This is a genomic window from Saccharothrix sp. HUAS TT1 (genome assembly GCF_040744945.1).
Taxonomy (GTDB): domain Bacteria; phylum Actinomycetota; class Actinomycetes; order Mycobacteriales; family Pseudonocardiaceae; genus Actinosynnema.
The window spans coordinates 7,351,555-7,466,897 of the sequence record NZ_CP160453.1 but is presented as its reverse complement, the minus strand read 5'-3'; the positions used below and the strand labels follow the sequence as shown (position 1 = coordinate 7,466,897).

Here is a 115,343-nt window from a genome sequence, read left to right as displayed (position 1 = left end):
GCGCGACGCCGTCGACCGGTTTCGTGGGCAGGAAGTCGACGTGCGCGGCGACGACGTGGTCGGGCGCGGCGGCGGCCATCGCCTGGGCGATGCCGGAGCCCCAGTCGCCGCCCTGCGTGCCGTGCCGGTTGTGGCCCAGCCGGCGCATCAGCTCGGTGAAGGCCCGTGCGACGCGGTGGACGTCCCAACCGCGCTCGGTGGTGGGGCCGGACAGGTCGAAGCCGGGGATCGACGGGATGACCAGGTGGAAGTCGGGGGACAGGGGTTCGAGGAGGTCCAGGAACTCGATCACCGAGCCCGGCCGGCCGTGCACGAGGACGAGGGGCAGCGCGTCGGGGTTGGCGGAGCGGACGTGGGGGAAGTGCACGCGCCGGCCGTCGATCTCGGTGGTGAACTGCGGCAACGCGTTCAGCTCGGCCTCGTGCCGCCGCCAGTCGTAGGCGTGCGCCCAGTGGTCGGCCAGGTCGTCCAGGTCGGCTTGGGGGACGTCGAGGGTGAAGGGCTGGACCACGACTATTCCGTTGGTCTGACCAATGTTGGCTCAGCCAACAGTATGCCATGACTGTTGGCTGAGCCAACGACCGGCGGAATTGTCGTACCCCTCGGCTACCGTCGGCGTCATGGCCACCTGGGACGACGTCCACCGCCTCGCCACCGCGCTGCCCGAGGTCGGCGAACACCCCTCCTACGACGGCAGACCGGCGTGGCGGGTGCGGGACAAGGCGTTCGCCTGGGACCGCCCGCTGCGCGAGGGCGACCGGGAAGCGCTCGGCCCGACCGCGCCGGACGGCCCGGTGCTCGCGGCGAGGGTCCCGGACCTGGGCGCGAAGGAGGCGCTGCTCGCCGACGACCCGGCCACCTACTTCACCGTCCCGCACCTCGACGGCTACCCGGCGGTCCTGGTGCGGCTGGCCGAGATCCCCCTGGACGAGCTGGAGGAGCTGCTGACCGAGGCGTGGCTGTGCCGCGCGCCGAAGCGGCTGGCCAAGCAGTTCGAGGCCGACCACTGAGGCCCGCGGCCCACCCGGGCCGCGGGCCTCGGCTCACCAGGTGCTGTTGACCATCCCCGTGCCCAGGTAGACCTGGTCGAACCCGTTGCCGTCGTTGTCGTCGGTGTAGACCACGGTGATCCGCCCCCACGCGTCGACGCCCAGCGCGGGCTCGTCCTGCCTGCCCGTCGCGGTGGACACCGTCGCCTGCCGCGCGAACCGGCCCGCGACCGTGCCGTCCGGGTTCATCCCCTGCGTCACCACGTCCTGCGCCTCGACCGACGTCACCACGACGTTCAGCTGGTCGTCGACACCGACCTGCGGGTCCACCCCGGCCACCACCGCGTCGGCCGCCGTCCGCGCGGCGCCGGTCGCGGCGAACGAGCGGACGCCCACCTGCGCCGCACCGGTGTGGTCGGTCTCCCACCCGACCACGTGGTCACCGTTGAAGTTCGCCGCCACGACCGGTTGTCGTTGCTGACCGTCACCACTGGCGTTCGCCACGCCCTGGGCGAGTTTCACCCCACCAGTGGGCGTGAGGATCTTGCGGCCGACGTTGAAGTACCCGTTGCCGTCGCCGTCCTCCTCCCACACCACGATCGCGTTGCCGGCCGCGCCCATCGCCACGTCCGGCCGCCGGTGCGTGCCGCCGGTCCCGTGCACCTGGGCCTCGTACGTCTTCGACGTCGCGGAGGCGAACCCGGCGACGCGCACGGTCGGCTCGGCCGACGTCCGAACGTCCTCCCACGCCACCGCGAACCCGGCGGTGTCCGGATCCGCCGCCACCGCCGGCCGCACCTGCTGCCCGTCGGCGCTCGCGTTGGCCCGCGCCGACCCGGTCACCCCGCCGCCGGTGTCCAGCACCCGCACCTGGATGTTGTAGTAGCCGTTGCCGTCGCCGTCGTCGGCCCACACGACCACGGCGCTGCCGTCGTCGTGCACGGCGACGTCGGGCTGCACGTGCCGCCAGTTCCCGCTGCCGCCGGTCGACAGCTTCTTCTCGTACCGCGACACCCCGTCCCGGAACAGCCGCACCCACACGTCGCTGCGCGCGTCGTCCGCGGGCGTGGCGTCGTCCCGGTCGTCCTCCCACACCACGGCGGTCCAGCCGTTGCGGACCGCGGCCACGGCGGCGTTGTCCTGGTCGCCGGTGGCGGTGCTGTTCGCGGCGGTCCACCCGACCGCCGCCGAAGCGGTTCCGGCGCCCATCAGCACGAGCGCCGCCAACGTGGTCATCAGCTTCTTCACGGCGCCTGCAATCCCGGGTTGCCCGCTTGGACGACGTAGCTCTGCAAGGTCCGGACCGGGTAGTCGCGCGCGGTGACCCGGTCCACGAAGCGGAAGTCGACGTTCACCTGTCCGGGCGACGTCACGGTGCGGACGTACCCGCGCAGGTTCTTGTAGAACTTCACGTGCGGGTTGAGGCTGGACACGCCGTTGTCGGCGGCGTTGCCGTCACCGCCGGAGGTCACCGACGTGGTCACCAGCTCGGTGCCGACGACCCGGTCCTGCGCGCGGTAGTCGTTCATCAGGTTCGCGGCCCACGACCGGTGCACGTCGCCGGTCAGCACCACGGTGTTGCGCAGCCCGGCCGCGTCCCAGCCGCGCTGCAACCGGCCGCGGTTGGCGCTGTAGCCGTCCCACGAGTCCATCGACTTCGCGCCGTCGGCCGAGGCCAGCTTCTGCGCGAAGAACACCTGCTGGCCGAGGAAGTCCCAGGCGCCGAGCTTCTGCCGCATCCCGTCGAGCAGCCACGCCTCCTGGGTCGCGCCGATCAGCGTGCGGCCCGGCGCGTCGGCCTCCGGGCACACCTTCGTGCCGTCGCCGCACGCCTGGTCGTCGCGGTACTGGCGGGTGTCGAGCAGGTGGAACGTGGCCAGGCTGCCCCAGCGGACCCGCCGGTACAGCTGCATGTTCTCCGCCACCGGCGCCTGCGCGGCGCGCAACGGCATGTGCTCGTAGTACGCCTTGTACGCCGCCGCGCGGCGCGCCCTGAAGTCACCGGCGGGGGAGGTGTTGGCGCGCACGAGGTTCGCGTAGTTGTTCTCCACCTCGTGGTCGTCCCACACCACCAGCCACGGCGCGGCGGCGTGCGCGGCCTGGAGGTCGACGTCCGCCTTGTACTGCGCGTGCCGCACCCGGTAGTCGGCCAGGCCCGCGATCTCCGCGCCCGGCGCGAACTTGCGCACCTTCGTGGTGGTCGCCGCACCCTCGTAGATGTAGTCGCCCAGGTGCAGGACGAGGTCCGGGTTCTCCTCGGCCATCCGCCGGTACGCGGTGAAGTAGCCCTCCTCGTAGTGCGCGCAGGAGGCGAACAGCATGGTCAGCGCCGGGCTGGTGCCCACCGCGGGCGCGGTGACGCCGCGGCCGACCGGCGAGATGTGCCCGGCGGCGCGGAACCGGTAGAAGTACTCGCGGCCGGGCTGGAGGCCGGTCACCTCGACGTGCGCGCTGTGCGCCCACGACTGGGTCGCGGTCACCGTGCCGCCGCGCGCGACCTGGGTGAACCGCTGGTCGGTCGCGACCTGCCACTCCACCGCGACCGAGGCGCCGCCCATGCCGCCGAGGCCGTCGGTGTCGAGCGGGCTGGGCGCGAGGCGCGTCCAGATGACGAAGCCGTCCGCGGCGGGCTCGCCCGAGGCGACGCCCAGCGTGAACGGGTAGGGGAGGGCGTTCGCGGTGGTGGGCGCGAGGACCGTCGCGCCGGCGCTCGCGATGCCGCCGGCGATGAGCGCTCGCCGGGTCAGGGGGGACATCGGCTCTCCTTCGGTGCAGGGCCGGGAAGAAAGCGTTCCCGTACTTGCGTACACCGCGAAGGTGATCAACGGCCATCCCCGACGTGTACAGCCGGTGGAACCCCGAAGCGCCGTGCCGGCGCCGCCCCGGTGCTACCCGGCGCGGTCCACCCGCCGCGCGCCCGCCGCCGCGGTGGCGGTCCAGCAGTCCGGCGCGGCGAAACCGCGCTCGGCGAACGCGGCCCGCACGGCCGCCGCGCAGGCGTCCGCGCCGGCCTCCTCCACCAGCGCGATCACGCAGCCGCCGAAACCGCCGCCGGTCATCCGCGCGCCCAGCGCGCCGGCCGCCAGCACCGCGTCCACCGCCACGTCCAGCTCCGGCACGGTCACCTCGTAGTCGTCCCGCAGCGACGCGTGCGACCCGGTCAGCAACGGCCCGATCCCGCGCACCCGGCCCGCGCGCAGCAGCTCCGCGACCGCCAGCACCCGCCGGTTCTCCGCCACCACGTGCCGCACCCGCCTGGCCAACCGGTCCGGCAGGTCCTGCTCCGGGTTGTCCAGGTCGCGCAGCGCGGGCACGCCCAGCAGCCGCGCCGCCCGGTGGCAGTCGGCCCGCCGCGCCGCGTACTCGCCGTCGACCAGCCGGTGCGGCGCCTTCGTGTCCACCACCAGCAGCGCCAACCCCAGCGGCGCCAGGTCGAACGGGAGGTGCTCGGTCGCCGACGTGCGCGTGTCCAGCAGCAACGCGTGCCGCTCGCGCGCCAGCAGGGACGCCGACTGGTCCATGATCCCGCACGGCATCCCGACGAAGTCGTTCTCCGCCCGCTGCGCGATCCGCGCCAGCTCGCCCCGGTCCAGCGCGACACCGGACAGCTCCGTCACCGCCAGCGCCACCGCGCTCCCCAACGCCGCCGACGACGACAACCCCGCTCCCAGCGGCACCTTGCCGTCCACCAGCAGCCCGAACCCGCCGATCGGGTGCCCCGCCTCGCGCAACGCCCACACCACACCCACCACGTACGCCGCCCAACCGCCCACCACGCCCGGCGCGAGGTCCGCCACCCGCAGCTCGGCCACGCCGTGCGCCTGCCGCGACGCCACCCGCAGCACGCCGTCGTCCCGCCGCGCCGCGGTCACCCGCACGACGTGCGGCAACGCGATGGGCAGCACGAAGCCGTCGTTGTAGTCGGTGTGCTCGCCGATCAGGTTGATCCGGCCCGGCGCCTCGAACACACCGTCACGCGTCACGCCCGCCCCCGGTGCTCTCCCGGACCTCCAGCGAGAACGGCGTCCGCACGTGCTGCGGCGGCCGTTCCGGCTCCTCCACCCGCCGCCGCAGCAGGCCCACCGCGGCCCGCGCGATCGCGGCCTTGTCCGGCGCGACGGACGTCAGCGACGGCAGGCTGTAAGCGCCTTCCTCGGTGTTGTCGAACCCCACGACCGCCACGTCCGCGGGCACCCGCACCCCGCGCTCCGCTGCCGCCCGCACCGCGCCGACGGCCAGCAGGTCGTTGAAGCAGAACACCGCGTCCGGCGGCTCGGCGGCGGCCAGCAGCCGCGCCATCGCCTCCGCGCCGTCCCGCCGGTGGTAGTTCAACGCCGTGGCCACCAGCTCGTCGCGCACCGGCAGCCCCGCCTCCGCCAGCGCCAGCCGGTAACCCGCCAACCGCTGCGCCGCCGTGCCGCGGTGCGGGTGCGCCCCGATCGCCGCGATCCTGGTCCGGCCCAGGCCCACCAGGTGCGCCACGGCCGCCCGCGCCGCCTCCACGTTGTCGATGCCGACGTGGTCCATCGGCAGGTCGACCGAGTGCTCGCCGAGCATCACCACCGGGATGCCCGGCGCCAGCTCGCCGAAGTCCCGCGCCTGCAACGCCTCCGGGCTCACGATCGCGCCGTCGATCATGTGCGGGCCGAGCGACGCCAGCGTGTCCCGCTCACCCTCGCGGGTGCCCAGGGTCTGCTCGATCAGCACGTTCCACTCGTCCTCCTGGGCCGCGCCGAGCACCAGCCCGGCCAGCTCCGCGAAGTACGGCACCACCAGCTCGGGCAGCACCAGCCCGATGAACCCGGTCCGGCCGCGACGCAGGTTCCGCGCGCCCAGGTTCGGCCGGTAACCGGTGCTGACCAGCGCCTCCTCCACCCGGCGGCGGTTCTCCGGCTTCACGAACGCGTAGCCGTTGACCACGTTCGACACCGTCTTCACCGACACGCCGGCCAGCGCGGCGACGTCCTTGAGCGTGGCCAAAGCGGGTCCTCCGGGGGCTCTACGGGGTTCTGCGCGGTCCTGCGCGGTTCCTGGCACGGCAATTCTCGGTAACGACCGGGATCGTAGCCGGCCCGGTACTCCTTTACAACGTTGTTCCAACGATGTAAGAGTGGAAGTGACCCAGGTCACGAGCGCTTACAGCACGAGCACGCCACGAGCACCCACGTCCCCGTGCCTCCCTGCCGATCGTGGAGCCACCATGCGCAAGCTGATGTCCGGCCTGGCCCGACTGCTGGTCCTGAGCACCCTCGTCGTCGCGCTGCCGAGCACCGCGTCCGCCGCCGTGCGGCAGCCCGAACCCGCGCCGCTCACCACACCGTGGACGAGCCAGGTGTCACCGACCAACGCGCTGCCCGAGTACCCGCACGCGGAGGAGGTGGGGGTGGCGGTGAACGGCGATGCGCACGCCTACGACAGCCCGACGTCGTCCGACGCGGACGTGAGCTGGGCCGTGGCCGCGCCCTGGACGCCTTGAGTCCTTTGTGGACCCGCGTGGGTGGTACCGTGCGGGTCCATGAGGGGTGTGGCCGTGGTCGGCACGGTGCTGCTGTGCGTGTGCGCGCCGATCGCGTTGGTGTACGGGCTGATGGCGTTCACCCCGACGGCGAGCTGCGACTACTCCGTGCGGGGCGTCTGCTCGTTCGGCCGGGCCCCGATGGTCGTGGCCGCGGGCGGGACCGCGCTGGTGTGGGCGGGAGCGGTCGTGCTGACCTGGGCGGGCACCCGGGGCCGACCTCGCGTGGCCGTGCCCTACGCGGCGCTCGTGCTGATCGCGCTGCTCCTGCTCGCCGCCGGCCGCATCGCCACCAGGTAGACCGATTGGGCGGGCCGGACCGGCGTGCCGCCGACCACCACGTGCAGCGCGCTGGTCAGCGGCATGTCCGGCAGGCGGGCGGCGGGTTGCCGAGGTGGAACAGCACGACGTTCAACGCATACGCCGCCGCCCCGGACAACCCGAGGCCGACGAAGTTCGCGACGTACCCGACATCGCCGAGGACCGTGCGCGGCTGGGTGAGGTGGAGGGCGGTGAGCAGGGCGCCGCCAACGCGGGCGACACCCCGATCACTGATCCCGCCCGTGCCATCCGGCACGTGCCGCCCACGCGTGTCCACCCCTGCCCGCTCACCCCTGCTCGCCCAGCGCTCAACCGCCCGCGCTCTTGGAGCGCTCCACGCTCGGCCGCCTCTCATCCGACCTCCCGCGGTCGAGCCGGCCGCGGCCGTCCGGCTCGCGCACTCCGGCGTGGTGCAGTTCGACCCGGCCGCGGCGGTCCGGTTGGTGAAGGCGCCACCAAACCGGGAGATCGCCCGACGCCTGCACGTCAGCGAGGGCACCGTGAAGAACCACGTCTCCCGCATCCTCACCCGGCTAGGCCTGCGCGACCGCACGCAGGCCGCCGGCTGCGCCCGCGACCGCGGGCTCCGCTGATCAGACCGGGATCATCCCCATGTACAGCAGCAGGTTCGGCGAACCGGCGCCCGGGTTCACCACCACGCCGGGAGTGGCGTTGGCCTTCAGCGCCTCGCCCACCGCCACCGCCGAGTCGCCCGGGAACCGGTGCCGCCACAACGCCGCCACGCCCGCGACGTGCGCGGACGCCGTGGAGCCGCTGATGGTCGAGTACGCGGTGTCCGACGTGCCCCACGCCGAGGTGATGTTCACGCCCGGGGCCCACACGTCGATGCACGGGCCGTAGTTGGAGAAGCTCGCCTTCGCGTCGTTGGCGTCCGTCGCGCCGACCGTGGTGGCCAGCGGCGTGCTGCCGGGGGAGTAGCCGCACGCGTCCGCGTTCGAGCTGCCCGACACCACCGAGTAGTGCACGTCCGCCTGGATCGACCTGGTGATCGCGTCGTTGAACGGCTGGTTCATCCCCCCGCCGACGGTCATCAGCGCGACCGCCTTGCGCCCGCTCGCCGCCGCGTCCCGGGTCACCCAGTCGATGCCCGCGATGATCTGCGAGTACGTCCCCGAGCCCTGGCAGTTCAACACCCGCACGGACACCAGCGTCACGTCCTTCGCCACCCCGGTGGTCCGACCGCCGACGGTGCCCGCCATGTGCGTGCCGTGGCCGTTGCAGTCGTTGCCGGGCGGGACGACGCCGCCGACGGTGTCCAGGCCGGGCACGGCCGCGCCGTCGAACTCCTGGTGGCTGTACCGGATGCCGGTGCCGAAGACGTACGCCCGCACGTCGGACGCCGTGTTCGGGTGCACGTAGTTCTTGTCCAGCGGCAGGAAGCGCTGGTCGATCCGGTCCAGGCCCCACGATGGCGGGTTCGGCTGCACGCCGAGGCCGCTCAACCGCACCCGCACGTCCTGCGCGACGTAGGCGACGCGCGGGTCGGCGGCGAGCCGGCGGGCCTGAGCCTCGTTCGCCCGCACCGCGAACCCGGGCAGCGCCGTCCGGTAGGTGAACGTCACGCCCGGCGTGGCGGACCGGGCCGAGGCCAGGTCCTCGTGCCGCTTCAACACCACGATGTAACTGCCCGCCACGGCGTCCGGATGTCCTTGGTGCAGCACCGGAGCGGCTTGCGCGGGCGTGCCCGCCATCCCGGTGACCAGTCCGGCCAGCAGTCCGGCCGTCACCGCCACTCGTCCGATCTTCACGGCTTCCTCCAAGTTGTGCAGGGACTTGAACCACAGCACGACCGCGGCCTGCCGCGACAGGGCCGATCAGAGTTCAACGATCAGTCGCCCGGTGGTCAACTTTCAGCCGTCTCAGCGGTGGAGACTGCATTCGGTGGCCGAACATTGCGCCGAACGGGTGAACGGAAGTGTCAAGGGCTAACGCCTGATCGGGGAACGCGACAGCAAGGCCACCGACGTGCGCACACAGGGGGTTGGCGCTCATGGTCAAGAAGAAGAACGGTCTGCAGGCGTCGTTGCGGCGGTTCGTGCGGACCAGGGGCGCCGACTACCTGCGCGACCCGAACGTCTCCTCGATCGGCATCGGCCACAAGGTCGTCGACGGCAGGCCGACGAACGAGGTCGCCATCCAGTTCACCGTCCGGCAGAAGGCCGAGCCGGAGGCGTTGCGCGCGCTCGGCACCGCGCCGCTGCCGGAGGCGATCGAGGTGGACGGCGTCGCCGTGCCCACCGACGTGCTGCAGCGCGACTACCGCGTCGACTTCCGGGTGGTGGAGGAGACGGCCGGTGACGTGCGCAAGACGCGCGTCGACCCCGTCGTGCCGGGCGTCAGCGTCGGCCACGTGCGGGTGTCCGCGGGCACGTTCGGCTGCGTCGTGTACGACCGGGTCGACGGCACCCCGTACGCGCTGAGCAACTGGCACGTCCTGCACGGGCCGACCGGCGCGCTGGGCGACGACGTGGTGCAGCCCGGCGTGCACGACGACAACCGCACCGACCGCAACCGGCTCGGCCGGCTCGTCCGCTCGCACCTGGGCGCGGCGGGCGACTGCGCCATCGCCACCATCGAGGACCGGGCGTTCGAGGCGGCGGTCCTCGACCTGGGCGTGACCCCGGACCAGCTCGGCGAGCCGGAACTGGGCGACAAGGTGGTCAAGAGCGGCCGGACGACCGGCGTGACGCACGGCGTGGTCCGGCGCGTCGACACCCTCGTGAAGATCGACTACGGCCCCGGCGTCGGGCAGCGGCAGATCGGCTGCTTCGAGATCGGGCCGGACCCCGCGCGCCCCGCGCCCGGCGGCGAGATCAGCACGGGTGGCGACTCCGGCGCGGCGTGGGTGTTCAAGGCGTCGAACGGCCGGGTCGGCCGGACCCTGGCGGGCCTGCACTTCGCGGGCGAGGCGGGCGCCAGTGCGGACGAGCACGCGCTGGCGTGCCTGCCCGGCTCGGTGTTCGAGAAGCTGGGCGTGGCGCTGCGGCCCCCGGCGCGGGTCGAGGCGGTCGCGGTCGGGTTCGACGAGGACTTCCTCGGCACGCCTGCGGGCGTCCCGGTGCTGGGCGACGCGGCGCGGGCCGACGCGGTCGAGCTGAACGGCTCCCCGGTGATCGACTACACGCACTTCTCGCTGGCGCAGAGCAAGTCCCGGCGGTTCGCGTTCTGGGTGGCGTGGAACATCGACGGCGGCGGGCTGCGGTCGATCGACCGCGCCGGCATCCCGTTCGTGCTCGACCCGCGACTGCCGGCGGAGTTCCAGGTCGGCGACGAGCTGTACCGGGGCAACCGGCTCGACCGCGGCCACCTGGCGCGCCGCGCTGACCTGCTGTGGGGGCCGAAGGCGGTGGCCGAGAAGGCCAACGTGGACTCGTTCTACTTCACCAACATCACGCCGCAGATGGACGACTTCAACCAGAGCGCGCGGCAGGGGCTGTGGGGGCGGCTGGAGGACGCCGTCATGGCCGACGCGGACGTGGACGACCTGCGGGTGAGCGTCTACGGTGGCCCGGTGTTCCGGCCGGACGACCGGGTGTTCCGGGGCGTGGCGCTGCCGCGCGAGTACTGGAAGGTGATCGCGTTCGTGTCGGGCGGCGCGCTGACGGCGCGGGCGTTCGTGCTGACCCAGGACCTGAACCACCTGGAGTCGCTGGAACTGGACGAGTTCCGGGTGTTCCAGGTGGCGCTGGCCGAGGTGGAGCAGCGGTGCGGCTTCACGTTCCCGGCGGCGTTGGCGGCGGCCGACACGCTGGTGCTGCCGGTGTCGCTGGACGACCGCGCGCCGCTGGCCGCGTTGAGCGACATCCGGTGGTGAGCGCCGCTAGTCCGGGGACGCGACCAGGCGCACGGCCAGGCCGGCGAACACCGCGCCGCTGAACACGCTCAGCCCGCGCGCCACCCGGGCGCTGCGGCGCAGCGCCGCGCCGAGGCGGCCGGCCAGCAGGCCGACGGTGGCGTCGACGGCCAGGCCGACCAGCACCAGGGTCAGGCCGAGCACCAGGAACTGCAGCGGGACGTCGCCCTCGGGGCGGACGAACTGGGGCAGGAACGCGATGTTGAACAGGATCACCTTGGGGTTGAGCAGGTTCGTCACCGCGCCCTGCCCGTAGGCCCGCCACCGGCTGGTGCGCCCGACCTCGCCGCCGCCGCCGCCGCCGAGCGGCGTGCGGTCGCGGAACGCCTTCACCGCCAGGTACAGCAGGTACGCCGCACCGACCCAGCGCAGCACGTGGTACAGCGTCGGCAGGGACGCGAACAGCGCGGACAGCCCCAGCATCGCCGCGACCACGTGCACCAGCGCGCCGGTCGCCACCCCCAGGGCGGCGAGCAGCCCGGTGACCGGACCGCCCCGCCCGCCGACCGCGACGACGAACAGCACGTCGGGTCCGGGCGTCGCGCACAGCGCCACGGCGGCGAGCAGGAACGCGAGGTACAGCCCGGGGTCCACCACCGATCCATCATGTCCGCCGGGACGCGCGGTCGCGAATCGGGCGCGGACCCCGCCGGGCGGCTACTCGACCGTCACGCTCTTGGCCAGGTTGCGCGGCCGGTCCACGTCCCGGCCGAGGGCCTGCGCCAGGTGGTAGGCGAACAGCTGCAACGGCACCGACAGCGTGATCGGGGCCAGCGCGTCGTGCGCCTTGGGCACCCGGATGACGTCGGTGGCCAGCCCGGCGGGCAGGTCGGCGTCGGTGACCGCGATGACCGGGCCGCCGCGCGCCTTGATCTCCTCGATGGTGGCGGTGTTCTTGGCCAGCAGCTCGTCGTCGGGCACCAGCACCACGGTCGGCATCTCCGGGTTGATCAGCGCCAGCGGCCCGTGCTTCAGCTCGGACGCCTGGTACGCCTCGGCGTGCACGTAGGAGATCTCCTTGAGCTTCTGCGCCCCCTCGCGCGCCACCGGCCAGCCCCGCACCCGGCCGACGAAGAACATGTGCCGCGCGCCGGCGTACTTCCGGGCGATCGCCGCGACCTCGTCCTCGGCGGCCAGCACCCGGGCGATCCGGTCCGGCAGCTCGGACAGCCCGGCGACCAGCCGGCGGCCCTCGGTGATGGACAGGTCGCGCACCCGGCCCAGGTCCAGCGCCAGCACGGCGAGCGCGACGGCCATCGTGGTGAACGACTTCGTCGCCGCCACCGAGACCTCCGGCCCGGCGTGCAGGAAGATGCCGTGCCCGCACTCGCGGGCGATCGTGCTGCCCACCGCGTTCACCACGCCGATGACGTGCCCGCCCTTGCGCTTGAGCTCCTGCACCGCGGCGAGCGTGTCCAGCGTTTCACCCGACTGGCTGATCGCGACGTAGAGCGTGTCCGGGTCGACCACCGGGTTGCGGTAGCGGAACTCGGACGCGGGCTCGGCGTCGGCCGGGATCCGGGCCAGCTCCTCGACCAGCTGCGCGCCCAGCTGACCGGCGTAGTAGGCCGAGCCGCAGCCGAGCAGCTTGACCCGGCGGATGCGCTGGTAGTCCTGCGGCGTCAGGCCGACGCCGTCCAGCCTGGCCGAGGAGAACCGGTGGTCCAGCCGCCCGCGCAGGCACCGGTCCACCGCGTCCGGCTGCTCCCGCATCTCCTTGTGCATGAAGTCCGGGTGGTCGCCCAGCTCGTACTCGGCGCTCGGCACGTCGATCGCCGTGGGGGAGCGGGTGGTGCTGGTGGCGCGACCGTCCATGGTGGACGTGCGGTAGCCGTCGGCGGTGACCGTGGCGATCTCGTCGTCGTCCAGGTAGATCACCTGCTGGGTGAAGCGGACCAGCGCGGTGACGTCGGAGGCGATCAGCATCTCCTGCTCGCCGACCCCGAGCACGACCGGGCTGCCGCGCCGGGCGGCGACCAGCTCGCCGGGCCGCCCGGCGTCCACCACGATCACCCCGAAGGTGCCCTCCACCAGCGCCAGCGCCTCGCGCACCGCGTCTTCGAGGCTGGTCGCGGCGCTGCGCGCGACGAAGTGGGCGAGGACTTCGCTGTCGGTGTCGGAGGCCAGCTCCACCCCGTCGGCGACGAGCCGGGCGCGCAACCGGTCGGAGTTCTCGAACACGCCGTTGTGCACGATCGCGACGCGCGCGGCGGCGTCCACGTGCGGGTGCGCGTTGCGGTCGGACGGCTCGCCGTGGGTGGCCCACCTGGTGTGCGCGATGCCCGCCGCGCCCGCGAGGCCCGCCGGCACGGCCTTGCGCAGGTCGCCGACCCGCCCGGCGGTCTTGACCACCCGCAGGTCGCCGTCGTCCACGACCGCGACGCCCGCCGAGTCGTACCCCCGGTACTCCAGCCGGTGCAGGCCCTCCAGCAGCACCGGGACGGCGTCCCTCGGGCCGACGTAACCGACGATTCCGCACATGCTCGGTGATCCCCTCTAGCCGTAGACGATCCGGCGCAGCTGGCGTTCGGACAGCGGCGGCGCGGCCACCGGCCGCACGTCCAGCTCCTCCCGCAGCACGGCCCAGATCCGCGCGTTGCCCAACCCGTCGCGCCGCAGCTCGGCGTGCCGGCGCAGGACGTACTCCTCCGCCGTCTCGACGAAGTAACCCATCACGTCGGACACCACCCGCCGGGCCAGCGCGGGCGGCAGACCGGTGGACCTGACGACGTGCCGCAGCAGCTCCTCCGGCACCTCGTCCTCCACGGGCTCCAGCATGGCCACAGCCAACCACCTGGCCAAACGGCGTGCCCGGATTCGGGCACGGGCGCGCTCACCCGGCCGTGGCCGTGGGCGGGCGGGGTCCCGGCGGCGGTCCTATGGTTCGGCCCGGGAGGTCCACGTGGTCGAACGGGTCGAGGTCGGGCGGGGGGCGCGGCGCGCCGTCGTCGCGGTGATCATGCTCGGGATGCTGCTCGCCGCGCTCGACCAGACGATCGTGGCGACCGCCCTGCCGACCATCGTCAGCGACCTCGGCGGCGGCGGGCACCTGTCCTGGGTGGTGACGTCCTACCTGCTCGCCGAGACCGTCATGACCGCCCTGATCGGCAAGTTCGGCGACCTGTTCGGCCGCAAGCGGGCGTTCCTGGTCAGCGTGGCGCTGTTCATGGTCGGCTCGTTCCTGTGCGGCTGGGCCGACTCGATGACCTGGCTCATCCTGGCCCGCGCGGTCCAGGGGCTCGGCGCGGGCGGCCTCATGGTGACCTCCGCCGCCGTCATCGCCGACGTCGTGCCGCTGTCGGAGCGCGGCAAGTACCAGGGGTTCATCGGCGCGGTGTTCGGGGTCGCGACGGTCGTCGGCCCGCTGCTGGGCGGGCTGTTCGTGGACCACCTGAGCTGGCGCTGGGCGTTCTACGTCAACCTGCCGCTCGGCGTGGTCGTGCTCGCGGTCGGCGCGCTCGCCCTGCCCGGCGTGCGCGGCGCGAACCGGCCGAGGATCGACTACCTGGGCATCCTGCTCATCGCCCTGGCCTCGACCGGGCTGACGCTGGTCACCAGCTGGGGCGGCGTGCAGTACCCGTGGGGCTCGCCGACCATCCTGTGGATGGCGGTCGGGTCGGTGGTCGCGCTGGCCCTGTTCGTGCTCGTCGAGACCCGCGCCGCCGAGCCGATGCTGCCCATGCGGCTGTTCCGCGGGCGCGTGTTCACCGTGTGCACGGTGCTGAGCTTCGTCGTCGGGTTCGCCATGCTCGGCGGCGTCACGTTCCTGCCGACCTACCTGCAGTACGTGCACGGCGCGTCGGCCACCCGGTCCGGCCTGGAGATGCTGCCGCTGGTCGTCGGCCTGCTCATCGCCTCCGTCACCACCGGCAACGTGATCAGCAAGACCGGCCGCTACCGGGCGTTCCCGCTGGTCGGCAGCCTGCTCATGGTCGGCGGGCTGCTCCTGCTGTCCCGGCTGGGCCCGGGGACGTCGTTCTGGCAGGCGTCGGGCTCCATGCTGGTGCTCGGGCTCGGCGTCGGCATGTGCATGCCGGTGGCGATGGTGGTCGTGCAGAGCACCAGCAGCTACGAGGACCTGGGCGTGGCGACGTCCGGCGTGAGCTTCCTGCGCACCCTCGGCAGCTCGTTCGGGGTGGCGGTGTTCGGGACCGTGTACGCGAGCAACCTGCCGGACAACCTCGCCCGCGCGATCCCGCCGGGCGTCGACCCGGCCGCCGCGTCGAACGTGCAGGCCCTGCACGCCCTGCCGGACCAGGTCAAGGCGCCGATCATCGCGGCCTACGCGGACACCCTGCACCTGGTGTTCCTGTCCGCCGCGCCGGTCGCCGCGGTCGCGTTCGCGGTCGCCCTGTTCCTCAAGGAGGTCCCGCTGCGCGACACCGCCCGCGCCGCGGCCACCGGGGTGGGCGACAACTTCGCCGCGCCGCAGTCCACCGATTCGAGCCACGAGCTGGAGAAGCTGGTCGCCCTCATCGTCAGCCGCGAGCGCCGCGACCCCACGCCGGAGGTGCTGCGCGAGTCCGGCGTCCCCCTGACCCACGCCCAGGCGTGGCTGGTGGTGAAGGTGTTCCGGCAGAGCGTCGACCACGGCGACGCCACCCTCGACCGGCTGGCCGAGGCCACGCGGGTGCCGGCGGGCGTGTTCGAGCCGGTGGCGCGCCAACTCCAGACCAGGGGTTACCTGACGGAGTCGGCGGGGCACTACCGCTTCACCGCGCAGGGGACCGAGGTGTTCGCCGAGCTGGTCGCGTCCTGGCGGCGCTGGCTGCTGGTCAAGCTGACCGACTGGGACTGCGACGACGTCGAGTTCACCGAGGCGGTCGAGCGGGTGGCCACCGAGCTGACCACCAGCGGCCGGGCGCTGAGCACGGGCCGGCACGCAGCCGCCGTGTGACCGCATTTTGCGGAGAACGCCGTTTCCGGCTGTGCGACAGTGGCGGTCGGGAGTCCGGTTCTCCCGGGTCGGCGCTTGTCCCGGCGCGGCGCGCCGACGGTGGGACAGGGGGATGGCACATGGTCGCTGACCACGGGGCGAACACCGCTCAACTGCGATTACAGGGCGAGATCGTCGCCTTGTTGCAGCGCTTCGAGAGCCTGCGCGCCGAGCGGGGGCGGACCATGCTGGTGAGCCTGCTCTCCGACGTCCTCGAGGAGCAGGTGTCGTTGGAGGGCAACGAGGTCCACCTCCAGCTGCTCGGGCTGGTCCGGTGGTGCTGCCGGCACGCGGGCGGCCTGCGCGGCCTGGTGGACTGCCTCAGGTTGCTGGACCCGCACGCGCCCGAGATCACCGAGCTGGTCGACCTCGGTGACGAGTGGGTCGCGTGCCGGGCGCTGCCGACGCGGGACTGGGACCGGTTGTCCCGGGCGCTGCGGTCCGTGCGGCTGGCCGACGACCCGTTCGACGAGCGGCGCGAACTGCGCCGCCTGGCCGACGTGGCCACCGACGGGCACTGCGACGACCTGCCCTCGCGCTGCCGCTCGGTGTGGTCGCTGTTCCTGCACCTCGCCGACCACAACGCCCGACCGGGCGCCCTGCCGCCCGCCATGGTCCTCGTGGACTGCCTCGCCGGGCGGCTCGGGGACGGCGCCCTCGCCGACGAGCTGCGTCGCTGCAACTGGCGGCTGGCGGAGAAGTTCGAGGTGACCGACCTGGTCGAACAGGCCCGGTGGCGCAACGAAGCGGAGGCCGGTGGCGACGGCTCCGACGTGGTGCACCTCGTCTTCGAAGTCGACCCGGACCCGGTCGACCAGGCCAAGGTGGTGCTCTCGCACTGGCTGAACTGGAAGGGCTCGGGCTGGCACGGCCGCCGGCGCGGCGACGCCGCCATCCGGCGGGACGACCTGGAGGCGGAGGTCGACCGCGTCATCGCCGAACTGGAGGCCGAACTCGGCATCACCCCGGCCGCCGAGCGGGTGAGCGCCATCGTGGTCGAGTTCGCCCTGCCCTGGGAGATGATCAACACCGCGGTCGAGTTCTGGCCGAAGGCGTCCCCCTCCGACGTCACCGTGCCGCTGGCGGTCGACCACCCCGTGCTCGTCCGGAGCCTCGAACGGACGCGGGCGCAGCGGTACTGGCTGGTGTGGAAGCAGCGCTGGCGTGCCGTCTCGGGCGAGACGGCGCGCCCGTACTGGAGCAGGGCCAACGGGGGCTGGGACCTCACCGGCATGGCCGTGGACCTGAACGACACCTCGATCGTGTCACTGGTGCTCAGCGAGCCCCCCGGCGACCGCCGGGGTCGGGCCTGGCACGAGGCCGCGATGGCGTTCCGCGCCGGGATCCCGATCATCATCTGGGACCGGGAGGACTGCTCCAGCAGCCGCTTCCACGAAGCCGTGACCCGGCTGTTCTCCGCCGGTGAAGTACGTCGGTTGCCGGACCGGTTGGCCCAGTTGCGCCGTGAGGCCCTGCTCGCGAATGATTCGGATGGGCCGCACGCCGGCCGTAGTCTTGCCGTATTGTGGGACGATGCAGAGCGACTACCGGAACCCTTGACCTCCGGCTGGAGTTCGCAGGGAGGTATCTGAGTCATGCCCCGACGGCTCGCACTGGATACCGGATACCCATTGGTTACTCATTCACCCGATAGGGGCAGGTGGGTGACCACTCCAAACGGTGACGCAGTCGCTGATTCCACGGCACCCATCCGATTACCCGGGTCGCTCGGAATCGATTCACTTCGCCAATGCGCACCGCGGTCGAAGTCGGGCGCGCTGATCGCGACCAAGCCGTGGCCTGCCGATTCCGGCGCGCACCCGCGGGAATCCGCCCTCCGGTGCGGGCCGGGGCGTCGTGCCCGCACCGAGGGGTTGTGACGGTGCGCCCCGCGACCGAGGACGTCGGGGCAGGGACCGTGACCGGTCCGGACGCCCACGAGTGGGCGGCGGACGGCCTGCGGGACGTGCTCGCGCCCCTCCTCGGCCAGTCCCACGACATCACGATTGCCGTCGACGACGGCCCGGCGATGTCGATCTGGGCGCCCGAGGTCGAGACCTTCATCCAGGCCCTCACCGGATCGGGCGTCTTCGGGGAGGTCGCCGTGTGCGCGCTCGGCGTGGACGAGAGCGGTCGGGTGACGCTGCGCGGCGCGGACGGGGGAGAACCGCCGGACCTCACGGGTTCCGGGCGGCGCCTGCTGCTCGCCCTGACCGACGCGGTCGACCCGGCCTGGCGGTCGGGCGGCGCGTGGGAGGCCCTGCGCGAGCTGGGCGCCGCCCACTCCGTCGCCGTGGCCAGCCCGCTGCCGTGGTGGGCGGCCTGCCGCACCGGGCTCGACCTGCACCGCCTGCGCCTCAAGGCGTTCGAGCCGGGTGCGCCGAACCACGTCCACGAGTGGGAGCCCCAGGTCGACGTGCCCGGGCTGTACGACGACCTCGGCGACGTGGCGCCGGTCCCGTTCGTCGAACTGGCGCCGGCGGGTCTGCGCGAGTGGGCCAACCTCGCGGCGGCGACCGGGTGGGCGAACCTGGGCGCGGCCCTCGTGCCCGCCCCGCGGGAGCCGGTGACCGCGGTGTCGCCGCGCCAACCGGGTGACGTGACCGCCGGCGCCGCGGAACTCGTCGCGGCGTACTGCACCACCGCGTCGAAGGCGGCGTTCGACCTGGCCGTCCACCTGGCCGTCGCCCCGCTGGAGGTGCCGCTCCTCCTCCGCATCCTCGACCTGCTGCACCCCGACACCGACCGCGCCGCCCTCACCGAATTCCTCGGCGGCCCACTGGTCTCGATCGCGCCCGATGTGGTGAATGACAGCGAAAGCCGAGTGAAATTCGATTTCGTGGCGGAAGGTGTCCGGCAGGAACTGCTCGCGTACGGCCGCAGGATAGACACCGAGCGGGTGCGCAAGGTCGTGCGCCACTACCTGGAGGAACGTCGGCCTGGCGTGGTCGCGTTCGATTCCCCCCTGGACGAGGAACCGGTCCGGGTTGTCTCACCAATTGTCACGCCACCGCACGTGGCGGAAGCGGAACGGGCGCTGTGGGTCGCCTGGTCCGGAGTCCACTTGCGAAAGATCGACCCTGAGGTCGAGCCACAGCCGACCATCGGGAATGATACGAGCGGAGATTTGCCGGTTGGTGAAGGTGGCCGAACACGTGTTCGCAAGGGCACGGTTGATGTCGAGCGAAATGCAGGAGGAGTAGACGTGACTGCCGTCGAGCAGGAAGAAAGGAGAAGGACTCTCGCATCGCCCGTCTTCGGTGGCGTGCCACCGAGGAACGTCAACTTCACCGGGCGGGCGGACCTCCTCCAGGAGCTCGAACGGCGTCTCGTCCGGGGTGGGACCGCAGCCGTGCTGCCGGAAACGCTGCACGGCATGGGCGGTGTGGGCAAGTCGCACCTGGCGATCGAATACGCCTACCGCAACCGCCCGAACTTCGACCTGATCTGGTGGGTGCCGGCGGAGCGGTCCGTCAAGATCGTCAACTCGCTGGTGGAACTGGGCCAGCGCCTGGGCCTGGAAGGCGGCACCGAGGCGAACGTGGCCGTCCAGCAGGTGCTCGACGCCCTGCGCAGCGGCAACCACCCCAAGGTCCCGACCAACTGGCTGCTGATCTTCGACAACGCCGACAGCCCCGACGCCGTGCAGCAGTACCTGCCGACGGGCGGCACCGGGCGCATCCTGGTCACCTCGCGCAACTCGCAGTGGTTGAGCGTCGCGCGCCCGTTGGAGGTCAACGTCTTCCAGCGCGCCGAGAGCGTGCAGCTGCTGCGCCGCCGCGACCCCGAGCTGAGCGAGGAGGACGCCGGTCGGCTGGCCAAGGCGCTGGGCGACCTGCCGCTGGCCGTCGCGCAGGCGGCGGCGTGGCGGGTGGAGACCGGCATGCCCGCCGCCGAGTACCTGGAACTGCTCGCCGAGAAGCAGCTGGAACTGCTCAACGTCACCACCACGCTCGACTACCCCGAGTCGGTGGCGGCGATGTGGGACCTCTCGCTCAACGAGCTCAAGCGCAAGAACCTGTCCGCGTTGAGGTTGCTCCAGGTGTGCGCGTTCCTGGCGCCGGAGCCGATCAACCGCACCATGTTCACCTACAGCCGCAACATCACCGGCGTGCCGAACGAGTTGTCCCGGGTGCTGCGCGACCGCTTGCGGCTCAACGAGGCCATTCGCGACATCAACCGCTTCGCGCTGGTGCGCGTCGACCACCGCACCAACTCCATCGAACTGCACCGCCTCGTGCAAGCCGTGCTCATCAGCCAGATGAGCGAGGAAGAACGCGTGGTCATGCGCAACGCCGCGCACCTGATGCTGAGCGAGAACGACCCGGAAACACCGGAAGAGCCGGACAACTGGCCGGTCTACGTCGACCTGAGCGCGCACCTGGCCGCTTCCAACGCCTACGAGAGCGACGCCGAGCCGGTCCGATCGCTGCTCTACAACCAGGCCCAGTTCCTCTACCGGTGGGGCGAGCACAACCGCAGCGCCGAGTTGTCCGAGAGGCTTTACCGGATCTGGCGGGAAAGGCTGGGCGAGGACCACCCGGAAACCCTGCGGATGGGCCGCTGGTACGGCTTCATGCTCTGGGTGCAGGGCCGGTACGCCGAGGCGATCCCGCTGAACCTGGAACTGCTGGAGCGGCACCGCAGCACCTTCGGCGAGGAGCACGAGGAGACCATCCTGGCGATGGGGCAGGTCGCGGGGGACAAGCGGGCGGAGGGCGACTTCGTCGGCGCGCTCGAACTGTCGAAGCGCACCTACGACATCTGCGTCCGCTACCTCGGCGACGAGGACCCGGTGACCCTCAGCGCGGCGCACAACCTCGGCGTGAACCTCCGCCTCGTCGGCGACTTCGCCTCCGCCGTCAAGCTGGACGCCGACACCTGGGACCGCAGGGCCCAGATGTACGGCCAGGAGCACGAGGTGCCCCTCTTGACCCAGGTGGGCCTCACCCTCGACAAGCGCGAACTCGGCAACTACCGGGAGGCGTCCGCCGAGCACGAAGAAGTCGTGCGCATGTACGAACGGCTCAGCGAGGGGCGGCCGCTCAACCCGACGTGGCTGCGCGCCGTGCGCCACCTCGCCGTGATGCGCCGCAAGGCGGGTGACCACGAGGGTGCGATGAGCGCGGCCGAGACGGCGTTCGAGGGCCTGCGCCGGCGGTACGGCTTCGACCACGCCGAAACGCTCGCCGCCGCGCTGGCCCGGTCCATCGAGCTGAGGCATCTGGGCCGCCACGAGACCGCCGCGCAACTCGGGCAGGACACGCTGACCCGCTACGCCAAGACGTTGGGGCCCGACCACCCCCACACGCTGTCCGCCGCCGTCAACGTGGCGATCCTGCGCCGCTTGAAGGGCGACTTCGAAGGCGCGCGCGAACTGAACCAAGCCACGCTGGGCAGCTTCCGCGCCCGCCTGGGCGACGACCACCCCTCCACGCTGACCACCCGGATCAACCTGGCCAGCGACCTGCACGCGCTGGGCGACGCGCAGGCCGCCCACGACCTCGACGTGGAGGTGCTGAACCGCGCGACGGTGGTCCTGGGGGCCGACCACCCCACCACCCTGGCGTGCCAGGCGAACCTCGCGCAGGACCTCCGCTCGCTCGGGCGCACCGAGGAAGCGGACGCGCTGTACTTGCGAGCGGTGAACATGCTGCGCGAACGGCTCGGCAACCACCACCCCGCGGTGTCCGAGCGGAACGACCCCACCGTGCGGGCGAACTGCGACATCGACCCGATGCCGCTCTAACCGGCCGCTCCCAGCCACGCGGCGAGGCCCCGCACGTCGGGCGCCTCGCCGCCGGCGGCGATCCCGTTCCGCACGGCGCGGACGAGGTGCGGGTGTTCGAGCAGCGCCCGCGCCGCCGGTCCGGGGGACAGGTGTCGCAACGCGAGGCCGAAGCCGGACCAGGCGCCCGGCCGGTTCGAGCCCGCGCCGAGTTCGGCCGCGTACAGCGCCCGCGCGCGTTCGTGCTCACCCGCCACGACGGCGAAGTCCGCCTCCACCAGGTCGGGCGCCACTTCCCCCACGACGCCCGAGGGGTCCGCGCGCATCGCCTCGAACTCCGCGCGGTCGGCGAGCAGCACCCTGGTGAGGATCGCCTTGGCGTCCAACCTGGGCGGCTCGTCGGCGGCCACCACGGTCGGGCGGGGGACCCGGGTCGGCGCGGGCTCACCCGCGAACCAGCGTTCGACGCACTCCAGCACGTGCGCTCGCGGCGAGTGGAGGTGGGTGGCGCGCCAAGCCGCGCGGTGGTCGAGGGCGGCGGTCTCGGCGGCCGAGAGCAGGTCGGCCGGCACGGCGAGGTCCGCCACCGCCGCCAGCCGCTCCGCCAGGCGGTCCGCGAACCTCTGCCCCGCACGGGTGAGCGAAGGGTGGCGCCGGAGCGCGTGGAGCGCTTCCCCCACCTGGGTCCGGTACAGGGCGAAGTCGAAGTGCGCCAGGGCGGCGTCCGCCCCGCTCAAGCGCGCGCGTTGCCGCTCCCAGAACTCCACGACCGCCAGGAACGCGTTCACCCCCTGGTAGAGCCCGGACACCGGACGGGCGTCGTCGCGCCACGGCGCGTAGCAGGTGGTGGCCGGGTCCACCCTGGTCAGGGGTACCAGGTGGCCGACCGCGTTCAGCTTGCTGTGCTGGTACTCGTGCACCAGCGTCACCGCCAGCTGCAGGCCGTCGTGCGGTTCGGAGATGATCGCGGCGCCGTAGCCGTCGCTGACCGACCCGCTGTGCGGTCGGAAGCGGAAGGACGCCGGCCGGGGCGTGATCATCGACAGGCCGGTGGACAGCTCGCGGGCCCAGCGCGGGTGGTCCCGCTCCAGGATCGTCCACGCGTCGGTGAAGACCTCGTCCCACCGCGCCACCGCCGAATCGGACAATGGTTCGGGGCGCTGCGGCACGGTCAATCCGCGGTACGGCCCGGTGTCGTCCAGGTGGATGCGCGGCGCGGTGGCTCCGGCGGCACTTCCAAGAATGCGGTCCGGCTGCCACCGGATCGGATGGGCGCTACCGGTGCTGGTTTTCACCGTTAACCCCGAAGCATCCGAAACCAGTGTCCCGTGACCCCATTCGGTGGTCGCGTCGGGCACTCGCAGGGAGCCCACGCCGGGAAGCACCGCAATGCCATCCCACAGTGGAATCCCCATCGTGAAGCGCAATTCTGCGGATACGCCGGCCGCGGCCGCCAACAAGTGCAGGTGGCCGATGTGGAACCACGCGGGGGCGGTGTCGGTCGTCCGACCCCGGAGGCGGCGCAGGACGTGCGCCGCCCAGACCCCGACCTGCGGGCGCGACAGCAGGGCGGCCACCGCCTCCGGCCGGGCGCGCTCGGCGGCGACCAGGAGCTCCCACGCCTCGTCCACGTGCGGCAGCGGGTTGTCCGGTGAGCGGTGCTCACGGGCGTGGCGCAGCACCAGTCGCAGGGCGAGCGCGCGCCTGGTCCTGCCGACGTCGCGCAGCAGCGCGGAGCTGCCGTCGTCAGGTCGTCCGGACGCCAGGGCGTCCAACTGGTCCAGGGTGATCCCGTGGTTCGTCAGCGATGTCCCGTTCGTGGAGGTCGAGCCTGCCACCTCTGAGCCGCCCCTCGTCGTGGGCGCGGAGCCCGCTGGTCAGGAGTCGTGGCCGCCCGCGCTGACGCTGGCGTGGTCCACCTGTCTGAGGAAACGTTCCGTCGACGCTGCCAGGAGCTCGTCCTCGAATGCGTCCAAGGCGTCGAGAGGGACGTTCGTCAAGTCGACCAGACCGGAGTCGATCCGAATTGCCGATTCATCCACTAGCGGGCCTCCCGAGTCGGCCACCAGGTGGCGCTGCCCCCGGCGCGGTAAGGGTTTCAGCTCCGGCGGTATGACTCAGTGTAATGTCCGTGAAACGCAGCGGAAGAGGTGCGTATGGTGGTATTCAGTGCTGCCGGTGGCAACTAAACGCCACCGGTCCGTTGCGCCAACAGGGTGTCCAGTTCGGCCATCGCGGTGGCGTCGCCCGCGTAGAAGCGGATCGCTTCCAGCAGGGCTTTGAGCCCGCCGGGGTAGTTCGCGCACGTCCGGACGATGCTGACGGTGTCCGGTCGGTCCGCGGTGTGGCGGGGGACGGCGGCGGCGAACGGGAGTTCGCGCAGGACGAGGTCCCGGCCGTCGCGGGTGTCGAAGCCGGGGGTGCGCAGCATGACCTCGACGACCGGCTTCAGCTCCGCCAGGGTGAGGGCTCGCCGGTCGCCGGGCGCTGCAGGTTGGGGGCTCCCGAGGGGGTAGCCGTCCACCAGGCGCACCCACACGCGGGAGTGGACTTCCTTCACGTTGGCGGTGGCCTGTTGGTAGGCGTCCGGGCGGGCGGAGGGGTGGTGGTGGACGACCGCCTGGTAGAAGTGGTCCGAGGTGATCAGCACGAGGGTGGCCGTGGAGTCGCGCAGCGCGCGCTTGGCGTCGGCGGTGTCCAGGATGCGGTAGGTGAAGATCATCTCCGGGCTGGTCCGGCCGTGCTCGTCGTAGCGCACCTCGCCCGCGTGCACGGCCATCCGCAGTCGGAGCCGAGCACCGGCGGAGTGGACGTGGTTGTGCTCGCGCAGCTCGGCCACCAGCCGCTCGGGCAGCTGGTCGACCAGCACCGACTTGGGCACGTCGGCGGGCACCAGGACCAGCAGGCTGTCACCGGCGTCGTCCACCGCGGCCGGGTCCCACGGCAGGTCGCAGTCGGCGAACGCGCTCCTCATGACCTGGTACAGGCCGTCGCGCGCGGCGGTGCGATGGGGGGAGGTGCGGGTCGGGTCGCCGTAGGACTCCACGTCGACCACGACGAACGACCGGTGCGCGGCAGCCGACCCCATGTGACCTCCCCGGACATGTTGTAACCCAACGGGGGGCGCGAGGGCAGCGGCTCCACTCGAAATGACCAACGCGCCGGTAGCGTTGCGCTTCGGTCCGGTCTGGGTACGGAGTGGCTGTGGACGGGTACGGGTGGACCATCGCGCTGGTCGCGGTGCTGGTGCTGCTGAACGCGGTGTTCGCGGGCAGCGAGATGGCGTTGATCAGCCTCCGCGAGGGGCAGCTGCGGGCGTTGGAGCGTGACGACCGGGCTTCGGCGAGGACGCTGGTCCGGTTGGCCCGCGACCCGAACAGGTTCCTGGCCACCATCCAGATCGGCATCACGCTCGCCGGGTTCCTGGCCTCGGCGACGGCCGCGGTGTCGTTGGCGGCGCCGGTGGTGCCGCTGCTGTCGTTCCTCGGCGACGCGGCGAACGCGGTGGCGATCGCGCTGGTCACGGTGGTGCTGACGTTCCTGACCCTGGTGTTCGGCGAGCTGGCGCCCAAGCGGCTGGCCATGCAGTACGCGCTGCGCTGGGCGCTGCTGGTGGCCCGGCCGCTGCACCTGCTGTCGACCGCCTCGCGGCCCGCGGTGTGGGCGCTGAGCACGTCCACCAACGCGGTGGTCCGGCTGTTCGGCGGCAAGCCGGACGCCGAGTCCGAGCAGATGTCGGCCGAGGAGCTGCGCGAGCTGGTCTCCGCCCAGCGCGGCCTCAACGCCGAGCAGCGCATGATCATCACCGGCGCGCTGGAGATCAGCGAGCGCCGGCTGCGCGAGGTCCTGGTGCCGCGCCGGCTGGTGGTCACCCTGGACGCCGACCTGGACGTCCCGACCGCCCGCGCCGAGCTGGCCGCCTCGGGCCACTCCCGCGCGCCCGTCGCGCGCGGCGGCCACCTGGACGACGTCGTGGGCGTCGTGCACCTGCGCGACCTGCTCGTCGACGACGCCCGCCTGGTCGACGTGGCCCGGCCGCCGGTGGTGTTCCCCGACTCGGTGCGGGTGTCCGACGCGCTGCGCCGGTTCAAGGCCGAGCGGGAACAGCTCGGCCTGGTGGTGGACGAGCACGGCGCGGTCGACGGCATCGTGACGCTCGAAGACCTGCTGGAGGAGGTCGTCGGCGAGATCCTGGACGAGACCGACCGCGACCTGATGGCGGTCCGCAACGGCGCCGACGGCTCGCTCGTGCTGCCCGGCACGTTCCCCGTGCACGACCTGGCCGACCTCGGCGTCGAGCTGCCCGACGCGCCGGAGGGCGACTACACGACCATCGCGGGCCTGGTCCTGGTCCTGCTGGGGCGGATCCCGGAGAAGCCGGGCGACCGGGTCCAGGTGTCCGGCTGGGCGGTCGAGGTGCTGAAGGTGGAGCACCACGCGATCACGTCGGTGCGCCTGCGCAAGCGGTGACGGGCCTCCGGCGGGGAGGCCCGTCACCGGGGGACTAGCGACCGGCGGCCGCGACCCAGGACTCCAGGCCGGCCGCGTCGTGCGGCAGCGCGGCGGACAGCACGCGGTTGCCCTCGGGCGTCACCACGACGTTCTCCTCCAGCCGCACGCCGATGCCGCGCAGCTCCGGCGGCACGGTCTCGTCGTTCGGGTGGAAGTACAGGCCGGGCTCGACGGCCAGCGCCATGCCGACCTCCAGCGTGCCGTCGTGGTAGGCGGTGGAGCGGGAGTTCGCGCAGTCGTGCACGTCCAGGCCGAGGAAGTGCCCGACGCCGCACGTGATGTACCGGCGGTGGTGCTGGCCGTCCGGGTCGAGCGACTGCTCCACCGACACCGGCAGCAGGCCCCAGTCGTGCAGGCCCTCGGCCAGCACGCGCATCGCCTCGCGGTGGAACTCCCGGTACTCCGCGCCCGGCCGCACGACCGCCAGCGCCGCCGCGGACGCCCGCTCGATCAGCTCGTGCACCTGCCGCTGCGCCGGGCTGTACGCGCCGGACACCGGCAGCGTCCGGGTGATGTCGGCGGTGTAGAGGGTGTCCAGCTCGACGCCCGCGTCCAGCAGCAGCACCGCGTCCTCCGGCACCGGCCCGTCGTTGCGCACCCAGTGCAGCACCGGCGCGTGCGGCCCGGCGGCCACGATGGAGGCGTAGCCCGGCCCGTTGCCCGCGGTCCGGGCGCGCCGGTCGAACGTGCCCTGCAGCCACCGCTCGCCACCGCCCTTGACCGCGGCCTGCAACTCGGCGGCGACGTCGGCGAAACCGAGGACCGTGGCGTCCACCGCGGCCTGGAGCTGGCCGACCTCCCAGTCGTCCTTGATCCGGCGCAGCTCGGCCAGCACGGTGCGCAGCTCGCCGGCGTGGTCGGCGCCCGCCAGCGCGTCCAGTAGGGGGTCGACGCCCGCGGTCGCGTGCACGGCGGGCAGCCGGCCGCGCAGCGCCGACGGCAGCTCGTGCAGCGGCCGGCAGCGGACGCCCAGCGCCTCGCCCCACTCGGCCAGGCCGGGCACCGGGCCGATCCACAGCTCGCCGTCCCGGGCGTTGGCGAAGAAGTCCGGCTCGTCCGGCCCGGCGGGCGGGCGCAGGAACAGCTCCGCGTCGTGGCCGTTGGCCACCGGGTGCATCACCAGCACCGCGCCCTCGGCGGAGCAGCCCGTCAACCAGGAGAAGTCGCTGTCCGGCCGGAAGCCGTGGTCGGTGTCGTTGGACCGCACCGGCGCCCAGCCCGCCGCCACGGCGATGCGGGCGCCGGGCAGTGCGGCGCTGAGCCGGTCGCGGTGCGCGGCGGCGGCCTGCGCGGCGCCGGGCGCGACCCGGGCGGCGCGGTCGGCCGGACCCCAGCCGTGCTGGACGAACTCGCGGAACCCGGAGGCGTCGACGAGCTTGCTCGGGTCGCGGCGGGCGGGTTTGGTCACCGTGTGCAGCCTTTCGGGTCGTGGCCGTGAGCACGTCCGGGCGCGATCGGCGACCGGACGTCACCCAGGATGCTCCCACCGGCCGCTGAGTCGCCCAACCGGGTGGCTCACGACGTGAAACGGCTTGACCGGAGTGGGCGGTCCGGTAGGTATCACCACCACGGCTACCCACGGCAGGTGATCGCATGCGTCCCGAGGACGTCGTAGAACTGCGGGTGCACGGGGTGTCCGGCACCCCGCCGGAAGCGGTGCTCGGCGACCCGTTCCCCACGCCGGTCGCCGGTGACGACGTCGCCCGGTTCCTGCGGGCGGGCAAACCGGCGCGGGCGCTGTCCAGCGGGCGGACCCGGGTGGTCGAGGCGTTCCACTGGGGCCGGTTCACCTCGGGCGGCGCGAGCCGGGCGCTGTGGCTGGTGCTGATCCCGTTCGCGATCCTCAACCTGGCCCGGTACGCGCTGCTCGGCGCGAGCCGGTTCGCCGAGGCGGTGCTGCGGCTGCTCGGGCTGGTGCTGACGTGCATGCTGGTCACGGCCACCGCGTACGCGTCGCTGGAGCTGCTGGTGCGGCAGTGCGGCGGCACGGCGGCGTGCCGGGAGGCGAACCTGGGCCTCTTCGCCGGCTGGCCGTTCGGCGCGATGCTGCTGGCCGGTGCGGTCCCGCCGGTGCTGGTGATCAGCGTGCTGTGGTGGTTCGGCCGGCAGACGTTCCTGTACGAGCCGAGGGGCACCCACCACGTGTGGGAGACCCGCACGGGGAGCCTGGGCGACTACGCGTTCTGGCACACGTCGCCGCGCACGCCCGTGCTGCGTGACGCGCACGTGGCGGCGGCGTGCGCGGTGGTCGGCGTGCTGTTCGCGGGCGCGTTGCGGACGGCGCAGCCGGACCGGCCGGCGGAGGCGCTGTCCTGGGCGGTGGTCGGGTTGGGCGTGCTGGTGCTGCTGTGGGCCGTCGGGTGCGTGGCGGTGGCGCCGGACCGGCGGGAGGTGAACTCGCGGGCGCTCAAGTGGGCAGCCGCGGGCTACCTGCTGCTGGCGGCGGGCCTGGCGGCGGCGCTGCTGTGGCGGGCCCCGACCGGCGCGACCGGGTCGGTGCCGCCGCTGGCCGGGTTCGAGGCGGTGACGAACGCCCTGTCGGCGGCGGCGGCGCTGCTGCTGGTGGTGCTGGTCGGGGCGTGCGCCCGGTTGCGGCGCTCCGCGCGCGGGGTCGAGCTGATGGTGGCGGACAAGCGGTTCCGGCCGCTGTGGCACGGGTACGGGGCGGTGGTGATCGCGGCCGTCGCCACCACGTTGGCGGTCGGGTTCAGCGGCGGGCTGGCGTACCGGGTGGTGGACTGGGTCGGCGACCCGGTGCCCGGCGCCGGCCGGCCGGGGCTGGTGCTGAGCACGAGCTACCTGGTCGGCGCGGACCTGTGGGGCGTGCTGGCGATCGCGTTCCCGCTGCTGGTGGCGCCGGTCGTGGCGGCCATGGTGCGGCAGGTGTCGAGCGCGCTGGTGCTCGCGGCCGGGTCGGCGGCCGCGGCGGTGGCGGTGGTGCTGCGGTGGGCGGCGGCGCCCGGGTGGGCGTTCTGGGCGGCGGTGGCGGTCGCCGGGCTGCTGCACGTGGTCGGCGCGGTCTCCTGCGTGCGCCACGCGGTGGGCGCCGCGGTCCGGGACGGCGTGGTGGCCGACTACCCGGGACGCCCCGACCGGCCCGGCATCGGCAAGGTCGCGTTCACCCAGCGGCTGGCGTCGGCGAAGTACCGCTACCACTGGCTGCTCGGCGCGGTCGCGCTGCTGGGCGGCGTGCTGGTGGCGGCGGGCGGCGGCATCGCGCTGGCCAGGCTGGCGCACCCGGACTGGCGGGCCGCGCCGCCGCCGGGGCTGGCCGACTGGCTGTCGACCCGGCCCGCCGAGGAGCTGGGCGCGCTGGGCAGCCTCGTGGTGTCGGGCGTGGTGCTGGTCTTGCTGCTGCTGGGCGTCCGGACGTGGCAGAACCCCCGGATGCGCACGGTGGTCGGCGTCGTGTGGGACCTGGTGGCGTTCTGGCCCCGGGCGGCGCACCCGATCTGCCCGCCGCCCTACGGCGGCCGGGCCACCATCGAGCTGACCTCGCGCGCGGTCCGGCTGGCCGGGCACCACGACGTGGGCGCGGTCGTGCTCTCGGGGCACAGCCAGGGCAGCGTGGTGTGCTTCGCCGCGCTGTCGTTGCTGCGCCGGGAGAGCGAGCGGCCCGACCCGGCCGACGGCGAGCGCTACATCAGGCAGGCGGACGCGGCCGCCGCGCTGCGCCGGGTCGGCCTGGTCACCTACGGCTCGCAGCTGCAGTGGGCTTACTCGCGGCTGTTCCCGCACCACCTCGGCCGGGCCGCGCTCGCCGACCTGCACGACGAGCTGGGCGACCGGTGGTGGAACGTGCACCGGCTGACCGACCCGCTCGGCGGCCCGGTGCAGGTGTGGCCGGAGACGGCCGAGGAGCAGGTGTGCGCCGACCCGGAGCTGTGGGGCGTCCGCTGCGGCAACGACGTGCGGCTGCGCGACCCGGAGTTCCTGGACCCCCACCCGGACCGGGTCGCCTCGCCGCTGCGCGGGCACAGCGACTACTACGACGACCCGGTGTTCGACGAGGTGGTGGCGCGGGTGGCCGACGCCGTCGCCAGGCCGCGCACCACCGTGGTGATCGACGGCCTCGCCCTGTCGGCCGACCCGCTCGGGTCCTGAGCGCCGGTTCGGCGGGCACGCCGGGGCGACCCGTGCGCGAGCCGAGGGGGTGGCCGGCAGGATTCGCGGCGACGGGGCGGCTGCGGGCTGCCGGTCGACCTGGCCGGTGACGACGGCGCCGCGCCGCGACCGGTGGAACTGATCGGGGGGACCGGGTGGGCGGGACGACGGCGGCCGAGGTGCCGGCCGAGCTGGCCGCGCTGGAGGACCCGCGGGCGCGCGAGGTGAACGAGAAGCACGGCGACGACCACGGGGTGAACCTCGGCAAGCTGCGCGCGCTCGCGAAGCGGTTGAAGACGCAGCAGGAGCTGTCGCGCGAGCTGTGGGCGACCGGTGGCACGGCGGCGCGGCTGGTGGCACTCCTGATCTGCCGGCCGAAGGCGTTCGAGCGCGACGAGCTGGACGCCATGCTGCGCGGGGCGCGGGCGCCCAAGGTGCACGACTGGCTGGTGAACTACGTGGTGAAGAAGCACCCGGGCGTCGAGGAGCTGCGCCTGGCCTGGTCCGCCGACCCCGATCCGGTGGTGGCGAGCGCGGGCTGGGCGCTGACCACCGACCGGGTGGCCAAGAAGCCCGAGGGCCTGGACCTCGCCGGGCTGCTCGACGTCATCGAGGCGGAGCTGCGCGACGCCCCGGACCGCCTCCAGTGGGCGATGAACCACTGCCTGGCGCAGATCGGGATCGACCACCCCGACCACCGGGCCCGCGCGATCGACATCGGGGAGCGGCTGGAAGTCCTCAAGGACTACCCGACGCCGCCGAACTGCACGTCGCCGTTCGCGCCGGTCTGGATCAACGAGGTGGTGCGCCGGCAGCACGAGCGGTGACGAAGAGGCCCGCCACCCCGATCGGGTGGCGGGCCTGCGCTGTGGTCGTTGGTTACCGGACGCTGGTCCGGCGCCGGCCGCCGGCGATGCCCTCGGCGACGCCGATGAGCAGCACCGAGGCGATCACGGCGATGATGAAGCCGAGCGCGTTCAGCTCGAAGACGTCGCCCGTCCCGAGCAGGTTCGCGATGGTCCCTCCGATGACGGAGCCGACCAGCCCCAGCAGCAGCGTCGCCACGATGCCGAGGTTCTGCTTGCCGGGCTTGATCAGTCGGGCGAGCGCGCCGATGATCAGACCGGCGACGATGAACCCGATCACGTCACCCTCCTGGTGGTCGATGGCCTTGCTCCACTCGGCTACCCGACCGGGTAGCCGCTCAACCGTCCGTCACGAACGCGGCCACCCGATGCGGTGAGTGCCAACCCGTCACGGTCTGTCACCCGTTCACCGGTTGCGCCTCCCTCCGGCGCGCCCGAGCATGACCGGGTCACGAACCGACGGGGAGGGCCAATGCCGGCACCTGATCTGCTCACCGCCAAGATCGGCCACGGGTTCGACCACCTGGACGTCGACGGGGACGGTCGGCTCACCGAAGGCGACCACGTCCTCATGGGCAAGCGGGTCGCCGAAGCCGTCGGGCACCCGCCGGGCTCCCCGGCCGAGCAGGAGATCGTCGACGCCTACCTGCGGATCTGGCGCGAACTGCACGTGCCGCACATCCCCGGCGGCGGCGACGCGATCACCCGCGAGCAGTTCCTGGCCTCCACCCGCACGCTGGCGGGCGACCCGGCGGCGGCGCGGGCCACGGTCGGCGCGATGGCCGCGGCGTTCCTCGACATCGCCGACCTCGACCAGGACGGCCGGGTCGGCCCGGCGGAGTTCCTGGTGTTCCAGCGCGGCCACTTCCCCGGCCTGACCGAGGCCGACGCCGCGGAGGCGTTCGCGCACCTGGACCGCGACGGCGACGGCCACCTGTCCGCCGAGGAGTTCATCGGGGCGGCCGTCGAGTTCTGGTCCAGCGAGGACGCCGAGGCGCCGGGCAACTGGTGGATGGGCCGGCCCTCGTACCCGACCTGATCGGGGGCGCCGGGGGCCGCTGGAGTCGGCCGCCGACGCCTTCGAGGCGCGACCCGACGACGTGAAGGTGGTCGTCACCCTGGACGGGGCCGCTGACGCTCACCCCGCCGGAGGTGTCGTCGGCGTGGTGGCGGTCGGTGTCGTGGCGGTCGGTGTGGGGGAAGTCGACGGGGAAGTCGGCGTGGTGGGATCGGGTCGCTGGGTGACGGTCGGTGTCGGCGCGGGCGCCACCGAGGAGGTGGGCAGCGGGCGCGGCTCGCTCTGGGTGGTGACGCCGCACGCCGTGAGCGCGCAGCAGGCGGCCAGCAGCGCGGTGGTCCTCGACGCGGCGTTCCTCACGGTCGCGCCTCCGGGATCTCCACCACGAAGCGGGCGCCGCCGCCGGGCCGCTCCTCGACCCACACCGACCCGCCGTGCAGCTGGACGTGCTGGGCGACCAGGGCGAGACCGAGGCCGCTGCCGGTGTCGGTGCCGCGGCTGCCCGCCCGCGTGCCCCGGTCGAAGCGGGTGAAGATGCGGTCGCGCAGCTCCGGCGGCACGCCGGCGCCCGCGTCGTCCACCTCCAGCCGCGCGTGGCCGTCCCGGGTCAGCACCGCGACCCGCACCGGGCCGCCCGCGTGCCGCTCGGCGTTGTCGAGCAGGTTGTTCACCACCCGGTCCAGCCGGCGGCGGTCGCCGAGGACCTGCGGACCCGGCGGGACCGGCCGGTCGGGCGCCCCGGCGCCGGGGCGCGAGCCGAGGACGTTGTCCACCAGCGAGGCGAGGTCGATGACCTCCAGGTCGGTGTCGTCGGCCTGCTGGTCGCCGCGGGAGATCTCCAGCAGGTCGACCACCAGGCCCGCGAACCGGTCGACCTCGGAGGTCAGCAGGTCCAGCGCGCGGCCGGCGGTGCCGGGCACCTCGGCGCGGCGGCGGCGCAGGACCGCGGCGGCGTTGACCATGGTGGTCAGCGGCGAGCGCAGTTCGTGGCTGACGTCGCCCGCGAACCGGGCGTCGCGGAACACGCGCTCCTCCAGCGCGTCGGCGGTGGTGTTGAACGTGCTCGCCAGGTGCGCCAGGTCCGGGTCGGTCTGGGTGGGCAGGCGCGCCTTCAGGTCGCCGCCCGCGATGAGCGAGGCGGCCCTGGTCAGCTCGCTCAACGGGCGCAGCGCGCGCCTGCTCGCCCACGACCCGAGCGCCACCCCGAGCAGCCCGCTGACCACGGCGCCGGTGATCAGCAGGATGCTGAGGAACCGGAACGTGCGGTCCAGCTGCACCAGCGGCGCGAGTTCGACGTAGGCGCCCTCGGTCGAGCTGATGGGCAGGCTCACCGCCAGCACGGGTATCCCGTCGACGGCCAGCCGCTGGGAGGCGGGCGTGCCGCGGCGGCCGAGGTCGACCAGCCCGTCGGGCAGCACCTGCGGGTCGACCTGCCGCCCGCTGGTCAGCACCCGGCCCGGCCGGTAGAGCAGGACGGTGGAGTCCGGCCCGGTGGTCAGGCCGGTCAGCAGGTCCTCCAGCCCGGCGGAGCCGGTGCGCAGCGCCTCGTCGACCAGCCGCACGTTGACCTCGGCCTGCCGGGTGGCGCTCTGCTCGCGCTGGCGCTGCATGTACCCCGAAGCCAGGTTCCACACCAGCACGGCGAGCGCGCTGGTCAACAGCATTGAACCCAGGCCGAGCACCAGCGCTACGCGCCAGCGCAGCGACAACCGGGGCATCAGGTGTCCACCCGGTAGCCGACCCCGCGCACGGTGACGACGAGCTTCGGGTCGTCCGGATCGGACTCGACCTTGCGGCGCAGCCGTCTGACGTGGACGTCGAGCAGGCGGGTGTCGCCGAAGTAGTCGTAGCCCCAGACCCGTTGCAGCAGCTGCTCCCGGCTGACCACCCGGCCCTCCGCCGAGGCCAGCTCGACCAGCAGCCGGAACTCGGTGCGCGTCAGGTGCACCTCCGCGCCCGCGCGCAGCACGGTGTTCGTCTGCGGCTGGACCTCCAGCTCGCCGACCCGCAGCACCTCGTCCTGGCGGCCGGTGCGGCGCAGCAGGGCGCGGATCCGGGCCGCCAGCACGCTGGCCACCAGGGGTTTGGTGACGTAGTCGTCGGCGCCCGCTTCGAGGCCCGCGACGACGTCGGCGGCGTCGGTGCGGGCGGTGACGATGATGATGGGCAGGTCGCCGCGGGCGCGCAGGGTGCGGCAGACCTCCAGGCCGTCCACGCCGGGCAGCATCAGGTCCAGCAGCACCACGTCGAACGTGGCCGTCTCCAGGAGCGCGAGGGCGTCCTCGCCCGACACCGCGTCGGTGACCGTGAAGCCCTCGTCGTCGAGGGCGAGCCCGAGGGCCTGCCTGATGTGTTCGTCGTCCTCGACCAGCAGCACGGAGAGGGTCATGGTCCGATTCTCGGCGCGGAGGGCCGGTTCCGCCGCACCGCGGCCCGGCCCGACCACGAGGTCGCCCACCGGTTCCACCGCGCGGTCAGTGCTTGTGGTTGAACGCGAAGCGGAACCGGCCGTCGACGTCCATGCGCACGTCGAGCAGCTTGTCGCTCAGGTGGCGGGCCGCGGCCGGGGCGAGGAAGACCAGGCCGCCGGTCGGCGAGGCGACCACCTCGTCGTGCGTCACGGGTCGGGCGGCGATGGCCAGGGTGATGGCCCGCACGCCGTCCCGGTCGGCCCAGTCGATCCGCAGGCCGCCCGCGCCGCCGGCCAGCCCGCCGATCACCGCGCCCGCCGCGTGGGTGATGTCCAGCAACGTCGGTTCCTCTCAGGCTTGGGGGTAGACGCCGAAGTGGACCCGGCCCGCGTAGCGCTTGCGCACGTCCAACACCTTGTCCGACAGGGCTTGCGCGGCGCGGGGGTCCAGGAAGACCCGCGTGCCGCCGCCGGCGACCACCACGTCGTCGGCCGCGGGGTGCGGCTGGATCGACAGGTCGAAGTCGCGGTCGTGCTCCCGCGCGGCGGTGGCGATCCGCAACCCGCCCTCGGGGCCCGCCCCGGTGGCGGTGGTCAGCTCTTCGATGGCTTGCGCGGCCGTGGTGTCGATGTCCAGCACCGCTCGGTCTCCCTCCGTCGGTGGGGTCTGCTCGTCGCCGACACTAGGTTCCCGCTGCCGCGTTCGGCCGGTTTCGCCTTGCTCCGCAAGGAGATCGTCAGGATCGGGCCCGGTGGGCGGGAGATCGCAAGGAGGTCGTCAGGTTCCGCCGCGTCCGGGGGTGGGAGGCTGGGAGGTGTTCCGGCCCGATCCCCGGTCATGCGCGCGGCGCCACGACGAGCGCGCGGGAGGTGCGCTGTGGACGACGGCGACGAGGTCGTGCTGGTGCTGCACGACGACGGTTCGCCCGTCGGCGAGGTCGCGGCCTGGCTGCGCCGCTGCCTCGACGGCCGGTCGCGCTCCGACGTGGTGCTGGTCGGTGTCGTCGTCGGCGAGCTGTACGACAACGCGTGCCGGCACGGCGCGCCGCCCTACGTCATCGAGCTGGTCCTGGACCGCCACCACGACGTGCTGACCGCCGGCGTGACCAACCGGGCGCCGCGGGCGTCGTCGGCGTGGCGGCGGAAGGCGGGTCTGCTGCTGGTGGAGGCGCTGAGCGAGCAGTGGGGCGCGCTGGACCGCGGCACGACCACGACCGCCTGGGCCGAAGTCCTGCTGGACGACGGCTGATCGGTGGGGCCGCGGTCGGCCGCGCGGGGCCCGTCAGGTGCGCCCGGTGATCATGGCGTCCAACCGGTGCTGGGCGAGGCGGTGCAGCATCTCGGCCAGTGCCTCCGGTTGGACGCGGCCCTCCAGGTCGAGGCGCGCGTCGGCGACGGTCTGCTGGACGATCCGCCTCGACACGCGACCGCTGAACTCGGCGGCGAGCGTTCCGACGGCCACGTCGCAAAAGGGGTCCCGCTGGTGGTGCTCGACTGCCACGGCTGCTCCCGTTCGTCTCGGCTCGACGCCCATCCTCCGCTGGACGCGCGGGAGGTTGACCTGACGAGTGGCTGACGATCGAGCCGGCCGCCCGTCAGGGCTGCGGGAGGCGTGACCCGGTCGCTCGACCCGGGTCGGTCCGGTGCTCGTCGGTCCGCCGCCGGGCCGTGCCGACGAACGCCACCGACGCGATCACCACGAGGCAGCCCACCAGCTGCGCCCCGCTGGGCCGCTCGCCGAGCAGCGCGATGCCGAGCAGGACCGCCGCCACCGGTTGCAGCAGCATCAGCGTCGCGCCGGTCGAGCTGGGCAGCCGGGGCAGGGCGGTGGAGATCAGCATCCAGCCCACGACCTGGCCGACCAGCGCCAGGGCCAGCAGCCACCCGAGGGCGGGCCACCCCGGCGTGAGGTCCAGCCGGTCGGTGGGCACGCCGATGGTCACGGCGACCACGCCCGCGGACACCGTCGCCAGGCACAGCGTGTGCTCCCGCGCGCCGGGGCCGGTGCTGTGCCGGATCATCAGCAGGTAGGCGGAGTAGCCGACGCCCGCGCCGAGGGCGAGGGCCGCGCCGAGCACCGGGTCCGGGCCGAACGCGGGCGTCCCGGCGAGCCCGCCCGCCAGCACGATGCCGCCCAGCAGCATGGGCACCGCCAGCAGGAACCGCCCGGACGGCCGCTCGCCGTGCACCAGGAACGCCACCGCGGGCACGATGACCACCTGCACCGACAGGATCACCGTCGCCACGCCCGCGCCGACGAGCCCGATGGCGTCGCCCCACAGCACGAAGTCCACGCCGAGGCCGACACCGGCCAGCAGCGGCAGCAGGACCCGGCGGCGGGCCGTGCCGCGCCTGCGCTCCCACCACACCAGCGCCAGCAGCACCGGCAGTGACATCAGGCAGCGCCAGAACGCGCTGGTGCTGCCGCTGGTCCCGGACACCTTGATGAACACCGACGACAGGGCGATGCACAGGCTGCCACCGGCGGCGAGCAGGACCGGGTTGGCCCGCCGCGGCGACGGCAGGCGCACGGCGGCGCGTGCTGCGGTAGTGGTCACCCGCTCAGCCTCGGCGATCGGACCGTGAAGGACCAGCGATTCTTCCTGCACGGAACCCGGTAGCATTGCTTCCGTGTTCGGGCTGGAGCGGCTGCGCGCGCTGCACGCCGTGGCGACGCACGGGACGGTCGCCGCGGCGGCCACCGCGCTGCACCTGACCCCGTCCGGCGTCTCCCAGCAGCTCGCGAAGCTGGAGCGGGAGGCCGGGCAGCACCTGCTGGAGCCGCACGGCCGCACCGTCCGCCTGACCACGGCGGGGCACGTGCTGGCCCGGCACGCCGCGCTCGTCCTCGCCCAGGTCGAGCAGGCCCGCGCCGACCTGGAGCTGCTGCGCGAGGACGTCACCGGCACGGTGCGCGTCGGCGCCATCCCCACGACCGTGCACGCCCTGCTGCCGCCGGCGCTGGCGCTGCTGCGCGACCGGCACCCCGGCCTGGCGGTCACCCTGGAGGAGGGCGAGGCCGAGGACACCCTGCCGCGGATCGTGGCGGGCGGCCTCGACGTGGCGGTGCTGGAGAGCTGGGAGCACCGGCCGGTGGCCGTGCCGCCCGGCACGTCCCGCACGACGCTGCTGCACGACGTGGCCGACCTGGTGCTGCCCGCGTCGCACCGGTTGGCGCACCGCAAGGTCGTGGACCTGGCCGAGGTGGACGACATCCCGTGGATCGGCTGGAGCGCGGGCTCCGGCTGCCTCGACTGGCTGCTGCACGTGCTGCGCCGGCACGGCGTGGAGCCCCGGATCACCTGCGCCATCGGCAACTACCCGACGCAGCTGGCCCTCGTCGCGGGCAACGTGGGCGCGGCGGTCGTGCCCCGGCTCGGCCGCGACTCGGTGCCCGACGGCGTGCGCGTGCTGGCCACCCGCCCCGCGCTCAACCGCACCATCCACGCCGTGGTCCGGTCCGAGGACGTCGACCGCGGCGCGATCCGCGCCTGCGTGGACGCCCTCACCGCCGCCTCGGACCGCTTCCAGCACCTCGTCTGAGCCTCCTCCCGGCCGGATCGGGCGATCGGTGGTCGCCGGCCCGACCAGCGCCGGAGGTGAGCTGATCCGGACGGGTGGTGGCCCGGCCGTTCCGGCCACCACCGGCGACCGGATCTGGCACCGTCGGACCCGGCGGGTCCCACGTCGGGCCCGCCGGGGTTCGACGGTGGAGGGGGACGGGGTGGACGCCGGCTGGTGGTCGCTGGTGGCGGCGCTGGGCGGCGGGTCCGTCGGCGCCCTGCTGACCGGCGTCCTGATGCGACGGGCGGCGGGCGCCCGGGTCGCGCAGCTGGCCCAGCTGGAGCAGCTGGTGGAACGGCGGGCGGAGCAGGTGACGGCGCTGAGCCACGAGCTGCGCACGCCGCTGAGCATGGTCAAGGGCGCGGTCGACCTGCTGCGCGAGGGCACGCCCGGTCCGCTGACCACCGAGCAGGAGCGCTTCCTCCAGGTGGTGGACCACCAGTCGACGCAGGTGATCGCGCTGTGCGAGAGCCTGCTGCTGCAGGCGAAGATCGAAGCCGGGCTGTTCACCGCCCGACCGGAACGGGTGGACGTCTCGACGGTCGTCCGCGACGTCGTCACCGCGATGCGGCCCCTGGCCGCGCAGCGCGGGCAGCGGATCAGCCTGGACGTGCCGCAGGCCACGCCGCTCATCCCGGCGGACCCGATCCTGCTCACCCAGGCCATGACCAACCTGCTGTCGAACGCGAGCCGGTTCACCACCACGGGCGGCCACGTCGACGTGCGGGTCATGGTGATCGACACCGGTGTCGCCGTGTACGTCACCGACGACGGCGCCGGGATGACGCCACCCGAGCGGGGCAGGCTGTTCCACCGCTTCGCCACCGGGCGGCCGCTCGCGGACGGGACCGGGCTCGGTCTCGTCATCACCAAGACCATCGTGGAGCTGCACGGAGGCAGGATCATGGTGCACACCGCCTCGACCAGGGGCACGACGTTCCTCTTCACCCTGCCGGGCAACCCGTGACCGGCCCGGTCGAGGCGGGGTCGGCCGGGCCGACGGCGCTGGTGGTCGACGACGAGCCGCAGATGACGATCATCATCGAGTTCGCCCTGCGCACCCAGGGGTTCACCGTGCTGACCGCGAACGACGGCGCGACGGCGTTGAACCTGCTCCGGTCGCGGGCGATCGACCTGGTCGTGCTGGACGTGCTGATGCCCGCGCTGGACGGGCTGGCGCTGTGCCGGCGGATCAGGGCGCGGTCCGAGGTGCCGATCATGCTGCTCACCGCCCTGTCGCAGCACGACGACGTCATCACCGGGCTGGAGCACGGCGCCGACGACTACGTGACCAAGCCGTTCCACCCCCGCGAGGTGGCGTTGCGGGCGCAGGCGCTGGTGCGCCGCAGGCACGGCGCGGGCGCCGGGATCAGGGTCGGCGAGCTGGTCGTGGACCCGGCCACCCGGACGGCGACGCTCGCCGGGCACCGGCTCGACCTGCCGTTCACCGAGTTCAAGCTGCTCACCCACCTGGCGGCCCGGCGCGGCGTGCCCCAGTCGTGGCAGGACCTGCTGCGCGAGGTGTGGGGCACGGCGGACCTGCTCGGCGGCCGGGACGTCGTCAAGTCGACCATCTACCGGCTGCGGTCCCGGCTGGCCGAGGCGCCGGGCGGCACGGCCTACATCCGCACGCTGCGCGGTGTCGGCTACCTGATGCCGGATCTGGCGGCCGACGCGTGACCGACCGCGCCGACCGCGCCGGGCTCCCCGGTGACAGGGGTGTCACCAACGCTCACCTCGCCATCACCGGACGGCGGTTCCCGCCGCCCTAGCCTGGCCGCACGTCGCTCGGCAGAGCGCTCAACGCGGAGGTGGCAGTCGTGAGAACGGGGAAGAGAGCACTGGGGGCGTTAGCCGTGCTGGCGGTGGTGGCCGCCGGTTGCGCACGGGGTGACAGCGGCGGTGGCGAGGACGGCGGTGTCGTGCACGTGGTGTGCGGCGCGACCGAGGAGTGGTGCGCCGCCACCACCGCGCGGTTCAGCGAGACCACCGGTGTCGAGGCCGACTTCGTGCGGCTGTCCAGCGGCGAGGCGCTGGCCCGGATCAAGGCGGGCCAGGACGACGCGGAGTTCGACGTCTGGTACGGCGGGCCGGCCGACGGTTACGCCGCCGCGGGCGGCGCCGGGCTGATCGAGCCCTACCGGTCGCCGAACGCGAGCGCGATCCCGGCCGAGCACAAGGACCCGACCGGCCTCTGGACCGGCGTCTACGTCGGCGTGCTCGGGTTCTGCCACAACGCCGAACTGCTGGCGGAGAAGGGGTTGACCGCCCCGCGGTCCTGGGCCGACCTGCTCGACCCGAGGCTGGCCGAGGACATCGGCATCGCGCACCCGTCCACCTCGGGCACCGCGTACACCGCGCTGTGGACGCAGGTCGTCCTGGCGGGCGGCGACCAGGACGAGGCCCTGGACTACATGCGGCGGCTGCACCCGAACGTCCTGCAGTACACCAAGTCCGGTTCGGCGCCCGCGCAGATGACGGCCCGCGGCGAGGTGGCGGTCGGCGTCCTGTTCTCCCACGACTGCGTCGCCACCGCGGAGGCGGGCTTCCCGGACCTGCGGGTGAGCTTCCCGGCCGAGGGCACCGGGTACGAGACCGGCGGTGTCGCGCTGGTCCGGGGAGCGGGGAACCCGGTCTCCGCGCGGAAGTTCGTCGACTGGGCGCTGACCGCCGAGGCGCAGGAGATCGGTCCCACCGCCAAGTCGTACCAGTTCCCGACCCACCCGGACGCCGAGAAGCCCGACAAGGTGGCGGACCTGGCGGGCATCGCGCTGGTGGACTACGACCCCGTCGCGGCCGGCGAGGCGAAGTCCGCGCTGAACAAGCGGTTCGACGTCGAGATCGCCAGGGCGCCGAAGTGACGGGGGCGCGATCGTCCGACGACGCGCCGGCGGCGTCCCGCCCGCGCCGCCGCCTCGACCCGGGCATCCGGGCGCTGGTCGTCGTCAGCGCGGTGGTGGTGGCGGTCGGCGCGGTCGTCCCGCTCGTCGCGGTGCTGGCCGCCGCCTTCGCACCCGAGGCGCTGCCCCGCTACGTGGAGGTCTTCACCTCCTCCGTCGGCCTCGGCACCCTCCGCAACACGCTGGTGCTCGGCGTCCTGGTCGGCGTCTGCGGCACCGCGCTCGGCTTCCTGTTCGCGTTCGTCCAAGCGCGACTGGACGTCCCGGGCAAGCGGGTGCTGCACGTCATCGCGCTGGTGCCGATCGTGAGCCCGCCGTTCGCGGTCGCCACCGCCACGGTCGTGCTGTACGGCAGGCGCGGCGTCATCAGCCACGGCCTGTTCGGCGTCGAGTACGACATCTACGGCCTCGACGGCCTGGTGTTCGTGCTGTCGCTGTCGCTGTTCCCGGTGGCGTACATCGGGTTGCTCGGCATGCTGCGCGGCATGGACCCGGCGCTGGAGGAGGCCGCGATGAACCTGGGCGCGAGCCGCTGGAAGGTCCTGCGCACGGTGATCCTGCCGCTGCTCGCGCCCGGCCTGGTCGCGCCGTTCCTGCTGCTGTTCGTCGAGGCGATCGCCGACCTGGCCAACCCGCTGGTGCTCGGCGGCGACTACACCGTGCTCGCCGGCCGCGCCTACCTGGCGGTCGCCGGCGAGTACGACCTCACCAGCGCCGCCGTGTACTGCGTGATCCTGCTGGTCCCGTCGCTGGCCGTGTACTTCGGCCAGCGGGCGTGGCTCAGCCGCCGGACGCGCGTCACCATCACCGGCCGGCCGTCCGGCAGCGTCCACCTGATCAGGGGCTGGGCCCGCTGGCCGCTCTACGGCCTGGCGCTGGCCGCTGCCGCCGTGATCGTCAGCCTGTACGGGACGATGCTCGTCGGGTCGGTGACGCGCGTGTTCGGCGTGGACAACACCCTCACTTCGGCGCACCTGGAAGAGGTGCTGCTCGGGGTGGGGCTGGAGGCGGTGCTCGACACCCTCGCGTTCGCCGCCGTCGCCACGCCGATCGCCGGCGCCGTGGGGCTGGTCGTCGCCTGGCTCGTGGTGCGGCACCTGCGGCACACCGCCTGGCTGCTCGACCTCGGCGGCACGCTGGGCGTCGCCGTGCCGGGCACCGTGCTCGGCATCGGGTTCGTGCTGGCCTACCGGCCGGACCGCTACCTCGGCCCGGTGCCGGTGTTCCCGAGCCTGGTCGGCGGCAGCGCGCTCGCCGGCGGCGCGGTGGCCGTCGTCCTGGCGTACGTCGTCCGCAGCATCCCGGCGGGGCAGCGCACGGCGGTGGCCGGGCTGTCCCAGCTGCACCCCCACGTCGAGCAGGCGTCGATGGACCTGGGCGCGAGCCCGCTGCAGACGTTCCGCCGGGTGACGCTGCCGCTGATCCGACCGGCGCTGCTGACCGGGTTCAGCTACAGCTTCGCCCGGAGCATGACGTCGATCTCGACCATCGTGCTGCTGGCCACCCCCGGCACGAAGATCATCACGAACCAGGTGCTGAGCGCGGCGGGCAGCGGTCGGTACGGGGTGGCGTTCGCCTACTGCACCGTGCTGACCGCGATCGTGCTGGCCGCCTTCGCCCTCATCCGAGTCCTCGTCGGCGCGGGCGCCTCGCTGCAGCGCACCGCCAAGTCCGAAAGGCGTGCGACCCCATGACCACCGCGCTCGAACTGCCCGGCACGCCACCGCGCGGAGCCGAGACCGGGCACCTCCGGCTCGACGCCCTCACCAAGCGGTTCACCGGCCGGTCCGGCTCGGTGACCGCGGTCGACGGCGTCTCGCTGGACGTCCGGCCGGGCGAGTTCATCACCCTGCTGGGACCGTCCGGCTGCGGCAAGACCACGACCCTGCGCATGGTGGCGGGCTTCGAGGACGCCACCAGCGGTCGAGTCCTGCTCGACGGCCGGGTCATCGACGACCTGCCGCCGCAGCGGCGGCCGATGGCGATGGTGTTCCAGAGCTACGCGCTGTTCCCGCACCTGACCGTGGCGGAGAACATCGCCTACGGGCTGCGGCTGCGCCGGCTGCCCCGCGACGAGATCGCCGGCGCCATGAGCGTGGCGATCACCAGCATGAACCTCGTCGGGCTGGAGGACCGCGGCCCGCACGAGCTGTCCGGCGGCCAGCAGCAGCGCGTCGCGCTGGCGCGCGCCCTGGTCGTGCAGCCGAAGGTGCTGCTGTTCGACGAGCCGCTGTCCAACCTGGACGCCAGGCTGCGCGACTCGATGCGGGCCGAGATCAGGCGCATCCAGCGGATGTTCGGCATCACCAGCATCTACGTCACGCACGACCAGGACGAGGCGATGAGCATGTCCGACCGGATCGTGGTGATGGACCGGGGCGAGGTGGCGCAGGTGGCGACGCCCGGCGAGGTCTACGCCCGGCCGGCCAGCGTGTTCGTCGCGGACTTCATCGGCCGGGCGAACTTCATCGAGGCGGTGCCGCGGCACGTCGCCGGGTCCCGCGCCACCGTCACCGCGCTCGGCCAGGAGCTGACCGTCGCCGCGCACCCCGGCGTCGCGGCGGGCGCCGACCGCGTCTACCTGATGGTGCGGCCGGAGACGATGGGGCTGGCCGCGGTGACGGACGGCGGGACCGGCATCGGCGTCGTCCTGCGCGCCACGTTCCGCGGGCCGACCACCGACTACGAGGTGGAGACGCACGGCGGCACGATCACGGTGACCGAGTCCGGCACGGACCCGTCGACGGCGCTGGCCGAGGGCACGAACGTCACCGTGACCGTCGACCCCGACCGGGCCTACCTGCTGACCCGGGACTGAACCGGGACTGAACCGGGACTGACCCGGCGCGTTCCCGGCGGACACCGCGATCCGCCGGGAACGCCGGTGATCAGCGGGTGCGGGTGACTTTGTTGAGGCCGCGGGGGTTGTCGGGGTCGCCGCCGCGGGCGAGGGCGAGGCCGTGGGCCAGGCGTTGGATGGGCAGGATTTCGAGGATGGGGGCGATTTCCTCGGCGGTCTCGGCGACGGGGATGCGCAGGGCGGCGGGGGCTTTGTGGGCGGCGGAGCCGATGGCGAGGACGTCGGCGCCGCGTCCGTGGACGATGTCGAGGACGTCGTGCAGGGCGTCGCCGCCTTTGCCGGTGCTGGTGACGGCGAGGACGGCGGTGTCGCCGTCGACGGCGGCCACGGGGCCGTGCAGCAGGTCGGCGCCGCTGTAGGCGCGGGCGGCGAGGTAGGAGGTCTCGGCCAGTTTGAGGGCGGATTCCAGGGCGGTGGGCAGGGAGTAGCCGCGGCCGGTGGTCAGGACGCGGTCGACGAAGCGGTAGCGCTGGACGGCTTCGGCGACCGGGTCGGCGGAGGTGTCCAGGGTGGTCCGGGCGAGGTCGGCGAGGTTGGCGGCGGCGTGGCCGGCGCCGCCGCGGATGGCGTCGACGAGCAGGTAGAGGGCCAGCAGGGTGGCGGAGTAGGTCTTGGTGGCGGCGACGGCGTGCTCGACGCCGGCGCCGACGTCGACGGAGAGTTCGGCGGCGGCGTGCAGGGGGGAGGAGGCGGTGTTGGTGACGGCGACGGTGAGCGCGCCGCGGGCGCGGGCGGAGGCGGTGACCTCCAGCAGGTCGGGTGAGCCGCCGGATTGCGACACCGAGATCAGCAGCACGTCGCGCAGGTCGGGTTCGGCGCCGTAGAGGGTGGTGGTGGAGGGTGAGACCAGCCCGGCGGGCAGTTGGAGCAGGACCTCGGTGAGGTACTTGGCGTACAGGGCGGCGTGGTCGCTGGAGCCGCGTGCGGCCAGCAGCACGAACCGGGGTCGGCGGGCGGCGATCGCCGAGGCGACCCGGGCGATGGCGTCGCGTCGGGCGTGCAGGTCGGCGAAGATCGCGGGCTGCCGGTCGATCTCGGCCGCCATGTGCCTGCCGGGCTGGTCGTCGGTCATCGCACTCGTCTCCTCGGAGCTACAAGGTCTAGACCAATAGTAGCCGACCTGGTCAAGGAGCGGCCGTGCGACGCCCGGCCGCGCTCCGCGGCCGGGATCGCAAGGTGACCGCAAGGTTCATCCGGGCCGTTCCCGTCCACAGTGGTGTCGTGCTCGCCGACTGCCGCCGGTCGGGCGAGGGGGAGGACGTCGGTGAACGAGGGTGATGACGCGGTGGTCCTCGTCCTGGAGGACGCCGAGTCCCTGCCGAGGGCTGAGGTCGAGCAGTGGTTGGGCGAGCGGATGGTGGGCTGGCCCGACCACGACGTGCTGCTCGTCGGGGTGGTCGTCGGCGAGCTGCTGGACAACGCCCGGCAGTACGGGACGCCGCCCTACGTGCTCGAACTCGTCCTGGACCAGTGGGTCGAGGAGCTGACGGTCCGGGTCCGCAACCGCGCGCCCCGGCACAGCACCGGGTGGGCGCGCGGCTCCGGCCTGCTGATCGTCGACTCGCTGACCGACAAGTGGGGCGTCGTCTCGACGGCGACCAACACGACGGTGTGGGCGAAGATCCGGTTCGAGGACTGACCGCCCCGGTCAGAGCCCGATGTCGGCCCGCGGCCCGGCCTGGGCGCGGACCAGGCCCGGCACGTCGGCCGCCCGGTCCAGGGCGTAGGGGTAGAAGTCGGCCGGGTTGAACGCCGAGCCGCCGGTCTGCTGCTTGCCGGAGCTGTTCACGACGACGCTGCCGCTCTGCCGCAGCTGCGCGGTGGTGTCCTTGTAGTACGGGTCCTTGACCCCGTCGAAGTAGCTGTTCTCCAGCACCATCTTCGTGTTGCCGCGTGAATAGTTGCCGTAACCGCGCACGTTCTGCAGGTAGTTGTTGTACAGGTGCGCGTAGGCGACGTTGTCGGTGCTCGGGTTCCGGCTGTTGGTGCTGTGGATCCAGTTGTGGTCGATCCAGACGCGGTTCGCGGTGTCCAGCTGGATGCCGTCGTAGTCGAAGTCCTTGTCGTCCGGGTCGTCGGACGCCACCCGGGTGTCCCGGACGGTCAGGTTGCGGATGATCACGTTCGACGTGCCCGCGCCCAGGAAGAAGCCGCCGCCGACGATCTCGCCGCGGGTTCCGACGCCGATCACGGTCTTGTTCGAGGTGACGGGGATCTCGCGGCCGAGCGGGGTGATGGTGATCGCGCGGTCGACGCGGATGACGTGCGGCGCGCTCGCCTTGGCGTAGCGCTCCAGGTCGGCCTGGTTGGTGGCGGTGACGGTCGTGCCGCCCGCGCCGCCGGTCGTGCCGGCCGCGCCCGCGAAGCCGTCCGCCGAACTCGCCCACGCCGCGTCGTGGCCGCCCGCGGCCGACCCGGGGACCGCGACGACCAGGCCCGCCACGACGGCGAGGGTCGACAACAGGGTTTTGGTGATCACTGCAGGACCTCCTTGGGCACGCGCGTGCCGCGGCGTTCCCGACCGGCGGGGTTCGGGCGCGCGGCAATTCGATCCATCGGTGCCCGGGGAGCTTTCACATCGCCGTCGGAGTAACGCCTGTGCGGTTCACTCGGTGGTGCTCGGGGTGTGCGTTCTCGGAACAGGCGGCGGCGAGTGCGTTCGCCACGATAAGCGCGCCGTTCTTTCGCGGTCAATCATTTCACGTACGTGGGAGCGCTCGACCCCGTTCGATTCGAATCGACCTTCGACCGCCGGGGCGCTCACGCCGGCCGGCCCGCGTGCAGCTCGGCGCAGGCGCCCACGCCGCGCAGCAGCTCCTCGGGCGAGCCGACCCCCTCGATCGCGCCGTCCCGCATGACGACGATGCGGTCGGCGCCTGCCCTGGGCTCCACCGGTGGTGGTGGAACAGCGCGCCGGGGGCGCGCAGGGGGTGCTCGCCCGGGTCGCGTCAAGCCCGCCTCGGCGGCGTCGTGGCGCGAGGACGGAGCGGTCAGCTGTACGCCTTCGCCTGCAACGCGAACAGCTCCGCGTACAGGCCCGAAGCGGCGACGAGGGTGGCGTGGTCGCCGGTCTCCACCACCCGGCCGTCCCGCACCACGATGATCAGGTCGGCCATCCGGACCGTGGAGAACCGGTGCGACACGAAGACGGTGATGCCGCCGGTGCGGGCGGCGACCCGTTTCGCGTGGTCGGCGTAGCGCTCGAACAGCACGTGCTCCGCCTCGGGGTCCAGCGCGGACGTCGGCTCGTCCAGGACGAGCAGCAGGGGCTCCTCCCGCATCATCGCCCGGCCCAGGGCCAGCTTCTGCCACTGGCCGCCGGACAGCTCCGCGCCGTCGGCGTAGCTCTTGCCGAGGTGGGTGTCCAGGCCGTCGGGCAGGTCGGCGACCACGCCGGTCGCGTCGGCCCGCTCCAGCGCCGCCTGGACGGCCGGTTCCGACGTCATCCTGGGCAGGTCGCCGAGGCCGACCACCTCGCGGGCCGGGAACTCGTAGCGGACGAAGTCCTGGAAACCGGCGGCGATCCGGGCGCGCCACTGCTCGACCGGCAGGTCGCGCAGGTCCGTCCCGTCGACCAGGACGCGGCCCGTCGACGGCCGGTAGAACCCGCACAGCAGCTTGACCAGGGTGGACTTGCCGGCGCCGTTCTCGCCGACGACCGCGACGGTGGCGCCGGCCGGCAGGTGGAGGTCGACCTCGTGCAGCACCGGGACGTCGGTGCCCGGGTAGGTGAAGGCCACCCCGTCCAGCGTGATCCCGTCGTGCAGCCGCGGTGGTGGCGGGGCGGTGGGGGAGAGCGGGGCGTCCTCGGTGACCGCTGCGGTGACCTCGGTGAGGCGCCGGTACGCGCCGGCCATCCGCTGCAGGTCCTCCAGGAGCGCGACGGCCGTGGCCACCTGCTGGCTGACCTGGGCGGCGAGCACGATGACCAGGACGACGTCGCCGACGCCGCGCCGGCCGGCTATCGCGTCGCGCACCACGAGCAGCACGCCCGCGATGTAGGCGACCGCGAAGACGACCTGACCCGCCGCGCGGACCCACGTCGCCGTCAGGTGCGCGCGCCACAGCCTCCGCGTCGCCGCCGTCCACAGCCGGTCGTGCCGGGCCCGCAGCTCGTCCTGCACACCGGACACCCGCAGCTCGCCCGCCACCCGCGCGGACGTGGCGAGGTGGAACAGGTTGAGCGCGGCCCTGGTCGGCTCGGCGGTCGCCGTCCTGGCCCGGTCGAGCACCCGCTCGGCCACGCGGCCGGCCACCAGCGGCGGCACGGCGGCGACCGGGAGCAACAGCAGCAGCGGGTTCTGCGCGGCCAGCAGGACCGCGGTGAGCACCACGGCGAGGACCAGGCCGACGCCGTTGAGCAACGCCTCCAGCCCGGTCCGGAACCGCCTGCCCTCCTGCCGCAGCACGGTCCACGTGTCGGCGTCCTCGGCCTGCTCGTGGTGCTCGATGCCCGCCGAGCCGTTCGACACCTCGACCACGCGCTCGTCGAAGTCCAGTTCCGCCAGCTCGGCCAGCTCGTAGTAGGCCAGGTGGGCGAAGTGCCCGAGCGCCAGCACCAGCACCGCCAGCACGGCGACGGTCACCCCGGCGAGCACCGCGAGCCCCGGCGCGCCCGAGACGACCTCGCGGGTCATCCACCCGAGCGCGGCCGCCAGCAGCGGGGCGGCGACGGCGCCGCACGTCATCAGGACCACCGCCAACGCCGTCCGGCGCGGGTCCAGCCGCCACGCCGTGGCGATCATGGTCCACGCGCCGCCCAGGAGGACCCTCACCCGGCCGCTCCCCCCGCCGTGCCGACGAACCGGTCCGCCTGCAGCCGGAACAGCTCCGCGTACCGCCCGTCGCGGGCCAGCAGCTCCGCGTGGCCGCCCTGCTCGGTGACCCGGCCGTCCTCCAGGACGACGATGAGGTCGGCGTGCCGCACGGTCGAGAACCGGTGCGAGATCAGCAGCGTGGTGGCGCCCTCGGCGAGACCGGCGAACTCCTCGAAGAAACCGGCCTCCGACCGCACGTCCAGGCTCGCCGTCGGCTCGTCCAGCACCACGACCGGCGCGCCGTGCCGCAGCGCGAACAACGCCCTCGCCAGCGCGACGCGCTGCCACTGGCCGCCGGACAGCTCCGCGCCGCCGGTGAGGTGCCGCGCCAGCGGCGTGTCCAGCCCGCGGGGCAGCCGGGCCACCGCCTCCGCCAGCCCGACCGACGCCACGACCTCGCGGATGCCCGCCCGGTCGTGCCGGTGGCCGACCGCGCCGAGCCCGACGTTGTCCGCGACGGACGACTCGTAGCGCACGAAGTCCTGGAAGATCACGCTCAGCCTGGCGCGCCACTGCTCGACCGGGAACGAGCGGATGTCCACGCCGTCCAGCGTGATCGCGCCCGATGTCGGTTCGTAGAGCCTGGCGAGCAGCTTGACCAGGGTGGTCTTGCCGGCGCCGTTCACGCCGACGACGGCGGTGCAGCGGCCGACGGGGATGGTCAGGTCCAGCCCGTCGAACACCGCCCGCGACCGGCCGGGGTAGCGGAAGCCGACCCGCTCGAACCGGATCACGCCGACCGGCTCGGGCGCCGTCGACCGCGACGCCGGGCCGGGTCGCCCGTCCGCCGCGTCGACGTGCTCGGCGAACCGCCGCACCGCGTCGTGGGCCCGCATGCCGATCGCCGTCGGCAGGTCCGCCTCCGGGTAGTGCTCGGCCAGCCGCAGCAGGCCCAGCGATGCCGTCATGACCAGGACGAACCCGGTGAGCGTCAGGTCGCGCGCCGTCGCGCCGACCACCGCGAAGACCACGCCCGCCACCACGAGGCCCACCACCGAGAACCGGACGAACGGCCACAGGTAGATGCCGCGGCGCTCCGCCCACAGCGGTTCGAGGAACCGGAGGTGGGTGTCCCGCAGGCGTTGCCGCAGCCAGCCGGCCAGGCCGAAGACCCGGATCTCCTTGCCCGCGGCGGCCCCGCCGGCCAACTCGCGCAGGTAGTCGATCTCGCGCTGGTCGGCGGCGAGCAGGGCCCGGGTCCGGGCGTACCGGCGCAACCCGCCGCGCTGGCCGTGGCGGAACAGCAGCACGGTGACGACCAGCGCCACCGCCGCCGGCCACGAGAACGCCACCCCCACCGCGACCGCGCTGCCGGTCAGCTCGGTGTACCGGGCGATCAGGGCGAGCAGCCCGGCGGCGGCCCGACCGGGGCTCTGCACGCCGAACTCCACCTCGCGCGCGGCCGTCCGGAGCGCGTCGAGCGCGTGCTGGTCCTCCAGCGGCCCGAGGCCGGTGCTGCGCAGCGACGCGGCCATCAGGTCGTCGTGCACCCGACCGTCGACCCGGCGCGTCAGCAGCTCGCCCATGGCCCGCTCGACGGGCGAGATCAGCTGCCGGGCGACGAACGCGCCCGCCGCGACGGCGAACACCGCGACCAGCGAGTCCCACGCGCCGGAGTCCACCCCGCCCTCGACGGCCGCCGGCACCCGGCCCAGCACCACCGCCGTCGCGACGGTGAACACCACCGGGAGGCAGCCGAGCAGCAGGTTGACGGCGACCAGCGCGGCGACCAGGCCGCCGCCGGCGCGGGGGAGCAGCCGGGCGATGTCCCGCCGCGCGGCGAACTGCTCCCGCCCGGCGCGCACCCGGGCCCCGATCCCGACGCCGCCCATCTAGCGGGCGATCCCGTCCTGCGCCAGGTGATCGGCGCACCGGGGCAGGCCCCGCTCCTCGACGACCCGGTTGAACTCGACGAAGCGGACCCGCGGCTCCTCGGTCAGCATCCGGGTGATCGGGGTCCGGTACTTCTCCGCGATGTAGCGGTAGTTCTCGTGGGCGGCCGCGGTGTTGTCGCCCAGGACCTTCTCGTGCGGGTAGTGGATCGAAGCGGCCTCCCGGAGCACCCCGAACCGGGCGCCGTCGCGGTGCAGCCGGTAGGCGAGGTCCAGGTCCTCCCCGCCCCACTGCCGGAACGCCTCGTCGTACATGCCGACCGAGCGCACCTGCTCGGTGCGCGCCGACGCGTGGCAGGTCCAGTACATCAACCACGGCGCGGGCAGGTGGCCGAAGTCGTCGGAGTACCGGGTGTAGAAGGGCTCCCGCAGGTCCGGCCACGCCCCGGTGCGCGCCATGGCGGCGATGGTCGAGTCGACGTCCTCGACGTCGACGGCCTCGCGGATCAGCGCGGCGTCCTCGTTGCCGAGGTTGAAGCAGTACACGTAACCGTTGAGCGCCAACGGTTCCTCGGTGGACTCGTGCGCGGTCACGTGCGCCGTCAGGCTCCCGGAGTGCAGCAGCACCCCGGAGTCGACGGACACGCAGACCTCGCCGGTGGCGTTGCGGATGCCGACGTTGCGGGCCTGGGCGACCCGGTAGCCCTCGTCGGGCTGGTAGAAGTACCGCAGGTCGAGCCGGTCCTCGAACGCCCGCACCGCCGCCGCCGTGTCGTCGCTGGAACCGTCGTCCACCACCAGCACCTCGAACCGGTCCCGGGGCAGGTCCTGGGCGACGAGGGAATCGAGCGTCAGTTCGAGCAATCGTCTCCTGTTGTAGGTCGGGACGATGACCGTGCAGCGCAATGGGTTGCCCACCGCGCAAGTCTGCCGACGCCCGAGAGCGGCGGTCAACAGCGCGGGCGAAGTGCCGTGGCCGGGGATTCGGGCTGGTGCGAGGCGTGGGACGCGCGGCTGGGACAATGCGCCGATCGGCCCACTCGGACCCCCACCGGACCGATCGCGACCGCACGACGAAGGACTGAGACTGTGGCACTGCCCTACGAGCCGGACGACGACCAGGCCGCGGACCGGTTCGTCAACAACGCGCTGCGCGGCCGCGACCCCGAGGTGTGGGAGCTCTTGACCTCCGACACCCACGTGGAGCAGACCGACCGCGTGCTGCTGGCGATGCTGGACCGGATCGCGGCGGACCGCGCGCACCGCAAGGCCGAGCGCGACGCGGCGCGGGTGCGGCTGTCGGAGGGGGAGATCAGCCGCGCCGACCACGACCGCGACGTCGCCGAGGGCGGTGAGCGGGCCAAGCGGACCGCGCACTTCGAGGCGCTGGTGCGGGAGCAGCACCGGCTGGTCGCCGCGCGGGTGCGCCGGTTGCGCGGCGACGACGTCCGCGACGAGCTGATGAGCCTGGTGGTCGCGCTCGGGTCGGCGATCGACGTCCACCGCGCCGCCGTGCTCGGTGGCGGGGGCGAGCCCGGGGCGGCGGACCGGGCGCTGTGGGAGCGGCTGGTGGCGCTCGACGTGCCCGGCGCGACCGGCCGCACGTCGGTGGCGGAGCTGGTCGAGCAGCACGCGGCCCAGCGGGACGACCACGCGCGCGTGCTGGCCGGGATCGTCCTGGACCTGGCCGGTGGGGCGGCGTCGGTCCTGCGGGCCGACCTGCTGGAGGTGTGGAAGAAGAAGGTCGCGCCGACCCTGACGCCCGAGGAGAAGGCCGAGTTCGCGGCCAGGGGCAAGGGTTCGCTGGTGACCGAGAGGCTGCGGAAGGCGCTCGGCTCGCTGGAGCGGCGAGGTCTGGTGGCGCGGTCCGGCGCGCCGGGCGAGCAGCGGCTCGACGTGCTCGACCGCCTGGGTCTGGAGGACCTGGCGGGCTGAACGCCGTGCCGCCGCGCGCGCGGGCTCGGTGGGTCGCAAGTCGGTCCTGTCGGGACGGTGCGGCGCCCGCCCGCCGCCGCCGTGGGGCGGCGGGCGGACGGGGTCAGGACGCGGTGCAGGTGAGCGTCGGCGTGCCGGCCGTGCCCGAGGCGACGAAGCCGAACGTGGCGGCGCCTCCCGGGGCGATCGAGCCGTTGTAGGCGGCGTTGCGCGCGGTCACGGTCGTGCCGCTGGTGGTCGCGGTGGCGCTCCAGATCGAGTTGATCTGCTGGCCGGCGAGCGTCCAGCTGACCGCCCAGCCGGTGACGGCGGACGACCCGGCGGTCACCCGGACCTCGGCCTGGAAGCCGCCGGACCACTGGGAGGTGGTGCGGAAGGTGGCCGAGCAGTTCCGGGACGGGGCGTCGGTCGTGGTCGTGGTCGTCGTCGGGGGAGTCGTCGTGGTGGTCGGCTGGCCGCCGTCGGTGAAGTTGACGTCGCTGCAGAAGTAGTAGGACTGGTCGAGGTGGCTGGCCTGCCAGACGGTGAACAGCAGGTGGTGCCCGGAGCGGCCGGGCGCGTCGACCTCGACCGGCGTCCTGGTGCCGGTCGGGATGCGGCCGGTCTGGCCGACCAGCTCCAGGTCGCTCCACCGGGGCTTCTGGGTCTTGGGGTCGAAGCCCTGCTTGGTGGCGTACACGCGGATGTAGTCGGCGCCGTGGGACGAGGTGTCGTTGAGGTTGAGCGTGAACCGGCTGGGGCGGTCGGCCGCTTTCCAGTTGCCGGGCTCGTCGAAGGCGGCGTAGCGGCCGTCGACGGCCATGCCGCCGCTGCACAGCTGGCCGTCGGGGATGGCGGCCTGGTGGTTGCCGGCGACGCCCTCGCGGAGCAGGCCGTTCCAGTTGTACATCGCGGACGAGTTGGCCTGCCACGCCTTGTAGCACATGGGGTCTTCGGCGGCCATCTGCTGCGAGGGGCCGTTGGGCCAGCGCAGGTAGCAGCCGTAGTGGCGGGCGGGCGGGTCGCTGACGGCGCCGTGGGCGGAAGCGGTGCCCGCGCCGAAGGTCACGAGCAGGGTCGTCAGCAACGTCAGGCAGGCGCCGACGACGGCCGAAGCCTGCCACGCGGCGTGTCTGGGAGCGTTCCCGGAAGAGTGGAGCATGTAGACCGCCAAATCTCCGTTGATCGACGATGGGGTACTTCCCGGTGCCAGGCGGACCGGGGTGCCGGTGGCTCTGGGAGCGCTCCCAGCGCTGGCCAGTGTTGAGGTGCCGGCCACCCGCTGCACCCGCCATTCAGGCGAATGTTGCGCAAGCTCGTGAACTCGTTCGTGAACCCGTCGGCCGGCGGGCGGTGCGCCGGCGGCTGTTCAGGCTCTTGCGCGGGGGAGCGGGTCGTGCTCGCGGGGGCCGGGCGGGTCGGCCGGTAGACTGGGTGGCGAAGAGATCGAGGGAGACAGCGGAAGTGGCAGGCGAAGTCGACGTCTCCGGGTGACTACCCGGCCCCGCAGACCACCGCGCGTGCGCAGAGCACGGTCGCAGTGGTCGCGTCGTCGTCCCCCTGATCCGCGCCGGGCCTGACGCCCGCGTCCACCCGAAGGTCCTCACCCATGGCTTCCGTCGTGTGCACCGCCCTGTCCTTCTCCTGGCCCGACGACACCCCGGTGTTCGCCGACCTGTCGTTCACCGTCCCCGCGGGCCGCACCGGCCTGGTCGCCCCGAACGGCGCGGGCAAGTCGACGCTGCTGCGGCTGATCGCCGGCGACCTGCGCCCCACCAAGGGCTCCGTGACCGTGCGCGGCGCCCTCGGCTACCTGCCCCAGCACCTGCCGCTGACCACGGACCTGACCGTCGCGCAGGTGCTCGGCGTCGACGGCGTCCTGCGGGCGCTGCACGCCATCGAGTCCGGCGACGCCGCCGAGGAGCACTTCACCGCCGTCGGCTCCGACTGGGACGTGGAGGAGCGCTCCCGCGCCCACCTCGACCGGCTCGGCCTCGGCGACGTGGCGCTGACCCGCACCCTCGACACGCTCAGCGGCGGCCAGGTCGTCTCGCTCGGCCTCGCCGCGCAGCTGCTCCGGCAGCCGGACGTGCTGCTGCTGGACGAGCCGACCAACAACCTCGACCGCGCCGCCCGACGCCGCCTGCACGCCGTCCTGGACGGCTGGCACGGCTGCCTGCTGGTCGTCAGCCACGACCGCGAGCTGCTGGACCGGGTGGACCGCGTCGCCGAGCTCGACCGCGGCGCCTTGCGCCTGCACGGCGGCAACTTCACCGACTACGAGCAGGCCGTGCGGGTCGAGCGGGAAGCCGCCGAGCGGGCCGTGCGCAACGCCGAGCAGGAGGTCAAGCGGGAGAAGGCGCAGCTCCAGCAGGCCCGGGAACGGGCCGCGCGGCGCGCGAGCACCGCCGCCCGCAACCTCGGCGACGCCGGGCTGCCGAAGCTGTTCGCGGGCAACATGAAGCGCAACGCCGAGAAGACCGCCGCCCGGTCGGAGGAGACGCACGCCGACCGCGTCGCCGAAGCGCAGTCCAAGCTGGACGACGCGAGCCGCAACCTGCCCGACGACCAGGCCATCACGCTGGTGCTGCCCGCGACCACCGTCCCGGCCGGGCGCACGGTGTTCCACGGCGAAGACCTCCAGGTCCACCACGGCGACCGGGCGGTGTTCGCCGGCGCGGGCGTCGACCTGACCGTCCGCGGGCCCGAGCGCATCGCGCTGACCGGTGAGAACGGCGCGGGCAAGTCCACGCTGCTGCGGCTGCTCGACGCGGGCGAGCGGGTGGCGCACCTGTCGCAGCGGCTCGACCTGCTCGACCCCGCTCGCAGCGTCCTGGCCAACCTCGCAGCGTCCGCGCCCGGCCTGTCCGCCGAACGCCGGCTGCACCTGCTGGCGCAGTTCCTGTTCCGGGGCGACCGGGTGCACCTGCCGGTGGGCGCGCTGTCCGGCGGCGAGCGGCTGCGCGCGACGCTGGCGTGCGTGCTGTTCGCCGAACCCGCGCCGCACCTGCTGCTGCTGGACGAGCCGACCAACAACCTGGACCTGGTCAGCGTCGGCCAGCTGGAGAACGCGCTGAACGCCTACCGGGGCGCGTTCGTCGTCGTCAGCCACGACGAGCGGTTCCTGGAGCGCATCGGCGTCACGCGTCGGCTGGTCCTCCGGGAGGGGCGGTTGAGCGAGGCGGGGTGATCACCGCTCCGCCCGGCAGGGCGGCCAGGCCGGGCGCGGACAGGTGCAGCACCTCGTAGCGCTCGGTGGCCGGCACGTCCGGCGCGACGGCGTCCACCCACAGGGCGAACCGCATCAGCTGCCAGTGGTGCGGGTCGAGGGCCAGGGCAACGGTGTGGACGTCGTCGCGGTCGGCCAGGGTCCGGGCGTCCTCGGCCTCCCGCGCGACCCAGGCGGCCAGGTCGGCCACGTCCGGGACGGGCGCCAGGAGCCGGGAGGCCGCGCGGGGGACCGCCGCCCGGGCCGGGCCGGCGTGGCAGGCGATGCCGGTCCAGTGGCGCGCGGTCGGCCGCCCGAAGTCCCGGACGATGTTCTGGAACCCGCCGCCGCCGACCAGGAAGTGGGCCATCGCGCCGACGTCGTTCCACAGGTAGAAGGGCGCGTACTGGTTCACCGGCGAACCGCCGACGCCGCGCTCGCGGATGACGTACGCCTTCAGGCCCAGCCCGGCGCGGTCGTCCAGGACGTGCCCGCCGGCGGCCACCCGCTCGCGGATGACGCCCATGTCGTAGTCGGCGGGCAGGGTGATCTCGTACTGCTTGGCGTACACGGCGCTAGCTCCCGTTCGGGGTCGGTGGGCGGTGGGCGTCGAGCAGGCTCAGCACGCCGGTGACCGCCTCGTCGAACGGCGCGGTGGAGCCGGCGGCGCGGGCCAGCACGTAGCCGCCCTGGAGGACGGCGACCACGGTGGCGGCGGTGGTCCGCGGGTCCGGCGCCGGCTCGCCCCGGTCACGGCCTTCGGCCAGGACCTCGGCGAGGCGGTCGCGCAGCCAGGACAGGGTCTGCTCCACCGGGGCGCGGAGGTCCTGGTCGGCCATCACCTCCGGGTCTTGGGTGAGCCGCCCGATGGGACAGCCCTTGAGCACGTCCCGCTCCCGCCGCAGGTAGGCGGTGATCCGCTCCAGCGCCGTGCCGGGCGCGGCGAGCCGGTCCTCGGCCGCGGCGCGCAGCTCCTCGGCGGTGCGGCCGATCGCGGCGAGCGCGAGCTCCCGCTTGCCGGCGAAGTGGTGGTACATGCTGCCCTGCCCGGCCCCGGCCCGGCGCTGGATCTCCCGCGGGCTGGTGCCGGTGTAACCGCGCTCCCACAGCAGTTCGCGCGTGCTCTCGACCAGGCGTTCGGCGGAACTCATGGTCCTACTGTACATACCAGTAGGTACAGAGCTTGCCGCCGGACACCTCGGCTCCCGCTGCCCGCCGGGTGGTCAGGCGCTGCCGCCGCGCACCAGTTCGGCGGGCAGGACCACGCCGGGCTCGCCGTCCGGGCCGTGCTCGACCTGGCGCGGGCAGCGGTCGACCAGCTCGCGGGAGACGCGGTCGAAGGGAATCCGCGCGCTGGTCAGGGTCGGTTCGGTGACGAGACCGACGGCCCCGCCGTCGAAGCCGGTGACCGCCACGTCGGCGCCGACCCGCAGGCCGAGGGAGAGCCCGATGACCACGACCCGCGCCCGGCGCGCGTTCCTCTGCGCCGTCGCTGCCACCGCCGTGTGTGCGGACCCGCGCCGGTGGCCGCCGCGTAACCGCCCCAGGGCGACGGGGTCACGTGGTCCGTGGTCCCCGCGAACGCCGAGGGCCCGGACGAGCGACGGGCCGTCGACCTCGAACTGCCGGGCGGCGAACGCGTCACCGAGCACGTCGCGGCGACCAACCACTCCACCCGGCCGGTCACCTTCACCGTCGCCGCCAACGACGGCTACCTCACCGACAAGGGCCTGTTCGACGTGCGCGCCGCCGACGTCGCCCCGACCGACGGCGGGTCCTGGATCGACGTCCCCGACACCGTCACCGTCCCCGGCGGCGGCACCGCCGTCGTGCCGGTGGCCGTCATCGTGCCGGAGCACGCCACGCCCGGCGACCACCCGGCGGGCGTCACGGCGTCGCTGGACACGGTGTCCGGCCAGGTCCGCGTCCGCAACCGCGTCGGCGTGCGGGTCAACACCAGGGTCACCGGTGAGGCGCGGGCCGCGCTCGCCGTCACCGACCTCCAAGCCACCTACGAGCCCTCGTGGAACCCCTTCGCCGCCGGTGCGCTCACGGTGCGGTACGCGGTGGCCAACCACGGCAACGCCCACGCCGCTGCTGACACCGGTATCACCACCTCGCACCCGTTCGGCGGCGACACCCGGACCGACCAGGCCACCGCGCGCGCCCGGGAAGTGCTCCCCGGCGGTGAGGCGGTTCGAGACCCGCCTCACCGGCCAGTGGCCCCTCGGCTGCTGCTCCTGGCGTTCGTCGTGCTGGCGGGCCGCACCGCCCGCGCCGCCCGTCGCCGCCGCCACCACCTGGAGCGGTTGATCGCGCGGGCGAAGGCCGAGGGCCGCGCGGAGGCGGCGGGGGCCCGGCAACCGCAGGAACCGAATTCGAAAAGAGCGCTTGCCACGGCCGATCCCCATTCGTCAACCTGTGCACGAGGGCCGAATCGTGTTGTCCGCACAATTCGGGGTTGAGGGTGGGAAGGGCATCGCATGAGCACGGAGAACGAAGACGGCGGTTTATCGAGGGGGTCCTTCTCGGTCAGGGACCAGCTCTACTGGATATTGCCCATCACGGTGGCCACGATGTCGCTCACCGTGTGGCTGCTGGCCAACCCGAAGTGGGGCGGCGACGTCGCGGCGATCATCGTCATCCCGATCAACGTCGCCGCCGTCCTGGTGCCGCTGCTGCCGCTGATCACGGCCGCCGCGTCGCGCAACCGCGAGGAGTCCGCGCGCGGTCCGGGCCGGGTGCGGCGGCGCAGGCTGCGGATCGCCGTGGCGTTCACGCTGACCGTCCTGCTGGTGGTCAGCGGCGTCACCCTGCTCAACCGCGAGGAGGACCCGCTCGACTACCTGGCCGGCACGCTGCGCGTCGGCGTCGTCGGCGAGAACTACCCGGGGTGGAACGAAGAGGTCGTCGGCGCCGGGCGGGTGGGGTTCGACGTCGCCCTCGTGGAGTTCATCAAGGAGCAGTACCCGGCGATCACGGACGTCGACTACGTCAAGCTCACCCGGCGCGAGGACCGCGTGACCGCGTTGACCGACGACGCCGAGGACCCGGTGGACCTGGTCGTGGCCAACTTCTCCATCACGCCGAAGCGGGAAGAGCTCATCGACTTCGCAGGCCCCTACTACTACGACTCGCAGGGCTTCTTCACGTGGGAGCAGAAGTCGAACATCGAAGAGGTGCCGGTGGACGAGGTGTGCCTGGCGAGCGGCACCACGGGCAGTGATCGGCTGACCGAGCTGGGCTGGCAACCGGTGATCGAGAAGTCGCTGGTGAAGTGCATGGAGGACTTCCTGCAGAACGAGGGGACGGGCCGCGCCGTGTCCACCGACACCTCGATCCTCCAGGCGTTCGCCGAGGACCGCAAGCAGGACAAGGCCGGAGACTGGCAGCGGGCGAACAACATCGAGCTCGGCCAGGAGAGCTACGGCGTCGGCATCCCCAACAACCGGCCCCGGCTGTGCGAGGAGCTGAACCGGACCATCACCCAGTTCATCAACGACCACTGGACGGTGGAGTTCAACGAGCACCTGAAGGGCGTCACCGACCGGGAGAAGCACATGCCGAAGTCGACCACGCCCTGCAAGCGGTCCACGTTCTTCTCCTGACGGGAGCAGGTGGCTCCGCCGGGCTCCCGGCGGAGCCACCCCCGGATCACACCACGTGCACCGGCGCGCTGGTCGACGGCTGGGCGAAGGTCGGCGAACCGTCGTAGACCGCCCGCCAGTAGCCCGACGCGGGGTGGGCCACCCGCGCCTCGAACGTGTAACTGGCGACGTGTCGGTAGGTGGACGTCACGGTGGTGACGGTCGTCCAGCCGACGCCGTCGGGGGAGAACTCCAACCGCACGGGGGGCAGGACGGGCGCGATGAAGTAGCTGCCGAAGGTGACGCTGCCGCGAACCCGCACCTCGCCGGGGGCCGGGCGCTCCGCGGCGCTGATGCCGGTCGCCGACGCCTGCCGCACGTCGACCTGCGGCAGGTCGACCGACGCCGGGGCGAGCCCGGCGGTGGAAGCGCTGCCCGACGGGTCGAACACCGCGCGGTAGGACGTGGACTGCACCGGGTAGTACACGACCTGCCAGCCGCCCGTCATCGACTGGGTGGCGCGGATCTCGGTGCACGACCCGTAGGCGCACCGGTAGACGCGGATCAACGCTGCCGAGACGCCGACCCACCCGGTGTCGGTCTGCTTGGCGATGGTCCCGCTGATCAGGACGCCCTGGCCGTAGTCCACCGTCGTCCGGTCGACGGTCGCGGTCAGGGAGGTGGGTACCGGCGGGTCGGCGTTCGCCGGACCGGTCACCACCGCCACGAGCGCCAGTGCGGCCGCGAACCCGGGGACGAGCCTTCTTCGGAGACTGTTCATGCGCTCCCCAAACGGAACTTCTTCGAAGGTGCCTTGTCGGGAGCTGAGTCGAGCGCCGCCGGTGGTGCGTTACGGATTGCGCCGTCCGCCGGAATTCGTTCCTTCGAACATTCCCGGGCCGAGGACCCGTAGCGGACGCGGCGGCCGGCGACGTCGCCGGCCCGAAGTCGGTGAGGTGGATCCGCTCCCGGTCGCGCAGGAACTCCACCACCTCCGCCAGCTGCCGCTCGGCCACGGCCGCCCTGCCCGCCGGGTCCTCGCGCAGCCAGTCCAGCGCGTCCAGCGGGATGTGCTCGCAGAACAGCACGAGGCTGCACGACGCGTCACGCAGCGCTTCGAGGCGAGCGCGCACGGCCGGGTGCCCACCCGAGGCGGCGACGACCGCGTCGACGTCCGCGTGCTCGGCCGCGACCGGCGACCGGCCCGGCAACACCGGCCAGTGGTGCAGCAGCGGGAACGACTGCGCCTCGCCCGCCAGGACGGCCTCCGTGACGACCCCGTTCGCGGCCAGCTCGCGCCACGCGGTGAACCCCGGGCCGGCAACGCCGTACTGGCAGGACACCGGCAGGTCGAACAGGTTCGCGGTGGAACCCGGGTGCGCGACTTCCCGGTCCGTCAACGGGATGCGCTTGACGAACACCGCCGCGCCGCCGACCTCCACCACCGCCGAACCGCCGCCCACCCCCGCGCCGGTGGCCCGGCCCGCGGCAGAGGGGGACGGCGCCGCTGCGCCGTCCCCCTCTTCACCGAACCGTCACGCCGGCCGGGACTCCAGCGTCTCGATGATCCGCTGCCGGATCTCGGTCGCCCGCACCACGGCGTCGACCGAACCGACCTCGACCGCGCGCCGGATGCTGTGCACCCGGTCGAACTCACCCGCGATCTCGCTCTGCTTCTCGGCCCGGACCGCGGAGCGCAGCTCGTCCAGCTCGGCGGTGAGCGCGGCCCGCTCGGTGCCGGTCGCGGCGGCGCTCCTGGCTTCGAGGTCGCGCACCCTGGGGTCGGCCGCGGTGCGCGCGGTGACGTCGCGGGTGAACACCACGGCCGCCGCGGGCGCGCCACCGAGCACGGAGGCGAACGAGCCCTCCACCGCGAGCACGGTCATGTTCGGGTTCAACGCCTTGGAGAACACCACGAACGCGCCGCCGTGGTACCGGGAGATCACGCAGAACACGATCGGCCCCTGGAAGTTCACCACGGCCCGGCCGATCTCCGCGCCGTACTCCAGCTGGAGCTTGCGCATCGACTCGGGCGAGCCGTCGAACCCGGACAGGTTCGCCAGCACCACGACCGGCCGGTTGCCGCTGGCCGCGTTGATCGCCCGCGCCACCTTCTTGGACGACCTCGGGAACAGCGTGCCCGCGGTGTAGGTGTCCGGCCCGTCGGTGGGCGGGAAGCCGCGCCGCTCCACCGGGCGGGACTCGATCCCCACCAGGGAGACCGGGATACCGCCCAGGTGCACGTCCTGCACGACCGCCGTCCCGGCGTCGGCCATGTCGGCCCAGCGCTCCAGGACCGGGTGGTCCTGGTCGGACAGCGCGCGCATCACGACCCGGATGTCGAAGGGCTTCTTGCGGTCCGGGTTGTGCTCGGCGGAGAAGATCTGCCCGACGCTGGTGAAGTCGCTGCCCGCCGCCTGGTGCGGGTAGCCGGTGATGTCGCGGTCGCGCGGGTCGGTCGTCGCGACCCGGCGCGGCCCGTCCTCGCCCGGCGCGACGTAGGTGTGCTCGTAGTAGGACATCAGCAGGTCGCGGGCCGCCACCAGGTTCGGCGCCCAGTACTGCGCCTGCCCGTTCGGGCCCATCACCCGGTCGTAGCCGCCGATGCCGAAGTTGTCCTCCGCCGACACGCCGCCGGAGTAGTCCAGCGACTGCTTGCCGGTGAGCACCATGGCCGAGTCCGGCGTCATCACCAGGACGCCCTTGGTGTGCATGAGCATCGTGGCCTCGGCGTTCCAGTACGGCTGCGCGCCGACGTTGATGCCCGCGACCACCACGTTGATCTCGCCGCCGCCCTGGGTGAACTCGATGATCCGCTTGAGCGCCGCGGCCACCCAGTCCATGTTCTCGGTGCCCGACTCCATCGAGATCCGGGCGCCCGCCGACAGCGCGTACCACTCCACCGGGACGCGCAGCCGCTCGGCCAGGTCCAGCGCGGCGATCACCCGGCGGCACTCCGGTTCGGACAGCGCGCCGAGCGAGTCGGTCGGGTCGCCGAGCAGCACGACGCGGGTCACGCCCTGCGGGTGCCGCGCGGTCGGGGTGCTGACCACGCCCGCGACCATGGCCGCGGTGTTCTCGCCCTTGGGGCGGTCCACCGGCACGAGGGCGTGGTTCTCGTCCAGGTCGTGCTCGGTGAACTCGCCGATCATGCCGGTGATCTCGTACGGGTACACCGTGTTGCGGCTGCTCGCCCGCAGCACCTTCTGCCGGTAGCCGTCCAGCGGCCGGATCGGCTCGGCGGAGGGCTCGCCGATGGTGAGGGTCGGCGTCCCGGCGGCGTCGAAGGAGATCCGCAGCGCGATCCGCACCAGCTCGCCGGTCTCCCGGCGCTGCCGCAGGATGAACTCGATCTCCTCGAGGCCCGCCCCCGCCGTGGTGGGCAGGATCCGCTCTGCCAGCATCGCCAGCTCGTCGCGGGTGATGTCGCTGGCGGGCCAGACGTAGACGACGATGCGGTTGGTGTTGAACCGCGCCGACGACGACCGCAGCGACTGGGCGCGCCGGATCGAGTCCAGGCACGTCGCCAGCGTGTTCTCCGCGGTCGGCAGGGCCGCGAGGCGCCCGTCGTGGTCGCGCAGGGCGACCAGGTCGCGGATCTGGCTGAACGCGACCAGCCGCTGGTCGGCGCGGTTGTCCCGGGCGACGCAGTGGAACAGGTACACGTCCTCGTCGGACGACGGCTGCCGGGTCAGGTCGAACTCGCGCAGCCGCTCCAGCTGCATCCGCTGGGCGATGTACGGGTGCAGCCCCCGGATCAGCCGCTCCTCGGCCATCCCCGCCTCGGACGGGCGGAACGTGACGTGCTGGTTCACGATCGTGCCGCCGCGGCCCGCGATGGTCAGCGTGAGCCTGCGGACCTGCTCGGGCAGCGGGTGCGCGCCGACCACGGAGGCCAGCTCGGCGGCCAGGTCGGCCGCCTCCTCCGGCTGGTCCCGCCACGCCAGGTAGATGTCGGCCTCCAGCGGGCCCGTGCCGGCGGCCAGGGCGCCGAGGCCGCCCAGCGCCTCGCCCAGGTCGTCGCGGTGGGCCGCGGTGGACACCACGGTGAAGTCGGTGCGCTCGGCGGTCACGAACGTGCGGCCGTCGACCGCGCTGGTCCGGATGTCGACCAGGCGGTTGTTGCCGTAGTACCGCCGGGTCAGCACCTCCAGCATGACCGCGTTGTCGAGCGTGGTGCGCTCCAGGTACTGGCTGAGCAGCCGCACGAGGGGTTCGGTGGTCCGCACCATCTGGGCGACCCGCTCCTCGCGGTCCTCGGCGTGCGGGTTCTCGATCAGGTACCGCGCGTGCCTGCGGACGTCGGCGTAGCTGCGGGCCCGGTTGCGGCGCAGCAGCGGCTGGCCGATCCAGGCGAACACCACGCCCCGGGCGAGGTCGGCGACCGCCGGGAACCGCACCTGGGTCGCCGAGACCAGGTGCTCCAGCGCCAGCCCGACCGTCTCGCGCAGCGAGTCGTCCGGCGGGGCCTCGTCCAGCCACGACCGCAGCAGCGCGGTCACCACCCCCGCGTCGGAGGCGGCCCGCTGCAGGGCCAGGAAGATCCGGAACACGGCGGCTTCCAGCTCCGGGGTGCGGTCCAGGCCGGTGACGCCGTAGTGGCCGAGCGCCTTGGCGAGCCTGCGCTGGAACCGCTCCGGCAGGCCGGACCGGTCGATGTCCAGGCTCTGCAGGTAGGTGTGGAAGTACTCGCGGGCGCTGTGCAGGTGGCCCTCGCCGCCCACGTCCTCGCCCGCCGGGCGGTTCCGGCTCAGCTCGGCCAGGTCGGCGAACGCGGTCAGCAGCTCGACCTCCTCGGCCGGCGGACGCACGCCCGCCCGGACGGCCTCCTGCCGCGCGGCCCGGTACTCCCGCAGCACCCGGCCGTCGTCGTGGGGGTCCACGTCGAACCCGAGCAGCTGCGCGCGCAGCTCCTGCAGACCGCGCTGGAGGCGGTCGGCCAGGGAGGCGTCCGGGTGGTCGGCCAGGTCCAGCTCGACCGGCTGGTCGGCCGCGGTGTCGGCGGCGTCGTTCTCGCCGACCGGCTCCAGCCGCAGCAGCGGCGCGCCGGAGACCACCTGGCTGTTGACGGCGACCGCGATCTCCTTCACGCGGCCGGAGAACGGCGCGCGCAGCACCGTCTCCATCTTCATGCTCTCCAGCACGAGGACCGGCGCGCCGGTCTCCACCACGTCGCCGACCTCGACCGGGGTGGCCACGACCAGCGCGGGCGCGGGGGAGCGCAGCACGCCGCCCTCGTCCCGGCTGACCCGGTGCGCGACGCCGTCGACCTCGACCAGCACCACCGGCCCGGAGGTGCCCATGAGCAGGCGGTGGCGGGCCCCGTTGACGCGGAGCTGCCCGGTGTGCTCGTCGAACCGGTCCAGCTCCACGTCGGCGGTGCGCACCTGAGCACCGGCCTCGATGGCGACCCGGAACCGCTGGGCGCCGACCCGGGTGACCCGGACCCGGTGCGCGACGCCCCTGAGCTTGAGGTCGAGCCTGCGGCCGTACTCGTGGCGGACCTGCGGGCGACCGCCGAACGCGGTGGCGAACAGCCGCTGCCGCTCGGCGCTCTCCTCCTCCTCGTACGCCTGGATGGCCGCGGCGGCGACGGCCGCGGCGGAGTGGCGGTGCGCCACCAGCCTGCCCTCGCCCCGGACCCGGTCGATCCAGCCGGTGTCCGCGGAGCCGTCGACCACCTCGGGCTGGTCGAGCAGGTCGAGGACGAAGCTCTTGTTGGTCGCGCCGCCGTCGATGACCACCGTCGTGCCGGCCATGGCCCGGCGCAGCCTGCTCAGCGCCTCGTTGCGGTCCCGGCCGTGGGCGATGATCTTGGCGATCATCGAGTCGAAGTCGGCCGGGATGGTGTCGCCCTCGTCGACACCGGTGTCGACCCGGATGCCGGGACCCGAGGGCAGGGCGAGCCGGGCGATGCGGCCCGGTGACGGTGCGAAGTCGCGGTCCGGGTCCTCGGCGTTGAGCCTGGCCTCGACGGCGTGCCCGCGCTCGACCGGCGGCGCGCCCTCCAGCCGGTTGCCCGCCGCCACCCACAGCTGGGCCTTGACCAGGTCGAACCCGGTGGTGGCCTCGGTGATCGGGTGCTCGACCTGCAGCCTGGTGTTGACCTCCAGGAAGGCGAACGCCCGGTCGCCCGGGTGGTACAGGAACTCCACGGTGGCCGCGCCGCGGTAACCGACGGCGATGGCCAGCCGTTCGGCGGACGCCTTCAGCTCGGCGGCCTGGTCGGCGCTGAGCACCGGGGACGCCGACTCCTCGATGATCTTCTGGTTGCGCCGCTGGACGGAGCAGTCGCGCACGCCGAGCGCCCACGCCGTGCCCTGGCCGTCCGCGATGACCTGCACCTCGACGTGCCGGGCGCCGGTGACCAGGCGCTCCAGGAACACGACCCCGCTGCCGAACGCCCGCGCGGCCTCCTGGCTGGTGCGCTCGTAGGCGTCGGCCAGGTCGGCCTCGCTGGTGATCACCCGGATGCCGCGCCCGCCGCCGCCCGCGGTGGCCTTCAGCATCAGCGGGTAGCCGATGCCCGCCGCCGCGGCCAGGGCGGCGTCCAGCGACTCCACCGGACCCCGGCTCCACGGCGCGACCGGGACGCCGACCTCCTCGGCGAGCAGCTTGGCGCCGATCTTGTCGCCGAGCCTGCGCATGGCGTCGGCGCTCGGTCCGATGAAGGTGACCCCGACCTCGTCGCAGAGCGCGGCGAACGCCGGGTCCTCCGCGACGAAGCCCCAGCCCACCCAGGCCGCGTCGGCCTTGGTGTCGACCAGCGCCTGCTCCAGCACCTTCAGGTCGAGGTAGGGGCGGGCGGCCGCGGGGCCCAGGTCGTAGGCGATGTCGGCCTCGCGGACGAAGGCGGCGCCGCGGTCGACGTCGGTGTGCAGGGCGATCGTCTCGATCGTTGTCCCGGTCTCCTCGGCCAGTTCCCGGACGGCGTGGACAAGCCGCATCGCGGCCTCTCCCCGGTTGACGATCGCGATACGGCGGAACATCCGACCGACCATTCCCTTCTCTGCGTGCCTTCGAGCGTGCGGCACTGGTTCAGTTCGCGTCCACGCGCTTCCCCGGCCGACCCCGCGCTGTGCCGGAGTCGGCCGGGGCAGACTACGGCCAACAGGCCGCCGGCGGGGCCGTGCCCCGCAACGGCGCATCGGGATCGGACCACCGTCACAGTCGCCCGGGAGCGCCGGGCGCGGTGGTCACGGCGTTGCGAGCCGGTTCACCCGAAAGTGCCCGGCGACCGCCGTTCGCGACGTCGGGGTTGGACAGGCCCCGGTTGGTGCGCGCCCGCGTCGGGGACAGCGCCTGCCAACCCCACTACGGGTGTGCGGACGCGTGCGGTGCGCCACCCCGAACCCCGCGCTTGTACGAGCAGTACGTCCCGCCGCGCCGACAGGCCGTCGAAAAGCACGGGCTTGGCCGAACGCCGCAGTCGGTCCAGTCCCGGTTCCTGCCCGGTAGGACACCCGCGTCGACCAGCGCCGATGCCGGTTCCGGCGGTGGTCAGCACGCCCGCCGGGCCGCCGTGCACCAGGCCCCGGCAGTGCGCGGCGGTATGGGCTCGGGCGGACCGCACCGCGCCCGCTCGGCGCCGGTCGAGGGCGCGCAGGACCGGGCGCGTGGCTCGGGGCGGCCCTCGGCGGTGGCAGGCGGGTCGTCCACGTGCCGCGCCGCCCGGTCGTGGTCGGGGCGGGTCGAGCTGACCAGCCACAGCACCTGCGAGGCTTGCGCGATCGGGTGGGGGTCGCCATCGGTCACCGACCCGGCCCGCGCTCGGTGCGTGACGCGCTCGGGGCCGTGCTCCAGCCGGAACAGCACCCCCACCAGCGCGGCGAGCAGCGTCGCCCGCTGCGACCGGGTGGGCGCCGGGCTGTCCACGACGTGCCGCAGCAGGTCGGCGGCGATCAGCGGGGCCCGGTCGGCGACGGTGGTGTGGTGGCGCACCAGCCAGGCCACCACCCACTCGTCGGGCGTCGCCGGCTCGGCCACCAGGTGCTCGGCGACCCGCTCGACCGGGGCGCCCAGGCCCGCCAGCGCCTCGGCGGCGTGCCGGTGCAGCGCCGCCCGCACCGGCCGGGGGATGCCCTCGTACAGCGCCTGCCGCAGGTAGGGGTGGCGGAACGCCAGCTCGTCGCCCGCCTCCACGAGCACGGTGGCGCTCACCGCCTCCTCCACCACGCCGACCAGGTCCAGCGCCGAGCGCCCGGTGACCGCGCACAGCGCGTCGACGCCGAACGCCACGCCCAGCAGCGCGGCCGACCGCAGCACCTCCCGGGCGCCGGGCGACAGCGGGTCCAGCGTGCGGTCCACCGCGCCCAGCAGCGACGACGGCACCCGGTCGATCGCGTCCCGGTCCACCGCCGCCACGCCGTCGACCACCCGCACGGCCCGGTTGCGGACCAGGGCGCGCGCGACCTCGCGGGTGTAGAGCGGGTTGCCGGCGGTGCGGCGGGCGACCTCGCGCAGCACCTCGTCCGGCCGCCCGCCGACCACGTGCCCGACCAGCTCCTCCGCGTCCCGCGCCGCCAGCGGCCCCAGGGCGAGCACGTGCCCGTCCCGCGCCTCGACGCCGCGCCGCAGCCGGGCCAGCTCGCGGCGGCCCGGGTCGGGGCGGGTCGCCGCGACCAGCAGCAGCGGCAGCCGGTGGGTGGCGGCGGTCAGCCGGTGCCACATCAGCACGCTGGCCTCATCCGCCCAGTGCAGGTCGTCGATCACCAGCAGCAGGGGGCCGTCGGCGCAGACCCGGTCCACCAGGGCGAGCAGCCGGTCCACCGCGACCGGGACCGGGTCGGCGGGCCCCCAGCCGCCCGGGTCGACCCGGCGCCGGTCCGGCGAGGTCGGGCCGACGTCGAGGCAGTCCACGACCACCTGGAGCGGGAACCGCCCGCCCAGCTCGTCGGCGACCGCCCAGCCGACCTGGCAGCCGCGCCGAGCCGCGTCCGCCAGCGCCACGGTCAGCAGCTCGGACTTGCCGATGCCCGCCTCGCCCTCGACCCACACCGGCGCGCCACGGCCGGCGAGCACGTCGGTGACCAGGTCGCGCAGCAGCGCGGTCTCCTGGTCCCGGCCGACGAACACCCCGACCTCGACGTCGCCGGCCAGCACCTTCGCCACGTGCGGCGGCACGGAGAGCAGGCGACGGGGCGCTCCCGCGTCGCGCGGCCGGTCGGCGGTCGGTGGCTCGGGTCGGCGATGTGGTTCGGACCGGTGGTGCGGCGCGGGCCGGCGGTGCGGCGCGGGCTGGCGGTGCGGCTCAGGCTGGTGGTGCGGCTCGGGGGCGTGCGTCCGTCCGGGCTCCCGGCTCGGCGCCCCGGACGTGCCGGTGACGATCCGCTGGTACAGGTCCCGCAGCGCCGGCCCCGGCTCGACGCCCTGCCCGTCCACCAGCGCCCGGCGCGCCTCCCGGAACGCCTCCAGCGCCTCGGCGTGCCGACCCGACCGGTCCAGGGCCAGCATCAGCACCTCCCACAGCGACTCGTGCCACGGGTGCTCGCCGACCAACCCGCTCAGCTCGGCCACCACCTCCCGGTGCGCTCCCAGCTCCAGCGCCGCCCGCGCCCGCATCTCCAGCGCGCCGAGCCGCAGCTCGTGCAACCTCCGCCGCTCGACCTCGGCGAACGGCCCCGGCACGCCGGAGTACGCCTCGCCCCGCCACAGGCCCAGCGCCCCCTCCAGCGCGGCCTGTGCGGCGCGGTGCTCGCCCGCGTCCACCAGCAGCCTGGCCTCGGCCCTGGCCCGGTCGAACACCGCGGCGTCCACCGCGCCACCGGCCAGCCGCAGCGAGTAGCCCGAGGTCCGCGACACCAGGACGTCCCGCGCCGCGCCGAGCGCCCGCCGCAACCCGGACACGTAGGTGTGCAGGCTGCCGACCGCGCTCGCCGGCGGCGCGTCGCCCCACAGGCCGTCGACCAGCTCGTCCCGGGAGACGAGCCGGTCGGCCCGGGCCGCCAGCAGCCCCAGCACCGCCCGTTGGCGGGCGGGCCCCAGCACCAGCTCGTCCTCGCCGAGCCAGGCGCGCACCGGGCCCAGCACGCTCACCCGCACCCCGTCACCAGGCATCCCGATCCCCGATCCACCGTGATCCGCTCGTCGGTCCAGGCACGGCGCTGCCCCGGTTCCGGTTCACGGTTCAGGGGTCGTTCACCCGGCCGGCGGATGCGGTCGGCCGATCGCGGGGCCGCGCGAGGCAGAACAGGGGTAAGTACGGGCAGACCGGGCCGCCTGGGCTTCACCTCACCGCGCGCCGTGTGGTGGGGTCGGAGCACATCCCCGGTACGGGGGCAGACCTGGGGGGTCGGGACCCAAGCGGTGACCGGTACCCGCGCGGAGGGTGCGATGGACGTGCGGTCCGATGGCGAGATGGGCGGTCCGGGACGCGCGGCCCCTCCCGAGCGGTTCGCCGGCGACCTGTTCCTCCAGCTCGCCCGACGGGGGTGGCTGGTCCTGGAACCCGCCCAGGCGCAGGGCGTGATCGGCGAGCTGGAGCGGACGCTGGACGAGGTGCGGTCGCGGCTGCGCAAGCTGGAGCTGTCGCGCAGGCTGCGCGACGCCTCCGGCGGCCACGTCGCGCCCGACGTGGACCGGCTCGTGGTCGACGCGGTGTTCGCCGGGCAGCTCAACTCCGACAACTGGGAGCAGGCGCTGGTCGAGCTGCCCAAGTACATCGAGGCCCTGCGGATCGCGGGCCGCAACGCCGGGCGCTCGCGGTGACACCCCCGGGCGCTCCCGGACCGCCCGGTCCCGGGCCGGACCTCGGCGGGCTCGACCTGTGCGCCGAGCTGTCCGCCGCGGGCGCGGAGCTGCGCCACCAACTGGTGCGCGGCGACCACGACGTGGCCGACCTGCTCGGCGCCTGGATCGACACCCTGCTGGACGAGTGGAACCGCCGCCGCGACTGATCGCGCCCGACCGGCCTGCCGCCTGCCGGAACTCAAGCGTGGGCGGAAGTGGTCGCCGAAGCGTGGAAGATCGCGGGTTGGCGGTGTCGTCCGCGCGGGACGGCGCTCGGCCCGACCGGTCCGCCGCTTGCCAGGACCCGAGCGTGGGCGGAAGTGGTAGCCGAGGCGCGGAGGGTCGCGGGTTGGCGGTGCTGTCCGCGCGGGCGGTGCCCGGCTCGCCGCCTGCCGGTACCCGGCCGTGGGCTGACCGACGAGCACGAGGCCCCGCCTCGGGAGGCGGGGCCGATCCGGCGTCCGGTCACTGCCGCGGCACGTCCGCGAGCGTCCCGCTGACGTTGAGCAGCTGCAGGCAGTTCGGCGCCTGCTGACCGCTGGCCGGGGTGCCCGGCCGGGCGCAGCTGACGGTCGCGCTCACCGAGCTGTTCTCCGGCACGTCGATCGGCGTCACCCAGTGGTAGTCCTGGTTGCGGAAGGTCTCCAGCGCGATCGTGGTCACCGTGCGCTCGCCGAAGACGATGGTCAGCACGCCCTCGTCGCCCTGGTGGTTGGCCAGCACGAGGTCGGTGACGCGGAAGACCTTCCCGGCGGGCACGACGTAGCTGCCGGTGCCCTGGTCGCCGGTGTTGGTGCGGACCTCGACGGTGCTGGAACTCTGCTCGCCGCCTCCGACGGTGTCGCCCTGCCCCGGTTGCTGCCCTGGTTGCTGTCCCGGCTGCTGACCGCCCGGCGGCTGCTCGCCACCCTGCTGCGGCTGGGTCGGAGTGGCGGCGGCCTGCTTCTCGCCGACCTCCACCAGTTCCTCGGCCCGGTCGTCGGCGGCCTCGCGGGCGGCGCTCTGCACCGCCGGGCGCACCAGCAGCAGCCACGCCAGCAAGAGGGCCAGCAGCAGCGCCAGCAGCGCCAGCAGCCACTTGGGGAACACCGGCAGCTGGAGGAGTTCGCCCTCCAGCTCCTCGACCCGGGTGGTCTCGCCGGAGGCGGGCGTCACCGAGGCGGGCGCCGCGTCGGCGGTGGACGTCGCGGTCAGCCGCACCGGCCAGGACAGCGGCGAACCGAACCACAGCACCTTGCCGACGCGCGCCCGCACCGGCAGCTCCACCCGCACACCGGGATCCACCACCGCCGACTCCGCGGGCACGGTCACGTGCAGCTGGTCGTCGGCCTCGGCCGCGAGCAGGGCCACCGCGATCGGCGTGTTGCCGTCGTTGCGGACCTCGACGTGGAACCGCGCGCTGCGCCAGGCGCGTCGGCGTTCGGGCACCAACTCGGCGTGCTGCTGGAGGAACGGCTCTACGACGACCGCGGTCTCGGATACCACCGCGGTCTCGGGGCGCTCCACCGGCAGCACGCGCACGCCCAGCGGCACCTCGCCCGCGCGCACCTCCGGCGACCGCGGCGGCCGGAGCCGGACGGTCACCTGCTCGGACGTGCCGGGGTACAGCGAGAGCCGCGCGGGCTCGACCGAGGTCCACGGTGCGCACTCGCCCACCACCTCGAACTCGTACGCCTCGACTATGTCGCCGTCGTTGCGCACCGTCAGCTTGGTGCTCGCCTCCGAACCGGGTGTGACAACCACGGTCGGGAGACCGAATTCGGTCGTTGTGGTCACCGGTCGAACGGTAGGCAGGGCGGAACCCCTTGCGGCAGGGAGAAAAGGGCACACCGGGGGCAAACAAGTGCACCGGTGGCCCCTGATCCCACCACGGCCCGCACCGGGTGCGCAGGATGGTGGCACGGGGACCGCCGGCGCGGTCCCGTTCTCGCCAGGGGAGGCGGTCATGACGAGGATCCCGGTCGCGGTGTACGCCGAGGACCCGGTGCTGCGCACGGGTGTCACGCACCAGTTGCGCCCGCGGCCGGAGGTCGAGGTGCTGGACCCGCGCGAGCACGAACGCGCGCAGGTGTCGTTGGTGGTGGTGGACGAGGTGGACGACGCGGCGGCGTCGCTGCTGCGCCGGTTGCGGCGCTCGTCGGGCACCCGGACCGGGGTCGTCGTCGGCCGCTTCGACCAGGACGCGCTGCAGACCACCATCGACTGCGGCGTGGTGGCGGTGGTCCGCCGCGCCGAAGCCGACCAGGACCGCCTGGTGGCCACCGCCGTGGCGCTGGCCAAGGGCGAGGCGGTGCTGCCCGGCGACCTGCTCGGCAGGCTGCTGGACCACGTGAACCGGTTGCAGCGCAGCGTTCTCGACCCGAACGGGCCGACTCTGTCCACTTTGACCGGTCGTGAAGCGGACATGCTCCGGCTGGTGTCGGAGGGGTGCGACACCGCCGAGATCGCGACGCGGCTGTCGTTCTCCGAGCGCACGGTGAAGAACGTGCTGCACGAGGTGACCACCCGGCTCCAGTTGCGCAACCGCGCCCACGCGGTCGGTTACGTCATGCGCCACGGCCTGATCTGAGCCGCCGGACCGGACCCGTTGCCCGAACAGCCCCGGGGTCTTCCCCGGGACTGCCCTGCCGGGCCTGCCGGGCGCGCGCCGCACGCGGCGACGATCGCCTGCGACAGGCCCGCGACCGGAGGTGGATCCTTGTCCAGTAGGGCGCGTACCCGCACCCTCGCCGCGCTCGCGGCGGTCCTGGTGGCGTGCGGGGTGACCGCGGTGGTGCGTGGCGTCACCGACCCACCCGAGGCGTCCGGCCAGCCGGGCGAGCCGCCGGTGTCCGGCCGCATCGCCTACGCGGGCACCGGGCACCGCAGCATCGGCTACGCGGTGGACCCGCAGCCGGACCGGCTCGACCCGACCCTGCCCTGGACGGGCGAGGGACCCGCGCACCACGACGACCACGTGTCCGCCCGCGGCGACCTGGTGGTGTTCACCAGCCTGCGCGACGAGCCGCGGCCCCAGGTGTACGTGCGCGGCCCGGACGGCGGCGTGCGCAAGCTGACCGAGGGCCACGACGCGGCGCACCCGCAGCTGTCGCCCGACCTGCGGACCGTGGTGTTCGGCTCGCGCGGCGACCTGTGGCTGGTGGGGGTGGGCGGCGGCGAGCCGCGGCGGCTCACCGACACCGGGGCCGACGAGTCGTGGCCGACGTTCTCACCGGACGGCGCGGAGGTCGCCTACTCCGGTGATCGCGACGGCGGTCGCGAGGTCTACCGGGTGCCGGTGACCGGCGGGACCGGGACCAGGGTGACCGACGAGCCGGACGGCGACGCCGGCGAGCCCGCGTGGAACCCCGTCGACGGCCGCATCGCGTACACGCTCTGGACGGGCGACGTGCCGCAGGTCCGGGTGCTGACCGGGACCGGCGTCGGCGTCCCCCTGCTGGGCGGCGACCAGGCCGGGTGGCGCGGGCACTGGCCCGCGTGGCTGCCCGACGGTTCGCGCCTGCTGTTCCTGAGCCTCGACCAGACCTGCTCCTGCCAGGCCGACCCGAACGCGGTGAAGGTCTACCGGGCCGACACCGCGCCGGGGCTGCCGCTCACCGCCGTGCCCGACCTGCTGCTGGGCGAGAACCGGCATCTCAGCTCGCCGACCTGGCAGCCGGACGGCGCCGGACCGCGGCTGCTGGTCTCCCGCACCAGCGCCCCGACCTGGTTCACCGCCACCCTCCAGGACGTCCGCCCCGACGGCTCCGACCCGCGCGACCTCGGCGTGCCGGTGCTGCGCGAGGACCCCGGCGCGGTCGACGACCCCAACCTGCTGTTCCACCCCCGCCCCGGCTTCGACCCGTGGGCGCACCGCCAGTCGTACTCGCCGGACGGGCGGCAGATCCTGCTGAGCCGGTTCGAGGACGAGGGCGACCGGCGGGTGCAGCGGCTGTGGCTGGTCGACGCCGACGGGGGCAACCCGCGCCGGGTGCCCGTCGCGGACCGGCAGCCCGCCGACTGGGAGTTCGACGCCGCCTTCTCGCCGGACGGCAGGTTCATCGCCTTCGCCCGCCGCTCGCCCGGCGGGGTGCGGCCGGACGGCTCGGCGAGCCGGGTCGTGGTCGTGGAGGCCGCCACGGGCGCGGTGGCGGGCGTGCTGCGACCGCCGCCCGAGGTCGCGGACCAGGAGGACACCCAGCCGTCCTGGTCGCCGGACGGCGGCACGCTCGCGTTCACCCGCGGTCTCGTCAGCGACGGCCCGACCGGGGAGGTGCGCGACAACCACGTCTGGACCGCGCGGGCCGGGGCGCTCGACCGGCAGCGCGACCTGAGCGCGCTGGTGTGCGGCGGCGACTGCCCGGTGACCGACGACAGCCCGGTGTTCAGCCCGGACGGGCGCGAGCTGGTGTTCAACCGCGAGTTCGACGGCCTGCTGCGCGTGTCGTTGGCGGACCTGGGCTGCGAGGTGCTGCTCGGCGGCGGCACGTGCGCCGCGCCGGTGACCAACCCGGCCGGTCCGTTCCAGCCGCGTGACGCCGCCTACGCGCCGGACGGCCGGATCGCGCTGACCACCCGGCGGGCGGGCGACGCCAGGTCGCCGGAGGAGTTGGCCGTGCTCGACCCCGACACCGGTGTGCTGGACCGGATCACCACCGACCTGCCCGGCAGGCAGAAGGAGCCGACCTGGCAGCAGTCGGTCGACCTCGCGGTGGACGCGCCACCCGCCGCGTCGGTCGACGTCGGCGTGACCACGCCGGTCACCGCGACCGTGCGCAACCGGGGTCCGGCGGCGTCGCCGGGGACTGTGCTGACCGTGGCCGTGCCCGGCGGGCTGCGGTTGGTCGGGCTGCGGGCGTCGAGCGGCGCGTGCGCGGCCGAGGAGCTGCGCTGCGACCTCGGCGTGCTCGACCCCGGCGCGTCGGTCGGGGTGGTGGCCGACGTGGTCGGCGCGACGCCCGGCGAGCACCGGCTCGACTGGTCGGTGACCGGAGCGGTGCTGGACGCGCTGCCGACGGACAACGCGGACGAGACCGTGCTGACCGTCGGCGAGCCGCCCACCACCACGCCGCCCACCACCACGCCGCCGACCACGACCACCGCGCCGCCGACCACGACCGCGCTGCCGCCGCCCCCGCCCGTCGCGCCGGCGGGTCCCGCGCTGGCCGTCGCGGTCCGGCCCGGCCCGTCCTACGTGGGCGGCCGGGCGGTGGTGACCTACACCGTGCGCAACGGCGGCGGCGCGCTGGCGACCGGGTTGCGGTTGGACCTCCTGCTGCCCGAGCGGGTGCCGGTGGCGACCCTGCCGCCGGGGTGCGCGCCGACCAGCTGCGCGCTGCCCGACCTGCCGGTGGGCGCCACCCAGGTCGTGCAGGTGGTGCTCGCGCCCAACGCGGCGGTGCGGACCGAGGTTCGCGGCGTGCTGCGGACCACGGGCACCGACGCGAACCCGGCCGACAACACCGCGGCCGCGCCGATGACCGTGCTCCAGCCGCGGATCGTGGCCGTGCCGCCGATCGGCGAACCGGGGTTCGTCACGTCGGTGCGCGGCGAGGACTTCCCACCCGGCGCGCCGGTCGCGCTGACCTGGAACCCCGGCATCACCGCCGCCGCCGCGCCGACGGTCCCGCGCGGGGACGGCCGGTTCACCGCGCAGCTGCTGATCCTGGCGAAGGACCGGACCGGGCCGCGCACGATCACCGCGACCGGTCCCGGCTTCGGCCCGGTCACCACGCCGTTCCTGGTGGTGGCCGCGTCCATCGGGCCGCCGGACATGGTGGCGCGCAGGTGAGGCCCACGACGACGAGGAGGAGGCGCCCGTGATCCACGAGGTGGACGAGGCGATCCGGCGGATGCTGACGGCCGCGGGCGTGCCGGGCGGCGGGGGCGAGCTGTCGTTCGACGCGCCGACCAAGGACTGGTCCGCGCGGCGGAACGCGCCGACGGTCAACGTGTTCCTGCACGACATCCGCGAGGACGTGCTGCGGCGGCACGCGGGCGGGGTGGAGGTCCACGACGACGAGGACGTGCTGATCGGGTGGCGCGGCCCGGCGCGGTGGTTCGAGCTGGCCTACCTGATCACGGCGTGGACCAACCGCCCGCAGGACGAGCACCGGCTGCTGTCGGAGGTGCTGGCGAGCCTGGTGCGCGTCGAGCGGATGGCGAACGAGTGGCTGACCGGGTCGCTGGCCGAGCTGGGGCTGGGCGTGCTGCTGAACTCGGCCCAACCGCCGGACGGGCGGGCGACCTCGGAGATGTGGTCGGCGCTGGGCGGCGAGCTGAAGCCGTCCATCGACCTCAAGATCATCGCGCCGCTGGCGGGCGAGTGGACGCCGGCCGGGCCGCCGGTCACCGAGGGCGTGGTGCTGGAGGTCTCGTCGGAGGCGGAGGAGACGCCGCGGCGGTTGCGCTACGACGGACCGACGACGTCGGGGGGCGCCGGGTTCGCGACGAGCAGGCCCAAGCCGCCCGCCGGGGGACCCAGGCGGCGCAGGGGAGGGCTGATCCGGTGACGGGCGCGGTGGAACAGGGGGTAGAGGCGGCGCGCGAAGCCGACCTCGTCTACCTGTGGGCGCGGCTGGGCGCGGTCGAGCGGCGGGTCCGGCGGGCCGTGGACGAGGCGCTGAGCGCCGACCCCGACCCGCACGACCCCTACCGCGGCCTCTACCTCACCGACGAGGCCGTGCGGCGCGTCCTGGACTCGCCCCGGCGGCCCCCGGACCTCCCGCCGGAGGACCGGCTCGCCCTGGAGCGGTGCGCCGCCGCCGTCCCCCCACCAGGTCCCCGGCTGACCACCCTGGCCGACGACTTCGGCCTCGGCCCGCTGGACGTGGAACTGCTGCTGGTGGCGATGGCGCCCGACGTGGACGCGCGCTTCGAGCAGCTCTACGGCTACCTGAACAACGACGTGCTGCGCCGCCGGGCGACGGTGGACCTGGCGCTGCGGCTGTGCGGCGAGCCCGCGGCCGGGCCCGGACGCTTCCGCCTCGCCGCCACCGCGCCCCTGGTCGCGGGCGGCCTGGTCGAGGTGCTGGAACCCACCGCGCCCGCCCTGTCCCGGGTGCTGCGCGTGCCCGACCGGGTGGTGGCGCACCTGCTGGGCCACGACGTGCCCGACCCGGTGGTGACCGGCCTGGCGCGCGTCGTGCCCCGGGGCGACGCGCCGGTGGACGGGCTGGCCGCGCGCCTGGGCGAGGGGCTGCGGACCGGGGTCGGCCTGGTCCACCTGCGCCACGGCGGCGGTGGGGGCGCCACCGTGGCGGTCCCGGCCCTGGCCGCGGCCGGTCGGGGCGCGGTGGTGCTCGACGTGGTCGCGCTGGCCGACCGGGAGCACCCCGGGCTGGCCGAGGTGGTGCGCGAGGCCCGGCTGCGCGGCGCCGGCCTGGTGCTCGGGCCGCTGGAGGAGCTGGTGCCCGAGCGGGTGCGGCTGCTGCGCGAGTTCCTGGTGCTGGCGGGCGACCTGCCGGTGGTCCTGCACGGCACGAGGCACTGGGACCCGACGTGGACCCCGCGGCCCGTGGTGTCCGTGCCGGTGCCGCCGCCGCTGCCCGGCGACCGGGCCGCCTGGTGGACCGGCGCGCTCGGCGGCGAGCCCGCGTTCCTGCCCGAGCTGGCCGGTTACCGGCTCGACGCGGAGGGCGTCGAGCGGGTGGCGGCCGTCGCCACCCGCCTGGCCGTCGTGGACCGCCGTCCGGTCGACCTGGACCACGTGCGGGCCGGGGTGCGGGCGCAGAACGGCGCCGGGTTGGACCGCCTGGCCCGGCGGATCGTGCCCGCCGTCGGCTGGGACGACGTGGTGCTGCCCGAGCAGACCCGCGACCAGCTCGCCGAGCTGGTCGTGCGGGCCCGGCACCGCGAGCGCGTGCTGGGTGAGTGGCGGATGCGCCCCGGCGGCGGTCGCGGTCGCGGCGTGGTGGCGTTGTTCGCGGGCGAGTCGGGCACCGGCAAGACGATGTCGGCCGAGGTCGTCGCGTCCGAGATCGGCATGGACCTGTACGTGGTCGACCTGTCCACGGTGGTGGACAAGTACGTCGGCGAGACGGAGAAGAACCTGGAGCGGATCTTCACCGAGGCTGCCGGCGTGCACGGGGTGCTGCTGTTCGACGAGGCCGACGCCGTGTTCGGCAAGCGGTCGGAGGTGCAGAGCGCGCACGACCGTTACGCCAACGTCGAGTCCGCGTACCTGTTGCAGCGCATGGAGTCCTTCGACGGCATCGCCGTGCTCACCACCAACCTGCGGTCCAACGTGGACGAGGCGTTCACCCGGCGCATCGACGTGATCGCGGACTTCCCGGTGCCCGACGCCGAGCAGCGCTCGGCACTGTGGGATCGCTGCCTGGGCGCCGCGCTGCCCCGTGCCGACGACCTGGACCTGGGGTTCTGCGCCGAGCGCTTCGAACTGGCCGGCGGGTCGATCCGCGCGTGCGCGGTGACAGCGGCTTACCTGGCTGCCGCCGCCGACCGGCCGGTGACCATGGCCGACGTCATGACGGCGATCCACCGGGAGTACCGCAAGCTGGGGCGGCTCGTGCTGGCGAGCGAGTTCGGGCCCTGGCTGGCGCGGGTGGGGTGACCGCGCCGGGGCCCGGCGGTCCGGCACGCGCGCACCGCTCCCGACCCGCCCACCGGCAACCCCGGTGGGCGGGTCGAGGCGTTCAGCGCCGACGCCTGGCCGGGTTCTTGCCCTTGCCCACGTAGGTCTCCTCCACCTCGTCGTCGGATTCCTCGACCCGGGCCGGCGGCTCCTCGTCGACGTCCATGGCGTCCGGTTCGGCCTGCCGCGCCCCGGAGGACTGCCCGACCTGGAACCGCACGTTCGGGGGCAGCGGGCGCACGTCGCCGTGCTCGAAGTCCCAGAAGAACTGGGCGCCGCTGGGGTGGGTGTAGAAGTGCTGCCCGCTCTCGTCGACGTGGTGCTGGAGGCCGCGGACCTCCGGGTGCTCGCGGTCGTCCTCGGTGCCGCCCATCTCGACGTCCTCCTCCACCGGTTGCGCGGCCTTGGCGTCCTCCGCCTTGGGGTTGAGCACCTTGAAGGTCCGGTTCAGGTGCTGCTTGAGGGCGTCGGAGGTCTTGAGCGCCCTGGCCATGCTCGGCACGGTGTACTCGCGGCGGAGGTCGGCGATCAGCTGACCGAGGGCGTGCGGGATCTCCTGCGGCTTGATCCCGTTCACCTCGGGCGCGCTCTCCCACGTCTCGTAGAAGTCGACCTCGCGCATCTTGGCCTCGATCCTCTTGCGGCCGTCGGCGTCGAGCGGCTTGCCCTTCTTGAACGCGCCCTTGCCACGCGGCTTCTTCTCGGCGGGATCGGCCTTCCGGCCGCGCTGCGGCATGCGCTTCATGCCGGGGTCGGCGACGCGGTTGTCCCGCTTCTCGTGCCCGGTGGTGCCCAGGATGAGCCGGCTGATCGTGCCGGGCCCGGCCCCGGTGGCCTGCTGGATCTCCCGCTGCGAGACCGGACCGCCGAACGTCGGCGGCCTGCGGGTGTAGTAGCGGAACACCAGCGCCTGCGTGTCCCGGTCGCCGAACAGCCACACCTGCCGGAGCAGCAGCGCGTCGTCCGCGCTGAGCAGGTCCTGGGCACGGCGCCCGGCGTTCACGGTCCGGCTGCCCTTGCCCACCTTCCGGCCGCCGTCGTCGGCCTTGTACTCGAAGAGCTCGCGGTCCGAGGTGTGGTAGACCTCCTCGTCGTCCGAGTCGGTGAGCCTGCCCTCGCTGGCGGAGTCGGTCCGGTAGCCGCGCCCGCCCGCCCGCTCGGCGGGGATGCGGATCTCGGGGCCGTTGTTCTCGACCGCGTCCGCCGGAGCGCCCTGCCACGCCAGCGCCGAGGTGCTGACCGCGCCACCGCGCTCCGGGTCGATCATCTCCCTGATGTACTCGTGGTAGCGCGGGTCCTCCACCACGTGGCGCAGGTGGGCCTTCAGGCCCTGCACGGAGCTGGCGTAGTAGAACCCGTAGTTGGGGTTGAAGTCGAGGTTGCCGAACCCCACGACGTCGCGGTAGTACCGCAGCGCCGCCGCGCAGCCCATGCAGGGCCGGTACCGGCCCGAGATGGCGAGGGGGCCCTCGGCCTCCTCGGGCTTGAGACCGGCCCGGTGGATGGCCACGAGGAACTTCTGCTCGGCGTGCATCCGCTTGGGCTTGCGCCTGCCCGCCTTGTCGCCCTTGCGGTACGTGCCGTCGGTCTCGTCGAAGCGGAGCATGATCACCGAGCCCGCGTGCTCCGGCGCCGTGAGCAGTTCGCGCATGGTCGGCGACGCGGCGTCGACGACCACGACCGGCCTGCCCGTGCTGTTGCGCATGGCCTCGGCCGTGGCGTCGTCGCCCATGCCGCGCAGCTCCTGGAAGGCCGCCATGACCTTCGTCTCGGCGCGGTCGAGCCGCCCGAGGTACTCCTGCGCGTCGGCGGCGCGCAGGCCCTTCGTGCGGTCCTCGTCGTCCTGGTGGACCTCCACCAGGTCGCGCAGCGAGGCCATGTCCTCCCCGAACTCGACCTCCAGGTTGTCGATCGTGTCGTTGTAGTTCGAGGCGAACAGCAGCCGGTCGTTGATCAGCATGCCCTGGACCTCGCGCTCGTTGACCACCTCGATGTCCTCTTCGAGCTGCACCAGGTCGTCCTGGACGGCGCTCAGGGCGTCGTAGAGCAGGAAGCTGAGGTGGGACAGGGTCTGGGTGTCCCGCTCGTCGGCCATGTCGCGGGGGAAGCGCAACCGGGCCTCGTCGGTGGCCCGACCCTGCAGGCCGCCGCCGTACGCCTTCGTGTGCTTCTCGACCTCCGCGCCGATCTGCTTCACCGCGTCGGTCCTGCCCCTGGGCCTCGGCTCCTCCTCTTCCTCCTCCGAGGACGATTCCTCCGAAGAGGATTCCCTTGAGGACGATTCGGCGGACGAGGTCTCCCCGGAGGAGGAATCCTCCTTGACCACGCGCTGCACGCGCTGCTCGCCGCCCGCGCCGCCCGAGTGCGGCCCGGTGGGTCCGGCGAGGGCGGACGGGGCGCGTTCCGCGCCGGACCGGAAGGCCGCCCCGTCGGCCGCGGCGGACCGCTCCTCGGGATCGGTCTCGCTGCTGATGCTCAGGCCGGCGCCGTTGTCGGCGCCCGAGACCCGGCCCGCCCGCTGCTGCTTCACGTGCCCGGCCTCGTGGCCCAGGGTCTCGTCGTCGTCGGCGCCCCGACCCAGGACGATGTGGTCGCCGACGGTCAGGGCGCCGGCGCCGACCGCCGCGGTGGAGCGCTGGGCGACCGGACCGGTGTGCACCCGGACGGCGGAGAAGTCCTCCTGGTGGAACGCTTCCAGCTTCGCGCGCCGGGACGGCTCGATCGGCCGCCCCGGCGAGTTCACCGCCGCGTCCACCAGGGCGCGCTGGACGGTGGGCTCGTGGTCGCACGAGCCGTCGTGGACGTGCCGCTCCTCGGCGATGCGCCGGGCGACGACCCGGTTGCCGACGGAGCGCTGCAGCGCCGCCACCGCAGCGGGGTCCAGCGGACCCGAGTGGGCGGCGCCCGTCCGCCCGGCGGGCTCGGGTGACGGCCGGTGCCGGGCACCGGCCTTCTCGTCCGGCCGTTTCTCCTGTTCGCGCACGCGCACCTGCCTCGGTCGGGACTGGGGATGAGACCTCCCATCCTTCGCGCCCGACGCGGGGTCGCGGACCGTCGGCCGGTCACCGGCGGGGGCAGACGTGGTGTCGGATCGGGCAACGCGCGCCCCCCGTGCCCCTTCGGGCAACGCACTGCCCCCGACCGGGGTCCGCGGGACCTGCCCGGGCGCGGCGGACCGCAGCAGGCTGTTGGTGAACAGCCAGAGCCGGAAGACAGAGGAGCCGACCATGCCGCAGTACCTCTCACCGGGCGTCTACGTGGAGGAGGTCCAGTCCGGGGCGCGGCCGATCGAGGGCGTCGGCACCGCGGTGGCCGCCTTCATCGGCTTCGCCGAGCAAGGGCCCTTCCACCGGCCGACCCTCGTGGCGAACTGGAACCAGTACGTCCAGCTGTTCGGCGGTTTCACCGAGGACGCCTACCTGCCGCACTCCGTCTACGGCTACTTCGCCAACGGCGGCGGCGCGGCGTACGTGGTGCGCGTAGGCGGCGCGGCGACGGAGGCCGACGCCGAACCCGCCGTGCCCGCGCCCGCCGAGCTGGGCGGCCTGCACGTGGCGGCGCTGCCCGGAGCGGGCGACGACATCACGGTCGAGGTGGCCGACGCCGACGGCGAGAACCCGCCGGAGGACCGCTTCAAGCTGGTGGTCAAGCAGGGCGGCAAGGTGGTGGAGACCTACGACGCCTCCACGAAGAAGAACGTCAAGAACTACGTCGTCACGCAGGTGTCCGAGCGGTCCAAGCTGATCAGCGCCACCGAGCGGGCCAACGGCGCGCTGGCGCGCCCGGACAAGCAGCAGGTGGCGTTGCCCGCCGCGCCCGCGCCGTCGAAGGCGGTGGCGAAGCTGGACGCCCAGGAGTACCTGGGGGACCCGGACGCCCGCACCGGCATGGGCGGCCTGGAGAGCGTCGACGAGGTCACCATGGTGGTCGCACCGGACCTGATGAGCGCCTACCAGCGCGGGCAGATCGACCTGGAGGGCGTCAAGACCGTCCAGCTGGCGATGATCGCGCACTGCGAGCAGATGGGCGACCGGGTCGCGCTGCTCGACCCGCCGCCTGGGATGAACGCGCAGAAGATCCGCACCTGGCGCCGGGACGAGGCCAACTACGACTCGAAGTACGCGGTGCTGTACTACCCGTGGATCAAGGTCTTCGACCCGGTCAGGGGCCGCCCCGCCCTCGTGCCGCCCGCCGGGCACATCGCGGGCGTGTGGAGTCGCAACGACAACGAGCGCGGCGTGCACAAGGCGCCCGCCAACGAGGTCATCCGCGGCGTGGTCGACCTGGAGATCAACATCAGCAAGGGCGAGCAGGACCTGCTCAACCCGATCGGCGTCAACTGCGTGCGCTCGTTCCCGGGGCGCGGCATCCGCGTCTGGGGCGCGCGGACGCTGTCCTCCGACCCGGCGTGGCGCTACCTGAACGTGCGCCGGCTGTTCAACTACCTGGAGGAGTCGATCCTGCTGGGCACGCAGTGGGTGGTGTTCGAGCCCAACGACGACCGCCTGTGGGCCAGCATCCGGCGCAACATCACCGGGTTCCTCACCGAGCAGTGGCGCCGGGGCGCGCTGTTCGGCCGCACCCCGGCGGAAGCGTTCTACGTCAAGTGCGACCGGGAGAACAACCCGCAGGAGTCGATCGACCTCGGCCAGGTCGTGTGCGAGATCGGCGTGGCGCCGGTCAAGCCCGCCGAGTTCGTCGTCTTCCAGCTGTCGCAGTTCTCCGACAGCACCAGCCTCGTCAGCGAATGAGCCGCCCCGCGCGGGCGTGAACCAGAAAGGCGGCACCACCCATGGCAGAGGGCGATGCTCTTTCCACCCACATCTTCGGCGTCCAGCTGGGCGGGTTCACCGTCGAGTCGCTGCAGGAGGTCAGCGGGCTGACCGTCGAGGAGGACGTGGTCGAGGTCTCCCAGGTGACGGAGACCGGCAAACCGGTGCTGCGCAAGCAGCCCGGCGCGCAGAAGGGCGGCGAGGTGACGCTCACCCGGGGCCTGGACCAGAGCGTCACGTTCACCAACTGGCTCAAGGAGACCCTGGAGAAGGGCGCGGTCACGGCGGCCCGGCAGGACATCACCATCGAGGTCAAGGACACCGAGGGCAACACGGTCCGCCGCATGACGCTCTACCGCGCGTGGGCCAGCAAGTGGGAGGGCCCCTCGTTCAAGGCGGGCGAGTCCAGCGCCGCCACCGAGAAGGTGACCCTCGTGTTCGAGGAGATCACGGTCGAATGAGGCGGCGGACGATCGCGCTCGACCAGCTCGACGAGCTGGTCGACCCCAAGGACGAGTCGGAGCGGTCGGCGGCGCCGAGCGGGCGCGGCGGGCTGCGCACCGAGTTCGACTTCGAGCTGCCGCGCGGCTACGTGGACCCCGACGGCGTGCTGCACCGGCACGGCCGGATGCGCCTGGCCACGGCCCGCGACGAGCTGCGCCCGCAGATCGACCTGCGGGTCAAGGAGAACCCCGGCTACCTCAGCGTGGTGCTGCTCAGCCAGGTCATCACCCGGCTGGGCACCGTGCGCGAGGTGCACGCGGGGGTGGTGGAGCAGATGTACGCCACCGACATCGCCTTCCTCCAGGACTTCTACCGGCGGATCAACAGCGAGGGCCACACCCGGGCGGGCGTGTCCTGCCCGTCGTGCGGCGCCGCGTTCGAGGTCGACCTCGCGGGTGGTCGCCTGGGGGAATCGTGACGTACGCGGCCGACCGGCTGCTCGAAGAGGTCGCGTACGTGGCCTACCACTTCCACTGGCCGCGCGAGGAGATCCTCGACCTGGCGCACCACGAGCGCCAGAGCTGGGTCCGCGAGATCGCGCGCATCAACACGAGGGTGAACGAGGGGAGGTGACCCGATGGGGTTCTGGGACCGGTTGCGGCGCGGGAAGGTGGCCGAGGAGGAGCCTGAGGCCACGCGGGTCACCACCCCGTCACGCCCGGCTTGGGACGGCGGCTGGCGCTCCGTCCCGCCGTTGGCGGGGGTGGTGCAGCGCAGCAGCGTCGCGGTGGGGGACGGCCTGCGGTTCCGGGACGGGCTGGCTGCGTGGCGGGACCACCGGTTGGGCGGCGAGCTGGGCCACTCGGTGAGCATGAGTGCCCCGTCCGGGCTGATCGGCGGGGTGACCGGCCCGGAGGTGTCGGAGCGATCGCGCTACTCCGGCAACGGCCCGCTGCTCCTGGCTTGGCAGCGGGATTCCGGGGAGGTGGCGAGTCCTGCGGGCCCGCCACCGATGGTCCAGCGGAGCACCGCAGTCGACGGCCCGAAGCCCTCCCCCACGCCGCCCGTGGCACCTGCCTCACCGCCTGTGACGAGGAGGGCGACTACCGATAGGCCAACGCCTCCTGTGACACCGCCTGTGACACCGCCTGTGATGAAGGAGAGGGCAACTGCAGGTGGTGCACAGCTTCCTAGTGCACCGCTTCCTGCCGCACCGGCAGTGGTGGAAGGGCGGGCGATTCTCGGTGGGACAGCGCCTCCTCCCGCATCGTCTGCGGCGCGGGACCGGGCGGTGCCGTTTGTGATGCGGAAGGGTGCAGCCGCGAAACCCTCCTCCGCGCGGCCGACTGTGCAGCGGAGCGCGGTGGCTGACGGACCGAAGACCTCCGCGCCGCCCGTGGCCCAGGACAGTTCAGCTGAGCCTCAGCCGCCCGCGCCGCCGATGGTCCACAGGAGCGCGGTTGCCGATGAACCGAAGACCCCCACCCCGCCTCCCATGGTGCAGAGGAGGGCGGCCACCGCAAACGTTTCCGCCACGAACACCCCAGCCGCAAGAACTCCTGCCACGCAGACCTCACCCACGCAGACCTCACCCACGCAGACCTCACCCACGCAGACCTCAGCCACGCAGACCTCAGCCACACAGAACTCAGCCACACAGAACTCCACCGCGAAGCCCTCCACCTCCAACACCTCTGCTGCCTCTGCACCGCCTGCGGTGCAGAGGAGCGTGACCGCCGTAGCCGCTCCCCGGCCCCCGGACTCCGGCGCCACCCAGGCGGTCCAGCTGCACCCGGTCCGGCCCTCGCTGACGGTCGCCAGGCCATCGATGCCACCGGCCCGACCGCTTCCTGTGGTCGGGGCCGCGCCCGCGAAAACCACCGACACGCCGATCACCAGCCCTGGTGAACGGGCCGCACCGGTGCTCGGAGCGCCGTTGACGTCCCTGCCCCCGACCGCCTCCATCGCCGGGAGTCCTCCGGCGACACCGCCTGGCGGCAGGTCGACGCAGGCCGGACCGCCGGTGGTCCAGCGCAGCGCGACGCCGAAGCCCGAAGCGGCTGCTCGGCCCAGGCGGGGCACAGGTATCGGCGCACCCCTCTCGGAACTCCCGACCACAGCGGCCCTCCGGCCGCAGGGTGTGGGAACGCGCAGGCAGGCGGCTCCGGCGAGCCCTGAACAGGCGACCGGGACGGCGCGGAACACGTCCTCAGCGCCGGAAGCACCACCCCCGTTGGAAGTCCAGCGCGCAGTCACCACCACGCAGCCTGCTGCCGCCAATCCGGTCCGGCAACGGCTGCCAGTGGTGCCCGTGACCCGACTCCCTGTCAGCAAGACCACCGCCCAACGCTCAGCCGCCCCTCACCCCGCACCCACGACACGTGCAGCGCACCGCTCCACGCTTCCCCTGATCACCGAACGCCCCCTCACCACCAATACCGGCACGGGTCTGCCTCAGCCGGTGCAGCGCGCGGCGGCGCGGCCGGTGGTTCGGCCGCAGTGGCCCGGTGCCCGGCAAGCACCGACCGACACCGCGAAGCCGCAGAGGCCGGCAGACCGAAGCCTTCCCGCGACGAAAGCACACCGGTTCATCCGCTCGAACGCCGCGACACCAGCAGCGACACCAGCAGCGACACCGGCAGCGGCACCGGCACCGGCACAGGCACAGGCACAGGCACAGGCACAAGGCGCAGGGATGACCGTTCAGCGGCGCACCGGTGACCCGGAGGCTGACAGCACCCCCGAGCCCGTGGTGCGCCCGACCCCGCCCCGACCGCTCGCCGCCGGTCCCGAGCTCCCGCCCGTCAAGCACCCGCCGGTCAAGCACTCGCCCGTCAAGCACCCGCCGACACCCGCCCAGCACCACCCCCCGTCCGAGCCGACGATCCAGCGAGCTCCGGCCCGGAAGTCCGCCGCCCCGCCACCGGCCACCCACCCCACGCCACCGAAGCAGGCCCGGAAACCCACCCCCGACCAGACCAACCAGACCAACCAGACCGGGGAGCGCGGTGACGACGGCAGGCCCATGCCCGCCGTCGACCTGGACGACCTGGCCCGCAGGCTGCTCGACCCGGTCGGCAGGTTGCTGCGCACCGAACTGCGCCAGGGCCGCGAGCGCACCGGCAACCTGCACGACCGCCGCCGCTAGCCGGCCCCCACCAAGGAGCACCAGTGACCGACGACGTGTTCGCCAGCAGCGTCTTCTTCCGGCTGACCATCGCCGACGACGACCTCGGCATGTTCCACACCTGCGACGGTCTCGGCGCGCAGGTGGAGGTCGAGCAGTACGCCGAGGGCGGCAACAACAACTTCACCTGGAGCCTGCCCTCGCGCATCACCTGGTCCAACATCACGATGACCCGCCCGGTGACCGCCGACTCGGCCAAGGTCCTCAAGTGGTTCAACGAGGTCCTGAAGGAAGCCGACCGCGAGGACGGCGAGATCGTCGCCCTGGCCCCGGACCTCACCCCGATCGTCAGCTGGCAGGTGATGGGCATCATCCCGGTCCGCTGGCAGGGCCCCAGCTTCGACCCGAACCAGTCCCAGGCCGCCGTGGAGACGCTGGAGTTCGCCCACGAGGGCCTGCACGCGTCGGGCGACGACTGAGCGCGAGCGAGGAGAGCGGACCGTGGCACCGAAGTTCCAGGCCGGGGTCGCCAAGGCGGGCAAGGCCGTGGCGGCGCACTTCGGCTCCGGCCTCGTCAAGGCGCAGCTGGTGATCATGGAACCACCGGCGAAGAGCGGGGCCAAACCGGGCGCGCGGCTGGCGACGGCCAAGTTCCAGTTCAACCCCAACCGGCTCTCGCTGAGCAAGAGCGTCGAGTGGCGGCGCAAGCCGGCCCGGATGGCGGACCAGGCGTCGCTGCCGGAGTTCGTCGGCAGCGGGCCGCGGTCGTTGAGCGTGGACGTGTTCCTGGACGCGACCTCAGAGCACGACAACTCGGTGGAGGAGGGGGTGGAGAAGCTGATGATCGCCTGCGTGCCCACGAAGGCCAGCCTGCGCAAGAAGAAGCCCGCGAGCCCGTGGGTGCGCTTCGAGTGGGGCACCGCCAAGTCGGTGTCGTTCGACGGCGTGCTGTCCAGCCTGTCGGTCGAGTACTCGCTGTTCGACGTGGACGGCAGGCCGCTGCGGGCCACCTGCTCGCTGTCCATCGAGGAGGCGGGGGTCGGCACGCCCGGCCAGAACCCGACGTCCGGCTCGCGCGAGGCCCGCCGCACGCACCGGGTGGTCGCCGGGGACAGCCTGCAGCAGCTGGCGTGGCGGGAGTACGGCGACGCGACCGCGTGGCGGGTCATCGCCGAGGCCAACGACATCGACGACCCCATGGTCCTGGTGCCCGGCACGGAGCTGCTGGTGCCGGGCACCACGGGTGCAGCGGAGGAGGAACGGTGACCACGACGAACGCCCAGGGCGACAACTTCGCCGCCAGCGCGGTGATCAAGGTGGACGGCAAGGAGCTCCTGGCCGAGGCGAAGTACCTGGTCCGCTGCGTCGTGGACGAGAACGTCGGCTTGCCGGACAGCGCGGTGCTGACCTACCGGGACGAGAACAGGGAACTGCTCCAGGACGCGGGGGTCCGGATCGGCGGTCGGCTGGAGGTGGCGTTCGCGGCCTCCGCCGTGACGACGGCCGAACGGGTGTTCACCGGCGAGATCACCGCGCTGGAGATGGACCACGACGGCTCCGGCGTGTTCGTGGTGGTTCGGGCGATGAGCCGGGCGCACCGCCTGATGCGCGGTCGCAAGGTGCGGGCGTTCCGCAACATGTCCGCGTCGGCCGTCGTGCGGAAGGTCGCGCTGGGCGCCGGGCTGACCGTGGGCAGGCTGGACGTCGCCAACCTCACCTACCGGCACCTGAGCCAGGCGGGCGTGTCGGACTGGGACTTCCTCCAGGTGCTCGCCCAGGAGCACGACGCCGTGGTCCGGGTCGACGAGCGCGGGCTGCTGGAGTTCGTCAAGCTCACGCCCGCGAGCAAGGCGCCGAAGGCGTCGGCCTCGGACGACCCGCACGTGCTCAGCGGCAACACCCACTCGCTGCGCGCCGTGCTCACCACCGCCGACCAGGCCAACGGCGTCGAGGTGCGCAGCTGGGACGTCGCCACCAAGAAGGCGCTGGTGGCGGTGCAGCCCAACACCCCGAGCAAGACCGTCAAGCCGGGCCTCGCGGCGAGCGAGGCCAACGCGAACTTCCCCACGAAGGCGCCCCTGCTGGTCACCGACACCCCCTACCCCACCCAGGCCGAGGCGACCCGCGTGGCGCGCTCGCTGGAGGCGTCGACCGGCGCGGGCTTCGGCGAGCTGGAGGCCGTTGTCGACGGCAACCCCAAGCTCCGCGCGGGCGACCCGGTGACGCTGGCGCGCTACGGCGCCTACTTCGACGGCAGCTACACCGTGACCGGCGCGCGCCACGTGATCGAGGCCGAGACCGGCTACCGCACCACGCTGACGGTCAGCGCCTCCTACGACCGGTCGCTGGCGGGACTGGTGACCGGCGGCAACGCGCCCGCCCGCGGCCGGCGGATGCCCGGCCTGGCGACCGCGGTCGTCACCGACATCAAGGAGCCCGGCCGGGACCAGCGCGGCTGGGTGCGGTTGAAGTTCCCGTGGCTGGACGACACCTACGTCACCGACTGGGTCCGCACCGTGCAGTGGGGCGGCGCCGGCGGTGGCGGGGTGTTCAGCCCCGAGGTGGACGACGAGGTGCTGGTCGGCTTCGAGCAGGGCAGCCTGGACCGGCCCTACGTGATCGGCGGGCTCTACAACGGCGTCGACAAGCCCTCGCCGCACGGCCGCGCGCTGGTGGACCCGTTGCGCGGCAAGGTGAACCGCCGCTCGGTGTCGGCCCGCAACGGCAACCGGTTGGAGCTGCTGGATAGCCGGGCGTCGTCGGGGGTCCGGCTGGTCACGGGGGACGAGCGGCTGGAGGTCCTGCTGGACGACAAGCTGAACCGGGTCGACGTGTCCGTGCGCGGCCCGAAGGGCGCCGGGGTGCTCAGCTCGGTGACGCTCACCAGCACCGGCGCCACCATCAACGCCGGCCCGGGCTCCATCACGCTCGACAGCGCCGGGATCACCATCGACGCCGGCCTGGGCGTGCTCACGCTCAAGGGCGCCCTCATCAAGCTCAACTGACCACGTGAGGAGAGTTCCGCCATGCCCATCGCCGCCCGTCAGGGCGACCTGACCGTGCACGGCGGCGCCGTCGGCGCGCCGCTCAACCCGCTGACGGCGGCCCGGTTGCTCACGGTGCTGATCGAGGGCAAACCCGCCGCGACGATCAACTGCGCGCACGTGTGCGCCGTGGTGCCGCACAACGCGGTGCCCAACCTCGTCATGGTGACGCCCGCCATCGTGCGCCGGGGCGTGCTCATCGGCGGTCTGCCCGCCGCGGCCGTCCTGGACGAGACCTCGTGCAAGGCGAAGGTCTCGCCGCGGCCGGGCACCGTGCTGATCGGGGGCCCGCTGTGAGCGCGGACTTCGTCGGCCGCGGCTGGGGCTTCCCGCTGCGGACCGGCCCCACCGGCGGCATCGGCATGGTCGACCGCGACCAGGAGGTCCAGGAGGCCATCCGGTTGATCCTGGGCACCGCGCCGGGTGAGCGCCCGATGCGGCCGGAGTTCGGCTGCGGCATCCACGACCTGGTGTTCGCCACCGCCGACGGCGCGACCGCCGGGCACGTCACCCGCGAGGTGCGCGCGGCGCTGGAGCGCTGGGAGCCGCGCATCGACGTGGCCGACGTGGTGGTCGCGTTCGACTCGGTCGACGTCGGCACGCTCTACATCGACGTTCGCTACACCGTGAAGTCCACCAACGACCAGCGCAACCTGGTCTTCCCGTTCTACACGATCCCGTCCGAGGAAGGGGAGGCCGACTGATGGCGATCCCAGCGCCCAGCCTGGACGACCGCCGCTTCCAGCAGCTCGTGGACGAGGCCAAGCGCTACGTCCAGCAGAGCTGTCCGGAGTGGACGGACCACAACGTGTCCGACCCCGGCGTCACCCTGATCGAGACCTTCGCGCACATGGTCGACCAGCTGGTGTACCGGCTGAACCGGGTGCCGGAGAAGAACTACCTGGCCTTCCTGGACCTGCTCGGCGTGCGGCTGTTCCCGCCCACGGCGGCCCGCGCGCGGGTGACGTTCTGGTTGTCCGCGCCGCAGTCGGAGGCGGTGGTGCTGCCCGCGGGCACCGAGGTCGCGACGATGAGCTCCGAGTCCGTCGAGGCGACGGTGTTCGCCACCACCGGCGAGCTGCCGATCGTGCCGTGCGACCTGGCGCGACTGGTCACCCGGTCGGCGTCGGGCGAGCACGCCGACCGGACCCGCGACCTGGAGGCGGGCCAGGACGTGCCGTGCTTCCAGGGGACGCCCGAGCCCGGCGACGCCACCCTGTTCGGGCTGACCGCCGCCGTGCCGGACTGCGTGGTCGTGCTGCGCCTGGAGAGCCGCGTCGAGGGCATCGGCGTCGACCCCCGGCAGCCGCCGCTGGTGTGGGAGGCGTGGGACGGCGCGGGCTGGGCGGCCTGCGAGGTGGACGAGGACGGCACCGGCGGCCTCAACCGGCCGGGCGAGGTCGTGCTGCACGTGCCCGGCGGCCACACCACGTCGGTGGTCGCCGGGCAGCGCGCCGGCTGGCTGCGCTGCCGGGTCACCGAGCCGGCGCCCGGCCAGCCGTTCTACTCGGAGTCGCCGACGGTCCGCGAGGCGGAGGCGTACACCATCGGCGGCGCCACCACCGCCGAGCACGCCGAGACCGAGGTCGACGTGCCGCTCGGCGAGTCGGCGGGCGTGCCCGGCCAGCGGTTCCGGGTGCCCAGGGCACCGGTGCTGCTGGACGGCGGCCCGGTGGTCGTCCAGGTCGCCGCGGGGGAGGGCTGGGAGGACTGGTCGGTGGTCGAGGACTTCGGCGTCTCCGGACCGGACGACCGGCACGTGGTGCTCGACGCGTCGGTCGGCGAGTTCCTGTTCCCGCCCGCCGTGCGCGAGGCGGACGGCACGCTGCGCCGCTACGGCGCGGTGCCGCCCAAGGGCGCGGTGCTGCGGGTGGCCCGCTACCGCACCGGCGGCGGCCGGTCGGGCAACGTCGCGCGCGGCGCGATCTCGGTGCTGCGCAGCTCGGTGCCCTACGTCTCGGCGGTGGAGAACCGGGAGGCCGCGATCGGCGGGGTGGACGCGGAGACGGTGGCCGAGGCGAAGCTGCGGGCGCCCAACCAGCTGCGGGTGCAGGACCGAGCGGTCACCGCGGAGGACCACGAGCTGATCGCCCGGCAGGCCGTGCCGTCGCTGGCGCGGGTGCGCTGCCTGCCGGTGCCGGGAGAGGTGGGCGCGGCGCGGGTGCTCGTGGTGCCGGACGCGGTGGCCGACGAGGGCGACCGGTTGCGGTTCGAGCAGCTGCTGCCCTCCGACGAGGTGCTGGCCGCGGTCGCCCGCCGGTTGGGCGAACGACGCCTGCTCGGCACGCGGCTGGTCGTGGAACCGCCGCGCTACCAGGGCATCACGGTGGTGGCCCGGCTCACCGCGGCCGACGTCAACCAGGTCCGGGAGAACGCGCTGGCCGCGCTGTACCGGTACCTCAACCCGCTGCGCGGCGGACCGGGCGGCGCGGGGTGGGGCTTCGGCAGGCCGGTGCAGTTCGGCGAGGTGTTCTCGGTGCTCCAGGCGGTGCCGGGGGTGCTGCTGGTCGACGAGATCCGGATGTTCCCGGCGAACCCGATCACCGGGGCGCGCGGCGCGCCGGTGGACCGGTTGGACGTCGCCGCGAACGCGCTGGTCTTCTCCCACCAGCACCAGGTCTCGGTCGGTGCGCCGTGAGCCGGGCGGCGCTGCCGGAACTGCCGAGCAGCCACCCGCTCGGGGACATGCTGCCCGCGCTGTACGCGGTGGACGACTTCGCGCAGCGGTTCACCTCGGGCCTGGACGCCGTGCTGTCGGCGATCCTGTCCACTTTGGACAACCTGCCCGCCTACCTCGACCCGGCGCTGGCGCCGGAGGACTTCCTGGCGTGGCTGTCGTCCTGGGTGGCGGCCGACCTGGACCCGGCGTGGCCGGAACCGCTGCGGCGTGCCCTGGTGAGACGGGCCGTGGAGCTGCACCGCAGGCGTGGCACGGGACGGGGCTTGGTCGAGCGGCTGGAGCTGTCGCTGGGCGTGGGCGCGGACGTGGCGGACGGTCCGGGGGTCCGGTGGTCGGGCACGCCCGACGCGCCGCTGCCCGGTCCGGCGGCCGAGGTGGTCGTGGTGCGGGTGTGGCCGGGGACGTCGGGACCGGTGGACCGGGACCGGGTCGTGGCGCTGGTGGGGTCGGTGTGCCCGGTGCACGTCCGGTGCGAGGTCGAGGTGCTGGCGGGGCCGCCCGAGGGGCGGGGGTGACGGCCGTGGCGCGCTCGTGCCCGCAGTGCGGCGCATCGGTCCAGGACGGCGACGAGTTCTGCGGCAACTGCGGCGCCTACCTGGGCTGGTCCGCCGAAGCCGCCGGGGGAGCAGACCCCGACAAGCCCGACACCCCTACCGCCGCTGCTCCCGCAACCATCGACCGTCCGCCACCCGGACGCGCCCGGACGACCGCCAACCCGGAGACAGCGGACAGCGGCCTTGCGTCGAAACCTGGACGCGCCCGCGCGACCGGCGGGCCAGAGGCGGCACACAGCGGTCGCCCGTCGGAGCCCGCGCGCGCTCGCACGACCGCCGGGTCGGAGGCGGCGGTCGGCAGCGGTCCGTCGGACGTGGTGCTGGGGCCCGTGCTGCCGGGGCGGCCGGAGGTCAAGCGGCCGTTGCCGACCGCCGGCGGCGGGGTGGAGGTGGACGGGCCGCCCTGCCCGGCGTGCGGCACCGCCAACCCGCCGGGCCGCCGGTTCTGCCGCCGGTGCGCCACCCCGCTCGAAGGCGGGACCGAGGTCGCCGCCACCCGCCGCCGACGTCCGCGCCGCCACGGCGACACGTCCCGGTGGCTGCGCCGACTGGCCGCGCTGGCCGTGGTCGCCGCGCTGGTGGTCGCCGGCATCCTGTTCCACCCCAAGGCGGTCGAGCTGTTCGAGGACCTGCGTGACCGGCTGGCCAAGCCCGCGCCGATCGCGCCCGCCCGCACCACCGCCACCGCCGAAGTCCCCGACCACCCGGCCGCGGCGGCCGTGGACGGGTTGTCCAACCGGTACTGGGGCGCGCCCGCCGTGGGCGACGCCGTCGAGTTCGCCTTCGACCAGCCGTTCCGGCTGCTGTCGGTGGTCGTGCACACCGGCGCCTCGGCGCAGCCCGAGCAGTTCCGCGAGCAGGCCCGGCCCACGGCCGTCGACCTGGTCGTGACCGCATCCGGCGGCGTCACCCGCACCACCACGGTCGCGCTGAACGACCAGCCGGGCCCGCAGCGCACCGACACCGGCACCAGCGACGTCGTGTCGGTGCGCCTGGTGGTCAAGGCCGCCGCCGGGCTGGGCGCGGGCAGGCACGTGGCGCTCGGCGAGGTCGAGTTCTTCCGCCGCCCCTAGGCCGGAGCAGCGGGTTCGCACAGGGAGAGGGAGGAGTACCCGTGGACATCGCAGTGGTCACCGGCTCGGCCGGGCTCGTGGGCGGCGAGGCGGTGCGCGGCTTCGCACCGCGGTTCGACCTGGTCGTCGGCATCGACAACGGGATGCGGCAGGAGTTCTTCGGGCCGGCCGCCTCGGTGGCCCGCGGCCTGGCCGAGGCCCGCCGCGTCCCGAACTACCGGCACCACCGGGTGGACGTGCGCGACCAGGAGGCCGTGGACGAGGTCTTCCGGACGTGGGGTTCGGACGTCCGGCTGGTGGTGCACGCGGCCGGGCAGCCGAGCCGCGCCTGGTCCGCCGAGCGTCCCCTGGTCGACTTCGGGGTCAACGCCGTCGGCGCGGTCACCGTGCTGGACTCGGTGCGGCGGCACAGCGGCGAGGCGGTGTTCGCCCTGGTGTCCACCGCCAAGGTCTACGGCGGCGTGCCGGACGCGCTGCCGCTGGTGGAGACCGCGACCCGGTGGGAGCTGGACCCGTCCCACCCGTTCCACGAGCACGGCGTGGACGAGTCCATCCGGCTGGACCGGGCCGACCGCTCCTTCCTCGGCGTGTCGAAGCTGGCCGCCGACCTCGCCGCCCAGGAGTACGGCCGCCAGTCGGGCATGAAGGTCGGCGTGTTCCGCTGCGGCGCCGTCACCGGGGCCGGGCAGGCGGGCGTGCGCGAGCACGGCTTCGTGTCGCACCTGGTGCGCAGCGCCGTGCGCGGGTCGCCGTACCCGGTCGTCGGCCACGGCGGCAAGCAGGTGCGCGACGTCCTGGACGCCCGCGACCTGGTGGACGCCCTGTGGCAGTTCTACCTGGACCCGCGGCCCGGCGAGGTCTACCACCTGGGCGGCGGGCGCGAGCGCGCCGCCTCGGTGCTGGAGCTGATCGCCCGCTACGAGCACCTGACGGGCGCGGAGGTGTCGTTCGACTACTCGGCGCGGCCCCGGTTCGCCGACCCGCGGTGGTGGATCAGCGACACCCGGAAGTTCCGGCGCGACTACCCGCGCTGGTCGCCCGTGCACGGCCTGGACGACGTGCTGTCCGCGCTGCACCGGCGCTGGAGCGGGGCGGACGAGGTGGTGCAGGCGTGACCCCTTCACGCCGTCCGGGCCCGTGAAGAACTCCTGTAGACGCGCTGGAGAGCGCGTGAAGGCGCGCCGCGCAGACTCGGTGACGGGGAACCGGATCTGTGGGAGGCAGCGGTGGAACGAGTTCGGGTCGTGGTCCAGGCGGCGGATCACCTGAGCATGGCCGGCCTGACCAGCTACCTCGGCGCACGGGCCGAGGTCGTGCTGCTGGACTGGGACCAGCGGGCGCGGGCCGACGTGGTGGTGGCCGCCGTCGACCGGATCGGCCCCGAGGTGCTGACCGGCCTGCGGCGGGTGGCCGCCGACGTCGGCTCGCCGGTGGTGCTGGTCCTCGACGAGGTCGGCGACAAGGACGTGCTGGCGGCCGTCGAGTGCCGGGTGGTGGCGATCCTGCCCCGCGCGGCGGCGACCGGCGAGCGGGTGCTGCGCAGCGTCCTGGCCGCCGCGTCCGGCGGCGGGGTCATGCCGCCCGCCATGGTGGCGGAACTGCTCAAGCACGTGGAACGGCTCCAGCGCGAGCTGGTGGCGCCGGACGTGAGCGTGCCCAAGCTGACGCCGCGCGAAGCCGACGTGCTGCGGTTGATGGCCGAGGGCCTGGACACCGCCGAGATCGCCGGCAGGTTGTGCTACTCCGAGCGCACGATCAAGAACGTCTTCTACGGGTTGACCACCAGGCTCAACCTGCGCAACCGGCCGCACGCGGTCGCCTACGCCCTGCGGAAGGGGATGATCTGAGGTGGACGAGACCCTGGTGGCCCAGCGGGAACGCGCCCGGCTGCGGCAGGTGGTCGACCTGGTGCGACGGGGGTTGCGGGCGACGACCGGCGCGCGGGGCGCCCGGCCGGAACCGGGCTGGGTGATGTCGTCCGACGGGGTCATCGGCGCCCCGTCGGCGGCGGACGAGTAGCGCGCGTGGCGCCGGGCGGCCCGGTCGGCGCTCAGCCGACGCGGGCGGTGGCCCGGCGGACGTCCCACGCCGCGCCCAGGTCGCGGTAGAGGCCGACCGCCTCGCGCAGCGCGATCCCGGCCTCCGGTCCGCGCCCGCCCCGGGCGAGCAGGACGGCGCGGTCCTCCAGCGTCTGCGCCAACTCGAACACCCGGCCCACCGAGCGGTAGTGCGCGGCGACCTCCGTGAGCCCGTCCGGGTCCTCCTCCAGCACGCAGCGGCAGCGCCGCGCGGCGGCGGCGGCCCTGGCCTCGGTCGACTCCACGGCCGCCTCGGCCTCGCAGGCTTCGACGGCGGCGCGGGCGGTCGCCCGGTCGTCGCAGTCCAGCGCCACCCGGACCAGGTCGGGCAGCCACTGGTGCCGCAGCATCATCTCGGAGTACCGGGTGTCGAGGATTCCGCCCAGCAGCTCGATCGCCTCGGCGTGGTCGCCGTTCCGGTACGCCGCGGCGGCCTGCGCGGCGACCAGGAAGTCGCAGTTCTCCCGGTTCGCCGCGGTCACCAGGGGCAGCGTCAGGCCCTCGTGCAGGTGCCGCCTGAGCGCGAGCTCGTCGTCCCGGTGCGCGGCGATCAGCGCGGCGACGCCGTGCAGCAGCATCAGCCCGCCCTCGCGCAGGCCGAACCCGGTGATGCCGGAGTCGTCGCCCAGCACCGCGTCGAGCCGGCCGACCGCCTCGTCCCACCCGCCGAGCCAGAACCGGTGGACGGCCGCGCCGACCTGGAGCGCCGCCACGGGCGCGCCGTGCCCGGCCGCGTCGAACGCCTGCCGCATCGTGCCGGTCGCCTCGTCCAGCCGGTCCAGGCACTGCAGCGTGAACACCCGGTTGTCCAGCAGCACCAGCTTCAGGTCGGTGAGGCTGAAGTCGGTGCCCACCACGTCCAGCGCCCGGTCGAGGTAGGCGAGCGCGCTCACGTAGTCCCGCCGCGCCGCGTCGACCTGCCAGAGCACTTCCAGGGACTGGCCGATGGCGAACGGGTCGGCCGCGCGCTCGCCGACCGCGATGGACTCGCGCGCGCTCGCCGCCGCCGCGTCGAGGTCGTCCAACCCGGCGCGCTGCACCAGCGCCAGCAGCGACAGCAGCCGGGCCCGCCACGCGCCCGGCAGCACCGGGTCGGCCAGCGTCTCCCGCAGCGACGCCAGCGCCTGCTCCGGCCGTGACGCGCGGAACGGCACGTAGGCGCTCGTCCACCGGACCTCCGCGATCCGGTCCGGGTCGCGCAGGCCCGGCAGGGCGCGCCGGGCCTGGTGCTCCGCCTCGGCGTCCCGGCCGATCCGGAACAGCACGCTGCTCAGGTGCGCCCGCAGCGTCGCGGCGTGCTCGTCGGGCACGGCCGTGGACCGCAGCGCCCGCTGCAGCAGTTCGACCGCGACCAGCGGCGCCTCGTAGACCAGCGCGGGCGCCCGCGCCAGCAGCCAGTCCACCACCCACGCGCCGAAGTCCCCGGCCGCCGCCAGCAGCTGCTCGGCCACGTGGTCGACCGGCGCCCCGGCGCGGGCGAGCGCCTGCGCGGCCTGCTGGTGCAGGGCGTTGCGCAGCGCCGCGGGCGTCCGCTCGTACAGCGCCTGCCGCAGCACCGGGTGCCGGAACGCGATGCGCGTCCCGGCGTCGCGCAGCACACCCGCCGCGGCGGCCTCCTCGAACGGCGTCATCAGCTCCGCCACCGGGCGGTCCAGCACGATCGCCAGGCCGTCCACCGAGAACTCGCCACCCAGCAGCGCCGCCCACCGCAGCACCTCGCGGGTGGGCGCGGAGACCAGGTCCAGCCGTCCGTCCACAGCGGACACCAGTGAGCCGGGCACCCGGTCGAAGGCGTGCTCGCCGACGTCGGCCACGTCGGCGCCGACCACCACCAGCCGCTCGCGCAGCAGGGCGTCCGCGACCTCGCGCACGTACAGCGGGTTGCCGCCCGCCCGCGCGGCGATCTCGCGCAGCGCCGGACCGGGCGGCGCGCCGACCAGCCGCCCGACGATGTCCGCCACGTCCGCGGCGCCCAGCGGCGCCAGGTCGAGCACCGAGCCGCCGCCGGACTCCACGACGCGGCGCAGCCGGGCCACCTCCGGCCGGTGCGGCACCGGGCGCGCCGCGCCCATCAGCAGGAGGGGCAGGCGCCGGGTCAGCGCGCCGAGCCTGCGCCACACCTCGGTGCTGCTCTCGTCGGCCCACTGGAGGTCGTCCAGCACCAGCACCAGGGGCGCGTCCTCGCACAGCCGCTCCACCAGGGCGACCAGCCGGTCCACCCCGCCCGCGACCGGGTCGCCGTTGCCGAAGATCGACCCGGCCGGCTGCCGCTCGCGCAACGCCCGCGCCACCGCAGCACGCCGCGGGTCGGTGGCGGTGGGGTCCACGTCCAGGGCGTCCAGGGCGAGCCGGAGAGGGAAGCGGCTGTCCAGCTCGTCGGCGACGGCGTGGGCGGTGGGGTGCCCGGCCAGGCCCGCCCGGGCCAGCGCGGCGGCCAGCAGCGCCGACTTGCCGATGCCCATCTCGCCCTCGACCCACAGCGCCCCGCCGCGCCCGGCGGACAGCTCGTCGACCGCCCGGGTGACCGCGGCCAGTTCGGCGTCGCGGCCCAGCAGGACCTGCTCGTCGGACGCCCCGACCGCCGCCGCGCGCGATGACGACGTGGGGTGGGCTGCAGGGTGGCGAGCCGCCAGGTGGCTCGCCTGGCGGTGGGCTGCCGGGTTGTGGCCTGCGGGGTTGTGGCCTGCTGAGCGGTGGTCTGCCTGGCGGTGGTCTGCCGGGTGATGACCTGCCGGGTTGTGGGCTGCTGAGTGGTGGCCTGCCGGGTAGTGGGCTGTCGAGTGGTGGGCTGTCGGGTCCAGCGCCGGGTCGTGGGCCGGGCTGTGCGTTGAGCTGTGCGTTGAGCTGCGGGCCGAGTCGTGGGCTGCCGGGTGGCCGGGGGAGGGGTGGCCCGCGGTGGTCGTCCGCTGTGGCGCGGGGTGGGGGTCGGCCGGCGTGCCGCCGAGCACCAGCCGGTGCGCGGCCCGCAGCCCCGGCCCCGGTTCCACGCCCAGCTCGGCGACCAGCACCCGGCGGGCGTCCCGGAACACCTCCAGCGCCTCCGCCCCGCGCCCGCTGCGGTGCAGGGCCAGCACCAGCAGCTCGCGCGCCCGTTCCCGCAGCGGTTCCTCGGTGACCAGCGCGCCGAGGTCCGCGATCACGTCCGCGTGCGTGCCGGTCGCCAGGGCCGCCTCGGCGCGCAGCTCCCGCGCCGTGGTCCGCTCCGCGGCCAGCTCCCGCCGCCGGGTCTGGGCGAACGGCCCGCTCAACCCCGCCAGCGCCTCACCCCGCCACAACCCCAGCGCCGCGTCGAGCGAGCCCAGCGCCGCGTCCGCGTCGCCCTCGGCCAACTGCCGCCGACCCCGTGCGCGCAACGCCCGGAACTCGGCCAGGTCCGAGTGCTCGGGGTCCCACCGCAGCCGGTAGCCCGACCCGACCGACTCCAGCACCTTCGGCGGCACCCCGCGCGCCCGGTCCGGCTCCAAAGCCTTGCGCAGCACCGAGACGTAGGTGTGCACGCTGCCCTCCGCGGTGGCCGGCGCGTCCTGCCCCCACACCCCGGTCACCAGGTCGTTCCGCCGCACCGCCGCGCCCGTGCGCAACGCCAGCATCGCGAACACCGCCTGGGGGCGCGCCGAACCCAGCCGCACCTCCCGGTCCCCGATCCACGCGCGCACCGGCCCCAGCACGGCCAACCGCAACGCCGACATCTGCCCCGCCTCCCCGAGAAGTCCCCTCAGGCCACGTGGCGCAACCGCGCCCCGGCCCGTCGCGCATCCCACTCCGCACCGAAACCCCGGTACACCACCACGGCCTCCCGCACCGCCGCACCGGCCGCGACCTGGTCGCCGCTCCCGGCCAGCAGCGCGGCGGCGTCCTCCAGCGCCTCGGCCAACTCCACCGGCCTGCCCGCTCCCCGGTACTCCGCCACCGCGTCGAGCACGAGGGCCGGGTCGCGCTCCACCAACCCGCGGCAGCGCGACGCCACCGCGCCCGCCCCGGCCTGCCCGGCCGCACGCGCCGCCAGGTCGGGATCGCCCGCCAGCAGCGCCAACCGCGTCACCAGCGGCAGCCACCGGAGGTTGGGCGTCACCCGGTCCGGCGCGAGCACCCCGGCCAACGCGGTGAGCGCGTCGTCCACCCGCCCGGCGCGTTCGGCCAGGAGGGCTTCGGCGGCGGCCCGGAAGTCGTCCGGCGGCTCCTCCCGGTGCTCCGCCGCGGCACGCAGGTGCCGCGCCGCCGCCTCCACCCGGTCCTGGCGGACCGCGACCAGCGCGGCGACGCCGTGCGCGGGAGGCGTCGGCCCGCGATCCCCCGGCCACGGGCTCGGCGTCGCCTCGCGGTGGCCGTCGACCAGGTCGAGCGCGTCCGCCCACCGACCCCGCCAGTAGTGCTGCGCGACGACGGCGGGGTGCGACCACGGCACGCGCAGCAGCTCGTCGGCCTCGTCCCAGCGGTCGAGGTGCTGCAGCGTGAGCACCTTGTCGCCCAGCAGGTCCGAGTGCACGTCCGGCGCGACGGCCGCCACCAGCGCCAGCTCGACCTGCCGCAACGCCTCGGCGTGGTCGCCGCGCGCGGTGGCCGCCCGCCACAGCCCGCGCCGGGCCTGCGCCACCGCGAAGTCGTCGCGCGCCTCCCGCCCCAGCCGCAGGGCCCGGCGCGCGGCGGACTCGCCCTCGTCGCCGGTCAGCACGGTCGCGGTCAGCGCCTCCAAGCGGGCTCGCCAGACGGGCGGCGTGGCGTGGTCGGCGGTCGCCGCCCGCAGCACCTCGGCGGCCTCCGCGCGGCGGCCCTCGCGGTGGTGCGAGGCGGCCAGGACCCAGCGCATCTCGGCGACCAGCTCGTGGTCGCGGGCGCGGGCCAGCGCGTAGCGGACGTCGGCCTCGGCCCGGCGGCCGAGCCGGAACACCAGGCGGGCCAGCCGGGCGGCGAGCCGTTCCCGGTCACCGGCGGGCAGGTCCGACTGCGCGATGGCCGACCGCAGCACCGCCACCGCCAGGTCAGGGTCCCGCGCCGCGACCGCCGCGGCGTTCGCGACCAGCCAGTCCACCACCCAGCGGTCGACCGCGGTCGGCGCGGCGGCCAGCTGCCGGGCGACCAGCTCGACCGCCGACCCGGCCGCGGCGAGGGCCTGGGCGGCCTGGCGGTGCAGCGCGGCCCGCACGGCGGCCGGTGTGCCGAGGTAGAGGGCCCGGTGGACCAGGTGGTGCCGGAAGGCGAACTCGGCGCCCGCCTCGACCAGCACGCCGGCGGCCGCGGCCTCCTCCACGGCGGCGACCAGCTCGGAGACCGGCCGCCCCGCCACGACCGCCGCGTCGCCGGGCGCGAACGCGCCGCCCAGCAGCGCGGCCCGGCGCAGCAGGTCCAGCGCGTCGGCCGACAGGAACGCCAGCCGCCTGGTCAGCGCCGTGACGAGCGACGGCGGCACGTCCTGGTCCGCGACCGCCGCGTCGGCGACCCCGGAGCGGAACTCGACGGTGTGCTCGCGCAGCAGCGCGTCGACCACCTCCCGGACGTAGAGCGGGTTGCCGCCCGCGCACCCGGCGAGCCGGTCCAGGCCCTGGCCGGGCGTCGCGCCCACCAGCTCGGTCACCAGGGCGGTGACCTCGTCGTCCGCCAGCGGTCCGAGGAGGACCAGGTCGCCCGCCTCCACGACGGCCCGCCGCACCCGCGCCACGTCCTCGCGGTGCGGCACCGGCCGCGCCACCGCGATCAGCAGCAGGGGCAGCCGGTGCGCCAGGCGCACCAGCCGGTGCCACAGCAGCACGCCGGCCTCGTCGGCCCACTGGAAGTCGTCGAGCGCCAGCACCAGCGGCGCTTCCGCGCACAGCTCGCAGACCAGGTCCACCAGGCGGTCGATGGCGGTGAGCACCGGGTCGCCGTCGCCCGCCGGCGCCAGCAGCTCCCGGGCGAGCCCGACGCGGCGCGGGTCGGGGGAGGCGACCGACACGCCGAGCGCGTCGAGCACCACGCGGAGCGGGAAGCGGCTGCCCAGCTCGTCGGCGGCGGCCCTGGCGACGCGGACGCCCGCGTCGGCCAGGCAGGCGGACAGCAGGGACGACTTGCCGATGCCCGGCTCGCCCTCCAGCCACACGGCCCCGCCGCGCCCACCGTCCACATCGGACAACGCGCGCCGCAGCAGGTCCAGCTCGCGGCGCCGGCCGACGAACGGCGCCGACGCCGGTCGCGGCGCCGACGCCCGGAGGTCGGTCGAGGTCGGCGGCGTCGCGGGCGGGCGGTGGCGCGCCTCGCCGCCCAGCACCCGGCGGTGCGCCTCGCGCAGGGCGGGACCGGGTTCGATGCCGAGCTGGTCCGCCAGCACGCGCCGGGCGTCGCGGAACACCTCCAGCGCCTCGGCCTGCCTGTTCCCCTGGTGCAGCGCGGACATCAGCAGCGCCCGCAGGCCCTCCCGCAGCGGGTGCTCGACCACCAGCCCGGACAGCTCGGCCACCACGTCGGCGTGCTCGCCCAGCCGCAGCACCAGTTCGGCGCGCCGCTCCACGGCGGCCAACCGCAGCTCGTGCAACCGCGACCGCTGGGACTCGGCGAACCGGCCGGGCACGGAGAACAGCGCCTCGCCCTCCCACAGCGCCAGCGCCGCGTCCAGCTCCGCCACCGCCCGCCGGGGGTCGTGCCGCGCCAGGTCCTCCGCCAGCTCGCGGTGCCGGTCGAAGCGGTGGACGTCCAGCGCCTCGCGGTCCAGCCGGAGCGCGTACCCGGCTCCCGACGAGGTGAGCACCACCCCGGCCGACCGCTTGGACCGCTCCGGCTCCAGCGCCCGGCGCAGCCCGGAGACGTAGGTGTAGAGGCTCGCGCCGGCGGTCGCGGGCGGCGCGTCGCCCCACACCCCGTCGACCAGCTCGTCCTTGGAGACCGCCTCGTTCGCGCGCATCGCGAGCAGGGCGAACACGGCGCGCCTGCGCGCGGCGCCGATGTCGACCTCCGCGCCGTGGCGCCACGCGCGAACCGGTCCGAGCAACCTGACCACCAGCGAAGCGGTCGTGCTCATCGACATCGGGACATCCCCCGTGTGGAAATAGGGGCCGAGTGGCACGCCCTTGTTGCCGGCGTACCCGCTCCGCTGCGCGTCGACTGGTACTCGGATCCTCCTCGTTCGCCACATTATCACGGCGATGTTCCCGGAAGATCGGCCGCGATCTTCGTCTCAATTGATGGTTTTCGCTGGTCAGCAAAGTGCTGTGAGTTGATTGCGCTGATCGGACCAGCGATCTCCGCGATAGTTTTGCGCAATCCCCGATTCCCGGCTGAGTGGAATAACCGAGTGGGGATCCCAGGAATTGCCCCGGTTATCGCGGCCGGGTCCTGACCGCTTTGTCGAGAGTGGCGACGGCCGCGGTGAACGCCTCCTCGGGCAGCACGACGTCGTAACCGGTGAGGTAGGCGGCCCAATCGAACCGCCGACCGCGGGACAGCTTCACCGGCGTCGGGTGGACGCGGGCGCCGACCAGGCAGAGGACCGCGCCCTCCACCGCGGAGGTCGGCAACCGGACGGGGCGCGCCTCGAACCCGACCACCTCGTCCCACGGCACCACTTCGACGCGCTTGAACGGGTGGTGGATCTTCACGCCGCGAGGGCCGACGTAGACGCCCGTCCACCCGATGCGCCACCAGGCCGCCGTGAACACCACGAAGAACAGGGACAGCGGCACCATTCCCCACGTGCCGTGACCGGTCCACACCAGGACTTGCAAGAAGACCAGCGCCACGACACCGCCGACCGCCGTCCCCACCCCCTGCGACGTGCCGGGCCGCGGCACCAACTTCTGCCATTCCCCCATGTCACGGAGCATCAGCGGGTGGCACGAACCGGTGCAATCGGCCGAGCGGGTGAGTTGACCTCGGATGGCGCGTCGCCGTTCGCCGTACGACGATGGGGACGGCGGTCTGAGCCGGCCGCGCCGGGTGGATCGGTCGCGACCGCCGGAACGGAAGGGGGACCGCCGTGCGCGCTTCGACCCACTCCGCCGCACCTCGGCCGTTCGCCGTGACCGTCCGCCGCCACGGCGACGCGGTGGTGGCGACGGTGTCCGGCGAGGTGGACCAGAGCACCGCGCCCCAGCTGCGCGACGCGCTCGCCGACGTGCTGCGCGAGCGGCCCGCGGTGGTCGTGGTGGACCTCCGCGACGTCGACCTGCTGGCCTCCGCCGGGCTGGCGGCGTTGATCGCCGCCCACGACGAGGCGGTCCCCGAGGTCCGGCTGCGGGTCGTCGCGCCCGCCACCGCCCCGGCCATGCGGTCGGTCCGGCTCACCGGGTTGGGTGACTTGCTGATGGTTCACTCGACGGTGGACGCCGCGCTGGCGGCCACCTGAACCGCGGTCGGACGGCCGAAGGGCGCCGCGGCTGTCGCCGCGACGCCCTTCCAACGGAACCGGAGGTCAGCCGGTCGGCATCATGACCTTGTCGATGACGAACACGGTGGCGTTGGCGGTGGGGATGTTGCCGCACAGCACCTTGGCGTCGTTCACCGTGACGTCGTCGCCGGAGCCGGCGACCTTGAGCGTGCCACCCTGGACGGTGGTCAGCGTGGCGGCGCTCAGGATGCCGTCCTTGTCCATGCGCTTCGGCACCACGTGGTAGGTCAGGATCGACGTCAGCTTCGGCTGGTCGGCCAGCACGGCGTTGAGGGCGTCGGCGCCGAGGGCGTCGAACGCCGGGTCGTAGGGCGCGAAGACGGTGTAGCCCGCGTCGGCCTTGTTCAGCGTGTCGACCAGGCCGGCGGCCTGCACCGCGGCCACCAGCTTGGTGAGCAGCGGGTTGTTGCTCGCGGCGGTGGCCACCGGGTCGTCCACCATGCCGTCGAGCGAGCCCTCGTTCGCGGCCTCCGGGGGCAGGCTGGCGCAGCCGGCGCCGAACACGTCGTCGGTCTTCGTGACGCCGTCGGACATCGCCATGCTGCTCGTGGTGGTGGTCGTCATCGCGGCCGCCGAGGTGGTGCTCGTCGCGCTGTCACCGGAACCGGTGGAGGACTGTCCGCTGTCGCCGCAGGCCGCCAGCGAGAGCACCAGGGCAGCGAAGGCGCCGATGGCGGCCAGTCGCGGGGTCTTGCGCATGGAAGATCACTCCTTTGTGGATTTCCCGGTGCCGTGCTCCCGGGTTCGTCATGGGGAGTTCGGCGCCGGACCGGCCGCGGATTGCGATCGGGCGGTCACGGTTGGGTCACGTCGCTCAGGCCCGCGCGGTGAACACGATCGACTGCCAGCCGGTGGCGCCGTCGGGCACGGGCTCGGCGCGCTCCTCGGTCTGCGTGTAGCCGGAGCGGTCGGTGGCGCGGCACTGGACGGTGTGGCTGCCGGGCGCGACGTCCAGCTCCACCCGCCACATCCGCCAGGTGTCGACGTTGACCTCGGTGCTCAACTCGGCCTCCTGCCACGGCCCCCCGTCCACGCGGACCTCGACCCGGTCGACCCCGGTGTGCTGGGCCCACGCGGTGCCGGCGGCGACGAACTTGCCGGCGGGCACCTCGTCGAACCCCTTGGGCCGGTCGATGCGCGACATGGTCTTGATCGGAGCGCGCTGCGACCACCCGCGCCGCACCCAGTACGGGTCGAAGGCGTCGAAGGTGGTCAACTCGGCGTCGACCAGCCACTTGGTGGCCGACACGAAGCCGTACAGGCCCGGCACGACCATGCGGACGGGGAAGCCGTGCTCGGCGGGCAGCGGTTCGCCGTTCATGCCGACGGCCAGCAGCGCGCCGCTGTCCGGCGCCATGATCGCCTCGACGGGCGTGCCGCAGGTCCACCCGTCGACGCTGCGGGTCGCGAGCTGGTCCGAGCCGGGACGCACACCGGCCTCCAGCAGCAGGTCGCGCAGGGACACGCCGAGGAAGTTGGTGGTGGAGGTGTAGGGGCCGCCGACCTCGTTGGAGACGCAGCACAGCGTGATGGTCTTCTCCACCAGCGGACGCCCGACCAGGTCGTCGTAGGTGAGGACGAGTTCGCGCTCGACCATGCCGTGGACGCGCATCCGCCAGTCCTGGGCGCGCAACCGGGGCACGGACAGGGCGGTGTCCACCCGGTAGAAGTCGGCGTTGGACGTGATGAAGGCGGGGCTGCCGGAACCCGCGAAGTCGGCGCCCGCGGGGATCGGGGGCGCCGGGACGTCAGGGGTGAGCCGGATGGCCCGGCGCGACGCCTCCACGTCCACCCGGCCCCCGAGCAGCTGACCGGTCGTGGCGGCGACCCCGGCCCCCGCCACGACGCCGGCCGACGTGACCAGGAACCGCCGCCGCCCGAGCCCGGACGCGTCCGGGTCCGTCACATTCGGGTCCGGTGCGTCCTGGTCGGGCGCGTCCTGGTCGGGCGTGCGGGTGTCGGGTGCGTGGGCGTCAGGCGCGTGGGCGCCGGGCGTCGGCACGGTGCGTCGAGCGAGGGCGTGCAACCAGCGGAACACCACCACCCCGACGACCAGGCTCGCGACCGGCGCCAAGAGCCCCGCCGCGCCGATCGTGGGACGGGCCAGCACCGCCGCGATGGCGAGCGCCCCCACCAAGCCGGCCAGCACCGTGCCCGGCCCCGGACCGCGCCGGGACAGCAGGCCCGCGGCGACGGCCACCAGGGTGATCACCACCGCCATGCCGCCGAGCAGGACCAGCTTGTCGTCCTCGCCGAACGTCCGGACGGCGAAGTCCTTCACCGGGTGCGGCGTCAGGTCGATCGCCGTGTTGCCGACCGCCAGGAACGGCGAGGCGAACGGGTCGACCAGGCCGGCCACCAGGTGCCCGACCGCCAACGCCGCCGCGACCGACACCAGCCCCACCGCGGCGGCGACCGGGAGGGGCAGTCGTGGCCGGGAACCGGTCCGGCGCCGAGCATCGGTGGTTTCGTTCACACCTGGTGTTCGGCGCCGGGCGTCCCGCGGATTGGCGAGCGCTCAAGCGAAGGGCAGCACGACGACCGCGGGCGTCGTGGGCTGCTCGGACCCGCCCCGCGGTTCCACCGTCAACCCGAACTTGTCCGCCTCGCCGATGCCCTGGGCCAGCAGCGGCCGCGGGCTCGCCGCCGAACCCAGCAACCCGGCCGAGCGGGGACCGTCACGGCCGATCACCCACAGCTGGTAGGCCCGGTCCCCGGGCAGCTCGGCCAGCCCGTCGGCCAGGAACAGCGCCGCGCCGCGGCTGGCGGACACCACCGCCGTGCCGGTGCCGCCACCGGAGACCTCGCCGCGCACCAACCGGGCGTCCGGCGCTGCCAGCAGGTCGGCGAACCGGTCGTGCTCGGCGGTGGCCTGCCGCAGCGCGTCCACCTCGCGTTCCAGCTGCCGCTCGTTCTGCACGCCGTGCACCCCGAGCCCGACCGCGACCAGCACGCTCGCCGCCGCCGTCAGCCCCGTGGCGCGGCGCAGCCGGCGACCACGGCCGCGAGCCGGCGCGCGGTGGGCGACCTCGGGGGGCAGCTGCCGGGTCCGCGACGCGGCGGCCAGCACCCGTTCCCGCAGCTGCGGTGAGGGCTGCACCTGCACGGCCGAGCCCAGCCGGGCCGCCGTCTCGCTCAGCTCGGCCACCTCCAGCGCGCAGCTCGCGCACTGCGCCAGGTGCACCTCGAAGGCCCGGCTCTCCAGCTCGGACAGCGCGCTCAACACGTACGCGCCGGTCAACGTGTGCAGTTCGGCGTTGATCGAGTCACCGGTCACCGGGCCACCCCCAGGCAGTCGCGCAGTCTGATCAGGCCGTCGCGCATCCTCGTCTTGACCGTGCCCAGCGGGACGGTCAGCAGGGCGGCGACCTCGGGATAGGTGTAGCCCTGGTAGTAGGCCAGCAGCACCGACTCGCGCTGGACCTCGGTCAACGTGCTCAGGCAGCGCCGCACCTGGCGGCGCTCCAACCGCCCCGCCACCTGCTCGCTGACCTCGTCGAACGGCGTGACCACGCCCAGGTCGGCGGCCCGCTGGTCGCGCTGCGCCGCGGCCTGCGCCGACCGGACCCGGTCGACGGCGCGCCGGTGGGCCAGCGTCAGCACCCAGGCCGACGCGCTGCCGCGCCCCGGGTCGAACCTGCTGGCCGTCCGCCACACCTCGACCAGCACCTCCTGGGTGACCTCCTCGGACTGCGCGTGGTCGCGCACCACCCGCCGGACGAGCCCGAGGACCGACCCGGCCACCTGGTCGTAGAGCAGTTCGAACGCCTTCTCGTCCCCTCGCGCCACCCGGCCGAGCAGTTCCTCCGCCGGCACGAGCGAGGCGCCGCCGTCGTCCACGTCCGACGGCACACCTCGCAACGACCGTTCCCGCTCCGGCATGGCACCCCTTCCCTCCACGGCACTGGGAGGTATTCGGAGCGGGGGCCGGATCGGATCGGTCACGTGCGCAAGAGCACTCCGGCGGATGTTTTCGCAGCTAGGGGCCCTGTGGTCAGATGAAGCGCCAGAGGTGGTCGTCGGTGCCGTTGTCGTCCCACAGGACGACCTGCGCGTCCCGCGCGGTGGAGGCGTTGGTGACGCCGAGGACCCGGGCGCCGTTGCCGCACTGGACGCGGAAGCAGCCGTTGGCGCCGTACCGCAGCCGCCACTTGTGGTCGGCCGTGCCGTTGTCGGCCCACTGGAGCACGCGGGCGCCGTTGGCGTCGGCCCCGTTCTCGACGCCGAGCACCTTGCCGCTGTGCGAGTTGCGCAGCCGGAAGTAGCCGTCGGGGTCGAGGACGGCGGTCCACAGGTGGTCGGCGGTGCCGCTGTCGTCCCACTGCACGACCAGGCCACCGTCCGCCGTGGACATGTTCCGCACGCCGAGGACCAGGCCGCTGCGCAGGTTCTGGACGCGGCGGGCCCCGGACGGCACGAAGCGCCACCGGTTGTCCGCGCTGCCGTTGTCGGGGTCCTGCACGGCCTGGGCGCCCTGCGCCGTGGAGCCGTTGAGGATGCCGAGCAGCTTGCCGCTGTTGGCGTTGCGGAGCTTGTGGGTGCCGTCGCCGTTGTCCACGACCGCCCAGCGGTGGTCGGCGGTGCCGTTGTCGGCCCACTGCAGGACGCGGGCGTTGTCGGCGGTGGACATGTTCTCCACGCCGAGCACCTTGCCGCTGTTCACGTTGCGCAGCCGGACGTCGCCCCCGTCCGCCACGACCTGCCAGTCGTGGTCGGCGGTGCCGGTGTCGCCCCACTGCACGGCCAGGCCGCCGTCGGCGGTGGACATGTTCTGCACGCCCAGGACCAGGCCGCCGGCCGCGTTGAACAGCCGGTACCCGGCGTCGGACCCGCCGCCGCCCCCGCCGGAGGTGTTCCAGTAGACCGCGTAGTTGTAGCCGTGGGCGTCGTGGAACGGGCCCAGGTTGACCGTCGCGCCGTCGGCGCGGGCGGTGAAGGCCAACGTCGACGTGCCGGTGCGGGTGATGGAGGCGACGTCCAGCGCGGGCAGCCGGGACGGGGTGGTGCTGCCGTAGTTGCCCGCGAGGACCGCCGGGCCGTAGGTGATCGCGGCGACGGACGGGTTGTCGTTGGCCGCCCGCACGACCACGCGCATGGGCAGGCGCAGGGTGACGGTGTCACCGGAGGTCCACGACCTGGTCAGCGAGGCGTAGCTGCCGGGGGTGGTGGCGACGTCCTGCACGGTGCCGTTGACGCTGACCGTCGCACCGGTCGTCCAGGCGGGGATGCGCAGCCGCATCGTCCACGACCCGCCGGCGGCGCCGCTGACGGTGAGCGTGGTGGTGTCGGCGGCCGGGTAGGCGGTGGTCTGGGTGATCGTGGTGTTCCGCTCCGACCACGTCAGCACCGACGGCGTGTAGAGGTTCACCGTGAGCGTGCTGCCGTTGTGGAAGTAGATCGAGTTGGCCAGCGACGTGTTGACCTCCAGGGCGGTGCCCTGGCAGCACCAGAACGTGGTGTAGTCGGTGCTCCAGTTGCCGCCGCCCCACGCGGGGCCGGTGTTGCCGCGCCGGTGGCCGGGGTTCAGGCCGGTGAAGTAGCAGATGTGGCCGTGCGGGTCGGCCGGGTTCTGCTGGCCGATGAGGTGGTTGAGCAGCGCGCGCTCGTAGAAGTCGAAGTAGGCCGCGTTGTCGGGGGTGAGCAGCCACAGCTCCCGGGTCAGCTTGAGCATGTTGTAGGTGTTGCACGCCTCGGCGGTGTCGGTGTTGAGGTAGGCCGCGATGGCGTTGGGCGCCCGGAAGTGCTCGGCCTGGCTGTTGCCGCCGATGACGTAGGTGTGCGCGTTGACGGTCATGGCCCACGCGTTGGCGGCGATGTCGCGGTAGCGGGTCGTGCCGGTGGCCTTGTACTCGCGGGCCGCGCCGATCCACTTGGGGACCTGGGTGTTGGCGTGCAGGCCGTTGAGCTGGTCCCGGTTCGCGGCCAGCGGGTCGAAGACGGCCGCGTGGTCGAACCGCTGCGCCGTCGCCAGCCAGCGGGAGTCGCCGGTCTGCTGGTACAGGTCGGTCAGCACGGCGTTCATCCCGCCGAACTCGGTGCCCAGCACGCGCTGCATCTGGCTGTAGGACAGCCTGCTCGTGCGCCAGTCCACCCAGCCCGCGAACCGCAGCAGCACGTCGCGCGCCTGGGTGCTGCCGATCAACCGCCACACGTCCAGCAGCCCGGCCAGGGTCTTGTGCAGCGCGTAGTAGGACACCGACTTCGGGCTGCCCGCTTCCATCGCGTCGAAGTCCGACTCCGGGAACCCGGACAGGTAACCGGTGTTGAACCCGGCCGCGGAGTTGTTCGCCTGGCACTTGGCCAGCTCCGCGACCATGAGGTTGGCCTTGTCGCGGCACGTGGTGTCGCCCAGCACCGCCCACGCCTGCGCCCACGCGGTCAGGAAGTGCCCCTGGCTGTGCGTGCGGAAGGGGAAGTTCGGCGCCTCCCACCCGCCCAGCGCCGCCGCTCCCTGGGTCGACAGCCGGTGGTTGGCCCGGAAGTTGTAGAGCAGCCGGTTCACGTCCACGAAGCGCAGGTAGGACAGCGTGCGGTTCTGGTTGTCCAGCCAGCGCCCCGACGTCAGGCGGACCTGGCCCAGGTCGAACGGGTGCGCCGACACGCCCACGTCGCCGCGGACCGGCGGGATCGCGGCCGCGCCGGCGGTCCCGGCGAACAGGGAGGGTGCGGTGGTCGCGACGGCGGCGACCCCGGCGGCCTGCAACAGCCTGCGTCGGCTCAACGGTGAGGACGACATGGCACTCCTGTCATCGGCTGCCCGGCCGTGCTGGCGGGTCCGGGGGCAGCGTGGTGGTCTCGGGTCGTGCTCCACTCGGCGGAGGTCGCGCACGAGGCCCACCCCGTGGCGGTGGGACGGGGTGAGCCCTGGAAGGCGTCGAGCGTGAGTCTGACAGCTGTATGTTCACGCTCACAAGACTGTGCGGAGATGTTCGACGCCAGATTGCGCTATTCGGTGCATCAAACAAGAGCGAGCCGTCGCCGCTCAAGTTAACGCTAACAAATTTAGCCGAGTCTGCTGTCCACCGAGACGGTCAGAAGTTCTTCGAGGCGACCACCCAGGGCGCCTTCGCGGCCAGGCCGGACGGGCTGAGGACGTAGGCGCGTGCCGTCGGGTTGCCGTTGAGCACCATGTCGAGGAACTGCACCACCGTCGTCATGCCGTCGGTCAGCTGGCCACCGGTGATGAAGCCGCCGTGACCGGCCTGCGGGTGGCGGGCCAGCACGGCCGGGACGGTGGCCAGGTCGTAGTTGGCCTGGTTGTTGGCGTAGGCGATGTCGGAGGGGCCGCCGTCCATGAACAGGGCGGGCGTGTGCAGCTTGCGGAGTTCGGAGCGCGGGTAGCCGAACGAGCCGTCGGCGAAGAACCCGCTGTTCAGCGAGACGACACCGGACACCCTGCGGTCCTGGGCGGCGACCATGGCCTCCAAGCCGCCGCACGAGTGCCCGGCGGTGGCCACCCTGGCCAGGTCGAGGCGCCCGCTCAGCGGCGCCCCGGAGCGCTGCTGCTCCCGCTCGGCCCACGTGATGGCGTCGGTCAGCAGGGAGGGGATGGGCGACCCGCTCGGCACGCCGTTGGGCGAGCCGTCGACCGAGCCGGTGTCCACCACGACGAAGCCCTTCGAGGCGATGAACGTCAGTATCCGGGTGACCTCGCTGTTGTCGGTGTGGGCGCACGCGCCGTTGCCGAAGGCCAGCACGGGGAGCGCGCGGTCGACCGCCTGCGGGGCGGCCGGCCGGAACACGGTGAAGCGGTTGTCGCCGTGGGCGCCTTCCCTGGTGACGGAGAAGTTGTTCTCGATCATGGGGCGACCCGGCTGGGGCGTGGTGGTGGTGGTCGTGGTGGTGGTGGTCGTCGTGGTCGTCGTGGTCGAACCGGTGCACACCGTGCCGTTGAGGGTGAACACCGACGGGGGCGTGGACCGGGCGCCGGACGTGGCGTTGAAGCCGAACGACGCCGTCGCGCCGGTGGCGATGGCGCCGTTCCACGCCGCGTTGACCGCGGTGACCTGGCCGCCCGACTGGGTGTGGGACGCGCTCCACGACTGCGTGATCCGCTCGTCGCCGGGGAACGCCCACGACAGCCGCCACCCGGCCACCGGATCACCGAGGTTCGTCACGACCACGCCGGCGCTGAAACCGCCCGGCCACTGCGAGCCGATCGAGTAGTCGACCCGGCACCCCGCGGCGGCCGACGCGGACTGCGAGCCGATCAGGGCGCCGGTCGTCGCGACGAGGGCCGCGGCCACTGCCAGCGCGGCCGACCTCGACGCGCGGGAGTCCCTGCTGCGCATGGGATTGTTCCTTCCACTCCGGGGCGGCGGCGGATTGGCGTCACGTCATCAGGGGGTGGGACGACCCGGTGGCGGCCGGGTCCTCCCGCTACCGGTCCGGCTCAGCCGACCCGGCAGGAGATGCTGGGCCAGTTCCAGTTGCCGCCGTGCTGGATGGTGAAGCCGAACGTGTTGCCGCTGCCGTTGGGGCGGGCGGTCATCACGTTGGCCGTCTCCCAGGTCGCGCTGGTGTTCCAGGTGGCGATGATCCGCTGGGGCGAGCTGACGGTGACCGTGACGATCCAGTTGTTCGTGCCGGAGACGGTGACCTGGCCGTTGAAGCGGTCACCCCACTTCTGGCCCTCGGAGTAGGTCGCGGTGCAGCCGCCGGGGTTGGGGTTCGACGAGGTGGTGGTCGTGGTCGTGGTGGTGGTCGGGTCGGTCGGGTTCGTGGTCGAGGCGTTGTTCAGCACGGTGAGCACCGAGTTGTACGCGGCCTTCTTGTTGCCGGAGCCGTCGAAGAGCAGGGGGGTGCCGGAGGCGCGCCAGGAGTCGCTGTCGCGGATGCCCCAGACGGTGATGCCGGTGCAGCGGGCGACGGAGAGGCAGGCTTGGACGACGCCTTGGTACTGCTGGGCCTGGGTGGTGCCGGAGCCTTCGATGTCGAGTTCGGTGATCTGGACGTCGACGCCGAGGGCGGCGAAGTTCTGCAGGGTGGTGTGGTAGTTGGAGGGGACGGGGTTGCCGCTGTTGAAGTGGGCTTGGAAGCCGACGCAGTCGATGGGCACGCCGCGGGACTTGAAGTCCTGGACCATGCGGTAGACGCCCTGGGTCTTGGCGTGTGACCAGTTGTCGGTGTTGTAGTCGTTGTAGCAGAGCTTGGCGCCGGGGTCGGCGGCGCGGGCGGCGCGGAAGGCGGCTTCGATCCAGTCGTTGCCGGTGCGTTGCAGGTTGGAGTCGCGGCGTCCGCCGCTGGAGCCGTCGGCGAAGGCCTCGTTGACGACGTCCCAGGAGTGGATCTTGCCGCGGTAGTAGGTGGCGACCTGGGTGACGTGGTTGAGCATGGCGTTGCGCAGGGCGGTGCCGGACATGTTCTGCATCCAGCCCGGTTGCTGGGAGTGCCAGGCCAGGGCGTGGCCGCGGACGCGTTTGCCCTGGTTGCGGGCGTGGTTGACGATGCGGTCGGCGTTGCCGTAGCTGAACTGGCCCTGGTTGGGCTCGGTGGCGTCCATCTTCATCTCGTTCTCGGCGGTGACCATGTCGAACTCCCGGTTGAGGATTCCGACGTAGGTGGAGTCACCGAGCTTGTTCGCGGCCACGGCCGTGCCGAAGTACCGCCCGCTCTGCTGCGCCGCGGCGGCGAGCGTGGAGGCGGCGCCGCTGGCGGGCGACGCCACGAGGAGGGTGGCGCCCGCGGCAGCGGCCACCAGCGTCGACACGAGTGCGACTCGTGAGACCGACTTCGTTGTCAGCGTCATGTTGGGGCTTTCTGTGGGGTGGGTGAGGAAGTTCGAAACGTTAAGCAGTATTAACCGAAACAGTTTGGGCAATCAAGACTCGCCCCGGCCCGGTCGAGCACCGGGGTTTACATCCATGAACACCGGGAGCCGGCTGAAGACGATCTTGCGGATAGGGCATAAGCGCAGTTCGGGGCAATGGTTAACCGGTTCGTCTCGATTGGGGTGGCGATGGCTTCCGAGGGGTTCGGAAGAGGTAGATTTTCGAAGAAATTCGAAACTACTTTCGCGGATTTCGCGGATTCCGCAGAACGGTTCACGTCCTGACTGCGGCAAACGGCCCCAGCCCCCGCAGCGCGCGGCTGCAGGGGCTGAGGCCGGTTCGAGCCGTGGTCAGGGGGTGGTCAGGTCGAACTTGCGGACCGTCACCGCCCCGCCCAGGGCCTGGGTGGCGTGGTTGAAGATGCCGAAGCGGTAGCCCATGAAGAACTGCCAGGCGTTGTTGAGGGTGAAGGTGGGGCCGAGCGCGGTGAAGTTGACGCCGTCGGTGCTGTAGGAGAAGCGGGCGACGCGGTTGGAGCCGGGTTGGATGTCGGCGTTGACCCGCAGCCAGGTGCGGGTGCCGCTGATCGCGGCGCTCGCGGCTTCGGCGCCGGTGCCGGTGGTGCGCCAACTGCTGTCCATGGTCAGGCCGTTGGTCATCACCACCCGGGTCTGGCCGTTGTCGCGCTTGACGCCGATCCAGGCCGAGGACTGGCGCAGCATGGCCAGGCCGGACCGGTCGCCGTCGCGCATCGCGCTGTGGTCCAGCTCGATGGTGGCGGTGGAGGTCGGTCCCTGGATGCGGTGGGTGAGGGTGTTGCGGGCGGCGTAGAGGTCGTTGGTGACCGTGGCGGTCTGCAACCTCAGGCCGTTGTTCACCGAGTACCGGCTGGTGTCGGGGTCGTGGTTCCACTCCCACTGCGGGCCCAGGGTCGTGCCCGCGAAGGTGTCGGTCCCGGTGAGCGGTTTGACGGGGCGGATCGGCAGCGGCGAGGGGTAGTTGACGCCCCACCGACCGTTGACCGTCTGCAGCGTCGGCCAGCCGTCCGCGGTCCAGGTGATCGGGGCCAGCGCCGGGACCCGTCCGCCGGGGTAGGCGTCCACGAACGACATGTAGTGCCAGCTGCCGTTCTGGGTCTGGACCAGGCCGCCCTGGTGGGGGACTCCGCCGCCGGGGATCGGTCCGGGCAGGTC

Annotated in this window: 94 protein-coding genes and 3 pseudogenes (2 of these 97 only partly in view); 49 read left to right on the top strand and 48 right to left on the bottom strand. The window is 73.7% G+C overall.

The genetic code is table 11. From position 1 onward, the window contains the following. Positions 1-511, bottom strand: the 5' portion of a protein-coding gene (locus AB0F89_RS32675; RefSeq protein ID WP_367129576.1) for an epoxide hydrolase. 389 nt of this gene lie to the left of the window's left edge; the window shows 511 of its 900 coding nt (coding positions 1-511); it begins with the start codon at positions 509-511; the stop codon falls past the left edge of the window. A gap of 109 nt (positions 512-620) precedes the next feature. Here AB0F89_RS32675 and AB0F89_RS32670 point away from each other — a divergent pair, with 109 nt between their 5' ends. Continuing rightward, positions 621-1,010: an MmcQ/YjbR family DNA-binding protein gene (locus tag AB0F89_RS32670; RefSeq protein WP_367129574.1), complete on the top strand. Its 390-nt coding sequence runs from the start codon at positions 621-623 to the stop codon at positions 1,008-1,010. 33 nt (positions 1,011-1,043) lie between these two features. On the opposite strand, the gene AB0F89_RS32665 is transcribed toward AB0F89_RS32670, so the two are convergent. The 4 genes from AB0F89_RS32665 to AB0F89_RS32650 all read right to left on the bottom strand — a co-directional run bounded on the left by AB0F89_RS32665 (position 1,044) and on the right by AB0F89_RS32650 (position 5,969). Next, positions 1,044-2,237, bottom strand: a complete 1,194-nt coding sequence (locus tag AB0F89_RS32665) for a hypothetical protein (protein ID WP_367129572.1) — start codon at positions 2,235-2,237, stop codon at positions 1,044-1,046. Beyond that, complete coding sequence (locus tag AB0F89_RS32660) at positions 2,234-3,745, bottom strand: alkaline phosphatase (RefSeq protein ID WP_367129570.1); 1,512 nt, start codon at positions 3,743-3,745, stop codon at positions 2,234-2,236. The genes AB0F89_RS32665 and AB0F89_RS32660 overlap by 4 nt, the downstream gene beginning before the upstream one ends. A 132-nt stretch (positions 3,746-3,877) precedes the next feature. Next, positions 3,878-4,972, bottom strand: coding sequence for a galactokinase (galK, locus tag AB0F89_RS32655; RefSeq protein WP_367129568.1), 1,095 nt, complete (start codon positions 4,970-4,972; stop codon positions 3,878-3,880). Beyond that, a complete protein-coding gene (locus AB0F89_RS32650) occupies positions 4,962-5,969 on the bottom strand; it encodes a LacI family DNA-binding transcriptional regulator (protein ID WP_367129566.1) in 1,008 nt (335 codons plus the stop codon). The genes galK and AB0F89_RS32650 overlap by 11 nt, the downstream gene beginning before the upstream one ends. Positions 5,970-6,189: 220 nt before the next feature. On the opposite strand from AB0F89_RS32650, the gene AB0F89_RS32645 reads away from it, so the two are divergent. Beyond that, on the top strand, positions 6,190-6,465 hold the full coding sequence (locus tag AB0F89_RS32645) for a hypothetical protein (RefSeq protein WP_367129564.1): 276 nt from the start codon (positions 6,190-6,192) through the stop codon (positions 6,463-6,465). A 39-nt stretch (positions 6,466-6,504) separates the two neighbouring features. Then, positions 6,505-6,804, top strand: a complete 300-nt coding sequence (locus tag AB0F89_RS32640; RefSeq protein ID WP_367129562.1) for a hypothetical protein — start codon at positions 6,505-6,507, stop codon at positions 6,802-6,804. Positions 6,805-6,859: 55 nt separating this feature from the next. On the opposite strand, the gene AB0F89_RS32635 is transcribed toward AB0F89_RS32640, so the two are convergent. Further along, positions 6,860-7,102 (bottom strand): hypothetical protein, encoded by a 243-nt coding sequence (locus tag AB0F89_RS32635; RefSeq protein ID WP_367129560.1) that lies wholly within the window; start codon positions 7,100-7,102, stop codon positions 6,860-6,862. 181 nt (positions 7,103-7,283) lie between these two features. Here AB0F89_RS32635 and AB0F89_RS32630 point away from each other — a divergent pair. Next, a pseudogene (locus tag AB0F89_RS32630) lies at positions 7,284-7,418 on the top strand (response regulator transcription factor); the annotation flags it as partial. Here AB0F89_RS32630 and AB0F89_RS32625 read toward each other — a convergent pair. Further along, positions 7,419-8,594 (bottom strand): S8 family peptidase, encoded by a 1,176-nt coding sequence (locus AB0F89_RS32625; protein WP_367129559.1) that lies wholly within the window; start codon positions 8,592-8,594, stop codon positions 7,419-7,421. Between the two features lie 242 nt (positions 8,595-8,836). Here AB0F89_RS32625 and AB0F89_RS32620 point away from each other — a divergent pair, with 242 nt between their 5' ends. After that, positions 8,837-10,660 carry a DNA/RNA non-specific endonuclease gene (locus AB0F89_RS32620; RefSeq protein WP_367129557.1) on the top strand — a complete coding sequence of 608 codons (1,824 nt, stop codon included), beginning with the start codon at positions 8,837-8,839 and terminating at the stop codon, positions 10,658-10,660. 6 nt (positions 10,661-10,666) lie between these two features. Here AB0F89_RS32620 and AB0F89_RS32615 read toward each other — a convergent pair whose 3' ends face one another. The 3 genes from AB0F89_RS32615 to AB0F89_RS32605 are packed head-to-tail and all read right to left on the bottom strand — an operon-like array spanning position 10,667 to position 13,453. Next, positions 10,667-11,296: a LysE family translocator gene (locus tag AB0F89_RS32615; protein WP_367129555.1), complete on the bottom strand. Its 630-nt coding sequence runs from the start codon at positions 11,294-11,296 to the stop codon at positions 10,667-10,669. A 60-nt stretch (positions 11,297-11,356) separates the two neighbouring features. Beyond that, a complete protein-coding gene (gene glmS / locus AB0F89_RS32610; RefSeq protein ID WP_367129553.1) occupies positions 11,357-13,180 on the bottom strand; it encodes a glutamine--fructose-6-phosphate transaminase (isomerizing) in 1,824 nt (607 codons plus the stop codon). 15 nt (positions 13,181-13,195) lie between these two features. Continuing rightward, positions 13,196-13,453, bottom strand: a complete 258-nt coding sequence (locus AB0F89_RS32605; protein WP_367139085.1) for a hypothetical protein — start codon at positions 13,451-13,453, stop codon at positions 13,196-13,198. Between the two features lie 205 nt (positions 13,454-13,658). On the opposite strand from AB0F89_RS32605, the gene AB0F89_RS32600 reads away from it, so the two are divergent. The 3 genes from AB0F89_RS32600 to fxsT all read left to right on the top strand — a co-directional run bounded on the left by AB0F89_RS32600 (position 13,659) and on the right by fxsT (position 21,384). After that, positions 13,659-15,596 carry an MDR family MFS transporter gene (locus AB0F89_RS32600; protein ID WP_367139083.1) on the top strand — a complete coding sequence of 646 codons (1,938 nt, stop codon included), beginning with the start codon at positions 13,659-13,661 and terminating at the stop codon, positions 15,594-15,596. Between the two features lie 119 nt (positions 15,597-15,715). Continuing rightward, positions 15,716-17,227: a hypothetical protein gene (locus tag AB0F89_RS32595; RefSeq protein ID WP_367129551.1), complete on the top strand. Its 1,512-nt coding sequence runs from the start codon at positions 15,716-15,718 to the stop codon at positions 17,225-17,227. Between the two features lie 326 nt (positions 17,228-17,553). Next, positions 17,554-21,384, top strand: coding sequence for an FxSxx-COOH system tetratricopeptide repeat protein (fxsT, locus tag AB0F89_RS32590; protein ID WP_367129549.1), 3,831 nt, complete (start codon positions 17,554-17,556; stop codon positions 21,382-21,384). On the opposite strand, the gene AB0F89_RS32585 is transcribed toward fxsT, so the two are convergent. Beyond that, a complete protein-coding gene (locus AB0F89_RS32585) occupies positions 21,381-23,201 on the bottom strand; it encodes an HEXXH motif domain-containing protein (protein ID WP_367129547.1) in 1,821 nt (606 codons plus the stop codon). The two genes, fxsT and AB0F89_RS32585, sit on opposite strands and share 4 nt — an antisense overlap. A gap of 347 nt (positions 23,202-23,548) precedes the next feature. Continuing rightward, positions 23,549-24,451 (bottom strand): hypothetical protein, encoded by a 903-nt coding sequence (locus AB0F89_RS32580; protein ID WP_367129545.1) that lies wholly within the window; start codon positions 24,449-24,451, stop codon positions 23,549-23,551. A 116-nt stretch (positions 24,452-24,567) separates the two neighbouring features. Here AB0F89_RS32580 and AB0F89_RS32575 point away from each other — a divergent pair, with 116 nt between their 5' ends. After that, complete coding sequence (locus AB0F89_RS32575) at positions 24,568-25,833, top strand: hemolysin family protein (RefSeq protein ID WP_367129543.1); 1,266 nt, start codon at positions 24,568-24,570, stop codon at positions 25,831-25,833. Between the two features lie 34 nt (positions 25,834-25,867). Here the strand turns inward: AB0F89_RS32575 and AB0F89_RS32570 are convergent, their stop codons facing one another. After that, positions 25,868-27,283: an aminopeptidase P family protein gene (locus AB0F89_RS32570; RefSeq protein WP_367129541.1), complete on the bottom strand. Its 1,416-nt coding sequence runs from the start codon at positions 27,281-27,283 to the stop codon at positions 25,868-25,870. A 185-nt stretch (positions 27,284-27,468) separates the two neighbouring features. Here AB0F89_RS32570 and AB0F89_RS32565 point away from each other — a divergent pair, with 185 nt between their 5' ends. Both AB0F89_RS32565 and AB0F89_RS32560 read left to right on the top strand, forming a co-directional pair. Further along, positions 27,469-29,979 (top strand): hypothetical protein, encoded by a 2,511-nt coding sequence (locus AB0F89_RS32565; RefSeq protein ID WP_367129540.1) that lies wholly within the window; start codon positions 27,469-27,471, stop codon positions 29,977-29,979. 155 nt (positions 29,980-30,134) lie between these two features. Beyond that, positions 30,135-30,806: a DNA alkylation repair protein gene (locus AB0F89_RS32560; protein WP_367129538.1), complete on the top strand. Its 672-nt coding sequence runs from the start codon at positions 30,135-30,137 to the stop codon at positions 30,804-30,806. Between the two features lie 52 nt (positions 30,807-30,858). Here the strand turns inward: AB0F89_RS32560 and AB0F89_RS32555 are convergent, their stop codons facing one another. Then, positions 30,859-31,125 (bottom strand): GlsB/YeaQ/YmgE family stress response membrane protein, encoded by a 267-nt coding sequence (locus AB0F89_RS32555; protein ID WP_367129536.1) that lies wholly within the window; start codon positions 31,123-31,125, stop codon positions 30,859-30,861. Positions 31,126-31,317: 192 nt separating this feature from the next. Here AB0F89_RS32555 and AB0F89_RS32550 point away from each other — a divergent pair, with 192 nt between their 5' ends. Further along, the gene (locus tag AB0F89_RS32550) at positions 31,318-31,884 is read left to right on the top strand and encodes an EF-hand domain-containing protein (protein WP_367129535.1); all 567 of its coding nucleotides are present in this window, start codon (positions 31,318-31,320) and stop codon (positions 31,882-31,884) included. A gap of 99 nt (positions 31,885-31,983) precedes the next feature. Here the strand turns inward: AB0F89_RS32550 and AB0F89_RS32545 are convergent, their stop codons facing one another. The 5 genes from AB0F89_RS32545 to AB0F89_RS32525 form a co-directional block, all read right to left on the bottom strand. Further along, positions 31,984-32,223, bottom strand: coding sequence for a hypothetical protein (locus AB0F89_RS32545; protein ID WP_367129533.1), 240 nt, complete (start codon positions 32,221-32,223; stop codon positions 31,984-31,986). After that, entirely contained in the window at positions 32,220-33,581 is a 1,362-nt protein-coding gene (locus tag AB0F89_RS32540; protein ID WP_367129531.1) for a sensor histidine kinase, read from the bottom strand. The genes AB0F89_RS32545 and AB0F89_RS32540 overlap by 4 nt, the downstream gene beginning before the upstream one ends. Beyond that, positions 33,581-34,252 carry a response regulator gene (locus tag AB0F89_RS32535; protein ID WP_367129529.1) on the bottom strand — a complete coding sequence of 224 codons (672 nt, stop codon included), beginning with the start codon at positions 34,250-34,252 and terminating at the stop codon, positions 33,581-33,583. Before AB0F89_RS32535 ends, AB0F89_RS32540 begins: the two co-directional genes overlap by 1 nt. Before the next feature lie 85 nt (positions 34,253-34,337). Further along, on the bottom strand, positions 34,338-34,613 hold the full coding sequence (locus tag AB0F89_RS32530; RefSeq protein WP_367129527.1) for an adhesin: 276 nt from the start codon (positions 34,611-34,613) through the stop codon (positions 34,338-34,340). Between the two features lie 12 nt (positions 34,614-34,625). Then, a complete protein-coding gene (locus AB0F89_RS32525) occupies positions 34,626-34,913 on the bottom strand; it encodes a hypothetical protein (protein WP_367129525.1) in 288 nt (95 codons plus the stop codon). A gap of 237 nt (positions 34,914-35,150) precedes the next feature. Between AB0F89_RS32525 and AB0F89_RS32520 the strand changes: the two genes are divergently transcribed. Further along, complete coding sequence (locus AB0F89_RS32520) at positions 35,151-35,522, top strand: hypothetical protein (protein ID WP_367129523.1); 372 nt, start codon at positions 35,151-35,153, stop codon at positions 35,520-35,522. A 33-nt stretch (positions 35,523-35,555) separates the two neighbouring features. Here the strand turns inward: AB0F89_RS32520 and AB0F89_RS32515 are convergent, their stop codons facing one another. Beyond that, positions 35,556-35,735 (bottom strand): hypothetical protein, encoded by a 180-nt coding sequence (locus AB0F89_RS32515; protein ID WP_367129521.1) that lies wholly within the window; start codon positions 35,733-35,735, stop codon positions 35,556-35,558. Positions 35,736-35,868: 133 nt separating this feature from the next. Next, positions 35,869-36,831, bottom strand: a complete 963-nt coding sequence (locus AB0F89_RS32510; protein WP_367129519.1) for a DMT family transporter — start codon at positions 36,829-36,831, stop codon at positions 35,869-35,871. A 73-nt stretch (positions 36,832-36,904) separates the two neighbouring features. Between AB0F89_RS32510 and AB0F89_RS32505 the strand changes: the two genes are divergently transcribed. The 6 genes from AB0F89_RS32505 (at position 36,905) to AB0F89_RS32480 (ending at position 43,555) form a co-directional block, all read left to right on the top strand. Beyond that, complete coding sequence (locus tag AB0F89_RS32505; RefSeq protein ID WP_367129517.1) at positions 36,905-37,816, top strand: LysR substrate-binding domain-containing protein; 912 nt, start codon at positions 36,905-36,907, stop codon at positions 37,814-37,816. A gap of 166 nt (positions 37,817-37,982) precedes the next feature. Next, complete coding sequence (locus AB0F89_RS32500; RefSeq protein WP_367129515.1) at positions 37,983-38,804, top strand: sensor histidine kinase; 822 nt, start codon at positions 37,983-37,985, stop codon at positions 38,802-38,804. Beyond that, on the top strand, positions 38,801-39,517 hold the full coding sequence (locus AB0F89_RS32495) for a response regulator transcription factor (RefSeq protein WP_367129513.1): 717 nt from the start codon (positions 38,801-38,803) through the stop codon (positions 39,515-39,517). Before AB0F89_RS32500 ends, AB0F89_RS32495 begins: the two co-directional genes overlap by 4 nt. Before the next feature lie 140 nt (positions 39,518-39,657). Further along, positions 39,658-40,698 carry an ABC transporter substrate-binding protein gene (locus tag AB0F89_RS32490; RefSeq protein ID WP_367129511.1) on the top strand — a complete coding sequence of 347 codons (1,041 nt, stop codon included), beginning with the start codon at positions 39,658-39,660 and terminating at the stop codon, positions 40,696-40,698. Next, entirely contained in the window at positions 40,695-42,431 is a 1,737-nt protein-coding gene (locus tag AB0F89_RS32485; RefSeq protein WP_367129509.1) for an ABC transporter permease, read from the top strand. Before AB0F89_RS32490 ends, AB0F89_RS32485 begins: the two co-directional genes overlap by 4 nt. After that, positions 42,428-43,555 carry an ABC transporter ATP-binding protein gene (locus AB0F89_RS32480; RefSeq protein WP_367129507.1) on the top strand — a complete coding sequence of 376 codons (1,128 nt, stop codon included), beginning with the start codon at positions 42,428-42,430 and terminating at the stop codon, positions 43,553-43,555. The genes AB0F89_RS32485 and AB0F89_RS32480 overlap by 4 nt, the downstream gene beginning before the upstream one ends. A 70-nt stretch (positions 43,556-43,625) precedes the next feature. Here the strand turns inward: AB0F89_RS32480 and AB0F89_RS32475 are convergent, their stop codons facing one another. Further along, positions 43,626-44,669, bottom strand: a complete 1,044-nt coding sequence (locus AB0F89_RS32475) for an SIS domain-containing protein (RefSeq protein WP_367129505.1) — start codon at positions 44,667-44,669, stop codon at positions 43,626-43,628. Positions 44,670-44,861: 192 nt separating this feature from the next. On the opposite strand from AB0F89_RS32475, the gene AB0F89_RS32470 reads away from it, so the two are divergent. Next, a complete protein-coding gene (locus AB0F89_RS32470) occupies positions 44,862-45,236 on the top strand; it encodes an ATP-binding protein (protein ID WP_367129503.1) in 375 nt (124 codons plus the stop codon). Positions 45,237-45,245: 9 nt separating this feature from the next. Here the strand turns inward: AB0F89_RS32470 and AB0F89_RS32465 are convergent, their stop codons facing one another. The 5 genes from AB0F89_RS32465 to AB0F89_RS32445 form a co-directional block, all read right to left on the bottom strand. After that, positions 45,246-46,076: a hypothetical protein gene (locus AB0F89_RS32465; protein ID WP_367129501.1), complete on the bottom strand. Its 831-nt coding sequence runs from the start codon at positions 46,074-46,076 to the stop codon at positions 45,246-45,248. A 281-nt stretch (positions 46,077-46,357) separates the two neighbouring features. Continuing rightward, the gene (locus tag AB0F89_RS32460) at positions 46,358-46,489 is read right to left on the bottom strand and encodes a hypothetical protein (protein ID WP_367129499.1); all 132 of its coding nucleotides are present in this window, start codon (positions 46,487-46,489) and stop codon (positions 46,358-46,360) included. A gap of 98 nt (positions 46,490-46,587) precedes the next feature. Beyond that, on the bottom strand, positions 46,588-48,372 hold the full coding sequence (locus tag AB0F89_RS32455; protein WP_367129497.1) for an ABC transporter ATP-binding protein: 1,785 nt from the start codon (positions 48,370-48,372) through the stop codon (positions 46,588-46,590). Then, entirely contained in the window at positions 48,369-50,246 is a 1,878-nt protein-coding gene (locus AB0F89_RS32450; protein WP_367129495.1) for an ABC transporter ATP-binding protein, read from the bottom strand. The genes AB0F89_RS32455 and AB0F89_RS32450 overlap by 4 nt, the downstream gene beginning before the upstream one ends. Continuing rightward, complete coding sequence (locus AB0F89_RS32445; RefSeq protein WP_367129493.1) at positions 50,247-51,164, bottom strand: glycosyltransferase; 918 nt, start codon at positions 51,162-51,164, stop codon at positions 50,247-50,249. Positions 51,165-51,335: 171 nt separating this feature from the next. On the opposite strand from AB0F89_RS32445, the gene AB0F89_RS32440 reads away from it, so the two are divergent. Continuing rightward, on the top strand, positions 51,336-52,181 hold the full coding sequence (locus AB0F89_RS32440; RefSeq protein WP_367129492.1) for a hypothetical protein: 846 nt from the start codon (positions 51,336-51,338) through the stop codon (positions 52,179-52,181). Between the two features lie 103 nt (positions 52,182-52,284). On the opposite strand, the gene AB0F89_RS32435 is transcribed toward AB0F89_RS32440, so the two are convergent. Next, positions 52,285-53,322, bottom strand: a complete 1,038-nt coding sequence (locus tag AB0F89_RS32435) for a lytic polysaccharide monooxygenase (protein WP_367129490.1) — start codon at positions 53,320-53,322, stop codon at positions 52,285-52,287. A gap of 447 nt (positions 53,323-53,769) precedes the next feature. On the opposite strand from AB0F89_RS32435, the gene AB0F89_RS32430 reads away from it, so the two are divergent. Beyond that, positions 53,770-55,350, top strand: coding sequence for an ABC-F family ATP-binding cassette domain-containing protein (locus AB0F89_RS32430; RefSeq protein ID WP_367129488.1), 1,581 nt, complete (start codon positions 53,770-53,772; stop codon positions 55,348-55,350). Here AB0F89_RS32430 and AB0F89_RS32425 read toward each other — a convergent pair. The 3 genes from AB0F89_RS32425 to AB0F89_RS32415 form a co-directional block, all read right to left on the bottom strand. Then, positions 55,301-55,939 (bottom strand): DUF4865 family protein, encoded by a 639-nt coding sequence (locus AB0F89_RS32425; protein ID WP_367129487.1) that lies wholly within the window; start codon positions 55,937-55,939, stop codon positions 55,301-55,303. The genes AB0F89_RS32430 and AB0F89_RS32425 overlap by 50 nt on opposite strands. Positions 55,940-55,943: 4 nt before the next feature. Next, positions 55,944-56,519, bottom strand: a complete 576-nt coding sequence (locus AB0F89_RS32420) for a TetR/AcrR family transcriptional regulator (RefSeq protein WP_367129485.1) — start codon at positions 56,517-56,519, stop codon at positions 55,944-55,946. Between the two features lie 72 nt (positions 56,520-56,591). After that, positions 56,592-56,867, bottom strand: a complete 276-nt coding sequence (locus AB0F89_RS32415; protein ID WP_367129484.1) for a substrate-binding domain-containing protein — start codon at positions 56,865-56,867, stop codon at positions 56,592-56,594. Between the two features lie 69 nt (positions 56,868-56,936). Here AB0F89_RS32415 and AB0F89_RS32410 point away from each other — a divergent pair, with 69 nt between their 5' ends. After that, complete coding sequence (locus AB0F89_RS32410) at positions 56,937-57,833, top strand: hypothetical protein (protein WP_367129482.1); 897 nt, start codon at positions 56,937-56,939, stop codon at positions 57,831-57,833. 111 nt (positions 57,834-57,944) lie between these two features. Next, positions 57,945-58,976: a transporter substrate-binding domain-containing protein gene (locus AB0F89_RS32405; RefSeq protein WP_367129480.1), complete on the top strand. Its 1,032-nt coding sequence runs from the start codon at positions 57,945-57,947 to the stop codon at positions 58,974-58,976. A gap of 46 nt (positions 58,977-59,022) precedes the next feature. On the opposite strand, the gene AB0F89_RS32400 is transcribed toward AB0F89_RS32405, so the two are convergent. The 3 genes from AB0F89_RS32400 to AB0F89_RS32390 form a co-directional block, all read right to left on the bottom strand. Continuing rightward, positions 59,023-59,736, bottom strand: coding sequence for a hypothetical protein (locus AB0F89_RS32400; protein ID WP_367129478.1), 714 nt, complete (start codon positions 59,734-59,736; stop codon positions 59,023-59,025). A 754-nt stretch (positions 59,737-60,490) separates the two neighbouring features. Next, complete coding sequence (locus AB0F89_RS32395; RefSeq protein ID WP_367129476.1) at positions 60,491-65,944, bottom strand: carboxyl transferase domain-containing protein; 5,454 nt, start codon at positions 65,942-65,944, stop codon at positions 60,491-60,493. A 511-nt stretch (positions 65,945-66,455) separates the two neighbouring features. Continuing rightward, positions 66,456-69,011, bottom strand: a complete 2,556-nt coding sequence (locus AB0F89_RS32390; RefSeq protein WP_367129474.1) for a BTAD domain-containing putative transcriptional regulator — start codon at positions 69,009-69,011, stop codon at positions 66,456-66,458. A 276-nt stretch (positions 69,012-69,287) separates the two neighbouring features. Between AB0F89_RS32390 and AB0F89_RS32385 the strand changes: the two genes are divergently transcribed. Further along, complete coding sequence (locus AB0F89_RS32385; RefSeq protein ID WP_367129472.1) at positions 69,288-69,662, top strand: hypothetical protein; 375 nt, start codon at positions 69,288-69,290, stop codon at positions 69,660-69,662. Next, a complete protein-coding gene (locus tag AB0F89_RS32380; protein ID WP_367129470.1) occupies positions 69,659-69,850 on the top strand; it encodes a hypothetical protein in 192 nt (63 codons plus the stop codon). The genes AB0F89_RS32385 and AB0F89_RS32380 overlap by 4 nt, the downstream gene beginning before the upstream one ends. Positions 69,851-70,148: 298 nt before the next feature. On the opposite strand, the gene AB0F89_RS32375 is transcribed toward AB0F89_RS32380, so the two are convergent. Beyond that, a complete protein-coding gene (locus AB0F89_RS32375; RefSeq protein WP_367129468.1) occupies positions 70,149-71,459 on the bottom strand; it encodes a hydrolytic protein in 1,311 nt (436 codons plus the stop codon). A gap of 169 nt (positions 71,460-71,628) precedes the next feature. Here AB0F89_RS32375 and AB0F89_RS32370 point away from each other — a divergent pair, with 169 nt between their 5' ends. The 4 genes from AB0F89_RS32370 (at position 71,629) to AB0F89_RS32355 (ending at position 78,234) form a co-directional block, all read left to right on the top strand. Continuing rightward, positions 71,629-72,252 (top strand): LuxR C-terminal-related transcriptional regulator, encoded by a 624-nt coding sequence (locus tag AB0F89_RS32370; protein WP_367129466.1) that lies wholly within the window; start codon positions 71,629-71,631, stop codon positions 72,250-72,252. Between the two features lie 129 nt (positions 72,253-72,381). Continuing rightward, positions 72,382-75,453 carry a hypothetical protein gene (locus tag AB0F89_RS32365; protein WP_367129464.1) on the top strand — a complete coding sequence of 1,024 codons (3,072 nt, stop codon included), beginning with the start codon at positions 72,382-72,384 and terminating at the stop codon, positions 75,451-75,453. 28 nt (positions 75,454-75,481) lie between these two features. After that, the gene (locus AB0F89_RS32360; protein ID WP_367129462.1) at positions 75,482-76,174 is read left to right on the top strand and encodes a DUF4255 domain-containing protein; all 693 of its coding nucleotides are present in this window, start codon (positions 75,482-75,484) and stop codon (positions 76,172-76,174) included. Between the two features lie 8 nt (positions 76,175-76,182). Beyond that, a complete protein-coding gene (locus tag AB0F89_RS32355; RefSeq protein ID WP_367129460.1) occupies positions 76,183-78,234 on the top strand; it encodes an AAA family ATPase in 2,052 nt (683 codons plus the stop codon). Positions 78,235-78,316: 82 nt separating this feature from the next. Here AB0F89_RS32355 and AB0F89_RS32350 read toward each other — a convergent pair whose 3' ends face one another. Further along, a complete protein-coding gene (locus tag AB0F89_RS32350) occupies positions 78,317-81,238 on the bottom strand; it encodes a DUF4157 domain-containing protein (protein ID WP_367129458.1) in 2,922 nt (973 codons plus the stop codon). A 244-nt stretch (positions 81,239-81,482) separates the two neighbouring features. On the opposite strand from AB0F89_RS32350, the gene AB0F89_RS32345 reads away from it, so the two are divergent. Genes AB0F89_RS32345 through AB0F89_RS32330 form a run of 4 tightly spaced genes read left to right on the top strand, consistent with a single transcriptional unit; the run spans position 81,483 to position 84,104 of the window. Next, entirely contained in the window at positions 81,483-83,006 is a 1,524-nt protein-coding gene (locus AB0F89_RS32345; protein ID WP_367129456.1) for a phage tail sheath family protein, read from the top strand. A 41-nt stretch (positions 83,007-83,047) separates the two neighbouring features. Further along, positions 83,048-83,488 (top strand): phage tail protein, encoded by a 441-nt coding sequence (locus tag AB0F89_RS32340; protein ID WP_233815714.1) that lies wholly within the window; start codon positions 83,048-83,050, stop codon positions 83,486-83,488. Then, a complete protein-coding gene (locus AB0F89_RS32335; RefSeq protein WP_367129454.1) occupies positions 83,485-83,949 on the top strand; it encodes a hypothetical protein in 465 nt (154 codons plus the stop codon). The genes AB0F89_RS32340 and AB0F89_RS32335 overlap by 4 nt, the downstream gene beginning before the upstream one ends. Next, entirely contained in the window at positions 83,946-84,104 is a 159-nt protein-coding gene (locus AB0F89_RS32330) for a DUF6760 family protein (protein WP_176947121.1), read from the top strand. Before AB0F89_RS32335 ends, AB0F89_RS32330 begins: the two co-directional genes overlap by 4 nt. A 789-nt stretch (positions 84,105-84,893) precedes the next feature. Here the strand turns inward: AB0F89_RS32330 and AB0F89_RS32325 are convergent. Further along, on the bottom strand, positions 84,894-85,154 hold the full coding sequence (locus AB0F89_RS32325; protein WP_367129453.1) for a hypothetical protein: 261 nt from the start codon (positions 85,152-85,154) through the stop codon (positions 84,894-84,896). Here AB0F89_RS32325 and AB0F89_RS32320 point away from each other — a divergent pair. From AB0F89_RS32320 to AB0F89_RS32255, 14 genes and pseudogenes are all read left to right on the top strand, one after another. Further along, positions 85,083-85,379 (top strand): annotated as a pseudogene (locus AB0F89_RS32320) (hypothetical protein); the annotation flags it as partial. The gene AB0F89_RS32325 and the pseudogene AB0F89_RS32320 overlap by 72 nt on opposite strands. 787 nt (positions 85,380-86,166) lie before the next feature. Further along, on the top strand, positions 86,167-86,619 hold the full coding sequence (locus AB0F89_RS32315; RefSeq protein WP_367129451.1) for a hypothetical protein: 453 nt from the start codon (positions 86,167-86,169) through the stop codon (positions 86,617-86,619). Between the two features lie 23 nt (positions 86,620-86,642). Beyond that, positions 86,643-87,077: a phage tail protein gene (locus tag AB0F89_RS32310; protein WP_367129449.1), complete on the top strand. Its 435-nt coding sequence runs from the start codon at positions 86,643-86,645 to the stop codon at positions 87,075-87,077. A gap of 22 nt (positions 87,078-87,099) precedes the next feature. Beyond that, positions 87,100-87,864 carry a LysM peptidoglycan-binding domain-containing protein gene (locus tag AB0F89_RS32305; protein WP_367129447.1) on the top strand — a complete coding sequence of 255 codons (765 nt, stop codon included), beginning with the start codon at positions 87,100-87,102 and terminating at the stop codon, positions 87,862-87,864. Beyond that, positions 87,861-89,603, top strand: a complete 1,743-nt coding sequence (locus AB0F89_RS32300; protein WP_367129445.1) for a VgrG-related protein — start codon at positions 87,861-87,863, stop codon at positions 89,601-89,603. The genes AB0F89_RS32305 and AB0F89_RS32300 overlap by 4 nt, the downstream gene beginning before the upstream one ends. 21 nt (positions 89,604-89,624) lie before the next feature. Then, positions 89,625-89,939: a PAAR domain-containing protein gene (locus AB0F89_RS32295; protein WP_367129443.1), complete on the top strand. Its 315-nt coding sequence runs from the start codon at positions 89,625-89,627 to the stop codon at positions 89,937-89,939. Further along, on the top strand, positions 89,936-90,346 hold the full coding sequence (locus AB0F89_RS32290) for a GPW/gp25 family protein (protein ID WP_367129441.1): 411 nt from the start codon (positions 89,936-89,938) through the stop codon (positions 90,344-90,346). Before AB0F89_RS32295 ends, AB0F89_RS32290 begins: the two co-directional genes overlap by 4 nt. Further along, positions 90,346-92,280 carry a putative baseplate assembly protein gene (locus AB0F89_RS32285; protein WP_367129439.1) on the top strand — a complete coding sequence of 645 codons (1,935 nt, stop codon included), beginning with the start codon at positions 90,346-90,348 and terminating at the stop codon, positions 92,278-92,280. Before AB0F89_RS32290 ends, AB0F89_RS32285 begins: the two co-directional genes overlap by 1 nt. Beyond that, positions 92,277-92,837: a phage tail protein gene (locus AB0F89_RS32280; RefSeq protein ID WP_367129437.1), complete on the top strand. Its 561-nt coding sequence runs from the start codon at positions 92,277-92,279 to the stop codon at positions 92,835-92,837. The genes AB0F89_RS32285 and AB0F89_RS32280 overlap by 4 nt, the downstream gene beginning before the upstream one ends. Then, positions 92,774-92,911, top strand: a pseudogene (locus tag AB0F89_RS32275) (zinc-ribbon domain-containing protein); the annotation flags it as partial. The gene AB0F89_RS32280 and the pseudogene AB0F89_RS32275, both read left to right, overlap by 64 nt. A gap of 279 nt (positions 92,912-93,190) precedes the next feature. Then, the gene (locus AB0F89_RS32270) at positions 93,191-93,949 is read left to right on the top strand and encodes a zinc ribbon domain-containing protein (protein ID WP_367139181.1); all 759 of its coding nucleotides are present in this window, start codon (positions 93,191-93,193) and stop codon (positions 93,947-93,949) included. Between the two features lie 41 nt (positions 93,950-93,990). Further along, a complete protein-coding gene (locus AB0F89_RS32265; RefSeq protein ID WP_367129436.1) occupies positions 93,991-95,064 on the top strand; it encodes an NAD-dependent epimerase/dehydratase family protein in 1,074 nt (357 codons plus the stop codon). Between the two features lie 156 nt (positions 95,065-95,220). Beyond that, on the top strand, positions 95,221-95,796 hold the full coding sequence (locus AB0F89_RS32260; protein ID WP_367139081.1) for a response regulator transcription factor: 576 nt from the start codon (positions 95,221-95,223) through the stop codon (positions 95,794-95,796). Position 95,797: 1 nt separating this feature from the next. Continuing rightward, positions 95,798-95,968 carry a hypothetical protein gene (locus AB0F89_RS32255; RefSeq protein WP_367129434.1) on the top strand — a complete coding sequence of 57 codons (171 nt, stop codon included), beginning with the start codon at positions 95,798-95,800 and terminating at the stop codon, positions 95,966-95,968. A 31-nt stretch (positions 95,969-95,999) separates the two neighbouring features. Here AB0F89_RS32255 and AB0F89_RS32250 read toward each other — a convergent pair whose 3' ends face one another. The 3 genes from AB0F89_RS32250 to AB0F89_RS32240 form a co-directional block, all read right to left on the bottom strand. Then, positions 96,000-99,716 (bottom strand): BTAD domain-containing putative transcriptional regulator, encoded by a 3,717-nt coding sequence (locus AB0F89_RS32250; RefSeq protein ID WP_367129432.1) that lies wholly within the window; start codon positions 99,714-99,716, stop codon positions 96,000-96,002. Positions 99,717-99,742: 26 nt separating this feature from the next. Then, positions 99,743-103,015, bottom strand: coding sequence for a BTAD domain-containing putative transcriptional regulator (locus tag AB0F89_RS32245; protein WP_367129430.1), 3,273 nt, complete (start codon positions 103,013-103,015; stop codon positions 99,743-99,745). A 298-nt stretch (positions 103,016-103,313) separates the two neighbouring features. Further along, a complete protein-coding gene (locus AB0F89_RS32240) occupies positions 103,314-103,805 on the bottom strand; it encodes a hypothetical protein (RefSeq protein WP_367129428.1) in 492 nt (163 codons plus the stop codon). Positions 103,806-103,969: 164 nt separating this feature from the next. On the opposite strand from AB0F89_RS32240, the gene AB0F89_RS32235 reads away from it, so the two are divergent. After that, a complete protein-coding gene (locus AB0F89_RS32235) occupies positions 103,970-104,338 on the top strand; it encodes an anti-sigma factor antagonist (RefSeq protein ID WP_367129426.1) in 369 nt (122 codons plus the stop codon). Between the two features lie 66 nt (positions 104,339-104,404). On the opposite strand, the gene AB0F89_RS32230 is transcribed toward AB0F89_RS32235, so the two are convergent. The 8 genes from AB0F89_RS32230 to AB0F89_RS32195 all read right to left on the bottom strand — a co-directional run. Beyond that, entirely contained in the window at positions 104,405-105,079 is a 675-nt protein-coding gene (locus AB0F89_RS32230) for a fasciclin domain-containing protein (protein ID WP_367129424.1), read from the bottom strand. Between the two features lie 115 nt (positions 105,080-105,194). Then, positions 105,195-106,775: a molybdopterin-dependent oxidoreductase gene (locus AB0F89_RS32225; RefSeq protein ID WP_367129422.1), complete on the bottom strand. Its 1,581-nt coding sequence runs from the start codon at positions 106,773-106,775 to the stop codon at positions 105,195-105,197. A gap of 123 nt (positions 106,776-106,898) precedes the next feature. Beyond that, positions 106,899-107,657: an anti-sigma factor gene (locus tag AB0F89_RS32220; RefSeq protein WP_367129420.1), complete on the bottom strand. Its 759-nt coding sequence runs from the start codon at positions 107,655-107,657 to the stop codon at positions 106,899-106,901. Next, a complete protein-coding gene (sigK, locus tag AB0F89_RS32215; RefSeq protein WP_367129418.1) occupies positions 107,654-108,262 on the bottom strand; it encodes an ECF RNA polymerase sigma factor SigK in 609 nt (202 codons plus the stop codon). The genes AB0F89_RS32220 and sigK overlap by 4 nt, the downstream gene beginning before the upstream one ends. Before the next feature lie 112 nt (positions 108,263-108,374). Beyond that, a complete protein-coding gene (locus tag AB0F89_RS32210) occupies positions 108,375-111,116 on the bottom strand; it encodes a beta-L-arabinofuranosidase domain-containing protein (RefSeq protein ID WP_367129416.1) in 2,742 nt (913 codons plus the stop codon). A gap of 295 nt (positions 111,117-111,411) precedes the next feature. Further along, the gene (locus AB0F89_RS32205; protein WP_367129414.1) at positions 111,412-112,671 is read right to left on the bottom strand and encodes a cellulose binding domain-containing protein; all 1,260 of its coding nucleotides are present in this window, start codon (positions 112,669-112,671) and stop codon (positions 111,412-111,414) included. Between the two features lie 101 nt (positions 112,672-112,772). Next, the gene (locus AB0F89_RS32200) at positions 112,773-114,128 is read right to left on the bottom strand and encodes an endo-1,4-beta-xylanase (protein ID WP_367129412.1); all 1,356 of its coding nucleotides are present in this window, start codon (positions 114,126-114,128) and stop codon (positions 112,773-112,775) included. A 372-nt stretch (positions 114,129-114,500) separates the two neighbouring features. Further along, positions 114,501-115,343: the 3' end of an RICIN domain-containing protein gene (locus tag AB0F89_RS32195; RefSeq protein WP_367129411.1), read on the bottom strand. It continues 1,260 nt past the right edge of the window; only the last 843 of its 2,103 coding nucleotides appear in the window; its start codon lies beyond the right edge, outside the window — the gene reads right to left on this strand; it ends in the stop codon at positions 114,501-114,503.

Coding starts and splice junctions, on each gene's coding strand:
- AB0F89_RS32670 (WP_367129574.1), top strand. CDS start 621: ATGGCCACCTGGGACGACGTCCACCGCCTCGCCACCGCGCTGCCCGAG.
- AB0F89_RS32660 (WP_367129570.1), bottom strand. CDS start 3,745: ATGTCCCCCCTGACCCGGCGAGCGCTCATCGCCGGCGGCATCGCGAGC.
- AB0F89_RS32645 (WP_367129564.1), top strand. CDS start 6,190: ATGCGCAAGCTGATGTCCGGCCTGGCCCGACTGCTGGTCCTGAGCACC.
- AB0F89_RS32640 (WP_367129562.1), top strand. CDS start 6,505: ATGAGGGGTGTGGCCGTGGTCGGCACGGTGCTGCTGTGCGTGTGCGCG.
- AB0F89_RS32620 (WP_367129557.1), top strand. CDS start 8,837: ATGGTCAAGAAGAAGAACGGTCTGCAGGCGTCGTTGCGGCGGTTCGTG.
- glmS (WP_367129553.1), bottom strand. CDS start 13,180: ATGTGCGGAATCGTCGGTTACGTCGGCCCGAGGGACGCCGTCCCGGTG.
- AB0F89_RS32600 (WP_367139083.1), top strand. CDS start 13,659: ATGCTCGGGATGCTGCTCGCCGCGCTCGACCAGACGATCGTGGCGACC.
- AB0F89_RS32595 (WP_367129551.1), top strand. CDS start 15,716: ATGGTCGCTGACCACGGGGCGAACACCGCTCAACTGCGATTACAGGGC.
- AB0F89_RS32580 (WP_367129545.1), bottom strand. CDS start 24,451: ATGGGGTCGGCTGCCGCGCACCGGTCGTTCGTCGTGGTCGACGTGGAG.
- AB0F89_RS32565 (WP_367129540.1), top strand. CDS start 27,469: ATGCGTCCCGAGGACGTCGTAGAACTGCGGGTGCACGGGGTGTCCGGC.
- AB0F89_RS32550 (WP_367129535.1), top strand. CDS start 31,318: ATGCCGGCACCTGATCTGCTCACCGCCAAGATCGGCCACGGGTTCGAC.
- AB0F89_RS32540 (WP_367129531.1), bottom strand. CDS start 33,581: ATGCCCCGGTTGTCGCTGCGCTGGCGCGTAGCGCTGGTGCTCGGCCTG.
- AB0F89_RS32535 (WP_367129529.1), bottom strand. CDS start 34,252: ATGACCCTCTCCGTGCTGCTGGTCGAGGACGACGAACACATCAGGCAG.
- AB0F89_RS32480 (WP_367129507.1), top strand. CDS start 42,428: ATGACCACCGCGCTCGAACTGCCCGGCACGCCACCGCGCGGAGCCGAG.
- AB0F89_RS32475 (WP_367129505.1), bottom strand. CDS start 44,669: ATGACCGACGACCAGCCCGGCAGGCACATGGCGGCCGAGATCGACCGG.
- AB0F89_RS32450 (WP_367129495.1), bottom strand. CDS start 50,246: ATGGGCGGCGTCGGGATCGGGGCCCGGGTGCGCGCCGGGCGGGAGCAG.
- AB0F89_RS32435 (WP_367129490.1), bottom strand. CDS start 53,322: ATGCTCCACTCTTCCGGGAACGCTCCCAGACACGCCGCGTGGCAGGCT.
- AB0F89_RS32430 (WP_367129488.1), top strand. CDS start 53,770: ATGGCTTCCGTCGTGTGCACCGCCCTGTCCTTCTCCTGGCCCGACGAC.
- AB0F89_RS32420 (WP_367129485.1), bottom strand. CDS start 56,519: ATGAGTTCCGCCGAACGCCTGGTCGAGAGCACGCGCGAACTGCTGTGG.
- AB0F89_RS32405 (WP_367129480.1), top strand. CDS start 57,945: ATGTCGCTCACCGTGTGGCTGCTGGCCAACCCGAAGTGGGGCGGCGAC.
- AB0F89_RS32400 (WP_367129478.1), bottom strand. CDS start 59,736: ATGAACAGTCTCCGAAGAAGGCTCGTCCCCGGGTTCGCGGCCGCACTG.
- AB0F89_RS32395 (WP_367129476.1), bottom strand. CDS start 65,944: ATGTTCCGCCGTATCGCGATCGTCAACCGGGGAGAGGCCGCGATGCGG.
- AB0F89_RS32390 (WP_367129474.1), bottom strand. CDS start 69,011: ATGCCTGGTGACGGGGTGCGGGTGAGCGTGCTGGGCCCGGTGCGCGCC.
- AB0F89_RS32385 (WP_367129472.1), top strand. CDS start 69,288: ATGGACGTGCGGTCCGATGGCGAGATGGGCGGTCCGGGACGCGCGGCC.
- AB0F89_RS32370 (WP_367129466.1), top strand. CDS start 71,629: ATGACGAGGATCCCGGTCGCGGTGTACGCCGAGGACCCGGTGCTGCGC.
- AB0F89_RS32345 (WP_367129456.1), top strand. CDS start 81,483: ATGCCGCAGTACCTCTCACCGGGCGTCTACGTGGAGGAGGTCCAGTCC.
- AB0F89_RS32340 (WP_233815714.1), top strand. CDS start 83,048: ATGGCAGAGGGCGATGCTCTTTCCACCCACATCTTCGGCGTCCAGCTG.
- AB0F89_RS32335 (WP_367129454.1), top strand. CDS start 83,485: ATGAGGCGGCGGACGATCGCGCTCGACCAGCTCGACGAGCTGGTCGAC.
- AB0F89_RS32315 (WP_367129451.1), top strand. CDS start 86,167: ATGACCGTTCAGCGGCGCACCGGTGACCCGGAGGCTGACAGCACCCCC.
- AB0F89_RS32295 (WP_367129443.1), top strand. CDS start 89,625: ATGCCCATCGCCGCCCGTCAGGGCGACCTGACCGTGCACGGCGGCGCC.
- AB0F89_RS32285 (WP_367129439.1), top strand. CDS start 90,346: ATGGCGATCCCAGCGCCCAGCCTGGACGACCGCCGCTTCCAGCAGCTC.
- AB0F89_RS32260 (WP_367139081.1), top strand. CDS start 95,221: ATGGCCGGCCTGACCAGCTACCTCGGCGCACGGGCCGAGGTCGTGCTG.
- AB0F89_RS32250 (WP_367129432.1), bottom strand. CDS start 99,716: ATGTCGGCGTTGCGGTTGGCCGTGCTGGGGCCGGTGCGCGCGTGGATC.
- AB0F89_RS32245 (WP_367129430.1), bottom strand. CDS start 103,015: ATGAGCACGACCGCTTCGCTGGTGGTCAGGTTGCTCGGACCGGTTCGC.
- AB0F89_RS32240 (WP_367129428.1), bottom strand. CDS start 103,805: ATGGGGGAATGGCAGAAGTTGGTGCCGCGGCCCGGCACGTCGCAGGGG.
- AB0F89_RS32230 (WP_367129424.1), bottom strand. CDS start 105,079: ATGCGCAAGACCCCGCGACTGGCCGCCATCGGCGCCTTCGCTGCCCTG.
- sigK (WP_367129418.1), bottom strand. CDS start 108,262: ATGCCGGAGCGGGAACGGTCGTTGCGAGGTGTGCCGTCGGACGTGGAC.
- AB0F89_RS32210 (WP_367129416.1), bottom strand. CDS start 111,116: ATGTCGTCCTCACCGTTGAGCCGACGCAGGCTGTTGCAGGCCGCCGGG.
- AB0F89_RS32205 (WP_367129414.1), bottom strand. CDS start 112,671: ATGCGCAGCAGGGACTCCCGCGCGTCGAGGTCGGCCGCGCTGGCAGTG.
- AB0F89_RS32200 (WP_367129412.1), bottom strand. CDS start 114,128: ATGACGCTGACAACGAAGTCGGTCTCACGAGTCGCACTCGTGTCGACG.